This is a genomic window from Methylosinus sp. sav-2, assembly GCF_004366495.1.
Classification (GTDB): Bacteria; Pseudomonadota; Alphaproteobacteria; order Rhizobiales; family Beijerinckiaceae; genus Methylosinus.
This window is the reverse complement of the sequence record NZ_SOEJ01000013.1, coordinates 1-86,745: the sequence shown is the minus strand read 5'-3', so window position 1 is coordinate 86,745 and position 86,745 is coordinate 1. Positions and strand designations below refer to the sequence as shown.

The window sequence follows — 86,745 nt, the reverse complement described above, 5'->3', positions numbered from 1 at the left end:
TTTCTTCGTCCCGACGAACCAGCCGGGTGGCTGAACTCCGCTAAAGACGAAGAAACGACTTCGTTCGCCGCTCGTTGGCAGCGCCGCCGTCGATGGGTGCGTTATAGAGTAATCCCCCCTCGGACTGTCAACCGTTTCTTTCAAAAATTTTCACGAATCTGCCATCGATCCAAAAAAAGCGCTTATTTACCTAGGCTTACGTAGTGGATAACATGGATCCCCACAGAGAAGTGACCGGCAGCCCGCATGTGGCGCGCACGGCATATGAGCCTCGGTCCGATTGATCGCCTGCTGATCCTCGAGCGCTTTCTGCGTGACCGCTCGCACATTGACCGGCGTGTCGGTCTCGGCGCCGATCGACACGACCGGCGTGACCTAGGAGTTCGGCCCGCGCGCCGCTCGGATTGCCGGCATGCTTCATCGATCTCGACGAAGCCGAACGCCGCAGTCGCGAAGGTGGGTGGCGGGCGAAAAGCCTCTGTAGAGAATTCGTTGCTTCGATCTTCTCCGCGACAAATGTCGGCTTACTCTCGATTTCAGAAGAAGTTTTCTTCGCGCGAAGGCCGCCGTCATCGCCTGGATTTCTCTCGGCTGGCTCGGCGCAAGGTCTCGACGGCGCGAAAGCGTAGCATCTGGAAATTCGGTAGGGAATGCATGTCGCCTTCTGGCCGAAGCGCTCGCGCCGCATTTCGGTCGCAGGTCTCTCGGCGTAGGGGCTGGCTATCGAAGGCGAGCTCGCCCGAAGCCGGCCGGGCCATTCGGCGGAATGGCCGCGTTCCACTGTCAAAAGCCTGCAATAGGAATGACGCAAAGCGAAGCTAAGCTATTCCCGCTTTTCATGCGGGGTCGGCTGATGTCTATGGCGGAATCATTTCAAAATCGCGGGCGGCGCATGTTCCTTCGGCTGCTTCGGCCGCAAGCTTCCGCCAGCAGAAAATCGCAGCTGGAGAGCACGACGGCTCTCGTTCCCCCGCCGTCGAGCCGGCGGGCGAAAATCGTCTTCGACACGCTCGAGCCGCGCGTTCTGTTGAACGCCGACGTCCTCGCCGTGAATCTGGCGGCGGCGGCCCCGCAACAGCAGGCCCATGACGTCGTCGTGCAGCTCGTCGATCCCGCCGGGACCACGCAGACCGGCGCGGCGACGCAAGCCCCATCGGCGGCCGGGTCCGCAGCGGGTCCCAAGGTCGAAATCGTCGACCGCAACAATTCGACAATTCTCGCGAGCGCCGATCTCGCAGGCCTCGAGCAGATTTCCATCGTCGGCGGCGCGGGCGCGGACAAGCTCACCATAGACGCGGTGTCATTCGCCGGCCGCCAATTGCCGAATTTCGCCTTCGCCGGCGGCGACGGCGCCGATACGCTGATCTGGGGCTCCAGCGACGCAGCGACCTGGACGCTTCACGAGGACGGCTCGGGCGCGATCAGCGGCCCCGCCAATGTGAGCTTCACGGATGTCCAAAATCTCGTCGGCGGCGGCGCGGACACGCTGATCGGCGCCGTGACGGACACCGACTGGCGCGTCGAGGGCGCGGGCGCGGGCTCTGTCGGCGCTTTCGTCTTCAGCGGCTTCGCCAATCTCACCGGCGCCGCCGACAATAACGACACTTTCTCCTTCTCGACGAGCGGCCGTCTCGCCGGCGTGGTGGACGGCGGAGCCGGCGGCTTCGACACTCTGGTCCTCGACGTCGGCGTCGCGCAGAGCCTCGTGTCGACGGCGACCGGCCCGGACAGCGGCGCCATCGCCTATGACGGCGGACTCGTGACCTATCACGGCCTCGAGCCGGTCACGATCAATGGCGTGGTGGCCGATGCCTCCTTCGATCTCGGAACGCTCTCGGGCAATTCGAGCGGCGTGCAGGCGCGGCTGACGGATGCGGGAACCGCGACCGACGGCGTCATGACGCTCCAAAGCCTCAACGGCAAGTTCGAGAGCCAGACTTTCAGCGCGCCGACCCACTCGCTCACCGTGACCGGCGGCTCTGGATCGGACAGCGTCGACATCGCCTCGCTCGACAGCACATTCCATGCGGCGCTGTCGGTGAGCACGCTGCTTTCCGGTTACGACCCCTTCGACGAGGGCGGCCTCCTCCCCGGCGACAATCATCTGACGCATAAGAGCGTCATCAGCGTCTCTGGCGATATTGCGCTCCATGGCGGCGCGCTCACTCTCGAGGCCGACACCATCTATGTCGGCACGGTCGCCGAGCAGACCGGCTCCAGCGGCTCCTGGACCGCCGGCGGAACCTATACCCATGTGGCCGCGACTGGCGGCACCGGAACGGGCGCCGAGGCCACCATCGTCGTCGATGCGGATGGCGTCGCGACGGCGCGGCTCAGCTCTGCGGGGACGGGATACAGCGTCGGCGACGCACTGACCTTCGCGCCGAGCGGCGGCGGCTCGGTGACGATGACGCTGCGCAATGTCGCGAGCTCTGCGATCGTCTCGACGGAGCTCGCCGGCGGCAACGCCGGCGAAATCCTGTTCGGTCATCAGAAGACCAACTCCGATGGCACGACGAGTCTCGCGGGCGGCGCGCGCATCGCGCTCGGACCCAATGCGCAATTGCTCGCCGCGGCCGACACCGCCAACGGCCACAAGGCCGGCAAGATCTCGCTCGCGACCTCCGATGTCGCCACGCGCCTCGTCAGCTGGCCGGGCGATTTCACGGCCAAGGACGCCGCGATCGACATTCAGGGCGCGGTCCTGCGCGGCGGCTCGATCAAGGTGAACGCCACCGCCAAGGACATCAACCTCAACAGCGACGCGCCGGCCGCCGCCGCTGGCTTCACCGGCACGCTGACGAGCCTGCTGGGGCAGATACCGGGCGTGCTGCTCAGCGCCGCGACGGGCATCGATCTCTCGGTGATCCTGCGTGGCGCCGACGCCAAGATCAATGTCGACGATGCGACGATCGAGGCCGAGGGAACGGTCGATATCAAGGCGGAAACCAAGGTCGACACGCAGGTGTTCGCGATCGCCTCGGCGCTCGGCAGCGGCGGCCTCGCAAAATATACGGGTCTCGAATTCGCGGGCGGCTATGGCCTCGCGCAGAGCGACGTCGAGGCGAATGTCGGCGGCTCGACCGTCATCGACGCCAGCGGCAGCGTCACCATCTCGGCGAAGGGCTCGACCTCCACCAAGACGGTCGCCCGCGCCTCGTCCAATCTAGACAGCACGGTCAATCCCACCGCCTCGTCCATCGCCATCGCGATCGCGCATACGGATCTCACCGCTCTCGCGACGGTCGGCCTCGACGCTTCGATCACCTCGCGCGGCGGGAATGTCAATGTCATCGCCAATGGCGCGACCAAGACGACGCCAGACGCCAGCACGATCAGCCCGATCGACGGCCGCGCCGGCGTCGGCGTGGCGCTCGCCTTCGAATTCGGCACGGTGAAGGCGTCGCTCGACGGAACGATCAAGGCCGCGGGCACGGTCGCCGGCGACAGCGCGGACACCAAGGCATTCGATCCGATCGGCGGCGTCGATCCCACCACCGACATCATTACCCTGCCAAGTCACGGCTTCGCCAACGGCCAGGCCGTCGTCTACACGCCTTATCTCGTCAACACATCCGTCGCCGGCTCCACCGTGCTCGCTGTGCAGGGCGAGCAGAGCGACTCGGTCGGCGGGCTCGACAAGGGCAAGAGCTATTACGTCATCGTCCTCGATCAGGATCATATTCAGCTCGCCAAGGAGCCGTCGATCGATCTCGATCCTTCGGGCGTCGATCCGACCGCGACGCAGACGCTGAACGTCGTCAAATCCAAATTGTTCGACATAGACGCGATCGATGCGAGCGCGGACACGATCCATATCGCCGCCCATGGATTCGAGACCGGCGATCTGGTCGCTTATGACGCCGCCGGCAATACGACGATAACGGGCCTCGCCGACAAGGCCGTCTATACGGTCGACAGAATCGACGACGCGACCTTCCGCCTGAAGGACGCCTCCGGCGCTGTCATTCAGATCGCGCAGGGCTCGGCGCTCGGAACGCAGAGCTTCACGCGCGCGTCAGACAATAAGAAGGCCGAGGTCGATCTCGCCAGCGTGGACGCCAATGGCCGCATTCACGTCAAAGATCACGGCTTCGCGATCGGAACGCCGATCGATGTGACCTATGATTCGCTTTCCGAGGACGATGTGACGCTCGGCGGCGTGCAGGCGGCGCATCCGTATAAATTGGTCGCCACCGACGCCGACACATTCGAGCTGCGCGACGCGCAGACCGATGCGCGCATCACGCTGACCGATCCCGGCTCGGCGGCTACACATGCGCTCGCCTATATCGGTTCCGTCGCGAGCTTCGATCCCGCCACGGCGGTCGACGGCGCGCTCGACACGATCACGATCGCCAATCATGGTTTCAAGAGCGGCGACGCCGTCATCTATGCTGTCGATCCGACCAAATCGACGACGCTGTCGCGCGCCTTCGAGCTCGATGCGATCGACGCGACGGCGAAGACGTTTCACATCACGGGACACGGCTTTTCGACCGGCGATCAGGTCACTTATGACGCCGGCGGAAACACGCCGATCGCGAATCTCACCAGCGGCGCCGTCTATACGGTGCAGAAGATCAGCGACGATCTGTTCCAGCTCAAAGACTCGAATGGCGTCGTCTTCTCTGTGGCGCAGGGAAGCGCGCTCGGGACGCACAGCTTCTCCAACGCCGCGACGCAGACGACGGCGAGCGTGACGCTGGCGCGCGTCGACACGGCGACCAATCGCATCTACCTTCAGAACCACGGATTCACCGCGACCGCGGCCGCTCCGCTGCTCGTCGATTACGCCTCGCTCGAGGCGCTCGGCGCTTCCGCCATCGGCGGATTGCAGAGCGATCATCAGTATAAGCTCGTCGTCGTCGACGCCAATTCCTTCGAGCTGCGCGACGCGACGACAGGCGCGCTCGTCACTTTGTCCGATCCAGGCGCGGCCTCGCTGCATGTTATCGCCGAAGACCGCGTCTATCAGGCCTCGCGCGGCAATGTGCATGATCTCACCGCCGGCGACCGCGAAGTCCGCGGCCTCACCGCAGGCGAGCAATATTATGTCGTCAAGGTCGACGACAATCACATCCGCCTCGTCGAGGATGCGAGCGAGGTCTCTGCGGTCAAGGCGATCAATCTCACCAGCGACGGCAAGGGCGCCAATCACACGTTCGCTGCGAGCACGAATACGGATGGCATAGGCGTTCAGGCGATCCTCGATTCGCAGACGCGCAGCAAGGCCAAGCCGGAAGTCGGCAGCAAATTCAATCCGACGAAATATAAAGACATTTTCACAAAGCCCGACATTGCGCTCGCGACCATATTCGGCCAGGCGTCGGCGACCAGCGGCAAGCAGACTGTCACCGATCCGACCACCGGAAAGGACGTCACCAAGGACATCACCAATGACGGGCTGAGCGCCGGCGGCGCCATCGCCGTCAATGTGGTGATCAATGACGTCGAGGCGACGATCGGCAAGAATGCGACCGCCGCCAAGCCGACGACGCTGCAGACCGATCACAATGTCGACGTGCTGGCGACCAGCACGCAGCGCACGCAGCTCATCTCGCAGTCCGACGTCTCGAAGTCGAAGACGAAGTCGACGACCGCTACAGCGGTCGATCTCTCCTTTGCGGTCGGCGTCTATCTCAATGACGCCAATGCGACGATCGCCGAAAACACCATCGTCGACGCCGGCGAGACGGTGAAGGTCGCATCCTCGCTCTCCTATCCCTTCCTCATCAATCCGCTCGATCTCGTTCTCGGCATTCCGCAAGACATCGTCACGCGCGGCGTCAGCGGATTGACCGATCTTCTGGACGGCACTTTCGGCGTCAGCTCGAAATTCATGAACACTTGGGTGATGGCGCGCGCCAAGGCCCAGGACACGCAGGCGACCTCCGTCTCCGGCTCCATCGCCGTCAACGCCTATATCGATCACAGCACGGCGGTCATTCAGTCGGGCGCCCGCATCAATCAGGCGCCGCCTTCCGCGACATTCAATCCATCCGCGACGCAATCGGTCACTGTCACGGCCGATGTGATGATGCAATTCGCCGAAATGGCGGGCATCGGCAAATGGTCGCTGAGCGAGAGTCCGTTCGGCAAGGCGAAATATGAGAAAAAGAAAGCCGGCGAGCTGCTGCGCGGCGGCGATGTGGTCGATGTCTTCGGCCGCTCCGGCTCCAAGGCGATCGGCGGCTCCATCCTCGTCGACGCCATAGAGAACACCGTCTATGCGCGCATCGAAGGCGATGCCAAGGTCGGCATCGGCGCGAGCGGCGCGCTGACCATTCATGCGACCGAGGATATTTTCCGCCTCGCCATCGCGCAATCGGGCGGCAAGACCGATGACGGCGGCCAATTCGCTTTCGCCGGCAGCGGGCTCGCCTTGCGCCAGCGCAGCGACGTCGAGGCCGGGCTCGTCGCCACGGCGAGCTTCGGGCCGACAGTCACGGGCGGCGGCGCTGTCGACATCTCGGCGACGACCGGCGGGACCGAGGTGGAGATCGCAGGCACGATCATCGTCGCCGGCAAGGGCTCGAATGGGCTCGGCATGTCGGCGCTCGTCAATGATGTCGAGCGCAAAGTCTATAGTTTCATCGGCGCCGATCCGAGCAATGGCGGCGATCCGAATGCGACGCCGGCCGGCGCCGTGTCGATGAATGTCGGCGACACGTCTCTGTCGGCCACGACGACCGGCGTCGTCGTCGGCGTCGTGGGCACGGCGACGGTGCTGACCGGCCCGCAGGGCGCGCCGCAGAACCTCGGCTCCTCGGCGAATGATCCGCTCGACGGCATTTCGCTTCCCGCGCTTTTCGAGGAAGCGCCTAAGCCCAAGAGCGGCTATGGCGTCGCCGGCAGCGCCGGAATCAATTTCATTCGCGACACCGATCTCGCCTACATCAATGCGCGCGGCGCCATGTCGGTCGGAACTTTGTCGCTCACCGCCGATAACACTCAGACGATCGTCGCCATCGTCGGCGGCGTCGCGGTTTCGGTCAACGCCGGCACGGGACTCGGCGGCGGAACGACGATCGGCGGCGCCTTCGCGCTCAATCAGCTCACCGCGGATACGGAAGCCTTCATCGCCGATCGGCTCGCCGTCTCCGGCTCGCCGGACGCCAATGGGCTCATCATCGCGAGCCATGCGGCGGCGCTCTCGACGCGCGATGAAATCTCGCTGAAGGCGACGCGCGGCGGCACGCTGGCCAGCTTCTCGGCCGCCGTCTCCGCCAATACGAATGAGCAGGGCGACGCTTTCGCCGGCTCGGTCTCGGTCAATCGCATCGTCGACACCACAAAGGCGACGATCGACGGCGCAAAGCTCAGCGCCAATGGCGATGCGGCGCTCACGGCGCGCGACGAGGCGCAGCTCGTCGCCATCGGCGGCGGCGCCAGCTATACGGCGGGCGCAAAGGGCGTCGGCGCTTCGCTCGGTTTCAATCAGCTCAGCGCCAGCACGGTCGCCGGCCTGCTCGGCGAGAAGCGTCGCAGCTCGATGACCCTCGGCGATAATCTTTCGATTCTCGCTGTCGACGATCAGAAATTATGGGCTTTCGCGGTGTCGCTCGGCATTGCGACCGGCGGCGGCGTCGACAGCAAGGCCGTGGCGTTCACGCTCGGCATAAATGTCATCTCGACCGATCAGAAAATCTTCACCCGCGACAATTCCTCGCAGATTCTCGCGACGATCCAGAACGCCGATGTGATCGCCTCGGGCGTCTCTCTCGAAGCCAAGGACAATTCGGTCATTTATGCGGTCGCCGGCGCGCTCGGCGTCGGATCGCAGGGCCAGGCCTATGGCGTCGGCCTCGGCTGGAATCAGATCGCATTGCAAGTGCGCGCCACGGTCGATGATTCCTCCATCACCGCGGGAGCGGGCGGGATCAGCTTGACCGCGCATTCAACGCAGGACGGGCCGATCTCTGTCGCCGGCAAGATCGCCGCCGTCGCCGTGGGCGGCTCCAAAGGCAATGGCGCAACGGTCGGCGCGAGCCTTTCGGTCAATGGCGTTTATAATACGATCGAGGCGATCGTCTCCAATGGCTCGACGCTGCGCACGACGACGGGCTCGGGCGGCTCGGTGAATCTGCGCGCGAGCGACGAATCGACGATCAATGCTCTGACCGGCGGCGTCGCCATTTCCAGCTCGGGAAGCGCCGTCGGCGCGGCGATCGGCGCCAATTACATCGCCAATCAGGTGACGGCTAAGGTGGACGGCTCCACTATCGACTCGAATGGCGACGCCATCATCGAGGCCGAAGAGACGGCGGCCATCCATTCGCTCACCCTCGGCGGCGCCGGCGGCGACAATGTCTCCTTCGCCGGCTCGCTGTCGATCAATGTCATCGACGACACCGTCACAGCGGCCGTCATTGGCGCGACGTCCAATCTTTCGGCGCGCAATAATCTGCGCGTGACCGCCGATGACACGGCCAATATCGTCGCCATCGCCGGCGGGCTCGCCGCCGGCGGCGACGCGGGCGTCGGCCTCGCGGCGACCAATGTCACCATTCTCGACACGACCAAGGCCTATGTCGACGGCGCCGCGACGTTGTCGGCCGGCGGCGCCGGCAACGCCTTCACCGATACGCTCGGCCAGTCGCGGCACGGCCTCTCGATAGAAGCGAACGCCGGAGAATCCGTCGTCATCATCGGCGTCGGCGGAGCCTTCGCCGGAGACGGCGCGGGCGCGGGAGCGCTCACCCTCACCTATATCGATGTGAGCGCGCTCGCCTATGAGGATGCGCCGAGCGTGACGCCTACGGCGGGCGCGGGGCTGCATTCGGATCACGATGTCGACATCGTCTCGCACGGACATTTGTCGCTGGTCGGCGTCGCCGGCGCCATCGCCGGCAGCGAGGTCGGCATAGGCGCGGGCGCGGACGCCGGCTATGTGAAGCGCCGCCTCGAGGCCTATGTCGGCGCCGGCGCGACCGCCAAGGGCGGCGACAATGTGATCGTCGATGCGCAAGGCGATGTGACGATCACCTCGGTTTCGGCGGCTGTCGCGGGCGCCAGCGAGGGAGCGGGCGGCCTGACCATCGGCGTCTCCGTGCTCGATCTCACCGCCAAGGCCCATATTGACGCCGGCGCCGTCGTGCGCTCCGACGGCAATGTTCTGGTTTCGGCCGAGGACGACACCACGCTCGATCAAGTCTCCGGCAATGTCGCCGCCGCGGGGACGGGCGCCGGCGGCATCGCCGCGGGCGTCGGCTATGTGAAGAAGACGACCGAGGCCTATATCGCCGCGGGCGCCTCGGTGACGGCGCTGGCCAAATCCGGCAAGAGCGGCATAGTCGCCAATACCGGCGAATTCGGCGCGCCGCCCGCGACGGCCAATGCGCAGCAGCAGGGCGTCTCCAAGGATTTCGCCACTTCGGACGTCGATTACGCCGCGGATACGATGAATGTCGCGGGGCACGGCTTCAGCACCGGCCAGGAGGTGATCTACACCGGCCAGTCGCTGCCGCTCGGCGGGTTGCAGACCGGCGGGCATTATTTCGTCATTCGCATCGACGACAATCATTTTGCGCTGGCGGCCGATAAGAGCGCCGCGCTGAGCGGCCAGAAGATCGATCTGCTCGACACGGGCGTCTCCTCGACCGCCCGCCATGTGGCGCAGACGCTGAACAGCACTGGCGTCCCGGCGATCAGCAATAAGGATTTCACCGATCCGTCGCTGGCGAACAACCGTGATCGCAAGCCGCTCGTCGCGACGCAATCGGGCGTGATCATCGTCGCGGTCAGCGTCAATGATCTGACCAGCGCCGGCGTCGGTGTCGCCATCGCCGGCGAGGGATCGGGCGCGCTCGCGGGCTCGGTGACCGTGCATCAGATCGACACGCTCGCCCATATCGACCAGGGCGCGCGCATCAATGCGGATGAGGATACGGGCGCGGGCGCCGGGCAGAATGTGCTCGTCGCCGCGGGCCGCACCTATAATGGTCTCGCGATCGGCGGCGGCCTCGCCGGCTCGGGCGCCTTCTCGGTGACGCCGGCCTTCGCGGCGCCGGTGCTGAAAGGCGCGACGGAAGCCTTCATCCAGGGCGCGACGAGCGGCAATAGTTACGACACGATCGTCAACGCCGCGGGCGATGTCGCCGTCGTCTCACATGCAGTGACCGATGTTCTCAGCATCGCCGCGGGCATTGCCGCTTCGGGAGAAGTCGGCCTCGCCGGCTCAGCGGCGGTGATCGTCATCGACACATCGACGATCGCCTCCATCTCCGGCCGTGTGCGCGTGTCGGCGACGGGCGATGTCCTGGTCTCCGCCAAGGATGACACGACGACTTATGCGATCGGCGGCGCCGTCGGCGTCGGCATAGGCTCAGGCGGCGGCGCCGGCGCCGTCGATGTCACCTCGATCAAGAAGACGACGCTGGCGACCATCGGCGATTATGCGATCGTCGACGCCTACGCCAATAGCGCCGCATTCATCTCCGACGCGCCGGACGGGACCTATTCGAATAATGGCGGCTTCGCGCAGAAGACCGCGCGCGGCGTCGCCGTCCTCGCGGCGACGTCAGAAAAAATCGTGTCGGTCGGCGCCAGCGTCGGCGTCGGCGCCTATGCCGGCATAGCGGGCGCGGTGACGGTCGAGCTCGTCGACTCCGACACTCTGGCGACGATCGGCGACGGCGCGCAGATCAATCAGAACACGGCGGCTACGGCCGCCAATTCGCAGAGCGTCATCGTCGCTGCGACCAACAAGCTCGATCTTCTCACTTTCGCCGGCGGGCTCGGCGCCAGCCTCGGCGCTGGCGTCGGCGCTTCTGTGGATGTCGGCGTGCTGCGCAATGACACGCAAGCGTTGATCGGCGCGGCGAGCGTGCGCGCAAAGGGCGACACGGATGTGTTCGCGCTCTCGCGCTGGACCGTGAACGCCAATGCCATCAGCGCCGGCGCCGGCCTCGTCGGTCTCGGCGGCGGCATCATCGTCTATTCGATCGGCGGCAATTTCACCGACAGCTATTCGACCTCGGATGGCTCCTCCTCGGCCCTCAGCAGCGACAGTTCCACCGTGCTCACTTTCGTCGAGAGCACGGTCGGCACATTGTCCGGCCAGATGCAGACGAGCGACGCCTCGTCGCCCGCCTTCGATCCGGCGCAGAAGGTGAACGGCGCCGCCGAGACGATCGATCTTACCGCCGATCGCGGGCTGAAGACCGGCGACGCCGTCGTCTATGACGCGGGCGGCGGCAATGCGATCAAAGGGCTGAAGGACGGCGAGGTCTATTTCGTCATCGTCGACAGCGCGCATCCGCAGCTGGTGAAGCTCGCCGCCTCTTATGAGGACGCGCAGGCGGGCCATGCGATCGACATAGACGCGGCCGGCGCCACGGGCTCGCAGCATCGTCTCGCCGCCGGCAATGCGCAGATCGCCAATATGGCGCGGAGCGCTTCGTCGGCGAACACGCCGGCGGGCAGGGTGAATTCGGCGACCAAGGCGACGAGCGGCGTCACCAGCGGCACGACCGCCGGCATACTGCAAAATGCGAACATCACCACCGGCAATCTCGATGTGATCTCGCGTGAGGCGCTCGATCTCACGGCGCGCGCCGGCGGCGTGGCGGGCGGCGCGGCGGCGCTCGGCGTCGGTCTCGCCATTGTGAGCATAGATGCGGATTCGACGGCCTTCGTCGCGCCGCAGACGACGATCACAGGGCTGAACCCCAGCGCCGGCGTGCTCACCGTCTCCGCCAATCTCGACTCCAACGCGCATGTGCTCGGCTTCGCCGGCGCGGTCAGCGGCTTCGTGTCGCTCGGCGGCGCAGTGTCGCTCATCGACGACACGAGCTCCGCGCGCGCCATGCTCGGCGCGACGCCCGGCGCCTCGCATGACGATTCCTCGACCATCGAGGCCTCCGCGCTCGCGGATGCGACGATCGTCACGGGCTTCCACGACGTCAGCGTCAAATCCGTCGCCAATGTGAATCATTTTCTCGCCGACGGCGCCTGGTCGGTGTCCGGCGTCGCCGGACTCGGCGCGGCGGTGAGCAAGCTCACCATCGCGGGAACATCGCAGGCGATCGTCGGCAAGTTCACGCAGATCGGCTCCACTGCGGCGCAGATCGCCGGCGATGTGAAAATCGACGCGCAGCGCACGGTCACGGTCAATCCCTTCGACGCCAATCAGCCCATGGGCATCGCCATAGGCGGCGGCGCCATTGTCGGCGCGGCGGCGGGCGTCACGCTCATCACCGTCAATGGCGCGGTCGCCGCGCGCATCGGCGATGATGCGGCCGTCTACGCCGGCGGCGAGGTGGATGTTCACGGAACCAGCACGACGACCGCGAACAGTCTCGAGATCGACGGCGGCGCCATAGGCGGCATTGCGGTCGGCGCGGTGATCGCGCATGCGAAATTCGCGCCCGTCATGGCGGTCGGCGTCGGCAAGCGCGCCGTCATCCGCAGCCGCACGACGGATGTCAAAGCAACGCAGACGACTTCCGTCAAGCTGCTCGGCTTTGCCGCCGGCGGCGGACTGGCGAGCGGACAGGGGCTCGACATAGAGCTCGAGATCGATCCGACGACGACCACGACCATCGACGACGGCGCCGATATCGCCGCCACGCAATCGGCCTCGGTGCAGTCGGTGACGACGACGACCTCCTTCGCGACCGGCGACGCCGGCAATTATGGCGGCGTCACCGTCATCGAGGGCGGAAGCACGAGCACGCTGAAGAACGCCAACAGCCTGAGCGTCGGAACCGGCGCGCATATAGCGGCGGGAACGGGCCTTACAGTGCTCGCCGACACCACCAATAATGCGAAGGCGGACGGCGACGGCGGCGCGGGCGCGATCGTCTCCATCATCGGCGCGACCTCGACGGTGAACGCTTCCGATGCGACGACGACGACGATCGGCGGCGACGCGCAGCTCACCGCGGGCGGCGATCTCTCGGTCGAATCGCGCACCTCCAGCACGGGCAAATCCGCGCCGCACGCCTCGGCCGGCGGACTCGGCGCGGATACGCGCGTCACTGGAAATCTGACCTATGGCGGCGCGACCAAGACGGATATCGGCGCCTCGACGCTGACCGCCGGCGGCAAGCTCGACGTTCTCGCGCGCGTCACGACGCTCGATCTGAAGATCGACGCCGTCGCGGAATCGAGCGCGCTCGGCGCCAATTCTGAGGCGCATGCGACATTGAGCCGTCCAGAGTCCGCTCCGGGCTCCTCCAGCCCCACCTCCGATGCGCTGGTCGATCTGCATAGCGGCGCCACGCTGAATGGCGGCGGCTCCGTCAATGTGAAAGCGCGCCAGGAATCCGTCACCAGCCTCGCGAGCGCCGACGCCACGACCAATGGTCTCGGCGCCTCGACCAACAGCTATGCGAAGAATGATTTCGATGTGACGACGCGCGTCGTGGCCGAGAGCGGCAGCTCCGTCCATACGCGCGCGCTGACGGTCGAAGCCTATGGCTCGCCCAATGTGTCCGGCTTCGTCGACGCGAGCTCGCATGGCGCGGCCATCGACACCGGCGCCGAGCATCCGTCGCAGACAATCGCCTATCAGCGCGCCATCGATTTCAACGCCGATGTGTTCCTGTCCGGGCCGCCGGCGCCCGAGCTCGTCATCGACGCTGCCGGAAATATCGTCAAGCAGCAGGGCATAGGGACGGTCACATTCCAGAACGGCGCCTTCATCGTGCCGGATATCGTCAACACTTCCACCGCCGCCGGCACGGCGACCTTCTCAATTCCGAGCTGGGGGCAAGACCCGACGCCTGCGGGCTATGGCACGACGCCGGGCGAGGATTCGATCAAGGGCTCGCCCAAGATCACCTTCCTCACCGCTTTCGATCATGTCCTCATTCAGAATGCGTCGAATTTCGATGTGCGGATCGGGCTCATCAATCCGCTGGCGGCGACGCCCAATTTCGCGCAGAACGTCGTCGTCGATGTGACCTATAAGAAGGACTTCCTGCCGCTCACGACGGCCGATCCGGGCCACACAGCCGTCACCATCGCCAACACCTCGACCGCCGCGCGCACCAAGGTGACGCTGAACGACGCCATTCTCGACGCGCTCGGTCCGGTGTCGATCACGACCGCGAATGGCGATATCGTCGCGAATGCGAATGGCCGCATAGAGGCGACCACTCTGTCGCTCTCAGCGACGAAGGGCGCGATCGGCTCATCGGCCTCGCCGATCCGCGCCGCGTCGACGCGCCTCGACGCGTTGGCGCGCGATGGAATCTTCATCAGCGAGACGGGCGATCTCGAGGTCGGCTCGGTGAGCTCGACGGGCGGGACCGTGAGCCTTTCGGCGACCGGCTCCATTCTCGACGCCGACGCCGGCGTCGCGGTCAATGTGAGCGCGCCCAATCTCATCCTCAACGCCGGCGGCGGATCGATTGGCGCGAAAGCGGATGCGCTGCGCATCGACGCGGCTCGCGCGGCCGGCTCCTTCATCGCCTCGGCCACGGGCGATGTGGTCGCGACGGATGTCGCGGGCGGCCTCGGAATCGGAACCGTCGCCTCGACGACAGGCGATATCGTCATCGCGACGCGCGACAGCAATGCGGTCGGCGAGGACATCATCTTCGGCGCGACCTCCTTCATGAGCGCGACATTGGGCGCCGCGTCGCTCGCCGCCGGCGACAATATCGTCATGGCCGTCGGCGCGACGCTGAACGCCGCCAAGACCGCGACATTGACCGGCGACGTCGGCGACGCCGATTCCGGCGTCGGCGCGCTGATCGATCTAGAGGGCGCGATAACAGCGGCGGCCGTGTCGGTCGTCGGCGGCGCCGATCGCGACACCATCGTCATTCGCGGCGTGTCGGCCAATGCGCCCACGACGGTGACGACCGGCGGCGCGGAGGATGTCATCCTCATCGGCAGCCGCGCGAGCGCGACGACCAATGCGAGCGGCGAGCTGATTGCAACGAGCAACGCCGGCGGCAATCTCACGACGATCGTCGGAACGCTGACCGTGACGGGCGCGAGCGATAATCTCGCATCGCTGGATTTGGATAATTCCGGTTTCGCGCAGGGCGTGACCGGAACCGTCTCCGACAGCGAGGTCGCCGGCTTCGGAATGACCGGCAAGGTCGTCTACAGCGATCTTCGCTCGCTCGCGCTGCATCTCGGCGCGGGCGCCGACACGGCGACGGTGCGCTCCACGGCGGCGGCGACCATCACCTCGCTGTTCCTCGGCGATGGCGCCGATTCCGTCATCGTGTCGGGCGCCGACGCGACGGTGAACAAACTCGCGGGAACGCTCATTCTCGACGGCGGCGCCGGCGCCGACACGCTGCTGGTCGACGATAGCGGCGATACGGTGGCCAATGCGGGCGTCATCGGCGGCGCCAATGGCAATCAGATTTTCGGCTTCGGCATGGGCGGAACCGATCAGTCGGTGGTCGATCCGAACATTGGCGTCACCTATGGCGATTTCGCCACTGTGACGGTTAAGGCCGGCTCCGGCGCCGACGCCATCTCGATTGCCGCCAGCTCGACGGATACGATCGTCGATGCGGGCGCCGGCGCCGACGCCATCACGCTGGGGCCGAACCTCGCCAATATTCGCGGCCATGTGCTCGTGCGCGGCGGCGGCGATGCGGGCGACGCTTTCTCGGTGAGCCCGACGGTCGACTCCAATCTGACGCTCGACGCCGCCTCCGCCACTCGCAGCCGCATCACCGCGGTCGGAATGGCGCAATCGGTCGAGTGCGAAGGCGTCGCGGCGACCACCATAGCGCTCAGCGGCGCGACGACGAACAATGTCACGATCAATGGTTCGGCGACGCCGATCATCGTCGACTCCGATGGCGCGGTGGACCGAATTTTCATTCACGGCGCGGGCAAGGCGACGACGATCAATCTCGGCGCGGGCGATGATGAGGCGATCGTCTATGGAACGAGCGCACCGCTGCTGGTCACAGGCGCCGGCGACGCCGACAAGCTCACTGTCGATCTCTCCGGCACGCCGGCCGCCACGACGACCGGCGTGATCCATGACGGCGCCGCCGTCGGCGAGGGAATTGTCTCCGGCCTCACTGCCGGCGATGTCGCGTTCCGCTCGCTGGCCGAGGTCGATGTGAAGCTCGGCGACGGCAATGACACATTCACGCTCGATGTCCATGCGGCGACTCTTCCGGCGACCATCGTCGGCGTGTTCGGCGGCGGCGGCGATGATCTGATCGAGGCGCGCAGCGTCAGCACGGCGCGCACCATCGTCGATGGCCAGTCGGGCAAGGATACGCTGCAGGTCGAGATCGCGGCGCAGCCGATCGCCAATCAATTCACTTCCATCGACAAGACGGTGGAGCAGCTCATCGTCGATAATTCGGCCAATTCGACAGTCGCGATCGCTTGGACTCTGCTCGACACCGACCTTCAGGCCATGGCGCTTCCTTCCGGGTCGCCGGTCTCGGTGATCTCGACGGCCGGCGCGGATTTGACGCGCATTCTCGGCGGCAAGATGGGAACGGACACGCTCGATGTCGTGTCCACCAGCACCGCCAATGTGAATGTGACGATCGACAATAATCGCATCACGCTGCAATCGGGCCTCGTCGTCGTGACCCAGCCCGATCCCGCCAATGATTTCGACACTTATCGCAATTACGACAAGGCGCTGAATTTCGACGGGCTGAACCAGGGCGACATCGCCTATGCGTCGAACGGCTTCCGACTGTCGACCTCCAACGCGCTCGGCTTCATTCGGTCGGACGCCATCAGCCCGGCGGCGCAGGCGCGCGCAAATAGCGACGTGCTGACGCTGCAGGCGGCGCGCGCCGATGGAACGCCGAATGGCGACGGCTTCACGCTCTATTCGCTGGAGCTCGCCAATACGGCGGCGAGCGGAACGGCGGTCGTCGTCCTGACGGGCCATACGCTCGGCGGACAGACGGTGAGCGCCGAGCTCAGCCTCGTCGCCGGCGCCGGCTTCCAGCGCTTCGACACTTCGCTCGCGAGCTTCTATGGGCTCGACAGAGTGACGCTGACCGCGAAGGATGCGTCGACGCCATTCGGCTCGATCCTCGTCGACAATATCGTCGCGGTGGACGATCTGCCCAATGCGGCTGCGACCGTCGCGCCGGCGACCGTGCCGACCTATACGATCTCGAATGATTTCTCGATCGACACGACGGTTTATTACGGGGGCCAGTGGGTCTGGATCAGCTCGGGTAAGATCGAGGTCAATTACAATAATGGCGGAGCGGCGGTCGACGACACGCTCGATTTCACCAATGGCGGCTGGTGGTATCTGGGCTATAGCCAGTCCGGCTTCTCGATCACCGCCGATGCGAGCGCCACGGGCGCGAACAATGGCATGGTCTCGGTGAATTTCGCCGGCGATCTCAACCTGCCCGCCGGACTGAAAGTATCGGCGGCGGGCGCCAATGCGCTGTCGTTCGATGTCGCGAACAATGTGCAGCTCGCCGACAATGTGACCTTCGATCTCGCGGCGCATAATCAGACCGCGGGCGCCGGCGGCGGCGCGGCGGGCGGCTCCGGCGGCGCCGGCTCTGGCGCGGTCGGCGGCTATGGCGGCGGCGGCGGCTCCAACGGCAGCCTTCCGTCCGAGTTCACCTTCCAGGGAACAAATTCCGCGGGACAGGGCGTCGGCGGTCCCTATGGCACGGGCGACAACCATGGCGGCAGCGGCGGCTATGGCTCTCCGAGCTATTACGGCGGCGGTGGCGGCGGCGGCGGCGGCGGCGGCGCCTGGGATGGTTTCGGCCGCGGCGGCGGCATAGGCGGCGACGGCGGCTGGGGCTATTACGGCAGTTGGGGCGGCTCCGGCGACGCGGGCGGGCTCGGCGTCGGCAATCAATATAATGGTTCGGCCGGAGGTGGCGGCGGCCAGGGCTATGCCGGCTACGGCGGCTCGGGCGGCGACGGCGCCTATGGCGCCTATGACATCGTCAACGGCGAGCGCCTGCGCGACGGCGACGGCTATAATGGCGAGAATGGCGGAACCGGCGGAACCGGCGGTACCGGCGGCGACGGTCTCGCGGGAGCCAATTCCGCGACCGGCGTCGCTATTTCCGGCGGCATGGGCGGCGGCGGCGGCGGCGGCGGCGGCGGCGGCGGTTCGGGCGGCGGCGGCGGCGGCGGCGGCGGCGGCAATGGCCGCCATTGGACGAGCGGCTTCCTCGGCCTCACCGATAATTACATCGGCGGCGGCGGCGGCGATGGCGGCGGCGGCGGCGGAGTCGGCGGCTATGGCGCCGCGGGAGGCTTGGGCGGCGCGGGCGGCGGCGCCTTCCAGCTGGTCGCGCAGGGTCAGATCCGCGTCGGCAATAGCGACGCCTTCGCGGCGGTCGGCGGCGCGGGCGCGACAGGCGGCGTCGGCCAGAACCCCGATCCGAATTACGGACCGACGTCGAGCGGAAGCGGCGGCGGCGACGATTCCGACGCCCATCACGGCGGCAATGGCGGCTCCGGCGGCGCGGGCGGCCCGGGCGGCGACGGCGGCGATGGCGCCGGCGGCTCCGGCGGCGCGATCAAGCTCTACGCCAGCGATCTCACCTCGGGCGGCGCGACGCTGAAAACCTCCGTCACGACCTCGGGCGGCGCCGGCGGCGGTAGCGCCGACAAGGGCGGCGAGGGGCGCTTCATCGTCGCGAGCAACACTTCGCTCACTTTCCAGAGCGGCTCTGTCGTCTCTGGCAATGGCGGCCAGACGGCCTTTGCGGCGACCGATCCCAAGGTCGAGCATTTCACCGGCCCGCGTCAGTCGAACTCTTATATCGCGGGCGCGCCACAGACGCCGACCATCGTCGGCCTTTCGGGCGGCGCGGACATATATGGCGTCGTCTCCGGACTCGACGCCGCCTCGATCGACTTCAACACGACGACGCCGCAGCTCGATCACGCGCCTTCTGACGCGCTGCTCGCGGTCATGCTGCTCGACAAGGGCGTCGGCGCGCTGAACCAGGATTATACGGGCTATGATCTGCTGATCGTCGCCAATGTCTCGACGATCAATGTCGCCAATCCGATGCTCAGCCTCGACGGCGCGACGGCGCAAGCGCTGAAGACCAATGGCGTCGGCGCCGATCAGGCGCTGACGAGCCTCGCTCCGGGGCAGGTGTGGGCGACGCTGGTTCCAGAAGGCAGCGCGCATAATCACACATTCACGGCGTCGATCGGCGTGAACGCCTCCGGCGCGACGACGCTCACCGGCAATACGCTGTCGCTCGGCGGCAATGTCCAATATCTCTCTATTGCGCGCCCCTCCGCGCCGACCGTCGCGCAGCTCACCGGCTTCGACGCCATAGCGGCCGATCCGGGCGCCAATCACATTTTCGGCGTCTCCACCGCGACCAGCTCGCTCGTCGTCGTGAACGCCGACGATGGATCGCAGCGCCAATTGTTCAAGGAGGCGCAGAACAACGTCTCCGGCCTTTCGAGCGTCTCCAATGTGCTCGTGACCGGAACCGACGGTTTCGTTATCACCGAGAGCGCGACGACCGGCAGGCTCGCGACCTTCAAGCTCGCCTCGGCGACGGGCGATCTTTCCTTCGCGAAATCGCAATCGGATGGCGGCTCCTATTACGACTCGATGCGCTATGACGCCGCCACTCGAGTGCTGACGACGACGGGTTCGGCCGGCCTGCGCAGCTATTCGCTGAACACGACGACCGGCGCGCTCACCTTGATCTCGACCGAGTCCGGCGCGAGCAGCGCCGCGACGGAAACGATCGCGCAGAATGGCTTCACCTACTCGGTGAACGCTTCGACCGGCAGCCTCACTGCGGCGAATGCGACGACCGGCGCCTCTCAGACTCTCGCAGGCGCGACCAATGGACTCGTCGGCGCTTCCGATGTGGCGGTGAGCCCGGACGGCGGCTTCGTCTATGTGACGAGCCAGAGCGGCAATACGCTCTCCGTCTTCCAGGTCACGAGCTCCACGACGCAGCCGCTCGTCTTCGTCGAGACTTTGCGCAATGGCGCCAATGGCGTGCGCGGACTCGACGCGCCGACCGACGTCGCCGTCACCGCCGATGGCCAATATGTGCTGGTGACGGCGCGCGGAGCCAATGACATCTCCGTGTTCCAGCGCGATCAGCAGACGGGCGCGCTCGGCTTCGTCCAAGTCGTGCGCGACGCGGTCGGCGGCGTGCGTGGCCTGCTGACCCCCACCTCTCTGATCCTCGGACCGCAGAACGGCTCCACGCTCACCGCCTATGTCGGCAGCCTCGGCTCCACGACTCAGCAGGGCGGCCTCGCGACATTCAATGTCGATCTCTCGCCCAAGGCGCCGCCGATCGCATTCACGACGGAGCACACGGATATAGAGTCGATCGGCGTCACCACGGGCGTCGGCGACGACATTGTGTCGCTCGTCTCCGCGCCGCCGGCGATCGTCGGCGTGACCAAGGTGAATACGGGTGAAGGCTCCGACCATGTCGTCGTCGCCGATTATCGCGGCGCGACCAGCGTCGATCTCGGCGCCGGCGCGGACAGTCTCGATCTGCGCGTCGTCAACGCCAAGACGGCGGCCGACACGCTCGCCATTCATGGCGGCGCGGACGCCGACGCGATCGATGTGCAGAACACGGGCGCAGGCGCGACGACGACGATCAACGGCGATGCCGGCTCCGATGTGATCACGATCGAGAAGGTGGGCGCCGCGGCGCATACGACAGTCTCCGGCGACGCCGACCCGGACATTGTGCGCGTCTCGCTTCCCAACCTGCCCTCCGACGCGGTGACGACGCTGCATGGCGACGCGCCCGGCGCGCTGCCCGGCGACACGCTGATCGTCGATCCGCAGGATCCGAACGCCTCCATACTCGTCGGCGGAGTCGCCGGCCTGCCGATCCCGCAGACCAATGGCTCGATCAGCCTCGCCGGCAAGGGCGCGGTCGCCTATGACACATTCGAGGGGCTGACGGTTCTGTCGTCGCCGATCGTGTCCTTCTCCGCGCCGAGCTATTCGACCTCGGAAGGTTCGGGCGTGACGCTGACCGCCAATGTGCAGGCGCTGGGCTCGACCAATTCGCTGTCCGGTCCGGTCGCTTTCGACATAGACGGCGACGGACAGTTCGGCGAAGTGATCGGAACGGCTCTCGGCGGCGGCGTCTATCGCGTGACGCTTCCCTGGGATCGCCTCGTCGATCTCGGCCTCGCCGACAATGGCCTCTATACGATCGCGGTGCGCGCGACCAATTCCGACGGTCTCTCCACCACGGCCGTTTCGAAAATCCAGATCGCCGACACGCCGCCGGCGGTCGCCGTTTCCGGAGCGCATTCGGCGACGGTCGGAGCGCCCTTCACCATCGGCTTCACGGCGACCGATCCTTCGCCGATCGATCGCGTTCTCGAATGGCGCGTCGATTGGGGCGATGGTTCGGCCGTCGAGACATTCGGCGCCGACGCCACGCAGGCGAGCCATGTCTATGCCGCGCCGGGCAATGTCGCGATCCGCGCCACGGCGGTGGACAAGGATACGACTCCGACCGGAGCGACCTCCGCCGCCTATGCGGTGACGGTCGGTCTCACGGCGAATAATATCGATACGGGCGGCCCCTATCGCATCGCGGAGGGCCAGTCGCTCACGCTGACCGCGCAAGCGACCGGCGCGCCGCTCTCCTATGGTTGGGACATCAATAATGATGGGACGATCGACAAGAGCGGCGCGACGGCGAGCTTCTCCTGGAGCGAGCTGACGGCGCTCGGCGTCAATGACAGCGGCGTCTATTCCGCGCCGCATGTGATCGTCGGCTATGCGACGATCGGCTCGGCGACGCCGACGACGATCTCCAAGGCGGTCGGCGTGACGGTGGACAATGCGCCGCCCACCTTCGCCACCTTCGTCAATAGCGGCCCGGTGAGCGAAGGCGCCGCCTCCGCGACATTGACATTCTCCGGCGTGACCGATCCGTCACCGGTGGACGCGGCGTCGCTGACCTATCGCTACGACTTCGACAATAATGGAACTTTCGATCTCGTGCAGGGCGCGGGGCCGGCGACGGTTCCCGGCCAATATTTGCGGCAGAGCGGCGCGCTGCTCGTTCACGGCCAGATCGTCGACAAGGATGGCGGCGTCGCCGACGCCTATACGACGATCACCATCAATGAGGTGCCGCCGACGCTGACCGTCGCGGGCGCCGCCACGGCGGATGAGGGCGCCGTGTATAGCCTGTCGCTGTCCGCGATCGATCCGGGCGCCGATAAGATCAAATGGTGGGATGTGAATTGGGGCGATGGCGCGCAGGATCACATTCTGATCGATGCGGCCGCCGCCAATGGCAATGTCGTCGCGACGCATTCCTATGCGGACAATGGCGCCTATACGATCAAGACCGGCGCGACCGACAATGACGGCGCCTATGTCGCCGCCGACAGAAACGTCACCGTGCTCAATGTGGCGCCGACGCTGCAAAATGTCGTCGTCGCGCCGGCCGCGGGGCCGGGGTCGGCCGAGATCGCCGAGAACGCGTTCGCGCGCCTCAGCGGCCGCATCGTCGATCCGGGAACGCTCGACAGCTTCCGGCTGAATGTCGCCTGGGGCGATGGGCAGAGCGAGATCGTCGATCTCGCCGCCGGGGCGCTCAATTTCGATGTCGCTCATCGCTATGTTCAGGACGGCGCCTATACGATCACGACCAATATCGTCGACAAGGACCAGGGCGCCAGCGCGCCGACGGTTCTGACGTTGAAGGTCGATAATGTCGCGCCTGTCGTGGGCGTTCTGACTGTGGTTCCGAGCGCGTCGCAAGAGGGCTCCTCCGTCACCGTCTCCGGCGTCTACACGGATGCGGGGCCGCTCGACCTCCATACGGTTGCGATCGATTGGGGCGATGGCTCGAGCTCCGCGAGCGCGGGCGCCGGCGCGACAATTATCGTCGATGCGGTCAATCGCGCCTTCACCGCGACCCATGTCTATCTCGACAATCCGGCCGCGGGCGCCGACTACACGATCTCCGCAATCGTGACCGACGACGCCGGGGCGCCGAGCAATGTCTCGACCGCCGCTGTCATCGTGACGAATGCGGCGCCGATCATCGCCGATCTCACGCTGAACGGCGTCGCCGCGCAAAAGCAGACGATCGGCGGCGCGCTCGCTTCCAGCCTCACCATCGACGAGAATGGGACCGTGACCTTGCTGGGCCGCTTTGCCGACGCCGGCGTCCTCGACACGCATTCGGGCGCTGTGGTCTGGGGCGACGGCGGCGCCTCTGCGCTGACGATCGACGAGGCGAGCCATACATTCACGGCGACGCATCGCTATCTCGACGACAATCCGACGGGAACCGCGGCCGATGATTATCGCATCGATCTGACGCTCTCCGACAAGGATGGCGCCTCGGCGACGATCAGCGCGGCGGTCACTGTGGCAAATGTCGCGCCGGTCTTCACGACCTTCACCAATAATGCGGCAGAGGTCGGCAATGTGCTGCCGGGCGAGCCGGTCGTGCTCACGGGCGTCTTCGCCGATCCGGGAACGCAGGACAGCTATACGCTCATCGTCGATTGGGGCGATGGGACGGCCGCCGAGACGCTCGCCTATGCCGCGGGAACGCGCGACTTCCAGCTGACGCATAATTATCGCGATCCGGGCTTCTGGACGATCTCGGCGCATCTTTCCGATGATGATCTCGGCGTCGCCACCGCGACCACCGAGGCGCGGCTCACCGGCGTCGCTTTGCTCGACGGCGTGCTGCGCATCGCCGGAACGCCACAGGACGACACGGTGATCGTGCGCAAGCCGCTCGAGCCGGTCGCCTATTGGAACTTCAACGAGACCAGCGGAACCGCCGTCGCCGACAGCGCCGGAACGCCGCAGAATGGAACGCTCTATACGGATCGCGCGCCGGACCGCGCCGATCCGGGGCCGTCCGCCGCTTTCGCGCCTTTCGGCGCGGCCAATTCGATCGAGTTCCACGACGACAAGAAGGAATATGTCGCCGTCGCCGACGATGCGGTCTTCAATCTCGCGAGCGGCGCGGTGCAGCTCTGGTTCGACGCCAATGATCAGGATCATGGCTGGGGCGACACGCAGGTCTTGTTCTCGAAGAGCAAGAGCGGCCACGGCGCCGGCCAGCTGACGATCGGCGTCGATCATGGGACGCTGTTCGCCGAGCTCGAGGGCGCCGATGCGACCGGGCGGCTGAGTGTCTATCGCGTCGAGGGCTGCGACGACGTCGCCTGCGGCGATTGGCATAATGTCGCCTTCACCTTCGGCGAAGCCGGCATGAAGCTCTATCTCGATGGCGCGCTCGTCGGCGAGAACGCCTATACGGGTGGATTGCAGGGCAATCACGAGGCGATCGTCATCGGCGCGTCCAACGCCGACAATCGCAACACCTCCGGCAATCTCTCCAAGCTGACCATCAGCGATCCTTTCTCCGGTCACATAGACGAGGTCTCCATCTATGGCCGCCAGCTGAGCGATCAGCAGGTGATGGATGCGATGCAGAAGGGCGCGCGTGGCGCCAATGATCCCAATGGCGCGACGATCGAGGTCTATGCGAGCTTCCTGCCGATCATCGGGCAGAATGTGATCAAGACCTTCGCCGCCGCCGATGTGAAATCCATCCTCATCGCCACCGGCGGCGGCAACGACATTGTGACTGTCGATGCGAGCGTCGATGCGCCGCTGACCGTGAAGGCCGGCGACGGAAACGACACGGTTCGGGCCGGCTCGGGTCCGTCGGCGCTGCTCGGCGGCCTCGGCGAGGACACGCTGATCGGCGGCGTCGCCAGCGACGTCATTCTCGGCGGCGACGGCGCCGATTATCTCGTCGGCGGCGGCGGCGACGATCTCATAGACGGCGGCGATGGCATAGACACGGTCTCCATGCCGATCGTGCAGCCGACCGCTTATTGGTCTTTCGACAAGGTTACGAATGGCGTCGTCGCCGACTCGGTCGGAACACCGCAGAACGGGACCTTCTACGGCGCGTCGCATCACGGCTCGGACAATGCCGGCGCAGATGCGAGCTTCCACGGCGATGCGCGGCAATATGTGGCGGTCGCCGACGACGCCGCGCTGCATTCGGCGAATGGGACGATCGCCTTCCAGTTCGAAGCCGACGGCGCGCACGGCGATCAGGTGCTGTTCGCCAAGAACGGCTATGGCAATAATGAGGGCGATCTCACCATCGGCGTCGCCGACGGCCGCGTCTATGCGCGGCTCGAGACGGGGACGACGTCCTATACGGTGACGAGCTGCGACGATATCGGCTGCGGCTGGCGTCAGCTCGCCTTCAGCTTCGGCGCCGACGGCATGAAGCTCTACATCGACGGCGCGCTGGTCGACGCCAATTCCTACAGCGGCGGCCTCGCGAATAATCGCCAGGCGATCGTGATCGGCGCCTCGGACGAAACGAACAAGAACCAGACCGGCGATCTCTCCAAGCTGACGATCTCCAAGGCGTTCCGCGGCTCCATCGACGAGGTGGCGGTGTTCGGCCAGGCGCTGAACGGCGATCAGATCCGCCGTCTCGTCGTCTCCGGTCCGCGGCTGGCGAGCGCCGGCTCTGGCCTCAGCGGCGCGCTTTCGGATTATCAGCTGTCGTTCGTCGGCGGCGCGCTTCAAGTCGCCGACACGCGTCCGGCGCTGCCGCAAGGCGTCGCCTATTGGTCGCTCGATGAGGCGCGCGGCTCTACCACGCTGGCGGATAGCGCCGGCGCGCCGCAGAACGCCACCTTCGTGACGAAGCTCGCCTCCGATCTCGGCAACGCTGGGCCTTCCGCGAGCGTGGCGCCCTTCGGCGCGGGAACATCGGCGGCCTTCCACAAGGACCCGCGCGGCTATATCGCCGTCGCCAATTCCGACGATTTCGCGCTCGACAATGGCGCGATCCAGCTCTGGTTCGACGCGAGCGGCACGTCGGGAACGCAGACCTTGTTCTCGAAGAACGGCGTGCGCGCCGAGGACGGCCTCACCATCAGCCTCGTCGGGCAGCGTCTCGAGGCGAGGCTCGACGGCCATGTCGTCGAGACGCTCAATATCGTCTCCGCCGGCTCGTGGAACCAGATCGCCTTCACTTTCGGCCAAAGCGGGATGAAGCTCTATCTCAATGGCGTGCTCGTCGGCGAGGATTCCTACACCGGCGGCCTCGCCGGCAATCATGAAGCCATTGTGATCGGCGGCTCCAATGCGAGCAATTCCGACGCCTCCGGCGATCTCTCCAAGCAGCGCGTGACCAACGCCTTCGGCGGGCTCATCGACGAGGTGGCGATATTTAGCGGCTCCGTCGATCAAGCCTTCGTTCGTCGGCTGATGAAGGAGGGCGCGCAAAAGCTGATCGCCGAAGGCGCGGCCGGGCCGACGATCGACGGCACGGATCAGCTGGAAGGCGTCGAGCGTCTCGTCTTCGGCGATGGAACGTCGGCCTATGTGCTCGGCGGCGCCAACCCCGCGACGCTGAGCGCCGCCGATGTCCAGTCTCTCGCCGGCAATGGCCAGCTGGTCGTGCTCGGCGACGGCGGCCAGCCGCTGCATCTTTCCGGCGCCTGGGGCGATATCGGCCAGCGCACGATCGGCAATGTCCTCTACGACGTCTACCACAACAGCAGCGCGCAGCTGCTCGTGCAGTCCGGCGTGCAGGTGACAGTCGATCAGCAATTGCTGACGCCGATCGCCTATTGGACTTTCGACGGCGCCGGCTCTACCGTCGCGGACAGCGCCGGCGCTGCGCAGAACGGCGTGTTCTACGCCAACGGCCAGCCCGACCGTGACGACGCCGGCCCATCGACGACGATCGCGCCCTTCGGCGCGGGAATGTCGGCCGACTTCCACGACTCCAGCCGCGAATATGTCGCGGTCGCCAATGATCCGGCTTTCGCCGTCGCCAATGGCGCGATCACCTTCTGGTTCGACGCGCGCTCGACCTTCGGACAACAGACGCTATTCGCCAAGGACGGCGCCGGCCTGAGCAGCGGGCTGACGATCGGCCTCGATGGAAATCATCTGGTCGTGCAAATGGAAGGGCCGAGCGGCGTCTACTCGATCCGCTCGTCGACGACGGTGGCCGCCGGGGCGTGGCGCAATCTCGCTTTCACCTTCGGCGCCGGCGGCATGAAGCTCTATCTCGATGGCGCGCTCGTCGGCTCGAACGCCTATGCCGGCGGTCTGACCACGAACGAATCCGCGATTGTGATCGGCGGCTCAGACGAGGCCAATGTCGGGGCGGCGAGCGATCTCTCCAAGCTGAAGATCACCAAGTCCTTCGACGGCCATATCGACGAGGTCGCCTTCTTCGGGCAAGCGCTCACCGCCAATCAAATCCAGCAGGCCGCCGTCGCGGGGGCCTTCGGCGTGGCGAGCGTCGATGTTCCCATCACTTTCGTTCCCCCGCCGCCGCCCGCCCCTGCTCCCCATTGCTCGGACCTCGACGATTGGCTGTGGTTCGAAGCCGAGCACAAGCGCAATCACGCCGATCACGACGGACACGCGCTGGCGGGCGATGGCTGGCGGTTCGATTGGTAGCGGCGTGGGAGGGCCGCGCAGCGATGTAATATGACCGTCATACAATGGTGCGAATCGTGACCTGCGCTTTAGAAGCATGAAGTAGAGCGTGCTCGTTTTCAAAACGGAGTGGTGGTTATGGATCAGGTCGAGTCGAATGTGCAGCCCGCCGCCGATATTGCAGACGGCGTCCGCCAGTCGGCGGTGCTCTGGGACGACCGCAACATGGTCACGCATTTCGCCAATGTCGTGAACATTCAGAGCACGCTCGAGCAGGTGGATCTGTTCTTCGGCACCAATAAGACCTGGAACATCGGCAACGAACGTCAGGTGCATGTCGAATTGACCGATCGCGTCATCCTCAGCCCTCATGCGGCCAAGCGCCTCAGCGTCGCGCTGGCCGGCGTTCTCAAGGAATATGAGAGCCGTCACGGCGCGTTGAAAATCGACGGGCGCTGAGCGCGCCGCAGCGGCGGTGACGCGTGACAATGCTTGCGAGCACAGAGGGGGGCGGCGGTCTGCGGCCCCCCGAAAGAACGCGGCTCCTCGACGAGGAGCGCGTCTCCGTCCTCGAGCAGGCGCTGTGGAAGCGCCTGGACGACGCGGCCGATCTGGATGCTGTTCTCGCCGCATGGCTGGCGCTGCAATGCGGAATGATCGCCTCCGCGTTCTGCGGCGCGATCGCCCTGCGGGATCATAGCGGCAATCGCAAGATCGCCTCATGGCCGGAAGGCGTCGACGCCGTCTCGCGCCTTCATTCGACGATCGACCTCGCTGTCGCGCAACGTCGCGGCGTGGCGCACAAGCCCACCCTCGACTCCGGCGCGCCGTCGCCGGTCGCGCAAATCGCCTATCCGATCATCATCGACGATAAAGTGCTCGGCGCCGCCGCCATCGAGATCCATGGCGACGGCCCAGCGCAAGCGCGGCTCGCGGCGCGGCAGCTGCAATGGGGCGTCGCCCGGGTCCGCGAACGTCTGCGCATGGACGCCGCCGCGGAGGCGACGCATCGGCTGCGCCGCGTGACCGGAGTTCTCGACATGCTCGCCGTGGCGCTCGAGGAGGAGGGCTTCTCGCCCGCCTGTCGCGCCTGCGTCACCGAGCTCGCGTCGCTCTATGCTTGCGAACGCGTGAGCGTCGGCTTCGCGCAAGAGTCGGGCGTGCGCGTCGTCGCGATCTCCCACAGCGCTCATTTCGGAAAAGACCTCAATCTCGTTCGGCTCTTGAACGGCGCGATGAACGAGGCGGTCGATCAGCACGCAATCGTCCTCTATCCTCCGCACCCGGACGAATCGACGATTGTCCGCGCGCATGCCGAATTGGCGGAGGCGCATGGCTGCGCCGCCATTCTGACGACGCCAATGTTCGCCAAGGACCAATTCATCGGGGCCTTGAGCTTCGAGCGCGGCAAGGACCGGCCGTTTCAGCCGGACGAAATCGCTTTTCTCGAATGTCTCGCCTCCGCTCTCGGTCCCGTGCTCGACATTCGCCGCCGCGATGACCGCTGGCTGATCGTCAGGGCGTGGGAATCGCTTCGCGCGCAGGCGCATGATCTCGTCGGGCCGGGTCATGTCGGACGCAAGCTCGTCGCCCTCGCGCTGATCGCGTCCACCATGCTTTTCTATCTCGTGACGGACGTCTACCGCGTGAACGCCAACGCCGTGATCGAGGGCCGGGTGCAGCGCGCGATCGTCGCGCCCTTCAACGGGTTCATCGAGGAAGCGCATGTGCGCGCCGGCGACGTGGTTCGCGGCGGAGAGGTGCTGGCGACGCTCGACGATCGTGAATTCGCGCTCGAGCGCTTGCGCTGGGTCACGGAGAGACAGAAGAAGCAATATGAATTCGAGCGCGCCGGCGGAGCGCGCAATCGCGCCGATGCGCGCGTGCTCGGCGCCGAGATGCAGGAGTCCGAGGCGCAGATCAAGCTCGCCGACGAGCAGCTCGCGCGAACGAAATTGCGGGCGCCTTTCGACGGCCTCGTCGTCTCCGGCGACCTCAGCCAGTCTGTCGGAGCCGCGGTGCAACGCGGTCAGCTTCTGTTCGAGATCGCTCCGCTCGATGATTGGCGGGTCGTTCTGGATGTCGACGAATCGCAGGTGAACGAGATCGTGAAAGGGGCGCCCGGCGAATTGCTGATCGCGGCGCTCCCCAACGAGACGTTTCCGCTCATCGTCGAAAAAATCACCCCTGTCGCAAAGGCCGATGAAGGCGCGAATACGTTCCGCATCGAGGCCGCGCTACGGGCGAGCTCGCCGAAGCTGCGGCCCGGCATGAGAGGCGTCGGAAAAGTGGAGGCGGGCCGAAGACGCATAGGCTGGATCTGGACCCGATCGCTGGTCGATTGGCTGAAGATCTGGTCATGGCGATGGCTGGATTAGGAGCGCCGCATGGTCGCGCCGCTGCGCAGCTCCTCCTGGTATCGCGTCGCCGACCTCAAGCCGCGATTGCGCTCGCATGCGCGAATCCATCGCCAGCGCCATAGAGGCCAGCTGTGGTACGTTCTGCAGGATCGGCAGAATGGGCAGTTTCACCGGCTCTCGCCTTTGGCGCATCATATCGTCTGCCTGATGGACGGTCGCCGCACCATCGACCAGATTTGGGAGATGATGGGCGAGCGCTATGGCGACGATCAGCCGACGCAGGACGAAACCATTCGTCTTCTCGCCCAGGTCCACGCCGCGGATCTGCTGATCGGCGACGTTCCGCCGGACATGGAAGAATTGGCGCATCGGGCGGATCGGCACAGTCGCCGAAGCTTCGTGCAGAATATTCGCAATCCGCTGGCGATCCGCATTCCGCTGATCGATCCCGAGCGCTTCCTCGCCGCGACGGCGCCGCTCGGCAGACTCTTGTTCAGCTGGTGGGGCTTCGGCTTCTGGCTCGCGACGATCGCCATCGGGCTCGCGCTCGCCGGCATGCGATGGACCGCGCTCACGCATAATGTCGCCGATCGCGTCCTGTCCTCGGAGAACATCGTTCTTCTGCTGCTGGTCTATCCGCTCGTCAAAGCGCTGCATGAGATCGGTCATGGCATGGCGACGGCGCGCTGGGGCGGCGAGGTCCACGAGCTCGGCGTCATGCTGCTCGTGCTGATGCCGGTCCCCTATGTCGACGCCTCCGCCTCGGCCGCATTTCAGGAAAAGCGGCGCCGGATCATCGTCGGCGCGGCGGGAATCATGGTCGAAATGTTCCTCGCGGCCGTGGCGATGATGGTGTGGGCGCTCGTCGAGAAAGGTTTCGTGCGGGCCGCTGCGTTCGACGTCATGCTGATCGGCAGCGCCTCGACATTGCTCGTCAACGGCAATCCGCTGCTGCGGTTCGACGGCTATTATATTCTCGCCGATCTGATCGAGATTCCCAATCTCGGCGCGCGCGCCAACGCCTATGCGCTCTATCTGCTGCAGCGTTACGCTTTCGGCCTCGCGCATCTTCCATCGCCGGCGACCTCGCCGGGCGAGGCGCGCTGGCTTCTCGCCTATGCGGCGGCCTCCTTCCTCTACCGCATGACAGTGACCTTCGGCATCGCGCTCTTCATCGGCTCGCGATTCTTCATCCTCGGCATTCTGCTCGCGCTCTGGGGAATCGTGACCGGCGTCGCGCTGCCGCTCGCGAAGGGCTTCAATCGCCTCCTCACCGATCCGCAGCTGCGGAGCGTGCGCGGACGAGCGATCCTCGTCTCCGGTCTGGCGACGGCGGCGCTCGTCGTCCTCGCCACTATTGTTCCCGTCCCTTATGCGACCATGGCCCAGGGCGTCGTCGTCGCCCCGGAGAAGTCCACGCTTCGCGTGCGCGCCGACGGCGAGGTGATCGACGCGCTTCTCGCCGAGGATCTCTATGTCGAAGCCGGAACCCGCGTCGCGACGCTGGCGGACCCGACCCTCGCCGGCGAGACCGCTGTGCTGGAGGCGCAGACGGAGGCCTATCGCCTGCGGCTCGAAGCCGTCGCCAACTCCGATCTCGTGCAGGCCAATATTTTTCGCGAGGAGCTGCGTCGCCTCGAAGGAGCCTTGGCGCTGAACCGGCGACGCATGGCCGATCTTTCGATCCTTGCCGAGAATTCCGGCCGTCTCATCTTGCCGCGCGCATCGGATCTTCCCGGAAAATTTCTGAAGAAGGGCGATCTTCTCGGCTATGTCATCGCGGAAGGCGACCCGGTCGTGCGCGTCGTGGTTCCGCAATCGGACATTGATCTCGCGCGCAGCCGAACGATGAAGGTGGAGATCCGCTTCGTCGGCCGCGTCGATCGCGTGATTCCCGCCGTCGTCGCGCGCGAGGCGCCGGCGGCCCTGGACGAATTGCCGAGTCTCGCGCTCAGCAAGCGCGGCGGCGGCGACATTGCGATCGATCCGACCAAGACCGATGCGCCGCGCGCGCTCGAAACGCAGTTCCATCTCGACCTTCATGTCGCGCCGCAAGAGGAGCGGATGAACATAGGCGAGCGTGTCTATGTGCGTTTCGATCACGGCGCCGAGCCGGTCGCCTGGCGCCTCTGGCGCGCCGCGCGCCAATTGCTGTTGAGGCAGTTCGGTGTCTGACGCGCCGGCGCAGGCGCGCCCTCCCCTGCCGCGACCGCGGATCTATCCCGAGCGCCGCTGGCCCCGATCCGGTGTGCTCGAACGCATGGCGGAAGCGGCGGTGGCGCGATTTGCGCCGGCGATCGGATGGCTCGCGGGGCGCGGCGCCGGCGGCATTGTGGAACGTGTCGCCCAGCATGAGGCGGAGCTGCGCGCGCTGTCCGACGCCGAGCTGCGCCTGCGTGGCCGAGCGCTGCGCGAAACGCTGTATCGCTGTCGCGCGCGCGACCCGAAGGCGATCGCGGAAGCTTTCGCGGTGATCCGCGAGGTTTCGGATCGCGTGCTGGGAATGCGACATTTCGACGTGCAGCTGATCGGCGGCGATATTCTCCTCGGCGGGATGGTCGCCGAGATGGACACGGGCGAAGGCAAGACGCTCACGGCGACATTGGCGGCTGCGACCGCGGCGCTGGCCGGAGTCCCGACCCATGTCGTCACCGTAAATGACTATCTCGCGCGCCGCGACGCCGATCTGATGCGGCCGCTTTACGAGTTTCTCGGACTGCGCGTCGGCGTCGTCACGCAGGAGATGGCGCCCGAGCAAAAAATGGCGGCCTACGCCTGCGACATCGCTTATTGCACGAATAAGACCCTCGCCTTCGACTATTTGCGCGATCGTTTGGCGCTCGGGCGGAGGAGCGGCGATCTTCGGCGCAAATTCGAGACTCTCGCCGCTCCGGCGACGCAGGGGCGCGATCTCTTGTTGCGAGGCCTTCATTTTGCGATCGTCGATGAGGCGGACAGCATACTCATCGACGAGGCGCGCACGCCGCTCATTCTCTCGCGAGAACTGCCATCGACATCCGAGCAGGAGGATTTCGTTCGAGCGCTCGAGATCGCGGAGCGGATGAGCGAGGGGCGTGATTTTCTGCTCCGTCTCGACGAGCGTCGGGTCGAGCTGACCGCCGCAGGCCGCGCGCTGCTCGCCGAATTCGCGCAGCCGCTCGGAAGCCGTTGGCGCATGACGGCGCAGCGCGAGGAATGGGCGGTTCAGGCGATCACGGCGATGCGCCTCTTCCACCGCGACGAGCATTATATCGTGCGCGGCGGGAAGGTGGAGATCGTGGACGAGCATACCGGACGCGTCATGGCCGACCGCTTCTGGAGCGATGGGCTCCATCAGATGATCGAGGTCAAGGAAGGATGCGCGATCTCGGGCGTGCGCGCCACGATCGCCAGAATGACCTATCAGCGCTTCTTCCGACGCTATCAGCGGCTCGCTGGAATGACGGGCACGGCCGCCGAGGTCGCGGGCGAGCTCTGGAGCGTCTATCGGCTCGCCGTCGCGCGCGTGCCGAGCAACAAGCCCTCGCGACGCGAGCTGCTTCGAGATCGCATTGTCGCGACAGAGTCGGAAAAATGGCGCGCCATTGTGGAGACGATCGCGGAGCATCATCGGCGGGGCGCGCCGGTTCTGCTCGGCGCAAGGTCCGTCGCTTCGTCGCGCAGAGCGAGCGAAAGTCTCGCTGCGGCGGATTTGGCGCATGTCGTTCTCAACGCCGCGCAGGACGCCGCCGAGGCGGAGATCGTGGCCGCCGCCGGGCGGCGCGGCCGCATCACCGTCGCGACGAACATGGCTGGCCGCGGGACCGACATCAAGCTCGACGACGATGTGAGCGAATTGGGCGGATTGCACGTCATAATGTCGGAGCTCCACGACGCGCGCAGAGTCGATCGGCAGCTCGCCGGACGATGCGCGCGGCAAGGGCAGCCGGGTTGCTTCCAATCGTTCTTATCGCTCGAGGACGGCCTGACGGACACCAACGTTTTACCCTTCGAACGGTACTTAATGTACGTAATGATTCGAGCCGGCTGGTCATGGCCTGCGCGTTTCGCTCTTCGCGCTGCGCAGCGTCGCGCGGAGCGGCTTCATGCTCATATGCGTCGCGAATTATTGGATAGAGACGAGACTCTCGATCATGCGCTCGCCTTCACAGGAAAAGCCGAATAATCCCCGAACGTCGATCGCGCGAACCGTCATCGCTGCCGCTCTGGCGATGTGCAGCGCTTCGTCGGCCAGCGCGGGGCGAGCCGAAAATCGTCGGATCGATTGCGTCATCGATCCGACGATGACGGTCAAGCTCGGCAGCCCGACTGCGGGATTGGTGTCCGAAGTGCTCGTCGATCGCGGAGACGTCGTCGTCGCGGGCCAAGTGGTCGCCCGGCTGGAATCGAGCGTCGAAGCCGCGACGCTCGAATTGAATAGAGCCCGCGCTGCGAGCGCAGCGCGCGTCGAGGCTCAGGCCGCGCGGCTGACGCTCAGCCGAGCGCGCATGGGCCGAGCGCGAGAGCTGCTCGCGCGCAACAGCTTCACGCGGGACAAATTCGACGAGCAGAGGGCGGATACGCGCGTCGCGGAAGAAGATCTGGCGCGTGAGAAGGTCGAATTGCGGCTCGCCGAGCTCGAGGTCGAGCGCTCTCGCGCCCTGCTCGAGCAGAGGACCATTCGCAGCCCTATCGCGGGGGTGATCGGCGAGCGCAAGCTGTCGCCGGGCGAGTTCGTCCATCAGGACACTTTCATAATGAGCGTCGTGCATCTCGATCCGCTGCATGTCGAGGCGTTCCTGCCGGTGGCGATGTATCCGAAGATCAAGATCGGCGAGGCCGTCATGGTGTCGCCGGACGAGCCCGTCGGCGGGAGTCATCTCGCGACGGTCTCGGTGATCGATCGCGTATTCGATCCGGCGAGCGCGACATTCGGCGTTCGCCTTCTCTTGCCGAATCCGGACAATCGGCTGCCGGGCGGCCAACGCTGCAAGCTCGATTTCGACGAGGCGGCGCGTGAGAGGGACGCGCAATGAACGCGGCGCGCGCGCAGCGTCTTTGCGCATTCATATCGTGCTTCCTGGCGCTCGCGGCGCAAGAGAGCCATTCGGAGACGTTGAAGAGCGCTCTGGCTTCGGCCTACGCCAATAATCCGGACCTCGAGGAACAACGCGCGGTCGTGCGGATTCGCGATGAGGACGTGTCCAAAGCTGCGGCGGGGCATCGGCCGAAGGCTGGCGCGTCCTTCAGCGCGGGGCCGCAAAAGTCGAGCGTCCGTCAACCGGGCGGCCGCGATCAGCTGAGGAACCGCCTCTACACCGATGATGAGAATTTCGGCCATCCGCGCAGCGGCACGCTGAATCTGTCATTGACGGTGTTCGACGGCTGGCGTTCGGATAATTCCATGCGTCAGGCCGAGTCCGGCGTGCTCGCGGCGCGCGCGATTCTGTCGGCCGCGGAGCAGGAAGTGCTGCTGCATGCGGCGACCGTCTATATGGATGTGCTGCGCGACACTGCGGCGCTCGGTCTGCGCAAGCACAATCGCGCGGTTCTCATGGAGCAGCTGCGCGTGGCGCGCGATCGGGCCGAAATGGGAATGGCGACGATCGCCGATGTCGCGCAGGCGGAAGCGGCGCTGGCGCAAGCCGAGGCCGACCATGTCGGGGCGCGCGAATCCTTGCGGGCGAGCGTCGTCGAATATAGGGAGGTGATCGGCCATGCGCCCGTGCGGCTCGAGCCTGCGAAAGGCTGCGAGCGTGATCTGCCGACGACGGCCGAGCAGGCTGTCGAACGGGCCGTCGCCGCGCATCCGCAGGTGATCTCGTCGCTTCATCAAGTGGATGTCGCGACGATGACGGTGAAGGTCGCCGAGGGCGCGCTCATGCCGTCGCTTTCCGTAGGCGGGCAAGTCTTCCAGCAATATGATTCCTATCTCGGCTATCCCGGCACGCGGCAGTTTTCGGCGCAGGTGACGGGAACGCTCAATGTTCCATTGTACGATGGCGGCGCCGAATATTCCGCGGTCAGGCAGGCCAAGCAGCAGCTCGGTCAGGCGCAGGTGCATGTCTCGGCTCAGCGCAGCGCTGTTCGCGCCAAGCTCGCCGCGAGCTACAGCCGTCTTGCGACCGCAAATGCGGCGCTGCATTACGGCGGAACGGTGGTGAGATCCTCGGAGAGGGCTCTCCAGCAAATTCGCAACGAGGCGGAATTCGGCCAAAGAACGCTTCTCGATGTGCTGAATGCGCAGCAGGCGCTATTCGACGCTCGGGTGAAAATGGTCTCGGCGCAGCACGATCGCGTCGTCGCCTCCTGCTCCGTTCTCGCCGGGATCGGCGGCCTATCCGCCGAGAGCTTGAATCTCGACGTCGACCGATATGACCCGGCGAAAAATCTGGAGCAGATACGAGAGCTTTGGATCGGCCTGGACACGCCGGAGGCTGTCGCGTCGCCTTCGATTCCGTGAATCCAGAATGATTGTTCGAGGCGAGCTGCGTCGTCAGCGTCGCGCTGATCTTCATTTTGAGGAGCGACGCTTCTGATACGGGAAGCATTATCGCGCCTTGGGCTCCGAAGCGTTGTTCTTGCCGTCCGTGCCGAGATCGAAATGCTGGCCGTCTACCTCGATGCTGCGGATGCGCGCACGGTAGCCGGCGCCCGGCGAGGACGCATGAACCTTGTGGGCCGCTCGGCTGGACGTCGCCGCAACGTGCGACGCGCGCATGCGGGGAGCCGGTAGCGGAGTCTGCGACGCCTCGCCACCCTGCATATTATCGTCGATATCGGCCGAGGCAGCCGCGGCTACCGCCGCCCTGCCCGCGGTGGCGCGCGACGCCTCGGCGCCATTCGAAGACGACGCCCTCGCTTCTCTGGAGACCACATTGCCGGCGCTCGTCGCCGCCTGCCGCGTTTGCGCGAGTTGTGCTGCTGCGGCGGCCCGATCCGCCAACACTTTGCCGATCGTTCCATTGATGTAATAGGGGACGTCCTTGATCTGCGCATTCGTCAATCCGCCGCCCCCGGTAACGGCGCCGGCCGAGCGGCCGTCGGGCGTATTCGTCATCGCCAAGCCGGGGTTGCTTTCGGAGTCGTAAAAGCTGTTCGTGATGGAGCCGGCGGAGCTCCCGCTCGAGTAGGAAACACCAGAGATTCCTCCGGTGAGGCCCTCAGGACCTCGCACGAGACCCTGTGAATATGAATCTGCGATAGCGCCTGTGTTGCGACCGGCCAGCCCACCGGTCCAAGTGCTGGCCCCGGTCCCCGTGACCGCCCCGGAAGCCGATGAGCCAGTAATATTTCCGCTGTTGAATCCGACGAGTCCTCCGGCTTGAATGCCGCTCGTCGTGACATTCCCCGTCGCGTAGGAATTGGTGATGGCGCCGGCGCTGGTTCCGGCGAGGCCTCCTGTCGCGATGGTCCCGCCGGTCACATCGCCCGTCGCATAGGATTTGTCGATGTTGACGGCTTTCGTCGATTGAGAGCTGCCGAGCAATCCGCCTGCGTACCATCCAGCCGTCGTCGAGACATTGCCGGTCGCATAGGAATTGGCGATGGTGCTCACGCCGCCCCTTGCGCCAGTCGATATATATCCGACGAGGCCTCCGATGGATTCGCCGGTATTTTTGGCGCCTGTGCCGGTCACATCGCCGGTCGCGTAAGAATTGGTGATGAGAATACCTACGCCCGCGCCTGTCGTGCTCACCATTCCGATCAATCCGCCGGTTCCGTTGATAAGCGGCGCGTCGTCCGGAAAATTGCTCGTCACATTGCCGGTCGCATAAGTGTTGTCGATAATGACATCGCCGCCTGCAGACTGCGCGCTTCCGCTTATCTGTCCGATAAGTCCGCCGATATTATATCCGCCGCGCACATTGCCGGTCGCGAAAGAATTCGTGACCTTCAATGAATTTGTGCCGATGGTCGTGGCGTAGCCGATGAGGCCGCCATTGCCGCTGCCGGCGTCATTGCCGTTCACATTGCCGGTCGCGTAGGAATAGTCGATCGTCGTGGCGGTCGCGCCGCCGACCAGCCCTCCTCCACCCTTGTCCACGTCGCCGGTCGCATGCGAATGCGAGATTGTCGAGCCTGTATTGAAATAGCTCCCGGCGCTTCCCAACAAGCCGCCGCCGCCTCCCGACACCTTTGCATCCGAATAGGCGTAGGTCACGTTCGAGCCGGTCACTCCTCCAGCCAGACCTCCACCTGCAATGGCTATCGACCCCGTGCTGTAGACTTGAGCGAGCGTCACCAGATTGCCGGTTCCCAATAGCGCTCCCCCTCCGCTGGAGGAGGATGCGCTGCTGATGTCGACATTCACGATTCCCACATCGCGAATGGTGGAGGCGCTGCCGTCCGCTCCCGCCCGGCCGATCAGTCCCATGGGATCGGATGACGTGCTCGGCGCTTTCAGAGTCAGATTGCCGATGCTGTGGCCGAGACCCGCGAAGGTCCCAGAGATCGCCGAGACGACCGAAGCCGCGCCGAGATGGGCGGCGCTCCACTGCGAAGCGTCGAGGTTTGTCGCAAGTGCGAATTTTCCGCTGGCCGTGCCGGTGGCGTCGTCCAACGCAGCGAGCTGGTCCATCGAATGGATGAGCGTGTAGCTCTGCCCGTTGATCGCGAGAGTGGCGGTGTCACCCGGAAGGCTGATCGATCCATAGACGCCGCCGCTCGTATCCTTCACGGCGATAGGACTGCCGTTGGCGTCGAGCGTCGCGCCTGCGTAGCTGGCCTTGCTGCGGATGTGATAGTCGCCGCCATAGCTCATCGCCAGCGCGCCATGGGCGCCAGACAGCGACACGGCGTCATTGATGTAGATGTCCGCGCCCGCATTCAGCGTCAGCGCGCCGCGATCCGCAGTGGTGGCGACCGGCGCATTGACGTTGATATTATTGGTCGCCGAGAGCGTCAGCGAATTGTTCGACGACCAGCTCACGGCGTCGTTCAGAGTGACGCTGCCGCCGATCGCATTGAGGGCGAAATTGCGCGTCGCGAGATTTCCATTGACGAACTGACCGCTGAAAGTCCCGCCGGCGCCGACGATGATGTCCGGCTGGCTCCACGACCAGGAGCCATTGACCCCTGTGTTCAGCGCGAAACTGTTTCCCGTGACGACGCTGCCGCCGGCCGTCTCGAGCAGTCCGCCATTGCCGCTCGCCGCTGCAACATTGACGGCGCCATTGACATTGGTCTTGCCCGCCAGATTGCCGACGATATAGCTGCTCAATCCGCTGGCGGCGGTGCTCAGCGTCAGGCTCAGCGTGTTCGCCGACGCCAGCAGGACCTTACCGCCGCGCGCCGTCAGCGTTCCCGATTGATCGACGCCATTATTGCTCGCCAGCGCCGCAAAGCCGCCGTCGACGATGACGATGTCGCCGGCCGCCACCACCGAGCCGGAGCCGCTCGAGGCGACGAAGAGATAATTGCCCGCATTGAAATTGGCGTCGCTGATGCTCAGCGTGCTGGCGACGAGCGCGCCGACATTGACGCTGGACCCCGCCGTGAACAGCACGCCGGCGGAATTGAGAATGAAGACGCGGCCATTGGCGTTGAGAGCGCCGGCGATCACGCTCTTCTCATTGCCGGTCACGCGATTGAGGACGACGGAGGTCACAGAAGGCTGGACGAAATTGACGGTCTCGCCCGCCGCGATCGAGAAGCGGAACCAGTCGATGATCGCCGAATTCGTCGTTTGCGTGATCGTCGTCGTATTGCCGGAGGTCGCAATTGTGGCGGCGCCGCTCGCCACATGATCGAGAGCGAGACTCTGATTACCGACGACGACCGATCCAACGCTGCCGACCACAGTGTAATTGGGGTTGTTGACGGTCAGCGCGGTCACGTCGGTGATCGACTGAACGCCCGCGGCGGAGCCGGCTATTTTGGCGGAGCCGCCGAGGCTCACCGAATCGCCCGCCACCACATTCATCGCAGCGAGATTGCCGGCGCCGATGCTGACACTCCCATCCGCCGACTTGGTCCCGTAGAGGCTGAGCGCCAAAGGCGTGATATTGGCGGTGGTCGTAAGAGACGCGTTTTGCAGAATATAATTGTCGCTGTCGGTCCCTGTCAGCGCCAGCCCGGAAACGGCGACCGCCTTGCTCTGGCCGACATTTTTGTCGGCAAATTGCGCCATCGAATAAGAGAGGGACAGATTGTCGCCCGCGACCTTGCCGGGCAGCTGATAAGATATGGCGTCGACTGTCGCGCCGTCATAGACCTTGTCCACGCCAGTGGCGGCGGCGCTGATCGGCTTTGGCCCGATTGTCGCCGTGGTCGTGTTGGCGATCGTGTAATTGCTCGCTTTGCCGCCATTGGCGCCGTCCGCCGCGGTATAGGCGAGGTTCACCGTCTTGCCGACGGCGGCGTTCTTGTCGGCGAAAGCCGCCGACGTATAGGCGACATTCAGCGTCTGATCGCCGATGAGACCGATGAGCCCGCTGTTCGCTACGCCGCTGTTCAGCGTGGCCGAGGTGGTTCCGTCATAGACCTTGTCGGCGACGACGCCAGAGATCGTCAGCGCTTTCGGATTGACCGTGACCGTGCCCTTGACGTTCTTATAGACCGATGACAACACGCTCGAGGCGGCCTGCATGCCTGCGTCGACATAGCCATTGCTGGTCGCGACGGTGAAGGGATTGAGGGTCGTCGAGGACACGTCATCCTTCGAAAAGCCTGACCCTCCGCCTCCCTGCAAGCCCAGCACCGACAGCGACAGCGTGCTTATCGTCGAAGTGGCGACGCCATAGGTGGGGATGGTGCTTGTGCTGACGTAGATCAGAAGATTTGCGAGAATGGGATAGCCGGATTTCGAAGCCGCCCAAATGGCGGCGTCGAAACCCGCGTAGCTCGCGAAGCTGGGCGCCTCAGCGGCGGTCAGACTCTTTGCTGCGGAACTGTCGGTTACCGGGGAACCGCTCGAATACCAATAGGCGTTGGTGATCGCGCCGCCGGTGTTGTCCGCGACGAAACCATATTGCGGCTGCGCGCCACCGACCGAATAGGAGGTCGCATAGGCGTTGCTGATCGTCCCGGAGTTCTGATAGGCGAAGGCGGCGCTCCAATTGGACGATGCGTTGGTTCCATTGAGCGACGTCGTATAGGCGTTGGTGATCGTCCCGGTGTTTTGCCCGACGAAGCCCGCGAGACGAGGCCCCGCGCTGTAGAAGTTTCCCGTAGCGGCATATTCCATATAGGAATAGGACTGATCGATCGTTCCCGTGTTCTTGCCGACGAATCCGCCCGCGATCGACGTCGTATCGGCGCTGGATAGCCTTATCTGATTGCCTGCATAGGATCGATCGATCTTTCCGGCGTTCACCCCGACGAGACCGCCGACATAAGAAAGGTTGGAGACGCCGAAAGCGGTATTGGTGAGCAGCTGCGTGTTGGTCGAGAGATTCAACGCCCGCGCCGAGCTGTCGATGATCCGGCCGCTGGCCTCGTTCGTCCCGACCAAGCCGCCGCCGACGCTCGTTATCGCCACATTGGCCAGCGAATAGCTCTGAGCGATGAGGCCCGAGTTGACGCCGACGAGACCGCCGACGCTGTCGATCGTCACTGTCGGATTGGCCGCGGCCCGTGGAACCACGTTTCCGCTGGAGAAACTGTTGACGATGGAGCCCTGGTTGACATTGGCGAGCAGGCCGGCCGCGGCGCTGCTCGTCGTTCCCGCGCTGAGCGACGCCGATGCGACGGCGAAATTGCTGACCAGACCTCCGGCGCCGATCGTTCCGAACAAGCCCGAGCCGGTCAGCTGGGCCGAGATGACCGAGTGGCCGAGACCGTTGAAATTGCCGGTGAAGGCGGTCGTGGCGCCGATCGGGCCGCTCCAATTGCGCGCTCTCAAGCCGCTGAGATCGGCGCCGAGCACATAATTGCCGGCCAAGTCGTTTTTGACGGCGTCCAATCCGGCGACAGTGGTGATGACCGTGTAATTGGCGCCATTGAGCGTGAACGTCCCGGCGCTGGAAAAATCGAGCCTTCCGGCGAAGACGCCATTGGTCGCGCCCTGATAGGCATAGAGCCCTTTGGGCGTGCCGTCGGCATTGGTTCCGACGCCATAATTGGCGGCGAAGGAAGCTGTCCCCGTCGCCGTCATCACAGCGTCGATGAAGACATTATTCGTCGCGGTCAGCGTCAGTCTGTTGCCCGACCAGCTGACGGCGTCATTGACATAGATATTGCCGTCGGCGCCGTGTCCGCTCGTCGACTGGATCGTGACATTGTTCGAAGCGAGCTGGCTCGTCAGCGCCGCGCCGGTGATGTCGCCGCCTATGCCGATCGTGAAGCCGTCCGGATCGATGATCCAGCTTCCTGTCGCCCCGCTCGTCGAGGCGGTCGTCACGACGGCGCTATCGGCAACCGTCACCTTATTGCCGGAGGTCTCGATCGTTCCGCCGTCGCCGCCCTTGCGCGCCGAGGCGTCGAGCTTGCCGGACACATTCACCGTTCCGCCCGAAGCGAGCAGCTTGATCCTTCCGACCTTCACCGAACCGCCGCTCGACGACGAGCCGCCGGTCAGATCGGCGAGCGTTCGCGCCTTGATGATCCCGCTATTGTTGACCTGCGCCGAGAGCAAATCGTCGGCCGCTTTCGCGGTCAGCACGACCTGGCCGCCATTGGCTTTTATCAGCCCCTTGTTCTGGACGAGAGCGTCATAGGTCCCTTTGTCGATCGTCACATCGACGAGAGAATCGCCACCGAAATTCAGCGTGATCTGCTCGCCGGAAGCGAGCGCGATCGTCCCGAGCTTCGCGGTGATCGTCCCCTCGTTCGAGACGGTCTTGCCGAGCAATGCGACATAGCCGCCTTCGCTCGCTTTGATCTTGCCCTGATTGACGACGGCGGCGTTCGATGAGCCGGAAAAGACGTAGTTCCCGGCCATGAAGTTCGAGTTGGAGATATCGAGCGTCGAGGCGACGAGGCCGCCGACATTCACCTGGGCGTCCTTGCCGAAAAGGATGCCGGCGGAATTGACGAGGAACACGCGCCCATTGGCGTTCAGCGCGCCGGAGATGACGCTCTGTTCATTGCCGACGACACGGTTGAGCGTCACCGACGTGGCCGTCGGCTGAAGGAAATTGACCGTTTCCCCGGCGCCGATGGAGAAGCCCTGCCAGTTGATGATAGCGCGATTGGTCGCCTGCGTGATATTGGTGACGCTGCCAGCCGAAGCGATGGTCGCCGCGCCGTCTACGACGACGCCGCCCGTCGGGTTGGCCAGGGCGAAACGCGGCAGGGCGAGAACGGCGGCGATGGCCGTCATGGTGGAAAAAGCGCCGCGCAGAGCGAGCAGATCGGCGCGATGCCGCTGCGATGATATCGACGTCGAGACAGCCGCCCATGATTCCGTCTTCCGTCCCACATTGCGGCTGAAACGCATCGATCTGCCCTTTTTGCGGACGGAACCCATGCATCGGTCGTCGCGGTAAGGCGGCGCCGACGCTCCGTGCCATGCTTATGTTATGTAAACGAAATATATTATGATGCCGGATAAGTAGTGCTCGAAAACGGGGCGTTGTGGGCAAATTTAGGGCTGGCCCGGTGGGCGACAGTCCGGCAATCAGATGGATGCCACGCCGGTCGGTTCGACAAGAGGCGTCGCCTGCTTGGCAAAGACGGTCTGGCTTTGCCCATTCTTTGTCAGAGCGGCGTCGGCGCGAGCGATTTTCCGTATGCGCCGATTATATTGGCGACCTCTGGAAGCTGGTCGACGAGCCGCACGGCTGGTTCGACCTCGAAGGAGGCCCCTGCCCTCTCGAAAATCGCTAGGCATAGCTGGTCGGGGTCGTGTCGGGAACGGAAGGCGAGTCCGTCCGGCGCGTCAGGATGCGCCCACAGCGCGTCGGCCCAGGCGCCGCAAGGCGCATAAGGTCCGGTCGAGATGGAATTGTCGAGGCCGAGAATCTGTAGCCCGGCGCCGTGCAATTGAACGATACGCAGCGCGCTCCGACAGCGCAGGACGCTCGAAGCACGCGCTTCGATGTCGGCTTGAGCGATCATTTTCCTGTGTGGATTGCGCAGCAATGTTTCGACCAGCGCGCCGGCGAAGCGAAATGCGACATAAAGCACGCCAAATGAGCCGGAAGCGCTATCGAAACGATAGGTCGGCGGCGCTCCCGGACCCGGACCGAAGAAGATCGGCTGATGCTCCATCCGATGCACGCGGTGGAGCTCCGTCCGACCGGGCAAAACCTCGATCGGAAGCGCCGCAGTGGCGAGAGCGGCTGGTGGGAAAGTTGCGACGCCCGAAGGGCCTCGGCCCGGGCTCACGCGAAGCCGTCGCCTTGTTCGATCCGGGCGAGTCGTTCCAGCTCCGGGGTCAGTCCCTCGCGCCGCAGCCTCTGCATCGGCGTCTCGCCTCCGAGAGCATCGTCGGGCGCCAACAGAAAATCCATCGCGACCCAGGGACCGGCTTTGGCGAAGACGTCGAGAAGCTTCGGCAGGCCGGCGACGACCGTCCCCTTGGCCTCGTCGAACTGGCAACGCGGATAGCGCCAATCGCCGCCCATGCGCACGGCCAGCAGCGTATTGGCGCGACGGCGCTTTTCGATCGCCTGCCGGCTGACTCCGAGCTGTTGCGCGACCTCGGTCGAGGAAAGCGTGCCTCCAGCGGCTTCGAGGATCTGGACGCGATGTTCCGCATTCCGCGCCACGAGCGGGGCGAGCGGGTCTAGATCGACAAGCGAGGCTTCGGCGGTCGCGGCGTCCGCCAGCACGCGCGCGAGGGCGCCGAAACCTGTGGAGGCGGCGAGCGCTTCGGAGAGTATTTTCAGATCGGCATGCGCGGCAATCCGCGTGATGGTGTCCATGGAGCGACGGAGAAACGCCTCGCGCAAAGGGTCGGCGCTCGCGGCGTCGCGGAAGGCGGTCTCGTGCGAAGATGGAGCTTTCATCGGCGCCTCGGTTGTCCTCAGGAGAATATAGCGCAGTGCATACGTGGTCAACCGAGGCGCGGCCGACAGCGACCGAACCGACGATGCGCCCGCGACGGAATTCGTTCTCCAGAGCTGCTCCGTCGCTTTGCCGCGCGACCATCGAGTCGAGACGATGGTCGCGACAAGGCCATTGACCGTCGCCCTAGTCTTCGCTAGGTTGGGCATGTCTCGGGGAGTCCAAGACAGCAAATCTTTCAGGGGAGACCTGAATATGAGCGCATCGGCGCAAAAGCACGATTATCTCGTGTTCATCGGGCGTTTTCAGCCCCTTCACAATGGCCATCTCCATGTCATACGCCAGGCGCTCGCCGCCGGGCGCAAGCTCATCGTGCTGGTCGGCTCGTCGAATGCGGCGCGGTCGCCGCGCAACCCTTTCACCTATGAGGAGCGGCGCGACACGATCCTGGCCGCCCGTGGCGCGATCGAGGCTGCGCCCGATCGCATTCTCGTTCGGCCGCTGCCAGATTTTCTCTACAATGATCGCGCGTGGATCGCCCATGTCCAGCGCAGCGTCGACGAGGCCATAGCCGCGGACGGCGGCTCGGAACGCGCTTCGGTTGGCCTCATCGGCCACAGCAAGGACAAGTCCTCCTATTATCTGCGCATGTTCCCCAATTGGGACGCGGTCGATGTGCGGACGCAGCATGGCACGCTCAATTCGACCGATCTGCGCGAGGATTATCTGCGCCGCGCGCCGCGCATTCCCGACGCGCCGCTCTGTCCCGCGGAGACCAGCGAGTTTCTCACCCGCTTCATGCTGACCGACGCCTTCAAATGGCTGGTCGGGGAGACGGAGTTCTATCGCGATTACAAGGCCGCCTGGGGCAAGACGCCCTACCCTGTCTTCATCAATTGCGTCGATGCGGTCGTCGTTCAGTCGGGCCATATTCTCCTGGTGGAGCGCGCTCGCCGTCCCGGCGCCGGGCTGCTCGCCCTGCCCGGCGGCCATGTCGATCCCAATGAGAGCTTTCGCGACGCGGCTGTGCGGGAATTGAAGGAGGAGACCAAAATCTCCGACCAGAAGGGAGAAATCCCTCCGGCCATGCTCGCCTCCTTCATCGACGAGACCAAGACGCGGCTATTCGACCATCCCGACCGCTCCGAGCGCGGCCGCGTCGTGACCCAGGCCTTTCTCTTCGACCTTCCGGCGCGCAAGCCGATGTTCTCGGTGCGCGGTGACGACGATGCGGCGAGCGCATGCTGGCATGAGCTCGGCCGTCTGAGCGCCGACCAGTTTTTCGAGGACCACGCCGCCATCATCCGCGAGATGACGGGCGCGTTGATCGACTGATTTTTACTTTGGCGTCCGGGGAGTCCGGGCGCCGGTTTCGCGCTGGAGGAGATTCCAGACATGACTCGCATCAGCAGAATTCTCGACGCCGACAGCTACAAGGCCAGCCATTTTCTTCAATATCCACCCGGGACGGAATTCGTCTCGAGCTATATCGAGTCGCGCGGCGGCGCCTTTGCGCAGAGCCTGTTCTTCGGCTTGCAGATCTATCTGAAGGATGTGCTGACGCAGCCGATCACGCGCGCCGACATAGACGAGGCGGAGGAGATGCTGCTCGCGCATGGCGAGCCTTTCAATCGCGCCGGCTGGGACCATGTGCTGAACGCCCATGGCGGCCATATGCCCGTGCGTATCGAGGCGGTTCGCGAGGGCAGCGTGCTGTCGACCGGAAATGCGCTCGTGCAGATCGTCAACACGGACCCGCGCGTTCCGTGGATCGTCTCCTATCTCGAGACCGCGCTTTTGCGGGCCGTCTGGTATCCGACGACGGTGGCGACGCGCTCCTGGCATTTGAAGAAGATCATCGACGCCGCCTGGCGTGAGACTTCGGACGCGCCGCAGGAGCGGTTGGTTTTCGCTTTGCATGATTTCGGGGCGCGCGGGGCATCGAGCAGCGAGAGCGCTTCGATCGGCGGCCTCGCCCATCTGGTCAATTTTCGCGGCACCGACACGCTCGCGGCGCTCGCCCTGGCGCGGCGCATCTACCACGAGCCCATGGCCGGCTTCTCGATCCCGGCCGCCGAGCATTCGACGATCACCTCATGGGGCCGCGAGCGCGAGACAGACGCCTACGCCAATATGCTGCGCAATTTCGGCGGGCCGGGAAAGGTCGTCGCGGTCGTCTCCGACAGCTATGACGTCTATCGCGCGACGGCGGAGATTTGGGGCGGCAGCCTCGCCTCGCAGGTTCGCGAAACGGGCGGAACGCTGGTCGTGCGGCCCGACTCCGGCGATCCGACGACGACTCCGGTGGAGATCGTCGAAATCCTCGCCGAGAAATTCGGCGCCAGAACCAATAGCAAAGGGTTCCGCCTTTTGCCGAATTGTGTCCGCGTGATTCAGGGCGACGGCGTCGATGAAAGCTCGATCATGGCGATCCTCGCCAATCTGCGCGCGAAAGGTTTCGCTGCGGACAATATCGCGTTCGGCATGGGCGGCGCGCTGCTGCAGAAGCTCGATCGGGACACGCTCAAATTCGCGATGAAGACGAGCGCCATCCGCATCGGCGGTGAGTGGATCGACGTGTTCAAGCAGCCGATCGGCGATCCTGGCAAAGCCTCGAAAAAAGGCCGCCTCGCGCTGGTTCACAGGGACGGCGCGCCGCGCACCATTCGCGCGGAGCAGCGTCGGGACGGCGAGGAGAATCTGCTCGAGGAGGTTTTCGTCGACGGCTATTTGATTCGTGACGAACGCCTCGAGGATGTTCGTCGTCGCTCCTGGTGACGTGCCCCTGAAAAATCCCACCAGCATCGATTAGAGTCCGGCCGATTGCAAGACGGATACGATGAAGAAGAAACGGTTCACGGAAGAGCAGATCATCGGGATTTTGCGGGAGCAGGAAGCCGGCGCGAAGGCGGCGGACCTCGCGTGCAAATACGCGGTTTCGGAGACGACGCTCTACAATTGGAAGGCCAAGTTCGGCGGGATGGACATTTCCGAGGCCAAGCGGCTGAAGGCGCTGGGAGGAAAACGCGCGTCTGAAGAAACTCTTGGCCGATCAGATGCTCGATGCGGCGGCGAACTCCTGGCAAAATTATGTATGGTCCGCCCCGGCATTGCAAGGGTCGTCTGGACTGCGGTCGGACGCAGTTAGCGTAAATGAATCCGGCCTCTCGCGAGTGGGCCGCTGTTGCGGCCAGGTCATGATGAGATTCGCGCGCATCGTTCCCACTAAATGGTACGGGCTCGGGAGCCCGTTTTTTTGATCGAGCTTACGATGCGTGGATCGCCTGCTCCGACATCATTCCTTCTCCCCCGGCAACTGCTGCCGAGCGCCCGATCAGACGTGCGCCGGATCGACCCGCTCGTAGAGATTGCCCGTCCGCGTGAGCACTGCCCAAGCCATTCGGGCGATCTTATTGGCCAAGGCGACGATCACCTTGTTTCGATGCATCCGTGTATCGAGCTGATCGAGCCAAACCGCGAGCTTGTCTTTTTGCCTGTCGAGGCGCGCGACGCACGATCGGGTCAGCGTCGCCGCCTCAGAACTCTCCATGAAGGCGCACAGCGAAGATTGAAACGGATCCGCGATCGCGGTTATAAGCGGGATTATGCACGAACTGATAGTTGGCGGTGAGATGAACCCCGTCCTGGATATTGAATTTGTAGTATGTTTCCAAAATGTGTTCGCCGTCATAAGCGAGCGCGCCATCGCCGAGCAGAATGCCCGATCCTCCGTTCGCCAGATAGCGGATGTGGCTACCTGATATTCCGTTTACGACGCCGGCGACGCCGATCGCATCCTTGGAACGACCCCATCCGCCTCCCGTGAGCACCGCGCCCGCGGAGAGCGATCGTTCGATCTCGGTGAACTCCATCGACTCATATCGGCCGTTCGCCATGCTCGCGCGAAGGAACAAGCCCAGATCATCCGCGAGAGGCTGTTCAATGTTCAAGCCGGCGCCCGCCTTGAAGCGCTTTTTTCGATCGGCCGTAATGTCCGGCGTATTTCCGGAGAGCAAGCCGAGAGCCACAGCCTCGTCATATTTTCCGAGATACGCCAAGTCGCCGTAACCTAAGAATTTGATCTTGGCTTCCTGACCAAGGAGCAGCGAATGGCGCGCCTCGAATTCGACGACGGGCATGAATTGACGAAAAAGCGCGGGCTCGATCGCCTCGCCATTGGGAATGAGGGATGTCTGAAAAACACCGGCGCGCGCCGTCCACCAGTCCTGCTTCCACTCCGCCGTCGCCCCATGCGTATAGCCCCAGGAGTCGGCGGCGTAGTCGAAGGCGCCCATGTCGAGGACAGACCAGTTCAGAAATCCACTTCGGCCATCGTGAGCGTATTTGTTGTCGTCGAAGATATCCACAACGGAATATTTGCCGATTGTGAGTGTGAGACGGTTCGTGTCGACCGAGTTGGCTAGCTGATTTTGGCCCGCCTCGATTTTCTCACTCTCTCCACCAAGGCCGATTGTCTGGCGCAGAAAATATTTCTGGAAACGCAAATACGGTCGCGCATGGCCGACCTTATAGGCTTCGGCGCTGGGAAAGCCGGCGATACCGAGCGTGCTGCTGAGGCCATAGCCCTCGTCTATCTCCGGATCGACGTAGACTTCGCCTCCTTGCCACAAACGCAAGCCGAGGAAAGCGGTCGCAGATACGGTGGCGCGCGCCTGACCGCCGGACGGGGCCAAGCTATTGGTTCCCGAATAAAGGGCGCGGAATTTCGGATAGCCTTGCACGACGCCGGTAATTTGACCGTGCACGCTATATTGCTCGGGAGTATCCGCCGGTTTTTCGTCCTTCTCACGTTCCGAGCCAGCTGATTTCTTCTTCGACTTTTTGTTCGCTTTCGGATCATCCCGTTCGTCGGCGGAAATCGAATGCTCGTCCGGCTCTGCGGTGAGGTTCATATCTCCGAATCGATAGCTCATGCCAAAGCGTAGGATGTGGCTTTCCGCCCACCTTTGGGAGGCGTAATCGAAAGCACTCCCATTGTCGAAGACCTCGCTGTTGTGCGATTGATTCAGGAACAAATATTCGGCGCGGGCTGACCAGTTCGGGGCGAGGGCGTACTCGACGCCAGCGCCAAAGAGATATTTCGTTCGCGACGAAGCCGAGAGACCGCTCGTGAACACATTGCCCGGCGCGCCGCCATTGAGTGTCAGTGTGGAAGCCCCACGCCAGCCGCCGCTCGCCACGCCTCCAGTGGCGTAGAAAAGCATTCGGTCGACCGCAAAACCGAGCCTTCCACGTAAACTCCCAAAATAGGCGCCGCTCGGATCTGCGGTCAGCGTGTAGGAGCCGACTCCCCGGAGCAAATAGACCGGGGGCGCAGGAAAAGTTCCGATCGGACCGCGTCGGCCATCGAGAAAGCTCAGTTCAGTTTCGATCCCATAGACCCAATTTCCATATTGCCAATTGTAGCCAGCCTGCGCGCCGAAAGTTGCGCCGGGGCGCTCACGACCCTGCGGGTAGAGGTCGAAGAGACTGCTGTCCGCAGGACTCACGGATCGAAATCGTTCGGTCCGATGCAACGGAACTCCTGCCCCGAGACTGACGCCGAAATAGAAGCCTGCCCAGCAGAAGGCCGGAGGAACGGCAGTCCGCGCATCGGCGGCGCCAGCGGGTCCGACCGCGCTCAGCATCGCAGTGATAACGATTCCAGCCGTCGAATAGCGCATTGTCGTTTTCATCGAAGAAGACTCATTTTTCACGACACAGCTGCGATGCTCTCTCTCGAGTCCAAGAGTGAAATCATACGAAGCGTCGTATCAAACTGGATCGATCGCCTTCGGCCCGAGATTTTTGGACGTGAGCCAGAGAGACGATCGCCGCGGAATTTCGCCTGCTAAGCGTCGAGACGCGTTTCGTCGACATTTCGAGACTCCTTCGCTGGATGATAAGCCCTCGAGAACTTCTGACGAAGCGCCGGCGCGACGACGAGCAGCATGATCGGTCCGAGCAGCATGCCGCCGACGACGACAGTCGCCAATGGCCGCTGTACCTGTGAGCCGATGCCATTCGAAACGGCGGCGGGAAAGAGGCCGACGCCCGCCGATAACGCGGTCATCAGCAGCGGCCTCATGCGTTGCTCCGCGCCATGGAAAATCGCTTCTCGGAATTCCATCCCCTGGATCGTCAGCTCTCGGAAATAAGTGATGTTCAATATTCCGTCCATCACGGCGACGCCGAACAGGGAAATGAAGCCGATCGCCGCCGAGACGCTGAAGTTCTCACCGGAGACATAGAGGGCGATCACGCCGCCAACGATCGCGAAGGGAATGCCCGCGAGCGCCAGCAGGCTGTCGCGAAGTGAATTGAACAGACTGTAGAGAAGCGAGAAGATGAGCAGGAAGGACAAAGGCACGACGATGGCGAGGCGCGTCTTGGCCTGTTGCAGATTGCCGAATTCGCCGGCCCAGAGAATTTGATAGCCTGGCGGAAGCGCGACTGCGTTCGCGACCTTCGCCTGGGCCTCCGCCACAGTCGAGGCGAGATCGCGGCCACGGATGTTGAATTTCAGTGGGACGTAGCGGCGGCTCCGTTCACGATAGATGAAAGATGCGCCGGTATCGAGGGAAATGGCCGCGAGCTCGCGCAGCGGAACATAGGCGTTCGTCATGCTTCCCGGAGGCGTATAGCCGACCTTGATGTCTCCGATCGCAGCGAGCGTCGTCCGATATTGCGGGGCGAGGCGCACAACGACCGCGAACTGCCTATCGCCCTCGAGCACGGTCGTTGCGTTCGTTCCGCCCATCGCGGCTTGCACGATCGTATTGACGTCACCCGAGTTGAGTCCGTAGCGCGCCGCGCGCTGACGGTCGACTTTGATATTGAGATTGGGCTGCCCGAGCGTGTGGAGAAGCTCGAGATCCTCGACGCCAGCGACGGTTCGGATCTGCTCGCGCACCTTCTCGGCCAGCTTTTCGAGAGTCACGAGATCCGAGCCGACGACTTTCACCGAATTGGCGCCCTTCACGCCAGACAGGGCTTCGTCGACATTATCCTGAATATACTGCGAAAAGCCGAAGACGACGCCCGGCAGCTCTTCTTCGAACTCCTTCTGGAGCTCCGCCGTGAGCTTTTCTTTCGTGAAACCGCGCGGCCATTCATCGAACGGTTTCAACGGCGCAAAAATCTGCACGTCCGAGAAGGCCGACGCGTCGCTGCCATTGTCGGGACGCCCATGTTGCGTCACGACCGTGATGATCTCGGGATGGCGCATAAGAATCTCGCGCATTTTGCGGGTCGATTCGACGCCGGATTCGAGCGACATGGTTGAAGGGAGAGAGGCGCGAATCCAGTAATTGCCCTCCTCGAGCGCGGGCAGGAATTCACTACCGAGACGTGTCGCCAGAAACAGACCGAGCGCGAGGAACAGCGCGCCGGCGCCGATTGCGAGCCCGACATTGTCGAGCGCCCATCGCAGCATCGGAGTATAAGCTCCACGCATCCGGCGAACAATGATTGTCTCTGTCTCCGCGACGCGTGTGGGAAGGACGATCGACGCGAGCACGGGAGTCACGGTGAAGGTCGCGAGCAGAGCGCCTGCAAGCGCATAGGCGTAGGTTCTCGCCATCGGTCCGAAGATCTGCCCTTCGACGCCCGTCATGGTGAATAAGGGTAGAAAAGCGGTGACCGTGATCGCCGCCGTGAAGAAGACCGCACTGTCGACCTGTAGCGCGCTGACGAAGATGAGCCGGAGCCGATTGGTCCAGCGGCGCACGCTGCCGTGGCTACCGGTCGCCGCGGTAGGATCGGGACCCCAAAAGCCTTCCGTGAGATGTTGCAGGAGACGATTTCGCGCCGGGCGATCCGCCTGGAAATTACGAAAGATGTTCTCGACGAGGATGACGGCGGAATCGACGATGATTCCGAAATCGACCGCCCCGAGCGACAGGAGGTTGGCGTCCTCTCCCTGCGCCACGAGCAGAATGATCGCGAAGAACAGGGCGAAGGGAATATTCACGCCGACGATAATCGCGCTACGCAGATCACCGAGAAAAATCCACTGGATGAAGAACACGAGCAGGCAACCGAACACGAGATTGTGAAGGACAGTATGCGTGGTGACGGCGACGAGCGAGCCGCGATCGTAGAAAGGGACGAGCTTCACGCCGGGCGGAAGAGACCCGTCGGAGTTGATTTTTTCGACCTCGGCCGCGACCTTCGGCAGAATCTCGTTGGTGTGCTGCGTGCGGCCCATGACGACGATCGCCGCAGCAACGTCGTCGTCGTGGTCGCGTCCGAGTATGCCGAGACGCGGAACATGTCCGACAGTGACCCTCGCGACATCCTTGATTTGAACCGGCACGCCGTTCGATTGCGTGAGAACGACATTCTCGATGTCGTCCGTTCGGTAGCCTTTCGTCAGATCGTCATTGCCGCCGTCGTCGATGAGGCCAACGCCGCGAATATTCACCGATTGCTGGCCAAGCTCGATCTCCCGGCCGCCGACATTGACATTTGCGTTGCCGAGAGCTGCGATGACCTGTGGAATGGTGACATTATAGGCCTCGAGCTTGCCGAGATCGACCTCGACGCCGAACTGCTTCGTCGTACCGCCCCAGGAATTGATCTGAACGACGCCAGGGATGGTGAGCAGCCGCCGCGTGGCGATCCAGTCCTGAACAGTCCGAAGATCGGTCAAGGTGAAATGCGGCGGCCCGACCAGCTGATAGCGGAAAATCTCGCCGACGAGGCTCGACTGCTGGATGACGGGCGAGACATTGTTCGGAAGCGATGCGCCTTGCTGCAGCGCGATCGCCGCCTGCGCATAGGCGAAATGATAATCCGTCCCATATTCGAAAGTGACGCGAACGAAGCTCAGGCCGTAGAAGGAGGTCGAACGAATGTTCGTCACGCGCGGCGTCGGGTAGAGCGCGATCTCCATCGGCATAGTATAATATTTTTCCATCTCCTCGGCGGAGAGGCCCGGCGCCTGCGCGGTGATCTCGAGGATGACGGGCGCCGGATTTGGGTAGGCTTCTATATTGAGCCGCGTAAAAGCTGTCACGCCGGCGACAATGAACACGCCGACCGCGAGAACGACGACCGCGCGACGCGTCAGCCCGAATTCGAGAATGGATTTCAGCACGGGGCAACCTCGTTCGATCAGCGGCGCGCTATTCAGCCGCGCCGATCGCGGCGAGGTTGTCGAGAAAGACAGCGCCTTTCGAGACGATGAGCTCGCCGACGGAAAGGCCTTGCTCAATTTGGTCGAAACCGTTCTGGCGCAAGCCGATCTTGACTGTCCTCTGCTTGAAGCGTCGGCGATCCTGCGTGATCCAAGCGGTCATGGTTCCGTCGCTTTTGCGGACGATTGCGCTTTCGGGAGCCGCCGGCGCGCGAAACGACGCCCCGACGCGAATGACGAAGTCGGCGAACATTCCGGCGCGAAGCAGATGATCGGGGTCCTTGATCTCCGAGCGCACGAACATGCGCCGGGTGGTCGGATCGACAGAGGGTCCGAGCACGGTGATCGCTCCATGAAATTCTCGATCCGGATAAGCGGCGACGCTGACATGAACGTCCTGTCCGACACGCAGCAGCGGGGCGTCGCTCTCCACGACATTCGCCAGCATCCACATGGTCGACGTATCGGCGACTGCATAAGGCGCCGGGGCGACGCCGGGCTGGACGAAGAGGCCCGGCGACGCGGCCCGAGCCGTGACATAGCCAGCGAGCGGGCTCTTCACGATGAGGCGCGGATCCGCGCGCCGCTCTGCGACGATCTTGTCGATCTCTTCCTCGGTCTTGCCGAAGATGCGAACCGCGTCCCGCGCCGACTTCAGAGTACCTTCGGCCGTCTGCTGATCGGAGATCGTCTGGTCGACCGCTTGTTGCGAAACGCCACCGATCTTGACCAGCGACTTGACACGGTTGAGCGAGCGCGTCTGGAGCGTGAGCACGCCAGACGCGGCGATCAGATTGGACCCCGCCTGCAATAGGTCCGGGCTATCGATGGTGAAGAGGACCTGATCCTTTTCGACACGGTCTCCGATATTGAAATAGGCGTCGATGATCCGTCCCTGATAGGGCGTGAAGACCTGAACGAGGCGGTTCTGGTTGAAATCGATGCTCCCGACGGCTCGTCGTTCTTCGCCGAAAATGCGCTCGTCCACCTTTTCGATCTCGAGCGCGCCGGCCTGTTTATCGTTCAGTCCGATTTCCGTTTCGGCTGAAGCTCTCACCTTCGGACGTGGATATCCGTCGTCTTGTTGACGGAACGCCCAATTCGAGAGGGCGAGGGCGACGAGGACCGCCGCAGCGAAGGCGCTCCCCTCGATGAGTTTTTTGCCCAGACGCATTTGACGGCCTTGTGAAACGGTCTCTCGGGACCGAGAGCGCATGTCTCGATTCCAATCATCCCAGTCTTTCTATGGGGCGCGGCAGTCGATCGGTCTACTGTGATTTATAACAGTAGACCCTGGACGGCAGGAGAACTACCTAACTATGAAGTCACGCGGTCCGAGCGCTCCTGTCTTCCCATTATCACGGAGCGACAGAAGCGAACGAAGACGTTCGATTAGAGCATGCTCGCGGAAGAGAAACTCGGATAGAGATGCAAGTCTTCGGCTCGTCCACTTCGAAAACGCACTGCGGGCGCCGGATTTTCCTCACGCTCTTGCCGATGTTTTCCGCGCTGGCGGGTTGCGCGGTCGGGCCGGACTTCGTATCGCCTTCCCCGCCGCCGACAGAAAAATCAACGTCGAATAAGGCTCCGGTTCTCGCCGGAGGACCAAGATTCGTCCCGGGCGCAGAAATCCCGAAGCGCTGGTGGCAGGTTTTCCACAACCGAGGCCTCGATCGGCTGATCGAAGCCTCGATCGAAAGCAATCCGACCTTGCAGTCGGCCGAAGCCGCGATAAGGGTCGCCTATCACAACGCCGAGGCGCAAAAGGGCGCGTTTCTCCCGACCGCCATTTTCAACTCCACGGACAGTCTCAATCTCCAGTCCAATAATCGATCGCTCGAAACGATCAATCAAAGCCTCTTCAACCAGGCCATGACTTCGCCGACCACCAACATCGGTCCTCCGAATTCGCCCTATGGCTTGCTGTTGAAGCAGCTCACCGTCGCCTACACGCTCGACATCTGGGGGCAGAATCTCAGAAGCGTCGAGGCGGCTGAGGCGCAGACGGATCAGCAGCGCTACCAGCTGGAGGCCGCCTATCTGGCTTTGACTGGCAATGTGGTGACGGCGGCGATCCAAGAAGCCGCGCTACGGGGACAGATCGAGGCAGTCCGCAGATCGATCGCGATGGAAAGGGAGATGCTGGGACTGCTGCGCAAGCAGTTCGAGGCCGGCTACGCCGCGCAGGCCGACGTGCTCACCCAGGAAGCGGCTCTCGCGCAGGCACTGCAGCTCTTGCCGCCGCTCGAAAAGCAATTGTCGCAGCAACGCGATCTGCTGACCGCGCTCGCCGGCCGATATGCGCCGAACGAGATCGCCGAGACCTTTCATCTCGGTTCACTTTCGTCGCCGCACGAACTGCCGATCAGCCTGCCATCGAAACTCGTCCGGCAGCGGCCCGACATTCGGGCGGCCGAAGCCAATGTGCACGAAGCTACCGCGCAAATCGGCGTAGCCATCGCGGCGCGGCTTCCGAATGTCACGTTGAGCGCGAATGGCGGGTACAGCGCCTATCGCCTCGCACAACTCTTCACGCCCGGCACTGAGCTCTATACGGCGTCGGCGGCTGTCACACATACGATCTTCGACGGCTTTTCGCTTCTCAACAAGCAGAGGGCGGCGGAGGCGAGCGTCCTCCAGGCGGACGCGCAATATCGCTCGACCGTCATTGTCGCATTCCAGAATGTCGCCGATGCGTTGCGCGCGCTCGAGGCGGACGCCAAAGCGGTGAAAGCCGCAGCCTACGGCGAAGCGACGGCAAAGAAGAGCCTCGACATCGTGCGCGCCGAGCTGCGTCTCGGGGCCGTCAATGTGCTCTCCGTATTGAACGCCGAGAACACCTATCTGGTGGCCTCAGTGGCGCGCGTCGTCGCGGAAGGGAACCGTCTATCGGACACAGCCGGGCTGTTCATCGCTCTGGGCGGCGGTTGGAAAGACGAAAATCTGCGGGACCTCCCGCCGAACGGACCAGACGGCCCGACCAAGGAGCAGATCGAGAAGTTGAGCACGCCGGCAAACGCCGGCCTGATGCCAGCGTTCGATTGAGCAATGACTAATGTTCGAGCAGCGACACTGAGCGCGCTTCGATGTCGTGTCATTCGTCCGCTCTCAAAGCGTCAGCGCTCGCCATCGGAGCCCCACCGATTGGACGCCGCCCAGAGGAACTCTGGGGATTGCATTGGTGGGGCTCGGCCAACGAAAAAGCGATCTTACGATCCTGGCCGAGGCCGTGACGGACTTTGACAGCGTTGTGGGCTTCGAGGAGGCCGAAACAGAGATCGGCTACAGCGGCGTCCATGTTTATGCCGTATTTACATCTCGTTGTGCGCACGCCCATTGTCAGACTGTGGTGGAACGGCGATGTGTTCCAGCCTATAATACGGACTCTCAGAGAGAGCGAGAATTCGGAGACCAAAAATGTCTGCGACCGACGGCCGGGCGACGATCCTCTGCATCGACGACGACTTCGAGACCTCTTCGTTGATCGCTGAAGAGCTCGAGGACCGCGGCTTCAACGTCGTTCTCGCGAGCAGCGGACAACAGGCATTGTCACTTCTGCCGGACATTCGGCCAGATCTCGTTCTTTCGGATATCAGCATGCCGTCGATGTCCGGATTCGAAGTGCTGGAAAATTTCGCGCGATCTGCCCCCCATATCGCGAGAACGCCTTTCGTGTTCTTGACCGCCATGAGCGACCGCGAGACCGAACTCAAAGGAAGAAGACTCGGCGCCGATGATTATGTTTCCAAACCGATCGACTTCGATCTGCTGCATGCGATCATCGACGCCAGACTGAGAGGCGGCGTGCGATTTTTCGTATCAGAAGCTCCACTGCACGAGCTCAATGAAAGAGAAGTCGAGACTTTGCTGTGGGCTGCGCGCGGCAAGACATCCGACGAGATCGCATCGATCATGAGCATCACGAAGCGAACTGTCGATTATCATCTAGACAACGCACGCAACAAGCTCGGCGTCGCGACTCGAATCGAGGCGGCGGTCAAAGCCACGCTCGTCGGATTGATCGAGCCTTAGAACGATGAAACTGACGCAATCGATAAAATTCCGGATGGTCGCATCCTTGTGGCTCTTGTTCGCTACGATCGCGAGCATCAGCATCTTCGGGTTGGGTCGTCTCGAACGAGTCAATCACGAATGGTCCGACATCCGTGATCGTTGGTTGAAGAGCACACGATATATCGGCGACCTCGACAATTTCACATCGGATTTCCGCGCAGCGGAGGGCGCTTTTCTCATAGCGGCGAGAGACGTCGACGCCATCGCCATAGAACGAGAGATGGAGTCCCTCGACGAGACGATTTCGAAAGCGCAGAGAGGATATGAGAGCATCCTTCACGACGAGATCGAATTGGCGGATTACCGGCTCTTCGAGAAGAATTGGAAATTATATCATGGTGAAGCGAAACACACGCTCGAGGTCATGACGAAGGGAGACAAGGCGGCGGCGGGATATCTCTTCATGTCGGCCTCCAGGGACGCATTTGCTTCGACGAGTGAGGCCCTCGGGAGGATATCTGACCGAACCAACACGCAAGCTCGCCTGGCGAGCGAGCGCTCCGACCACGCCATTCGAGAAGCTCGCGCGTTGATTATCGCCGCCGCCTTTCTCGGCGCGTCTATGGCCCTCGGGATCATGCTTTACGTAACTCGACAGATAACCGACCCTCTATTGGAACTCGCCGCCAGCATGCGGCGTCTGTCGAGGAACGAAACCGATATTCAAATCCGGAGCACCGAGCGACCTGATGAGCTTGGAGAAATGGCGCGCTCCGTCGTGGTTTTTCGTGACAATGCGATCGAGCTTCAGGTCAATCAGCAGGCCCTTGCGACCGAAGCCTCCATGCTCGAGGAGAAATTGGAGCATGAGCGGCGTCTGAGCGAAAATCAGCGCAATTTCATCTCGATGGTGTCGCATGAGTTTCGAACGCCGATGACGATCATCGATGGGCATGCTCAGCGTTTGTTGAACGCTCGTCCTGCGCCTCGGGACGAGGTGGTTATCGAGCGAGCCAACAAGATCCGCGCCGCCGTGAGGCGGATGAGCGTCATGATCGAAGGACTGTTGCAAACCAGTCGTGTGATCGAGAGTCCGAGTCTCTACTTCCATCCGACCGACCTCGACATGTCCGCGGTGCTGAAGGAAGTTTGCGATCTGCATCGCGAAATTTCGTCCACCGTCTCAGTGCTCGAAAAATACAGCGCTGAAAAACTGCCCTTTTATGGGGACAGGAATCTTATTTGTCAGGTATTCAGCAACTTAATCGGAAATGCGATCAAATACTCCTCTCCTGGAGGCACGGTGCGAGTTGAGGTCCGCGGCAGGCGGACTGCCTTGCAAGTTTTTGTCACGGATAGCGGAATAGGGATCCCGCGCCGTGATGTCGATAGTATCTTTTCGAGATACTATCGGGCAAGCAATGTTTCCAGTATCACGGGTACCGGCGTCGGCCTCTACCTGGCAAAGATAGTCGTGGAATTACACGGTGGCGTCATTAAAGTGAGAAGCCGTGAGGGAAGAGGCTCGATCTTTTTTGTTTCACTTCCTTTGGAAGCAACTGGGCGAGCTCGATGAACCGTCAGAGAAAGCGTTTCAGCGATTGCTGAAACACCTTCTGAGGCAGAGCCCTCCGGCTTCCACAGGAATTTCGGCCAACGTCCGTCAGACGCCTTCCCTCCAGCCTCCCGCTATGCTCGAAATCATTGTGTGGACATGAGTATACCGATGCGTGGCGCAGAGCCGGGCCGCAGGTTTCATCGAGAGGCGCCGGGCTCTACCATGACGCCGCCCGGCCACCGGAGGAACGGTTGAGATACTCTCGATGAACCGCAAGATCGCCCGAATTGTTTTGGCTCTGCTAATCATCGGCGCGGCCTCGGCGGGCTATTGGTGGTGGCGCAGCCGTACGCCCGCTCTGCCAGCCTATGTCTCGCGAGCGAACGGGCGGTTGGAGATGACGCGCATCGACATTGCCGTCAAATATGCGGGGCGCATCATCGATCTGCCGATCCGTGAGGGCGATGTCGTGCGTCCGGGGTCAGTGTTGGCTCGGCAGGATACGGCAGAGATCAAAGCGCAGATCGCCGGCGCCGAAGCGCAGCGTCAGCGCGCCATCAGCGCCATAGGACGCGCCGAGGCGGAGCTCGACGTCCGCCGCAACAATCTGCGGCTCGCCGGCCTCGAGATGACCGAGACCGCGACAATGCGCGGCAAGGCGCTCGTCTCGCAGGTCGAACTCGACCGGCGCCGTATCGCGAAGGATGCGGAAGCCGCCGGCGCCGCCGCCGCCGAGGCCGGCGTGAAGGAGGCGCGCAACGCGCTCTCGGAGGCGGAGGCGCAAATCGCCCGATTGAAGGTCATTCTCGACGAGACGACGATACGCGCCCCGGTGAACGGGCGCATCGAATATCGAATCGTGGAGAAGGATGCGGTTCTTCCTTCCGGCGGGCGAATCGCCTCGCTGCTCGAGACGGACGACGTCTATATGACCGTCTTCTTCCCCATGGCGGTGGCGGGCCGGCTGACGATCGGCGACGAGGCGCGCGTCGCCCTGGACGCGTTCGACGGGCCGCCTTTGCCGGCGATCATCTCCTTCGTCGCGGCCGAAGCGCAATTCACGCCGAAATATGTGGAGACCGCCAGCGAGCGCGAGAAGCTCGTCTATCGCGTGAAGCTCAGAATTCCGGTCGAGGCCGCCCGCCGTCTCGACGGCAGGCTGAAAGCCGGCATGACCGGCAATGGCTATGTGCGCGTCGACCCGACAGGCCGCTGGCCGTCCTCGCTCGCTCTCGGACACGCCAAATGACGGGCGCGGAGAAGACGAAGACGCAGCCCGCGATCCAGATCTCGGGTCTCTACCATGACTATGGGAGCGTCCGCGGGCTCGAGAATGTCTCACTGTCCTTGCCGGCGCGCGCGACGATCGGGATGATCGGCCCGGACGGCGTCGGCAAGTCTACGCTGCTCGGCGTCATCGCCGGGGTAAAGAAGATTCAGGAAGGAGCGGTCCTCGTCTTGGGGGCCGATCTGCGCGAACGACGGGAGAGAGAGGCCTTTCTCCCGCATGTCGCCTTCATGCCGCAGGGGCTCGGCCGCAATCTCTATCCGACGCTGTCCGTCTACGAGAACATCGACTTCTTCGGCCGCCTCTTCGGCCTCGGCGCAGGGCGGCGCGACGCGCGCATTCGCCGGCTGCTTCGGGCGACGGGCCTCGATCCATTTCCCGATCGGCCCGCGGGAAAACTCTCGGGCGGCATGAAGCAGAAGCTCGCGCTCTGCTGCGCGCTCGTGCATGACCCGCAGCTCCTGATCCTGGACGAGCCGACGACGGGCGTGGATCCTCTGTCGCGCCGTCAATTCTGGGAGCTCGTCGACGAGCTGCGCAGCGAAAGCGACCAGATGACGGTGATCGTCGCCACCGCCTATATGGAGGAGGCGGAGCGCTTCGAATATCTCGTGGCGATGGATCACGGGCGCGTTCTCATCGCGGACGCCAAGACGGATGTGCTCGCCCGCACAGGCGCGGCGACGCTCGAGAAAGCCTATGTCTCGCTGCTGCCGGAGAGCCGACGCGCGCAGGCGTCGGGCGTGGAGATCCCGCCCTATCGCGACCCCGGCGGCGCGCCAGCGATAGAGGCGGAGGCGCTGACCCGTCGTTTCGGCGATTTCGTCGCAGTCGACAATGTGAGCTTTCGCATCGGTCGCGGCGAGATATTCGGCTTTCTGGGCTCCAACGGCTGCGGCAAATCGACGACGATGAAAATGCTGACCGGCCTGCTGGACGCAACGAGCGGGACGGCGAAGCTGCTCGGCCGAACGATCGACGCCGGCGACATGCAGACGCGGCTGCGCGTCGGCTACATGTCGCAATCCTTCTCCCTCTACGAAGAATTGACGGTGCGGCAGAATTTGACCCTGCACGCGCGGCTCTATCGCGTCGGAGGCGATCGCGCGCAGGCGCTCGTCGACGCCGCGCTGGTCGATTTCGCGCTCGCGGAACATGCGGACTATTCGCCCGCTTCTCTGCCGCTCGGCATTCGCCAGCGCCTTCAGCTCGCCGCCGCCTGCCTGCATTCGCCGGAGGTGCTGATCCTCGACGAGCCGACGTCCGGCGTCGATCCCGGCGCGCGCGATATGTTCTGGCGTCATCTCATCCGCCTCTCGCGCGAGAAGCAGGTGACGATCTTCCTTTCGACGCATTTCATGAACGAGGCGGAGCGCTGCGATCGCATATCGCTCATGCATCGCGGAAAGGTTCTGGCCGTCGGCGCGCCGGACGAGCTGCGGCGGGAGAAGGACGCGGCGACATTGGAGGATGCATTCATCCTCTATCTCGAGCAGGCGGAGGCGAGCGCGTCGGCCGCAGCTCCGCGCCTTTCGCCATCACCGGGCGAAGCATCGCCGCCCGAGCCGGCGCCGACCGAGATATTCGACGATCGCGCGACCGGCTGGGCGGGACGCATCCTCGCCTTTGCGCGCCGCGAGACGATGGAGCTCGCGCGTGATCCGGCTCGTCTCGCCTTCGCGCTGCTCGGCCCGATCGTTCTTCTGCTGGTCTCAGCCTACAGCATCTCTTTCGACGTCGAGAATATTCGCTTCACGAATTTCGACAGCGATCAGACCTTCGCCAGCCGGGAATTCCTGCGCAGCTTCGCCGGCTCGCGCTATTTCGTCGAGATGGCGCCCTCGCGCAGTCATGCGGATATGGAGGCGCGTCTGCGCAGCCACGAAGCCCAGCTCGCCATAGAGATTCCGCCCTCCTTCGGCCGCGACCTCGAAGCCGGCCGGCAGCCCGAGGTCGGCTTTTTCATCGATGGAGCCGCGCCTTTCACCGCCTCGAACATTCGCGCCTATGCGACGGGCGTCGTCCTCGAATATGTCACGAATCTCGATCGCGCGAGAGCCGCGAGCTCGCTGCCGATCTCCGTCGAGCCTCGCTTCATCTACAATCAGGAGTTCCGCAGCATTTATGCGATCACGCCCGGCGTCGTCATGCTGGCGTTGATCCTGATCCCGACGATGCTGACGGCGCTCGGCGTCGTCCGCGAGAAGGAGATCGGCTCCATCGTCAATCTCTACGCCTCTCCCGCCACGATCGGCGAGTTTCTCGTCGGCAAGCAATTGCCCTATGTCGGCGTGGCGATGGTCTCCTATGTGAGCCTGACGCTCATCACCGTATTCATCCTCCGCGTGCCGCTGCACGGCTCTTTTCTGGCGCTCTCGCTCGGCGCGCTGCTGTTCATTCTCGCGGTGACGGCGCTCGGCCTCTTGATATCGGCCTTTGTGCGCTCGCAGGTCGCGGCGATCTTCGGCACGGCAATCATCTGCCTCATCCCCTCGGTGAATTTCTCCGGGCTGCTCTATCCGATCTCGACGCTCACCGGCGGCGCTTACGCCGTCGGCGTCGGCTTTCCCTCCTCCTGGTTCCAGATCGTGAGCCTCGGCTGCTTCACAAAGGGGCTCGGCCTGTCGAGCTTTGCTCCGAACTATCTCGCGCTCGGCGGCTTCGCGGCGCTGTATCTCATCGGCGCGCGGCTTCTGCTCCGCAAGCAGGAGGCGTAGCGATCCATGGGACGCTGGCTCGTCAATGTCGCTCTGCTCAGCGGGAAGGAGCTCCGCAGCCTGCTGCAGGATGTGACGCTGATGGCGCTCATCGTCTTCGCCTTCACCGCCGCCGTTCATCTGATGTCCGAAGGCGTGAAGGCGGAGGTCTCGCACGCCTCCGTCGCCATCATGGACGGCGATCATTCGGAATTGTCGCGGCGGCTGCGCGATGCGATCCTTCCTCCCTATTTCATCGCGCCCGAAGAAATTGCGAGGGAGGATGTCGTCGCCGCGATGAACCAGAGTCGCTATATTTTCGTGATCGAGATTCCCCCGCGTTTCGAGGCCGACGTGCTCGCGGGACGCAGGCCCGTCGTGCAGGTTCTGGTCGACGCCACGGCGATGACGCAGGCGGGCCTCGGCGCCGGCTATCTGAACGAGATCTTCGTCGTCGAGACGCAGAAGTTCCTTGGCGCGAAGAGCATAGAGTCGAGCCTGCCGATCCGCGTCATCAGCCGCATAGAATTCAACCCCAACACCGATTCCTTCTGGTTCACCTCCGTGATGCAGATCGTCGTCAATCTGACGGTCCTGTCGATCATCCTGGTCGGCGCCGCCGTGATCCGTGAGCGCGAGCATGGGACGATCGAGCATCTGCTGGTGATGCCGGTGCGGGCGAGCGAGATCGCCATTGCGAAGATCATGACCAATGGCCTCGTCATTCTCGCGGCGACGATGCTCTCGCTCTGGCTCGTCGTGCAGAAATGGCTGGGCGTGCCGATCGCGGGCTCGGTCGGCCTCTTCGCCTTCGGCGCTCTGCTCTATCTCTTCTCCGTCACCTCGCTCGGCATGTGGCTGGCGACGCTCGCTCCGACGATGCCGCAATTCGGTCTGCTCTCCGTCCCGGTCTACGCCATCGCCTATCTCCTCTCGGGCGCCGCGACTCCGGTCGAGAGCATGCCGGAGGCAGTGCAGGCGATCGTGAGATTCGCGCCGACCACGCAATTCGTCTCGATGACCCAGGCGGTCCTCTATCGCAGCGCCGGGCTCGATACGGTCTGGCCGCAGATCGCGGTGGTGATCGCCTCGGGGGCGATGTTTCTGTCGCTCGCTCTGTCGCGCTTCCGCTCCATGCTGGCGAGGCAGGGATGAAGCGCGCCGCCATCGTCATATCCCTTCTCGTCGTCGGCTGTCGCGAGCTCGACGTCACGCCGCCGTCGCCGACCGTCGTGGCGCCGTCGGCATTCGACGAGACGTCGTCGATCGGCGCGCCCTCCGCTTCCCCTTACCTCGCCCATTGGTGGACAGTCTGGCGCGATCCGCTGCTCGACCGCCTGATCGACGAGGCGCTCGCCGGCAACCCAGATCTGCGCATTGCGAAGGCGCGAGTCGAGGAGGCGCGCGCTTTGGTCACAGTCGCGGAATCGGCTCTCTATCCGACGCTCGGCGCCGACGCCGGTCTCTGGGAAGCGGATGTGAAATGGCGCAATCCGGTCGTCGGTTTCATCCCCGGCAAAGCGCGCCGTGTCGACGCCCATATCGGCGGCCTCGCGGCGAGCTGGGAGCCGGATATTTTCGGCGGCCGCAGCTATGATGCCGAAGCCGCCCGCGCCAACGCCGCTGGCGTCGAGGAGCAGTCGAACGGCGCGCGAATGATCGTCGTGTCCGAGGTAGCCCAAAACTATCAAGACGCCAGAGGGCTGCAGCGGCGGCTTCTCGTTCTCGACCATTCCATCGAGACTCTCGGCGAACTTCTTCGCTATGTGGAGGCTCGTTACCACGCCGGGCAGGCGGTCGCCTATGACGTGACGCTGGTTCGCGAACGATTGGAAACCCAGCGAAGCAAGCGGCCGGATCTCCTTTCCGCGCTCGAGACGCGACAACGCCGGCTCGCGGTTTTGACCGGCCGCCCGCCGGAGCCACCCGTCCCGCTGCCGACGCCCGGGCCTTTCTTCGTCCCGCGGCCTCCGCAAGGACAGCTCCCGAGCGAGGTGCTGGAGCGTCGCCCCGATGTGCGCGCACGCGTCGACGCCGTGCGCGCACGCGTCGCCAGCCTGACCAGCGCGAAGACGGATCTGCTGCCGCGCTTCCAGATCGAATTCCTCGGCCAGGACGGCCGGCTGCATTTTCAGGGAATCCCTGGACTTCAAGGCACGGGCGGCCTAGTCGGCCTCACCGCGCATTTGCCGATTTTCACCGCCGGGCGCATCGAAGCCAATATAGCGGCGAGTGACGCGCGCCTCGAAGCGGCGGTCGCCGATTACGACAAATCCGTCCTGCATGCGCTCGAGGATGTCGAGAACGCCTATGGCAGACGCCGCGGATTGGATCGCCGCAGCGAGCATCTTTACGTCGCGCTCGTCGGCGCGCGACGCAATCATCAAATATCGAGAGGGCTATACGAAGGCGGACGTAAGACTTTCGGAGACGTGCTGAATGCAGAGCTCGACGTCTTCGAGCGCGAGAACGATTTGCTGGAAACCCAGATGGCGCAATCCGCCATGACGATCCAACTCTATCGCTCGCTGGGCGGCGGCTGGTGAGTGTCGTGATCGGCGCCGGCGCCTCGCACTTCCTCCCGTCCGTGACGAAGCTGACGCGGCTGCTCCTACCGCGACAGACGCGCGCAATATCGGCGCTCGAGACATCGAGAATTTCGATTGGACGGCGCCTCGGCTCGGACGCGAGCGGATCGCATAATTCGGCTTGCCGGAGCGACGTCATAGAGCCTAGCGTGCGCGAATGAAACGAGGAGGCCGTCGCAATGAGCACGCTTACCAAGCTCGCGCTCGGCATGATGGGGCGGTTGCGTCCGAAACCAGCGCGAGACGCCGCAGCGGCGCAGATTGCGCTTCCCCCTCCACACAAGGACGGCGGCATGCCATTGTTGGAGGCGCTCGCCGAACGGCGTTCGTCCCGGGAATTCGCGCCTGACGAACTGCCGTTGCAGCTCTTGTCCGACCTGCTGTGGGCCGCCGACGGCGTGAATAGAGCCGAAGGCGGACGGACTGCGCCCTCCGCTTTGGACGCTCAGGAAATCGACGTCTATGTCGCGCTGCCCTCTGGGGCTTATCTTTATGTCGCCGCCACGCACGCCCTCGAGCTGGTCGCAGCGAGCGACATGAGGCGCGTGACCGGCTATCAGGATTTCGTCGACGAAGCGCCGCTCGATCTGGTGTTCGTCGCCGACCATGCGAGAATGGCGCTCGTGCCGGTCGCTCAACGCGAGAGCTTCGCCTCGGTCGCGGCCGGCGCGATCTCGCAGAATGTGTATTTGTTCGCGGCGAGCGCGGGCCTCGCCACTGTGATCCGCGCCTGGATCGATCGCGAGGCGATCGCGCAGGCGCTGGGGCTCAGCCACGACCATCAGGTGCTTTTGTCGCAGACGATCGGCTATCCGAAGAAGATGGAGTGAACTCCCGATGCGCATCGACCCGGCCTTCCATTCGACCTCGACGGCAATCAGGCTCCCATCGGGCGGCGCGTGAGCTGTCGCGCAGCATCGAGGTGGCGCGCGGACTCCAATTCGATCTTCGAGCGATCAAGCATCGTTTGGGTTCCATCCTCGGGTTCGAGCGATTTCGACATGTGGCTATCGCCATAGCCGGCGTCGACCTCATGCATCGCTGCGATTCCGAAACGCAACGCGGCTTTGCGATCCCTCTTGGCGGTCAACAGAAAATCGACTGTCGCGCCTGCGTTGTCGACGGCCCGATACAGATATTTCCAGCAGCCTTTGACTTTCACGTAGGTCTCATCGAGACGCCAGCTGGATCCAATCGTGCGCTTGCGAGCACGGAACTGTTTCTCCAGCAAAGGCGCAACTTGACGACCCAGCGGTTGAGCGTGGAGTGGTCGACTTCGACGCCTCGCTCTTCCATCATTTCCCCTCTATTCCACCTGCCCCAGCCCCGCGATCATAGCCCCAACCGGCCCGCGAGAAAAAAATTCGGGACAGAGCCCATAACGCCATGCTCGGATAGATGGACCCGTAGGGCGTTGATCAGCTGCGTGCGTTGACGCACGAACAGGTCGCGCGTTCGAGAGACCATCGCTCCGGCCTGCTGCCGGATGGTCTTGGCGGAGACGAACCGCATGGTCGGCCGCACCGCCGCCTCCGCGATCGCCTCCACATCGGCGGCGGCGTTCTTCTAGCGCTCGACGAGCGGCTTGACGTAGATCGGAGGAATCAGCCGAACCGAGGACCCCAGCGCATCGATCTCCCGCGCCCAATAGTGCGCCGTCGCGCAGGCTTCCATCGCCACGATGCAACGCGGCACAATGCCCAGGAATGCCAGAAGCTGGCCTCGCGTCACCTTTCTCCGAAAGCCTATACTGCCGTCCGCGGGGGCATCCACTCCATCAGTTCTCAATGGAAATCCTGGGTCAAATCTCGACGGAAATCGACAAGGCGCCCATCGCGTTGTAGTTTGCGCCGGGCGAAAGCCGGAACAGTCGAAAAGCGACGAATGTATAAGTGTCCAAAACGCCGTCGATCTTCTGAAGCTTGTTCACGACGAAAGACCCTTCGTCGTCGTCGTCGCGCAGGTAGAATTTCGCCAACAGATCGAATTGACCAGAAATCGAATATATCTCTGAGGTTTCCTCCAGATGGTCGACGATCTTCTCCGAGACGTCGAACGTCTGCCCTTTCGAACATTTTATTTGTACAAAAAGCGGCTTCATGGGCTCAATCCTCATGATAATATTACCCTTGAGAACATAAGCATTGACGAAATCCAGACTTCATCCCGAGCGTCACGGCGCTCGCTGTTCGAGCGCCGATCGAGCCTCGTCCGCCGCATGCTCGTGCGGCGCGCGCGCTCGGCCGGCCGCTTCGGCCTTCTCGATCGCATAGAGCAGGAAGGCGCAGGCGGCCGCGCTGAACACGCTGTAATTGAGCGGCAATTTGAGCCCCGTGAAGAGGGCCATCGCCGCTCCGAAAATCGTCAGCAGAACGCCGCTCGCGAGATAGACCGGCAGCAGCCAGACGCCGACGATCAGAAAGATTCCGAGAGCGAGCTCGACGAGCGTCGCCGCCCAGGCCAACGCAGGCACGAGATGTGCCGGCAGCCAGGGATTGAGCGCGGCGACCGCCGGATAGAAGCCTCCCATGCTGCCCCAGTCGACGCCTGGACTGCCGATGATCGACCAGAGGCCCCATCTGTCGGCCACAGCCGAAAGGAAAGCCGCCGCGAGCGCCAGTCGCGCCGCCAATGTGAAATTCGCCGAAATCATATCTCGACCTCCCCCGATATGGCGCGCGTCCGTCCGGGCGCCGGCTCCATTTCGCGAGCGATGAGCTGCGTCTCGACGCCGCCTTCGAACTCGGCGAACCATTCCGGATCGAGACGACGCAGCTCCGCCGCACCGATCCGCCCGGAGCGCGTGAGAAGGCCGTAGGCGAAGCGATCGGGGCCGCGAGCGATCAGCTCGGTCGGGAGCGTCTCGAACCAGCGCATGGACCTGTTCGCGGCGTCGTGGAGATGCGCGGCCGCCGCCTTGCGATTCGCCTCATAGGCGGCAAGCGCCTCCGGGACCGGAAGCGTGTCCAGCGTGAGCGCGCGCGACAGCTCGGCGGCGTCGTCCAGAGCGAGGCGCGTTCCGGACCCGATCGAATAATGCGCGCTATGGGCCGCATTGCCGAGCAGAACCATATTCCCCGCGCTCCATCTCGCGCAGTCGATTTTCTTGAAATTCGTCCAGGACGAGGTGTTGCGCCGCCCGTCGCCGGCGAGAATCTTCGCGCCCTCGAGCTGCCGCGAGAAGATGCGCCTACAGGCTTCGACGCTCTCTTCGAGCCCGCCGCGGTCGAAGCCGAGCGCGCGCCAGACGGTCTCGGCGCATTCGACGACGAAGGTCGAATAGCCGTCCTCGAATTGATAACAATGCGCCCAGATATATCCGCCCGGCGTCTCCTCGAAGATGAAGCGAAATTGATCGCCCATGCTCTTGGCGACCCCGAGCCAGATATATTTGTTGGGCCGCTCCTCGGCGGTGACGCCGAAATCGGCGGCGCGCGCGTCACGAACCTTGCTTCGCGAGCCTTCCGAGACGACCACGAGATCGGCCTCCGGCAGCGGCTCCCGTTCGGCGTCGAAGGCATGATCGTAGACGAGCTCGACGCCGAGCTCCTCGGCGCGCTCTTGCAGAACGGAGATGAGCCCGACACGGCTCAGACTGAGGAACGAATGGCCGCGCGACCGGATCGAGCGGCCGGGCAGCTCGATGCTGATGCCCGTCCACGGCAACATCTGTCGGCGGATCGCCTCGCCGCTGGCCCGGTCCTGGCGCACGAGCCGATCGAGGAGCCCTTCGCTCAGGATCAGCCCCCACCCGATGGTCTGGCGCGGCGCTCCTCTCTCGATGACGACGACGTCGACGTCGGGCCGCGCCCGCTTCGACAATATGCTGAAATAAAGACCGGCGGGGCCGCCGCCGATGCACACGATCTTCTTCATTGAGCGCGTCCTTGATGGTCGAAGGGCGTCAGTGGGGATGCTCAGCCGCGGCCGAAAGCCAGCCGCTTAATGTTGACGAGATGACGCCACGTGATCGGATCGGTCGTTCCATTGCCGCCCCAGCTTCCCGAACCCTGCATGAAGGACACGGGGAGGTCCGAGGTCTCCCCCAGCATTCCGTGCGTCGCCGAGGTGTTGACGAGGATGCGGCCCGCCGGCATCGCCGTCGCGAATGCGTCGATCTCCACGGGGTCCGAGCTATGAATGACGGCCGTGTGTCCGGCTCCCTCGGACCATAGCAGCGCCGCCGCGTCATCGACGCCCCTCCCTTGCTCCGCTGTGAAGAGGGTGAGCAGGGGAGCCATCTTCTCCTGCGCGATGAATGGATACTCGCCTCTCTCCACGGCGAGGACCAGGCAGGCGACTCGACGCGTCGCCTCGAGGCCGGCGGCGGCGGCCAGAGCGTCTCCGTCGACGCCGAGCAGCTCGCGACGCAGCCGGCGTGTTTCCGGATCGAACAGCGCCTCGATCACCGGACTGCGCGCATCGCCCTCGACGACGACGGCCCCGGCCGCAGTCAGCGCCTCGAGGAATGGCGCGCGAACGCGCTCGTCGACGACGATATTGCTTTCCGAGCCGCAGACGATGCCATTGTCATAGGCCTTGCCCTTGACAATGTCGCGGGCGGCGCGGCCGACGTCGGCCGAGGATGCGACGAGAACGGGGACATTGCCGGGGCCGACGCCGATCGTCGGCGTTCCGGAGCTGTAGGCGGCGCCGACCAATTGGCTGCCGCCGGTGGCGAGAACCAGAGCGACGCCCGAATGGCTCATGAGAAGCTTCGTGCGGGAATGCGACGGCTCGGCGCAGCGCTGGACGAGATCCGCCGGAAGCCCCTCCTCGGCGAGCACGCCGCGGATCAGATCGAACGCCTGCGCGCCGACGGAATCGGCTTTCTGAGGAAAGCTCGCGATCAGCGCGTTTCGCGTCTTGATGCAGAGGAGCGCCTTGAACAGCGAATTGGGAACCGGATTGGTGAGCGGGACCACGGCGAAGATCACGCCGATGGGGCTCGCATACTCGATGAGCGATTGATCGTAGCCGATCCGGCCTCTGGTCCTCACGCCGTGGAGGCTGTGAAAGACGCGGGTCAGGACGAGACCGAGCTTGTGAGTCTTGTCTTTTCGGTTGCCGATTCGGGTGACGGCGAGCTCGCGTTCGGCCCAGCCCTCGACATCCTTGGAAAAGGCTCCGACGATCGCGCGGACGACCTTGTCCAGTCGCGCGTCGTCGAACGCGTCGATGGCGTTCTGAGCGTCTCGAGCCCGCTCGACCAGCTCGTCCGCGACATTCTGGTCCAGGGAAGCCGGATCCGGCGCTCTAGCGGGTGCGACATTGAGCATGGACAATTTCCTTCTCTGAAATCGAACTCGATTCACTTTCGTCCGCGCCTGCGATCACCGATCGCTTTTTCCGCCCTCGATACGGCGGCCTACCACGCGATCTCCCGCCGCTTCGCGAAAAACCTTCCGTGCTGCGCCGATCGCTCGACGTCGAGCGCCAGCCACACCGCCGTGTCTGCGCCTTCCTCGGCGCTGTAGGGCGCCTTGGACGAGTCGATGAGGGAATCGAGGCCCGTGCGGCACCAGCCGGGGCTGCACACGCTGATGGAGACATTGGTGTCGCGCAGGCGCTTCGCCCATGTCAGCGCGAGCATGTTCAGGGCCGCCTTGGATACTCGATAGCTCGGCGCGAGGACGGCGTCGAACGGAGAGTCCGAGTTCGAGGCTTGGCCGAGCGCGGCCAAGTCGGTGGAGATGTTCACGATCCTGGCGTCGTCGGAGCGCAAGAGCAGCGGCGCGAACGCCTTCGTCACGAGAAACGGCCCGACGAGATTCGTGTCGATCGTTCGCCGGAACTCATCGAGCGAGATATCGTCTGGACGCTTCGTCGAATCGATCAATATGCCGGCGTTGTTGATCAGAATATCGAGGCGCCCCTCTCTGCGCTCGATCTCGCGCGATGCCTCGCTCACCGATTCGGGCTCAGTGACGTCGAGCCTGATCGCCTCGATGTCGAGGCCGAGCTTCCTCAGCGCCTCCGCGGCCTGCGCGCCGTCCGACTGCCGCCGCGCGCCGATCAGCACGCGATGGCCGCGCGAAGCCAGCGAGCGAGCGATCTCGAAGCCGATTCCGCGATTGGCCCCCGTGACGAGGCACAGCCGGCTCATAGCGCGCGCTCCTCGACCGAAAGCCGGCTTTCGTCGCATGTCCGGCGCGCCTCCGGCGCCCGGCCGGCCGGAATGGACCGCAACACTCTCTTCAGCTTCTTTCCGGTCGCGCCGACATGCTCGTGCGCGGATTGAATTTCGAGCTCGTCGATCGAAGGCCAGCCGCGCTGCGCGAAGAGTCGGTTCATCTCGACGAGCAGCGTGCTCGCATCCGCCGAAGCTGCGTCTTCCGACAATTCGACGAGGGCCGTGACGCGCTCCGATCCGGCCTCCGATCGCAGGATGAGGCTGACGTCGAACAGCTCTGGAAGGTGCTTGAGAAGCAGTTCCTCGGCCTGGCAGCTGTACAGGACCCCCGATTTCGTGACGATGACGTCGCTCGTGCGATCGACGTGATAGAACAGGCCCTCCTCGTCGGTGAAGACGAGATCGCCGGTGAGCCAATAGCCGGCGATCTTGTTGAGCTCCGTGAGCGTGTGATTGTTCCAATACCCCTTGGTCACGGATTTCGATTTGACGCCGAGGCGGCCGACGCGGCCGGCGGGCAGGCGACGGTCATGTTCGTCGAACACCGCGGTCTCCACCCAGGGAAAAGGCCGGCCGACGCAGCGATCGTAACGATCGTTCTCCTGTCCGTGAACATTGCGGAACGCCGCAAAGGCGAACTCCGAAGAGCCGACATTGTCTACGAAGAACGATCCGGCTTTGCGCCTGCCTTCGGAGTCGATGTGATGCCCCTGCGCCACGAGCTTGCGTATGTGCCGCTCATGATTGGCGTCGCCAGTGGCGATCCAATATTGCACGGAGCCGAGATCTCGGCCCTCGAAGCTCTCGCGGCAAAGATCGACGAATATCTTGGGAAAGGCGATGACGACATCGGGCCCGATCCGCTCGATCGCCTCGAGCATCGACGCGGGCTCCTTGCGCCCGAGGATGGAGACGCGCGCCCCGCGCGTCAGCGACAGCATGAGAAGCGAAATCGCCGCGCCATGTGAATGCGGCAGAGCGGAGAGGACATGGCTGCCGAGTTGACGCTCGACCTGCTGCCTCACGCCGTGGAACATCGATTCGTGGGTGAAGATCACCGCTTTCGGCAGACCCGTCGTTCCGGACGTGTGGCCGAGCATGATGACGTCGTCGTCCTCATGCTCATAGAGCGGCGGCCGCTCGCGAGCGGGATCCGCGACGAGAGCGTCGACGGAGATCGCCCGCGATTCCCCGGCGATGACGTCGAAGGCGTCGCGGTTGGTCGCATGACGTCGGGACTCGACCACCAGCAGGCGAGGCCGGACGATTCCGATGAATCCCCGCACCGTGTCGAGATCGAGCCCGCTGTTGACGAGCGACGCCGTGGCGCCGATGCTCGTCAGCGCGACGAAATGGAGAAAATAGTCGAAACTGTCGTCCAGCAGGAGGCTGACGACCTCCCTCGGCCGTATCCCCTCCTGCGCATAGGCCGCCGCGAGACGATCGGTGGCGTCGACGATATCGCCGATCGTCAGCTCGACATCCCGCCCCGCCTCCCCGCCGAGCAGCGCCACCGCGCTCCGCTGCGCTTCTCTCGGAACGGCGGCGTTCAATCGATAGATGAAATTGCCGCCGCCGGCGGTCGGATCGTTCAAGACATAGCGCAGCAGAGTGTCCCTGAGGGATGGAGCGGAAGCCGTCATTTTCATAACTCCCGAGGTCGGACGATCGACAGAGAAAAAAGAGCGGCGATGGACATCATCGGCGAAGCGAGCGTCATTGCTCGCCGACGCGTCTCGTCAGATGAAAGGCGACCGTGGCGAAACCGCACCGAGCGTAGAAATCCTGCGCCGCGCGGTTGGCGCTGCCCGTCTCGAGAACGAGACTGGAGCAGAGGCCGCGCGCGGCGACGCCGCCGACGGAGTCGATCAGCGCCCTCCCGATTCCCCTGCCGCGATCGGCCTCCGCGATCACCAGATCCTCGATATGCGCATGGCGGCCGTAGACGAAATTCTCCCGCAAGTGATACCCTGCCAGTCCGACCAGCGCGTCGCCTCGAAAGGCTCCGCACAGGCGGTAGCCACCGCTCTGCTGGCGCGCCATCTGGCCTTGGAAGGCGGCCCATTCCCCGAGATGCGGCCGCAATTCCCGCATCAGCCGGAGGCATGCCTCGTCGCCGACGGCGACGTCGTGGAACTCGAGGGCCGTCACGTCCTCGTCTCCGGCTCGGGCGCAACGACATACCGCATCCCGATCGCGAGACGATTCCAGAGATTGATGAGCCCGATGAGGAAGGTCAGGTCGACGATCTCTTTCTCGTTGAACGCCGCGACCAATGGTTCATAGTGTCGATCATCGGCATGGGTTGTCGCGACCAGCGTCAGCGCATCCGTCCATCCGAGGGCCGCTCGCTCGCGAGGCGAAAAGAGATCGCACTCCTCCCATGCGGCGAGCACGTACAATTTCTGCTCGCTCACGCCGCTCTTGCGTGCGTCGCGGGTATGAATGTCGAGACAGAAAGCACAGCCGTTGATCTGGGACGCCCGAACCTTGACGAGCTCGATCAAATCGCTTTCAAATCCAGATTTGCGGATCAGCGCGTCTATATTTGCGACAGAACGATAAATTTCCTGTGACACTTCCGATGGGATGAGACGTTTTGCGGACATGATTTGTCTTTCTAATGTCACTGCTGCTCGATGAGCCGACGTAGACTTTAAATGCGTCGGCGCATTTGTCTTGAGCCAAGACATCTCGATCGAGGTAGTCCAAGCTATGAACGATATGGGGCCGATTTTCGAATTCGTCGTCGATCGCTCGGATCGCGAGAGCGTCTACCGGCAGATCTACGAACGCATAAGATTAGCGATTTTGTCCGGAAGCCTCGCGGTCGGCGCCAAGCTTCCCTCCTCGCGAGCGCTCGCTGGACAATTGAACATTGCTCGCGGAACCGTGGACACCGCCTATCGCCTCCTTTCAGGAGAAGGATATGTCGTTTGCCGAGGCGCCGGAGGAACGATCGTTTCGCCCTTGGCCACGGTCGCCAACGCCTCATCCAATCGGGCCGACGCCGGCAAGACCGAATGGACGGACGCTTTCGACGGCGCCGCCAGTTCCCCACTCCCTTTCCAGATGGGGCTTCCCGCGGTCGACGTCTTTCCGCGGGCGCTCTGGTCTCGCCTGTGCGCCCGCCGCGCGCGACGCATCCACGCCGCGTCGATGGTCTATCCCGACATCGCCGGCCTGCCGGCGCTGCGGTATGCGATCAGCGCCTATCTGGGCATCTCACGCGGGATTGCCTGCTCGCCGGGCCAGGTGATTATCACGGGCGGCTATCAGGCCGCGCTCCATCTGATCGCCGAGATGATGATGCGGCCGGGCGACAAGATCTGGTTCGAGGATCCGGGATATCACAAGGCGAGACAGCTTTTGGAGGGGATGGGAGCCTCGATCGTCCCCGTTCCCGTCGACAACGACGGTATGAGAGTGGAAGACGCCATAAAGATAGCGCCTAATGCGCGCTTCGCTTTGGTGACTCCGGCACATCAGAGCCCGCTGAGCGTCTCACTGTCCTTCGCGCGGCGCGGCGCTTTGCTCGCCTGGGCCGCCCGCCAGCGCGCCTGGATCATCGAGGACGATTATGACAGCGAGTTCCGCTATGTCGGACAGCCGCTGCCGGCGCTCAAGAGCGCAGACCGCGAGGATCGCGTGATCTATACCGGCACTTTCAGCAAGGTCCTGTTTCCCTCGCTCCGCCTCGGATATCTGGTCGCGCCCGACGAGCTCGTCGGGCCGTTCCTCCGGTCGATCAGCCTGAACGACGCAGGTCGCTCGCCGCTCGAGCAGGCCGTCGTCGCCGATTTTCTGACGGAAGGGCATTTCGCGCGCCATCTCCATCGCATGCGCTCGCTCTATGCATCGCGGCGAGCCGCGCTGGCGCGCGCGTTGGAGATCGTTTTCGAGGACCGGATATCCGTCGACCTGCAGATGGGCGGACTGCACATCATCATTCGCTTCGGGCCGAGCTTCGACGACGTCGCGGCGGCGGAGGCCTGCGCCCACAAGGGATTGTCGGTCGTCGCCCTGTCGTCGCTCTCGCTGACGCGAGCCAGCGACCGCGGCCTGCTCATCGCCTTCGCCAATGTGCCCGAAACGTCCGCGCTCTCGGCCTCCCGCCGTCTGGAGAACGCATTGTCCGATCTCCCGCCGATCGGGATCGAGCGCGCAGCGCCGCAGGAAGCGAATTGAGCGGCCATCGACCGCGCGGCGGGCATGGCTCCGCCGCCTCAACATGTCTCCACGCGATCTCCGCCGACGCCAGCGCGCGGGCGCCGCCTGCCGATCGCCACATAAAAGAGCGGCGTGAAGATCAAGCCGAACAATGTCACCCCGATCATGCCGGCGAACACGGTCACGCCGAGCGACTGACGCATTTCCGCGCCGGCGCCGGTCGCGAAGGCCAAGGGCAGCACGCCGAGGACGAAAGCCGCAGAGGTCATGAGGATCGGCCGCAGCCTCATTCCCGCCGCCTGGGCCGCGGCGACATGCGCCTCGACGCCTTCCGCCTCGGCCCGTCGCGCGAATTCGACGATCAAAATGGCGTTTTTCGCGGCGAGTCCCACCAGGACGACGAAACCGATCTGCGCCAATATGTCGACGTCGATCTGCCACAGCTCGAGCCCTGTCAGCGCCGCCAGAAGGCACATCGGCGCGATCAACATGATCGCCAGCGGAAACGTCCAGCTCTCATACAGCGCGGCGAGCGTCAGGAAAGCGAACAGCGCCGACGCCGCGAACACCAGAAGCGTCGTATCGCCATCCTTCTTCTGCTGATAGGAGAGATCGGTCCATTCGAAGTCGAAGCCGGCAGGGAGGCGCTCCCGCGCCAACGTCTCCATGGCGAGCAGCGCCCGGCTCGACGAAACGCCTTTGGCCGCGCCGCCGAGAATCTCCGCGGCGGGATAGAGATCGTAACGCGCCACGCGATAAGGCCCGGTCGTCTCGCGCACCTCGACGATCGAGCCGAGCGGAACCATCGAGCCGCCCTTGTTGCGCGCCTTCAGCCGACCGATATCGGCGCTGTCTGTCCGGAACGGCGAATCGGCCTGCGCGACGACCGGAAACGTTCGGCCGAGATAGTTGAAATCATTGACATAGACCGAGCCGAGATAAATCTGCAGCGTGTCCGCGACGGCGTCCGCCGGCACGCCGACCATCTCCGACCGCTTACGATCGATATCCACGAAGATCTTCGGCGTGCGCGTGTCGAACAGCGAGAAGACGTCGGCCAACTCGGAGCTTCGATCGGCGGCGGCGGCGAGGTCTCTCGCCGCTGCGGCGAGCGCTACGAGGCCATGCCCCTCTTTGTCTCGAACCATCATCTTGAATCCGCCGGCCGCGCCGAGACCGGGAACGGGCGCCGGCGGAATGGTGACGATGAACGCGCCGTCGATCTTGGACAGCCGCAGGCGTAGATCCTCCAATATCTTGTTCGTGTCGCGACCTCTCGCCAGGCGCTCCTCGAACGGCTCGAGCACCACGAAGATCGCGCCGGCGTTCGGGGGAAACGTATAGGTGGCGCCGTCGAGCCCGACATAGGGCGCGCCGTGGCGAACGCCCGGAACGCCGCCTATGATCCGCGTCGCCTCGCGCATGACGGCGTCCGTCCGGTCCAGAGTCGAACCGGGCGGCAATTGCACGAGTGTGATCAGATATCCCTGATCCTGATCGGGAATGAAGCCGGTCGGCGCGCCGCCGAACTTCCACGCGGTGAGGCCGATGAGCGCGAGATAGATCGCCAGCGTCGGACGCGCCGATTGCGCCATCCGTTCCGTGATCCGTCGGTAGACGGACGACATTGCGTCGAACCCGCTGTCGAAACGCGAGGACATGCGCTCGAGCATCCGGCGAGACGACACGGCGGGCGCCCGGGGAGACGCGACGCGCGCCTCGAGCAGCAGCGCGCAGAGCGCCGGGCTGAGAACGAGCGAGACGAGCAGAGAGATCAAGGTCGATGCGGCGATGGTGACCGCGAACTGGCGGAAGAACTGCCCATATATCCCCGACATCAAGAACGTCGGCAGAAAGACCGCTGTCAGCGTCAGCGCGATCGCGACGAGCGCGCCGCCGACCTCGTCGATCGTGTGATGCGCGGCCTCCCTCGGCGTGAGCCCGCGAGCGATGTGGCGCTCCGCGTTCTCGACGACGACGATCGCATCGTCGACGACGATACCGACCGCGAGCACGAGCCCGAACAGCGACAAATTATTGAGCGAATAGCCGACCGCCGACAGAATCGCGAGCGCGCCGATGAGCGATATCGGAATCGCCACGATCGGGATGAGCGACGTGCGCCAGCTCCGAAGGAAGACGATTACGATCAGCGTCACCAGCCCCGCGGCTTCCGCGATCGTCTTTAGAACCTCGCGAATCGATTGCCGGATGTATTCGGTCGGATCATAGACGATCGAATATCCGAGCCCGTCCGGAAAGGAGGCCGATAGCGCTTTCATCTTCGCTTTCAGCCGATCGACGGTGGCGAGCGCATTGGCGCCGGGCTGCTGGAATATCCAAAGCGGCACCGACTCGAGATGATCGAGATAGGCGGTCGTGCTGTAGTCCTGCGCCGCGAGCTCGACGCGCGCGACATCCCCGAGACGCGTGATGCGCCCGGCGCCGTCGCTCTTGACGACGATGTCCTCGAATTGTCGCGGCTCGACGAGCCGACCGGTCGCTTCGACATTGATCTGGAATGCGCTCGGCGAACTGGTCGGAGGTCCGTTGAGCAGCCCGGCCGACGTCTGCAGATTTTGCGCCCTGATCGCAGCGACGACCTCGCTCGCGAGCATGTCGCGAGCCGCGATCTTGTCCGGATCGAGCCAGACGCGCATCGCCAGTCTCCGTCCCCCGAAAAGCTGGACCTCGCCCACGCCCTCGATCTGGACGAGGACGTCTCTTATCTGCAGAGCCGCATAATTCGAGATCGCGAAGCGATCGAGCGCGCCGCTCGGCGAGAAGAGATGGATGACCATCAGCATGTCCGGCGAAACCTTCTTCACCGTCACGCCGAGCCGACGCACCTCTTCTGGAAGACGCGCGAGCGCCGGCGCCAGCCGATTTTGAACCTGCGTCTGAGCGATTTCGAGATTGGTCCCCAATCTGAACGTGATGGTCGTCGTCAGCCGGCCGTCTCCGGTCGACTGGCTGTTCATGTACATCATATTTTCGACGCCGTTGATCTGCTCCTCCAGCAAAGTCGCGACAGTTTCGCCGACGACTTCCGCGGACGCGCCGGGAAAGCTCGCATTGACCTGAATCGTGGGAGGGACGATGTCGGGATATTGCGTGACGGGCAGCCGGAAATAGCCGATCGTCCCGGCGATCGTGACCATAGTGGCGAGCACGATCGCAAAAATTGGCCGCTCGACGAAGAAATGAGAGAAAGTCATCACACTCTGCTCAATGCGCGGTCGCTTCGATCCGCCCGTCCCGAACGCTGACTCTGTTGCCTGGCCGGCTGCGGCTGGGTCCTTCGACGATAACGCGATCGCTCGCGTCGAGCCCGCGGCGAATGACCCGCAGGCCGTCGACGAGCGGTCCGGTCTCCACCTTTTTGCCGACGACCTTTCCTCCCTCCTCGACCACGAGCACGGTCTTTCCCGCCTGATCGGCCGATAGGGAAGAGTCCGAGACCAGCATGACGGAATGCGGCCTCGAAGCGGGCAGGCGGACTCGCGCGAACTGGCCCGGCGTGAGCGAATGGTCGCGATTGTCGAGGGTCGCGCGCATGCGAATAGTGCCCGTGTTCCGATCGAGGCTGTTGTCGACGAAAACGAGATGGCCCAACCGACTCCATTCGGATTCGTCGATCAGGCGGGCGCGGACCTCGATCTCCGCGAGGGGATCGAGCCGGCTCTCGGCGGAGCGTAGATAAGCGACATAATCCGCTTCGCTCAGATCGAATTCCAGATAGATCGGATCGAGCGACACGATGGTCGCCAGAGGCGTGGCCTCGGCCCCGCCGCTATTGACGAAATCTCCTATCGACACCCGCCGCGCTCCGATGCGGCCGTCGAAGGGCGCCGTGACGCGGCTGAACTCCAAGTCGAGTTGCGCGGCCTCCACCGCCGCTTCGGCCTGCTCCACGGCGCCTTCCGCATCCCTCAATTGCTGCAGGCGCAGATCATGCTCCTCCTCGGAGATATAATGTGTGCGCCGAAGAGCCGAGCTCCTCTCGATCTTCTTTCTCGCGAGATCGAGCTGCGAAGAGGCGATCTTGCGTTGCGCGCTCGCCTTTCGGAGCTGAATCTGGAACGGCCGCGGATCGATGGCGAAGAGGAGGTCGCCCTTGCGAACCATCTGACCGTCCTTCGCCCGAATCTCCGTCAAATAGCCGCCGACGCGCGCGATCAGCTCCACACGGTCGACCGCCCGCAAGCGCCCCGTTTGCGTGATCCAATCCACCACCTCGCGAGCGACGGGCGCGGCGACCGTCACCACTGGAGGCGCCGCCTCCGCAGGAGCCCCGGCAGGCTTCGACGACGACGAAAACAATCGATCGGGAGAGCCGACGAGCGACCCGGCGCCCATGACGCAGGCCATGAGGCCCAGAGCCTGCCACCTGCGCCGCCCGCGCATTTTCGACATGCGACACATGCTGCCTCCGCATTTTACGCATGAGCATCGCAGCCGCCAGCGCCTAGGTATATGGCCAAGACGCTTCAAATCGATTGGACCAAGAATGCGCGGCCCAGATATCCGTATTATCACGCATATCGATCGCCTCAGAGAACTTGGCCTAGTTGAAAAACTCATTCATGTCTCTATACGCAGAGCAGAGCCTGTATTAGTAAATGCGACGTGAAGAATTTAGATTTCACTTCGCAGATATAGTAAAACCTCGAACGACACCGAGCATAAATGCTCGCAGAGGCGCCGCGCCAGCGGGTTCGACGCTGAGGGCGTATGCCCGCGAAGCGGTTCGACTGGCCGGCGCGGCTCGGAAACGACATCGTCACATATCATTTGGAGGCTTCACGACATGACACAGATCGACGTCGACAACGTCATCGAGCGCTCCCACGACCGCGCAACGAGACCCGCGCCGATATGGTCCGAATGGCTCGAGGCCGACGACCTTCAGAGCCTGACCGAGCATCGGCTGCTCGTCGCGCTGCGCGCCGGAGAGATCGATCTTCGCGGCCTGCGCATCCTGCTCGTTCAGCACCATCTCTATTCGCGACACTTCACGCGCTATCTGACGGCTCTAATCAGCCGCCTGTCGAGCTTCGACGACGTCCGCAGCCTCACCGAGAATCTGCTGGAGGAACTCGGCGTGGAGGGCGGAAGCGAGCTGACTCACGCCGAGCTGCTGCAGCGCTCGCTTCGATCGATCGGCGCCGAGACACACAAGGCTACGCCGCTTCCGCAAACGAACGCGCTCATCGAGACGATGTTGCGCCATTGCCGCTCGGTCGATCCTCTCGACGGTCTCGCCGCGCTCGGCCTCGGCGCGGAGTCGATCGTGCCTCTGCTCTACAGCCCGATCGCCGACGCTCTAACGGCGCAGGGCTTCGACGACGATACGCTCGAATTTTTCCGGTTGCACATCGCCGAGGACGAAGGGCATGCGCTCGCCATATTCGCTATTCTCGAAAGACTGACCTCGAATCGGCCGTCCGCCCATGCGCGGGCGAGGTCCGTCGGGCGCGAGGTGATCGACCGGCGCGCCGAGATGTTCGACGCGATCTGGAACGAGATCCAGAGCGGCGCCGCGGCGGATGAGCCCGCCGGGACGATCGGCCGCTCGTCCTCGGCCGACTTCTGGCGCGTCCCCCCGAAGCTGTCTGCGCAAGCGCACGAACGTCTGAGACATGCCTCGGTGATCGCGGAGCAGGATTCCGGATCGTCACGCTTCTCGGACGAGCGCAATCACAAGGTGCATATCGTGGATTTGCCCACGCACACGATCAGCATGACGATCGGACGTCTCGATCCGTCGCAATCGACGCGCATGCATCGTCACAACTACGAGACCGTCATCTATGTGATCGCCGGGCAGGGATTTTCCCGCATCGGTTCGCGCGTCGTCGACTGGAAGGCCGGAGACGCGGTCTATGTTCCCGTCTGGGCGGCCCATCAGCACGTGAACACGGGCGCGATCGAATGCGTCTACGTCGCCTGCGAGAACGCGCCCCTGCTGCAAAATCTCGGCTCGATCGCGCTGCGGGAAGAACTCGCGCCGGCCGCCGAGTAAGCAAACCACGACGCGCATCGCCTCGACATCGGAAACGCACGGTCGGTGGATTCGGCCGATCGGCTCCGCTTGCGCATATCGTCGGAGAACCGCAATGACTCTCGCTCAATATTCGCGTCCGAGCGCCGAAGCGGGCCATGAAGCCGCGGCGTCGCCCGCGGTCGCCGCCACGTCGCCATGGATCAATCTCGCGGCCCGCCTGGTCGCGGAGAAGCACGAATGCCGCAAGCCCTGCTTCGTCGGCCCACAGGGCGAATTGAGCTACGCGGAGCTCGATCGGGAAATGCGCCGCGCAGCATCGGCTTTGACCTTGCTCGGCGCGCGCGCCGGCGACCGCATCTTCATCGCGCTCGACGACGGCTTCGAGCTGGCGACGATCTTCTACGCCGGCCTCGCGATCGGGGCGATCCCCGTCGTCTTCAATCCGAAGCTCGACGCCAGATCCTCAGTCGAGGTGCTGAACGACTGCGCGCCCGTTCTGGCGTTCTGCAAGCCCGCCTACCTCGACACACTCGAAGCGGCCTGTTGGTCGACGGGCGGACGCACGCGCGCGCTCGTCGCCGCCCCCGGCGAGCGCGGCCATATCGATTGGCGACCGGCCGAAGCCGACCCGAATTGGCGCGACTTCGTATATCGCGACGTCGAGCAGACAGCGCTCATTCAGTATACGTCGGGCACCACGACGGGGCGCCCGAAGGGCGTCGCGCATTCGAGCCGCGGAGCGCTCGCCGCCTGCGAGCAGCTTGCGGCGCGACGCCTCGGCCTGACATCGGAGGATGTGATTTATTCCGTGTCGAAGACGTTCTTCGGCTACGGAATGGGCAACAGCCTGTTCTTTCCCCTCTATGTCGGCGCGACCGCCGTGCTCGACCCGCGCTGGCCGACACGGGAGACCGTGATGGAGAATCTGACGCGCCATTGCGTCACGGCGCTATTCGCAGTGCCGACGGTCTTTCGAATGCTGCTCGCGGCCGACCGGCCGCATTGCGCGCTTCGTCTCGCATTGTCCGCCGGCGCTCCCTTGTCCGCGCGCATTCGATCGGCCTGGCGCGCGCATTTCGGCCTGCCCGTTCACGACAGCATCGGCGCGACGGAGCTCTTCCATATCTTCGCCACCACCTATCCCGACTCAGCCGCCATGGACGGTCTCGGCGGCATGGTCGGCGACTGGCGATCGGTCATCGTCGACGCCGACGAGCGTGTCGTGGCGCCGGGCGAGATCGGCGTCCTGCTCGTGCAATCCTCGGCGCGCGCGCTCGGCTATTGGAGCCGGTCCGCCGAGACCGTCCAGCGCTTCGACGATCCTCGCTTCGGAATAGGCTGGTTCCGCACCGGCGATCTCTTCAGCCAGGATGCGTCCGGCCGCCTTCACTTCCATGGTCGCGAGGATGATCGCTTCAAGGTGTACGGGCGCTGGATCATTCCCGGCGATATCGAGGCGTTCGTCGCGCGACATCTTCCGGATCTCGACGAGGTCGTTCTGGCTCCCGGCCGCGGCGGCGACGGGGAACTGCGGCCAGTCCTGTTCCTGCGGGCCGAAGGCTCTTCGCTCGACGCGGCCGCCGAGCGCGTCGCCTCGCTGCTTCGCGCCAATTACGACAGCTATCAATGTCCCGCGCTCTACTTGTCTTTCGGCGGGGCGCCGCCCCTGTCGAGCAATGGCAAGCTCGATCGCCGCGCATTGAGCGAGCGGGCGAACGCGGCCTTCGCGAATGAGGCGGGCGCGCTGGTGAGGGAGGGCGTATAGCCATGCTCGACGTCGATAGTCTCACATCCTATGCCGCGGCAGGCTACGCGCGGGCGCCGTTGTCGCGGCGCCTGCCGCTGCCGAGAGCGGCGCCATCGGCGATCTACCGAGCTCTCGCGCATAGTCGCGATCATTTCCTGTTCGAGACGCGCGAGCGCATCGGAGACGACGGCGAGACATGGTCGCCACGCATGTCGGTGATCGGGCTCGAATGCAGCGAACGTATCGAAGTCGACGGCAAGCGTCTGGTCAGACGGCGTGGGGACACTGTCCTCGAGGAAACGAGCGACGCAGATCCGCTCGCTCTGCTGCAACGGCTCCTGGCGAGCCGGCGGGCGCCGCGGATCGCCGGGTCGCCGGAATTTTGCGGCGGACTCTTCGGCTACTTCGGATTCGAGACGGCGCGGATGATCGAGCCGCGTCTCGACCGTCGCCCGAGAAAGCCGAAGCCCTACGAGCTTCCGGAAATCGCACTTCTGATCGCCGAGAACGCGATCGTGTTCGATCATTCGAGCCGCCATGTCGAGATCGTCATCGACCTTGCGATCGGCGGCCTCCCGCGAAGCGAGATCGCCCGTCGTCGAGACGAAGGGCTGGCGCGGATCGACGAGCTGTGTCAGCGCCTGGAGAACGTCGACTTCGAGGACGAAGCGATCGGGCCGGAGGGCGATCGACGACAGCCGAATGATCCGACCTATGTCTTTCCACAACAGCTTTTCGAGGCGGCGACGGAGAAGGCGCGAGACTATATCGCCGATGGCGACATCATGCAGGTGGTGCTGTCACAGCGCTCGACGAGACAGCTGCGATGCGAGGGCATCGACTATTACCGCGCTTTGACGAGCGTTTGCGGCGGCCCTTACAGCTATTTGCTGACGCTCGGCGACGCTCGGGTCGTCGGCGTGTCGCCGGAGACGCTGTTCCGTCTCCGCGACGGCGCCGTCGTCAGTCGCCCCATGGCCGGAACGCGGCGGCGCGGGGCGGATGCGGTCGAAGATCTGAGGCTCGAGGTCGAGCTGCGCGCAGACCCGAAGGAAAACGCCGAGCATATGATGCTGGTCGACCTCGCGCGCAACGATCTCGGCCGCGTCTGCGAGGTCGGCAGCGTCGAGGTCGCCTCCAAGCTCGTCGTCGAGCGCTATTCTCATGTGATGCATCTGGTTTCCACCGTGATCGGAAGGGCGATTCGCCAGCTCGACGGCGTCGACGTGCTGCGAAGCGCTTTTCCGGCCGGCACGCTGAGCGGCGCTCCGAAGATCCGGGCGCTGGAGATCATCGACGAGTTGGAGCCTTGCGGTCGCGGAGTCTATGGCGGCGCGATCGGATATCTCGGCTGGGACGGCGACGCCGACTTCGCGATCGCCATTCGCACGGCCGTGCTGAAGGACGGCGTGCTGCAAATGCAGGCCGGCGCAGGCATCGTCCATGATTCCGTTCCGCGGCGGGAATGGCAGGAGACGATCGAGAAAGGCCGGCTGCTCACGACGGCGGCCGCGCTCGCCGAGGCGATTCGATGTCCCGCGCGAAGCGCGCAGTTCCCGAGCCGCCGGACGGACTCGGCAGACTCGAGGATAACTGCAAATGCACCTCATGATCGATAATTACGACTCCTTCACCTACAACATCGTTCAATCTTTCGGCATCCTCGGCGCTTCGGTCGTCGTTCGTCGCAGTGACCAGATCTCGCTCGACGAGATCGCCGAGTTGAAGCCGGAGTCTCTCATCATTTCTCCGGGCCCCTGCACGCCGAGCCAGGCCGGCGTGTCCGTGGCGGCGATCCGCCGCTTCGCCGGCGGGCTGCCGATGCTCGGCGTCTGCCTTGGACATCAATGCATTTCGGTGGCGTTCGGCGGCTCTATTCGACGAGCCTCAGAAGTCGTTCACGGAAAAGTCTCGAAGGTGACGCACGATGGCCGCGGGCTCTTTCACCGGATACCGCAAGGCTTCGCGGTCGGCCGCTATCATTCGCTCGTCGTCGACGATCTGCCCGATTGCATCGTCGTCAGGGCGCGCGAGCATTGCACTGACGGACGCGACGGCGAGATCATGGCGCTAGAGCACGCCGAATTGCCGATCTGGGGGCTGCAATTCCATCCGGAATCCGTTCTGACCGAGCATGGTTTGAAGCTGCTCGACAATTATCTGAACCTCGTCGCAGGGTTCAACGGGTGCAGAACGTCGAAAAAGGTTGTGTCGCAAATTTTGTCTACGGAGTGTTGATTTCCACTGAGAGCTGACCCAGGCAGCACGAGTTTTTCCACCGAGAACTGACCCATGTTCGAACCTTTCCCCCTCGAGCGTCGCGGGGGACCTGGGAGTGATCGACATGGAGTTATTGAGCGTCATCCGACGCTGGCGATATCGGCAGGAGTTTTCGATCCGGGAGATTGCGCGACGCACGGGGCTGTCGCGCAATACGGTGCGCAAATACCTGCGCTCGGACAGCGTCGAGCCGCGGTTCGCCACGCCCGATCGACCGAGCCGGCTCGACCCGTTCGCTGACAAGCTGGCGCACATGCTGCGTCAGGAGGCCGCAAAATCGCGCAAGCAGAAGCGGACGGTCAAGCAGTTGCACGCGGATCTGGTCGCCCTCGGCTACGACGGCTCCTACAATCGCGTGGCGGCCTTCGCGCGCGAGTGGAAGGAGGCGCGGCATTGGGAGCAGCAGACCTGTGGGCGCGGCGCGTTCGTGCCGCTGACGTTTCTGCCCGGCGAGGCGTTCCAGTTCGACTGGTCGGAGGATTGGGCGATCATCGCGGGCGAACGGACGA

The 86,745-nt window shown here is 64.0% G+C and carries 39 protein-coding genes and 3 pseudogenes; 24 read left to right on the top strand and 18 right to left on the bottom strand.

Going from position 1 to position 86,745, the window contains the following annotated elements:
- Positions 1 to 892 precede the first annotated feature (892 nt).
- The 7 genes from EDE12_RS21945 to EDE12_RS17660 all read left to right on the top strand — a co-directional run bounded on the left by EDE12_RS21945 (position 893) and on the right by EDE12_RS17660 (position 36,187).
- Complete coding sequence (locus EDE12_RS21945; protein ID WP_036290614.1) at positions 893 to 27,406, top strand: LamG-like jellyroll fold domain-containing protein; 26,514 nt, start codon at positions 893 to 895, stop codon at positions 27,404 to 27,406.
- Between the two features lie 117 nt (positions 27,407 to 27,523).
- Positions 27,524 to 27,844, top strand: coding sequence for a DUF3467 domain-containing protein (locus tag EDE12_RS17685; protein ID WP_024881766.1), 321 nt, complete (start codon positions 27,524 to 27,526; stop codon positions 27,842 to 27,844).
- Positions 27,845 to 27,873: 29 nt separating this feature from the next.
- Complete coding sequence (locus EDE12_RS17680) at positions 27,874 to 29,763, top strand: efflux RND transporter periplasmic adaptor subunit (RefSeq protein ID WP_051592417.1); 1,890 nt, start codon at positions 27,874 to 27,876, stop codon at positions 29,761 to 29,763.
- 9 nt (positions 29,764 to 29,772) lie between these two features.
- Positions 29,773 to 31,920: a PqqD family protein gene (locus EDE12_RS17675; protein WP_024881768.1), complete on the top strand. Its 2,148-nt coding sequence runs from the start codon at positions 29,773 to 29,775 to the stop codon at positions 31,918 to 31,920.
- A gap of 73 nt (positions 31,921 to 31,993) precedes the next feature.
- Positions 31,994 to 33,910 carry a prepilin peptidase gene (locus tag EDE12_RS17670; protein ID WP_245275740.1) on the top strand — a complete coding sequence of 639 codons (1,917 nt, stop codon included), beginning with the start codon at positions 31,994 to 31,996 and terminating at the stop codon, positions 33,908 to 33,910.
- On the top strand, positions 33,879 to 34,760 hold the full coding sequence (locus tag EDE12_RS17665) for an efflux RND transporter periplasmic adaptor subunit (RefSeq protein ID WP_245511943.1): 882 nt from the start codon (positions 33,879 to 33,881) through the stop codon (positions 34,758 to 34,760). The genes EDE12_RS17670 and EDE12_RS17665 overlap by 32 nt, the downstream gene beginning before the upstream one ends.
- The gene (locus tag EDE12_RS17660; protein ID WP_026598354.1) at positions 34,757 to 36,187 is read left to right on the top strand and encodes a TolC family outer membrane protein; all 1,431 of its coding nucleotides are present in this window, start codon (positions 34,757 to 34,759) and stop codon (positions 36,185 to 36,187) included. Before EDE12_RS17665 ends, EDE12_RS17660 begins: the two co-directional genes overlap by 4 nt.
- Positions 36,188 to 36,274: 87 nt before the next feature.
- On the opposite strand, the gene EDE12_RS17655 is transcribed toward EDE12_RS17660, so the two are convergent.
- The 3 genes from EDE12_RS17655 to EDE12_RS17645 form a co-directional block, all read right to left on the bottom strand.
- Positions 36,275 to 43,105, bottom strand: a complete 6,831-nt coding sequence (locus EDE12_RS17655; protein ID WP_026598353.1) for a filamentous hemagglutinin N-terminal domain-containing protein — start codon at positions 43,103 to 43,105, stop codon at positions 36,275 to 36,277.
- Between the two features lie 260 nt (positions 43,106 to 43,365).
- On the bottom strand, positions 43,366 to 43,878 hold the full coding sequence (locus EDE12_RS17650) for an RES family NAD+ phosphorylase (RefSeq protein WP_084768466.1): 513 nt from the start codon (positions 43,876 to 43,878) through the stop codon (positions 43,366 to 43,368).
- Between the two features lie 113 nt (positions 43,879 to 43,991).
- Complete coding sequence (locus tag EDE12_RS17645) at positions 43,992 to 44,618, bottom strand: helix-turn-helix domain-containing protein (RefSeq protein ID WP_026598351.1); 627 nt, start codon at positions 44,616 to 44,618, stop codon at positions 43,992 to 43,994.
- A 253-nt stretch (positions 44,619 to 44,871) separates the two neighbouring features.
- On the opposite strand from EDE12_RS17645, the gene EDE12_RS17640 reads away from it, so the two are divergent.
- The 3 genes and pseudogenes from EDE12_RS17640 to EDE12_RS17630 all read left to right on the top strand — a co-directional run.
- Positions 44,872 to 45,951 carry a bifunctional nicotinamide-nucleotide adenylyltransferase/Nudix hydroxylase gene (locus tag EDE12_RS17640; protein WP_026598350.1) on the top strand — a complete coding sequence of 360 codons (1,080 nt, stop codon included), beginning with the start codon at positions 44,872 to 44,874 and terminating at the stop codon, positions 45,949 to 45,951.
- A gap of 60 nt (positions 45,952 to 46,011) precedes the next feature.
- A complete protein-coding gene (locus tag EDE12_RS17635; protein ID WP_026598349.1) occupies positions 46,012 to 47,394 on the top strand; it encodes a nicotinate phosphoribosyltransferase in 1,383 nt (460 codons plus the stop codon).
- A 61-nt stretch (positions 47,395 to 47,455) separates the two neighbouring features.
- Positions 47,456 to 47,690 (top strand): annotated as a pseudogene (locus tag EDE12_RS17630) (transposase); the annotation flags it as partial.
- A gap of 462 nt (positions 47,691 to 48,152) precedes the next feature.
- Here the strand turns inward: EDE12_RS17630 and EDE12_RS17620 are convergent.
- From EDE12_RS17620 to EDE12_RS17610, 3 genes are all read right to left on the bottom strand, one after another.
- The gene (locus tag EDE12_RS17620; RefSeq protein WP_245275739.1) at positions 48,153 to 50,312 is read right to left on the bottom strand and encodes a carbohydrate porin; all 2,160 of its coding nucleotides are present in this window, start codon (positions 50,310 to 50,312) and stop codon (positions 48,153 to 48,155) included.
- Positions 50,313 to 50,467: 155 nt separating this feature from the next.
- Positions 50,468 to 53,716 carry an efflux RND transporter permease subunit gene (locus EDE12_RS17615; protein ID WP_026598347.1) on the bottom strand — a complete coding sequence of 1,083 codons (3,249 nt, stop codon included), beginning with the start codon at positions 53,714 to 53,716 and terminating at the stop codon, positions 50,468 to 50,470.
- Positions 53,717 to 53,744: 28 nt separating this feature from the next.
- Positions 53,745 to 54,743: an efflux RND transporter periplasmic adaptor subunit gene (locus EDE12_RS17610; protein WP_245275738.1), complete on the bottom strand. Its 999-nt coding sequence runs from the start codon at positions 54,741 to 54,743 to the stop codon at positions 53,745 to 53,747.
- Positions 54,744 to 55,183: 440 nt separating this feature from the next.
- Between EDE12_RS17610 and EDE12_RS17605 the strand changes: the two genes are divergently transcribed.
- From EDE12_RS17605 to EDE12_RS17570, 8 genes are all read left to right on the top strand, one after another.
- Positions 55,184 to 56,800 carry an efflux transporter outer membrane subunit gene (locus EDE12_RS17605; RefSeq protein ID WP_024881781.1) on the top strand — a complete coding sequence of 539 codons (1,617 nt, stop codon included), beginning with the start codon at positions 55,184 to 55,186 and terminating at the stop codon, positions 56,798 to 56,800.
- A gap of 372 nt (positions 56,801 to 57,172) precedes the next feature.
- Positions 57,173 to 57,787, top strand: a complete 615-nt coding sequence (locus tag EDE12_RS17600; RefSeq protein WP_026598346.1) for a response regulator transcription factor — start codon at positions 57,173 to 57,175, stop codon at positions 57,785 to 57,787.
- A 4-nt stretch (positions 57,788 to 57,791) separates the two neighbouring features.
- On the top strand, positions 57,792 to 59,345 hold the full coding sequence (locus EDE12_RS17595) for a HAMP domain-containing histidine kinase (RefSeq protein ID WP_024881783.1): 1,554 nt from the start codon (positions 57,792 to 57,794) through the stop codon (positions 59,343 to 59,345).
- Between the two features lie 247 nt (positions 59,346 to 59,592).
- Positions 59,593 to 60,576, top strand: coding sequence for an HlyD family efflux transporter periplasmic adaptor subunit (locus EDE12_RS17590; RefSeq protein WP_024881784.1), 984 nt, complete (start codon positions 59,593 to 59,595; stop codon positions 60,574 to 60,576).
- Complete coding sequence (rbbA, locus tag EDE12_RS17585) at positions 60,573 to 63,332, top strand: ribosome-associated ATPase/putative transporter RbbA (RefSeq protein ID WP_024881785.1); 2,760 nt, start codon at positions 60,573 to 60,575, stop codon at positions 63,330 to 63,332. The genes EDE12_RS17590 and rbbA overlap by 4 nt, the downstream gene beginning before the upstream one ends.
- Before the next feature lie 6 nt (positions 63,333 to 63,338).
- Positions 63,339 to 64,466: an ABC transporter permease gene (locus EDE12_RS17580; RefSeq protein WP_026598345.1), complete on the top strand. Its 1,128-nt coding sequence runs from the start codon at positions 63,339 to 63,341 to the stop codon at positions 64,464 to 64,466.
- Positions 64,463 to 65,857: a TolC family protein gene (locus EDE12_RS17575; protein WP_026598344.1), complete on the top strand. Its 1,395-nt coding sequence runs from the start codon at positions 64,463 to 64,465 to the stop codon at positions 65,855 to 65,857. The genes EDE12_RS17580 and EDE12_RS17575 overlap by 4 nt, the downstream gene beginning before the upstream one ends.
- A gap of 221 nt (positions 65,858 to 66,078) precedes the next feature.
- Positions 66,079 to 66,729, top strand: coding sequence for a SagB/ThcOx family dehydrogenase (locus EDE12_RS17570; RefSeq protein WP_026598343.1), 651 nt, complete (start codon positions 66,079 to 66,081; stop codon positions 66,727 to 66,729).
- 221 nt (positions 66,730 to 66,950) lie between these two features.
- Here EDE12_RS17570 and EDE12_RS17560 read toward each other — a convergent pair.
- The 10 genes and pseudogenes from EDE12_RS17560 to EDE12_RS17515 form a co-directional block, all read right to left on the bottom strand.
- Positions 66,951 to 67,201: pseudogene (locus tag EDE12_RS17560) on the bottom strand (DDE-type integrase/transposase/recombinase); the annotation flags it as partial.
- A gap of 75 nt (positions 67,202 to 67,276) precedes the next feature.
- A pseudogene (locus tag EDE12_RS22305) lies at positions 67,277 to 67,687 on the bottom strand (transposase); the annotation flags it as partial.
- A gap of 13 nt (positions 67,688 to 67,700) precedes the next feature.
- Positions 67,701 to 68,000 (bottom strand): Lrp/AsnC ligand binding domain-containing protein, encoded by a 300-nt coding sequence (locus EDE12_RS17550; RefSeq protein WP_024881790.1) that lies wholly within the window; start codon positions 67,998 to 68,000, stop codon positions 67,701 to 67,703.
- Positions 68,001 to 68,072: 72 nt separating this feature from the next.
- The gene (locus EDE12_RS17545; RefSeq protein WP_024881791.1) at positions 68,073 to 68,552 is read right to left on the bottom strand and encodes a hypothetical protein; all 480 of its coding nucleotides are present in this window, start codon (positions 68,550 to 68,552) and stop codon (positions 68,073 to 68,075) included.
- Entirely contained in the window at positions 68,549 to 69,775 is a 1,227-nt protein-coding gene (locus EDE12_RS17540; protein WP_051592415.1) for an FAD-dependent monooxygenase, read from the bottom strand. The genes EDE12_RS17545 and EDE12_RS17540 overlap by 4 nt, the downstream gene beginning before the upstream one ends.
- 41 nt (positions 69,776 to 69,816) lie before the next feature.
- The gene (locus EDE12_RS17535) at positions 69,817 to 71,178 is read right to left on the bottom strand and encodes an aldehyde dehydrogenase family protein (RefSeq protein WP_026598342.1); all 1,362 of its coding nucleotides are present in this window, start codon (positions 71,176 to 71,178) and stop codon (positions 69,817 to 69,819) included.
- 89 nt (positions 71,179 to 71,267) lie between these two features.
- Positions 71,268 to 72,005, bottom strand: coding sequence for an SDR family oxidoreductase (locus tag EDE12_RS17530; RefSeq protein ID WP_026598341.1), 738 nt, complete (start codon positions 72,003 to 72,005; stop codon positions 71,268 to 71,270).
- Positions 72,002 to 73,675 (bottom strand): class I adenylate-forming enzyme family protein, encoded by a 1,674-nt coding sequence (locus EDE12_RS17525; protein ID WP_166671885.1) that lies wholly within the window; start codon positions 73,673 to 73,675, stop codon positions 72,002 to 72,004. The genes EDE12_RS17530 and EDE12_RS17525 overlap by 4 nt, the downstream gene beginning before the upstream one ends.
- Before the next feature lie 73 nt (positions 73,676 to 73,748).
- The gene (locus tag EDE12_RS17520) at positions 73,749 to 74,183 is read right to left on the bottom strand and encodes a GNAT family N-acetyltransferase (RefSeq protein WP_051592414.1); all 435 of its coding nucleotides are present in this window, start codon (positions 74,181 to 74,183) and stop codon (positions 73,749 to 73,751) included.
- On the bottom strand, positions 74,180 to 74,641 hold the full coding sequence (locus EDE12_RS17515; RefSeq protein ID WP_024881797.1) for a carboxymuconolactone decarboxylase family protein: 462 nt from the start codon (positions 74,639 to 74,641) through the stop codon (positions 74,180 to 74,182). The genes EDE12_RS17520 and EDE12_RS17515 overlap by 4 nt, the downstream gene beginning before the upstream one ends.
- Before the next feature lie 70 nt (positions 74,642 to 74,711).
- Here EDE12_RS17515 and EDE12_RS17510 point away from each other — a divergent pair, with 70 nt between their 5' ends.
- A complete protein-coding gene (locus EDE12_RS17510; RefSeq protein ID WP_198029875.1) occupies positions 74,712 to 76,220 on the top strand; it encodes a PLP-dependent aminotransferase family protein in 1,509 nt (502 codons plus the stop codon).
- A 38-nt stretch (positions 76,221 to 76,258) separates the two neighbouring features.
- On the opposite strand, the gene EDE12_RS17505 is transcribed toward EDE12_RS17510, so the two are convergent.
- Together EDE12_RS17505 and EDE12_RS17500 are read right to left on the bottom strand one after the other, a co-directional pair.
- Positions 76,259 to 79,420, bottom strand: a complete 3,162-nt coding sequence (locus EDE12_RS17505) for an efflux RND transporter permease subunit (RefSeq protein WP_024881799.1) — start codon at positions 79,418 to 79,420, stop codon at positions 76,259 to 76,261.
- A 10-nt stretch (positions 79,421 to 79,430) separates the two neighbouring features.
- The gene (locus EDE12_RS17500; protein ID WP_024881800.1) at positions 79,431 to 80,618 is read right to left on the bottom strand and encodes an efflux RND transporter periplasmic adaptor subunit; all 1,188 of its coding nucleotides are present in this window, start codon (positions 80,616 to 80,618) and stop codon (positions 79,431 to 79,433) included.
- Between the two features lie 394 nt (positions 80,619 to 81,012).
- Here EDE12_RS17500 and EDE12_RS22135 point away from each other — a divergent pair, with 394 nt between their 5' ends.
- The 5 genes from EDE12_RS22135 to EDE12_RS17475 all read left to right on the top strand — a co-directional run.
- A complete protein-coding gene (locus EDE12_RS22135) occupies positions 81,013 to 82,227 on the top strand; it encodes an iron-containing redox enzyme family protein (protein WP_198029874.1) in 1,215 nt (404 codons plus the stop codon).
- A 94-nt stretch (positions 82,228 to 82,321) separates the two neighbouring features.
- Positions 82,322 to 83,974, top strand: coding sequence for an AMP-binding protein (locus tag EDE12_RS17490; RefSeq protein WP_051592411.1), 1,653 nt, complete (start codon positions 82,322 to 82,324; stop codon positions 83,972 to 83,974).
- A gap of 2 nt (positions 83,975 to 83,976) precedes the next feature.
- Positions 83,977 to 85,575 carry an anthranilate synthase component I family protein gene (locus EDE12_RS17485; RefSeq protein WP_051592410.1) on the top strand — a complete coding sequence of 533 codons (1,599 nt, stop codon included), beginning with the start codon at positions 83,977 to 83,979 and terminating at the stop codon, positions 85,573 to 85,575.
- On the top strand, positions 85,556 to 86,194 hold the full coding sequence (locus EDE12_RS17480) for an aminodeoxychorismate/anthranilate synthase component II (RefSeq protein ID WP_051465561.1): 639 nt from the start codon (positions 85,556 to 85,558) through the stop codon (positions 86,192 to 86,194). Before EDE12_RS17485 ends, EDE12_RS17480 begins: the two co-directional genes overlap by 20 nt.
- Before the next feature lie 106 nt (positions 86,195 to 86,300).
- Positions 86,301 to 86,745 (top strand): helix-turn-helix domain-containing protein (locus tag EDE12_RS17475; RefSeq protein WP_134188201.1); only part of this gene is annotated, 445 nt, incomplete at its 3' end.

Bases quoted from the DNA above. Each gene is read 5' to 3' on its own strand.
- EDE12_RS17580 (WP_026598345.1), top strand. From the start codon at position 63,339: ATGGGACGCTGGCTCGTCAATGTCGCTCTGCTCAGCGGGAAGGAGCTC.
- EDE12_RS17490 (WP_051592411.1), top strand. From the start codon at position 82,322: ATGACTCTCGCTCAATATTCGCGTCCGAGCGCCGAAGCGGGCCATGAA.
- EDE12_RS17620 (WP_245275739.1), bottom strand. From the start codon at position 50,312: ATGAAAACGACAATGCGCTATTCGACGGCTGGAATCGTTATCACTGCG.
- EDE12_RS17570 (WP_026598343.1), top strand. From the start codon at position 66,079: ATGAGCACGCTTACCAAGCTCGCGCTCGGCATGATGGGGCGGTTGCGT.
- EDE12_RS17500 (WP_024881800.1), bottom strand. From the start codon at position 80,618: ATGTCGAAAATGCGCGGGCGGCGCAGGTGGCAGGCTCTGGGCCTCATG.
- EDE12_RS17645 (WP_026598351.1), bottom strand. From the start codon at position 44,618: ATGAAAGCTCCATCTTCGCACGAGACCGCCTTCCGCGACGCCGCGAGC.
- EDE12_RS17595 (WP_024881783.1), top strand. From the start codon at position 57,792: ATGAAACTGACGCAATCGATAAAATTCCGGATGGTCGCATCCTTGTGG.
- EDE12_RS17675 (WP_024881768.1), top strand. From the start codon at position 29,773: ATGGTCGCGCCGCTGCGCAGCTCCTCCTGGTATCGCGTCGCCGACCTC.
- EDE12_RS17550 (WP_024881790.1), bottom strand. From the start codon at position 68,000: ATGAAGCCGCTTTTTGTACAAATAAAATGTTCGAAAGGGCAGACGTTC.
- EDE12_RS17650 (WP_084768466.1), bottom strand. From the start codon at position 43,878: ATGGAGCATCAGCCGATCTTCTTCGGTCCGGGTCCGGGAGCGCCGCCG.
- EDE12_RS17575 (WP_026598344.1), top strand. From the start codon at position 64,463: ATGAAGCGCGCCGCCATCGTCATATCCCTTCTCGTCGTCGGCTGTCGC.
- EDE12_RS22135 (WP_198029874.1), top strand. From the start codon at position 81,013: ATGACACAGATCGACGTCGACAACGTCATCGAGCGCTCCCACGACCGC.
- EDE12_RS17545 (WP_024881791.1), bottom strand. From the start codon at position 68,552: ATGATTTCGGCGAATTTCACATTGGCGGCGCGACTGGCGCTCGCGGCG.
- EDE12_RS17605 (WP_024881781.1), top strand. From the start codon at position 55,184: ATGCAAGTCTTCGGCTCGTCCACTTCGAAAACGCACTGCGGGCGCCGG.
- EDE12_RS17505 (WP_024881799.1), bottom strand. From the start codon at position 79,420: ATGACTTTCTCTCATTTCTTCGTCGAGCGGCCAATTTTTGCGATCGTG.
- EDE12_RS17655 (WP_026598353.1), bottom strand. From the start codon at position 43,105: ATGCGTTTCAGCCGCAATGTGGGACGGAAGACGGAATCATGGGCGGCT.
- EDE12_RS17590 (WP_024881784.1), top strand. From the start codon at position 59,593: ATGAACCGCAAGATCGCCCGAATTGTTTTGGCTCTGCTAATCATCGGC.
- EDE12_RS17680 (WP_051592417.1), top strand. From the start codon at position 27,874: ATGCTTGCGAGCACAGAGGGGGGCGGCGGTCTGCGGCCCCCCGAAAGA.
- EDE12_RS17485 (WP_051592410.1), top strand. From the start codon at position 83,977: ATGCTCGACGTCGATAGTCTCACATCCTATGCCGCGGCAGGCTACGCG.
- EDE12_RS17480 (WP_051465561.1), top strand. From the start codon at position 85,556: ATGCACCTCATGATCGATAATTACGACTCCTTCACCTACAACATCGTT.
- EDE12_RS17535 (WP_026598342.1), bottom strand. From the start codon at position 71,178: ATGCTCAATGTCGCACCCGCTAGAGCGCCGGATCCGGCTTCCCTGGAC.
- EDE12_RS17600 (WP_026598346.1), top strand. From the start codon at position 57,173: ATGTCTGCGACCGACGGCCGGGCGACGATCCTCTGCATCGACGACGAC.
- EDE12_RS17635 (WP_026598349.1), top strand. From the start codon at position 46,012: ATGACTCGCATCAGCAGAATTCTCGACGCCGACAGCTACAAGGCCAGC.
- rbbA (WP_024881785.1), top strand. From the start codon at position 60,573: ATGACGGGCGCGGAGAAGACGAAGACGCAGCCCGCGATCCAGATCTCG.
- EDE12_RS17660 (WP_026598354.1), top strand. From the start codon at position 34,757: ATGAACGCGGCGCGCGCGCAGCGTCTTTGCGCATTCATATCGTGCTTC.
- EDE12_RS21945 (WP_036290614.1), top strand. From the start codon at position 893: ATGTTCCTTCGGCTGCTTCGGCCGCAAGCTTCCGCCAGCAGAAAATCG.
- EDE12_RS17525 (WP_166671885.1), bottom strand. From the start codon at position 73,675: ATGACGGCTTCCGCTCCATCCCTCAGGGACACTCTGCTGCGCTATGTC.
- EDE12_RS17685 (WP_024881766.1), top strand. From the start codon at position 27,524: ATGGATCAGGTCGAGTCGAATGTGCAGCCCGCCGCCGATATTGCAGAC.
- EDE12_RS17540 (WP_051592415.1), bottom strand. From the start codon at position 69,775: ATGAAGAAGATCGTGTGCATCGGCGGCGGCCCCGCCGGTCTTTATTTC.
- EDE12_RS17515 (WP_024881797.1), bottom strand. From the start codon at position 74,641: ATGTCCGCAAAACGTCTCATCCCATCGGAAGTGTCACAGGAAATTTAT.
- EDE12_RS17640 (WP_026598350.1), top strand. From the start codon at position 44,872: ATGAGCGCATCGGCGCAAAAGCACGATTATCTCGTGTTCATCGGGCGT.
- EDE12_RS17665 (WP_245511943.1), top strand. From the start codon at position 33,879: ATGCGCTCGCCTTCACAGGAAAAGCCGAATAATCCCCGAACGTCGATC.
- EDE12_RS17530 (WP_026598341.1), bottom strand. From the start codon at position 72,005: ATGAGCCGGCTGTGCCTCGTCACGGGGGCCAATCGCGGAATCGGCTTC.